At 62.3% G+C, this 115,343-nt stretch carries 94 protein-coding genes and 1 pseudogene (1 of these 95 only partly in view); 55 read left to right on the top strand and 40 right to left on the bottom strand.

Features of this window, described 5'->3' with window-relative positions; all coding sequences use genetic code 11:
- The 3 genes in view from ACIPO9_RS05115 to selO are tightly spaced (at most 48 nt apart) and all read left to right on the top strand, a layout consistent with a single transcriptional unit that may run on beyond the window.
- Positions 1–246: the 3' end of a potassium/proton antiporter gene (locus ACIPO9_RS05115; RefSeq protein ID WP_274131779.1), read on the top strand. 1,497 nt of this gene lie to the left of the window's left edge; 246 of the gene's 1,743 nt are visible here — the last part of the coding sequence; its start codon lies off the left edge, out of view; its stop codon occupies positions 244–246.
- 36 nt (positions 247–282) lie between these two features.
- Positions 283–3,675 (top strand): mechanosensitive channel MscK, encoded by a 3,393-nt coding sequence (gene mscK, locus ACIPO9_RS05110; protein WP_274131780.1) that lies wholly within the window; start codon positions 283–285, stop codon positions 3,673–3,675.
- 48 nt (positions 3,676–3,723) lie between these two features.
- On the top strand, positions 3,724–5,187 hold the full coding sequence (gene selO / locus ACIPO9_RS05105; RefSeq protein ID WP_400779151.1) for a protein adenylyltransferase SelO: 1,464 nt from the start codon (positions 3,724–3,726) through the stop codon (positions 5,185–5,187).
- Between the two features lie 381 nt (positions 5,188–5,568).
- Here the strand turns inward: selO and ACIPO9_RS05100 are convergent, their stop codons facing one another.
- From ACIPO9_RS05100 to ACIPO9_RS05085, 4 genes are all read right to left on the bottom strand, one after another.
- Positions 5,569–6,543 carry a hypothetical protein gene (locus tag ACIPO9_RS05100; protein ID WP_400779149.1) on the bottom strand — a complete coding sequence of 325 codons (975 nt, stop codon included), beginning with the start codon at positions 6,541–6,543 and terminating at the stop codon, positions 5,569–5,571.
- A gap of 284 nt (positions 6,544–6,827) precedes the next feature.
- Entirely contained in the window at positions 6,828–7,190 is a 363-nt protein-coding gene (locus ACIPO9_RS05095; protein WP_400779147.1) for a type II toxin-antitoxin system PemK/MazF family toxin, read from the bottom strand.
- The gene (locus ACIPO9_RS05090) at positions 7,190–7,486 is read right to left on the bottom strand and encodes an AbrB/MazE/SpoVT family DNA-binding domain-containing protein (protein ID WP_400605732.1); all 297 of its coding nucleotides are present in this window, start codon (positions 7,484–7,486) and stop codon (positions 7,190–7,192) included. Before ACIPO9_RS05090 ends, ACIPO9_RS05095 begins: the two co-directional genes overlap by 1 nt.
- Positions 7,487–7,623: 137 nt before the next feature.
- A complete protein-coding gene (locus tag ACIPO9_RS05085) occupies positions 7,624–8,319 on the bottom strand; it encodes an aspartate/glutamate racemase family protein (RefSeq protein WP_274131784.1) in 696 nt (231 codons plus the stop codon).
- 162 nt (positions 8,320–8,481) lie between these two features.
- On the opposite strand from ACIPO9_RS05085, the gene trxC reads away from it, so the two are divergent.
- Together trxC and ACIPO9_RS05075 are read left to right on the top strand one after the other, a co-directional pair.
- Entirely contained in the window at positions 8,482–8,916 is a 435-nt protein-coding gene (gene trxC / locus ACIPO9_RS05080; protein WP_400779146.1) for a thioredoxin TrxC, read from the top strand.
- Between the two features lie 135 nt (positions 8,917–9,051).
- Positions 9,052–9,423 carry a PAAR domain-containing protein gene (locus ACIPO9_RS05075; protein WP_400605736.1) on the top strand — a complete coding sequence of 124 codons (372 nt, stop codon included), beginning with the start codon at positions 9,052–9,054 and terminating at the stop codon, positions 9,421–9,423.
- 49 nt (positions 9,424–9,472) lie between these two features.
- On the opposite strand, the gene ACIPO9_RS05070 is transcribed toward ACIPO9_RS05075, so the two are convergent.
- Positions 9,473–10,252 carry a ParA family protein gene (locus ACIPO9_RS05070; protein ID WP_274131787.1) on the bottom strand — a complete coding sequence of 260 codons (780 nt, stop codon included), beginning with the start codon at positions 10,250–10,252 and terminating at the stop codon, positions 9,473–9,475.
- A gap of 364 nt (positions 10,253–10,616) precedes the next feature.
- Here ACIPO9_RS05070 and ACIPO9_RS05065 point away from each other — a divergent pair, with 364 nt between their 5' ends.
- A complete protein-coding gene (locus tag ACIPO9_RS05065) occupies positions 10,617–11,102 on the top strand; it encodes a hypothetical protein (protein ID WP_274131788.1) in 486 nt (161 codons plus the stop codon).
- A gap of 21 nt (positions 11,103–11,123) precedes the next feature.
- Here ACIPO9_RS05065 and ACIPO9_RS05060 read toward each other — a convergent pair whose 3' ends face one another.
- A complete protein-coding gene (locus ACIPO9_RS05060; RefSeq protein WP_400779145.1) occupies positions 11,124–12,014 on the bottom strand; it encodes a LysR substrate-binding domain-containing protein in 891 nt (296 codons plus the stop codon).
- Between the two features lie 112 nt (positions 12,015–12,126).
- On the opposite strand from ACIPO9_RS05060, the gene ACIPO9_RS05055 reads away from it, so the two are divergent.
- Positions 12,127–13,395 carry an MFS transporter gene (locus ACIPO9_RS05055; RefSeq protein WP_400779143.1) on the top strand — a complete coding sequence of 423 codons (1,269 nt, stop codon included), beginning with the start codon at positions 12,127–12,129 and terminating at the stop codon, positions 13,393–13,395.
- 35 nt (positions 13,396–13,430) lie between these two features.
- Here the strand turns inward: ACIPO9_RS05055 and ACIPO9_RS05050 are convergent, their stop codons facing one another.
- The 12 genes from ACIPO9_RS05050 to ACIPO9_RS04995 all read right to left on the bottom strand — a co-directional run bounded on the left by ACIPO9_RS05050 (position 13,431) and on the right by ACIPO9_RS04995 (position 31,111).
- Positions 13,431–14,885 carry a lytic polysaccharide monooxygenase gene (locus ACIPO9_RS05050; protein WP_400779142.1) on the bottom strand — a complete coding sequence of 485 codons (1,455 nt, stop codon included), beginning with the start codon at positions 14,883–14,885 and terminating at the stop codon, positions 13,431–13,433.
- Positions 14,886–15,108: 223 nt separating this feature from the next.
- Positions 15,109–16,173 carry a uroporphyrinogen decarboxylase gene (hemE, locus tag ACIPO9_RS05045; RefSeq protein WP_400779140.1) on the bottom strand — a complete coding sequence of 355 codons (1,065 nt, stop codon included), beginning with the start codon at positions 16,171–16,173 and terminating at the stop codon, positions 15,109–15,111.
- A gap of 209 nt (positions 16,174–16,382) precedes the next feature.
- Positions 16,383–17,801 carry an FAD-dependent oxidoreductase gene (locus tag ACIPO9_RS05040; protein ID WP_400779138.1) on the bottom strand — a complete coding sequence of 473 codons (1,419 nt, stop codon included), beginning with the start codon at positions 17,799–17,801 and terminating at the stop codon, positions 16,383–16,385.
- Positions 17,802–17,936: 135 nt separating this feature from the next.
- Complete coding sequence (gene gltB / locus ACIPO9_RS05035; protein WP_400605749.1) at positions 17,937–22,382, bottom strand: glutamate synthase large subunit; 4,446 nt, start codon at positions 22,380–22,382, stop codon at positions 17,937–17,939.
- A 359-nt stretch (positions 22,383–22,741) separates the two neighbouring features.
- Positions 22,742–24,370 (bottom strand): SPOR domain-containing protein, encoded by a 1,629-nt coding sequence (locus ACIPO9_RS05030; RefSeq protein ID WP_274131800.1) that lies wholly within the window; start codon positions 24,368–24,370, stop codon positions 22,742–22,744.
- Between the two features lie 10 nt (positions 24,371–24,380).
- Positions 24,381–25,484, bottom strand: a complete 1,104-nt coding sequence (gene aroB, locus ACIPO9_RS05025) for a 3-dehydroquinate synthase (protein ID WP_400779136.1) — start codon at positions 25,482–25,484, stop codon at positions 24,381–24,383.
- A gap of 131 nt (positions 25,485–25,615) precedes the next feature.
- Positions 25,616–26,134, bottom strand: a complete 519-nt coding sequence (gene aroK / locus ACIPO9_RS05020) for a shikimate kinase AroK (protein ID WP_274131804.1) — start codon at positions 26,132–26,134, stop codon at positions 25,616–25,618.
- Between the two features lie 4 nt (positions 26,135–26,138).
- On the bottom strand, positions 26,139–28,241 hold the full coding sequence (gene pilQ, locus ACIPO9_RS05015) for a type IV pilus secretin PilQ (protein WP_274131806.1): 2,103 nt from the start codon (positions 28,239–28,241) through the stop codon (positions 26,139–26,141).
- Between the two features lie 53 nt (positions 28,242–28,294).
- Positions 28,295–28,822 carry a type 4a pilus biogenesis lipoprotein PilP gene (gene pilP / locus ACIPO9_RS05010; protein WP_274131808.1) on the bottom strand — a complete coding sequence of 176 codons (528 nt, stop codon included), beginning with the start codon at positions 28,820–28,822 and terminating at the stop codon, positions 28,295–28,297.
- Positions 28,819–29,466: a type 4a pilus biogenesis protein PilO gene (pilO, locus tag ACIPO9_RS05005; RefSeq protein WP_274131811.1), complete on the bottom strand. Its 648-nt coding sequence runs from the start codon at positions 29,464–29,466 to the stop codon at positions 28,819–28,821. The genes pilP and pilO overlap by 4 nt, the downstream gene beginning before the upstream one ends.
- The gene (locus ACIPO9_RS05000) at positions 29,463–30,047 is read right to left on the bottom strand and encodes a PilN domain-containing protein (protein ID WP_274131812.1); all 585 of its coding nucleotides are present in this window, start codon (positions 30,045–30,047) and stop codon (positions 29,463–29,465) included. Before ACIPO9_RS05000 ends, pilO begins: the two co-directional genes overlap by 4 nt.
- Positions 30,047–31,111, bottom strand: a complete 1,065-nt coding sequence (locus ACIPO9_RS04995) for a pilus assembly protein PilM (protein WP_274131813.1) — start codon at positions 31,109–31,111, stop codon at positions 30,047–30,049. Before ACIPO9_RS04995 ends, ACIPO9_RS05000 begins: the two co-directional genes overlap by 1 nt.
- A 209-nt stretch (positions 31,112–31,320) precedes the next feature.
- Here ACIPO9_RS04995 and ACIPO9_RS04990 point away from each other — a divergent pair, with 209 nt between their 5' ends.
- Entirely contained in the window at positions 31,321–33,795 is a 2,475-nt protein-coding gene (locus ACIPO9_RS04990; protein WP_400779244.1) for a penicillin-binding protein 1A, read from the top strand.
- Between the two features lie 207 nt (positions 33,796–34,002).
- On the opposite strand, the gene ACIPO9_RS04985 is transcribed toward ACIPO9_RS04990, so the two are convergent.
- The 3 genes from ACIPO9_RS04985 to rpmE all read right to left on the bottom strand — a co-directional run bounded on the left by ACIPO9_RS04985 (position 34,003) and on the right by rpmE (position 36,498).
- On the bottom strand, positions 34,003–35,271 hold the full coding sequence (locus ACIPO9_RS04985; protein ID WP_274136610.1) for a malic enzyme-like NAD(P)-binding protein: 1,269 nt from the start codon (positions 35,269–35,271) through the stop codon (positions 34,003–34,005).
- A 184-nt stretch (positions 35,272–35,455) separates the two neighbouring features.
- A complete protein-coding gene (locus ACIPO9_RS04980) occupies positions 35,456–36,202 on the bottom strand; it encodes a thermonuclease family protein (protein WP_400779134.1) in 747 nt (248 codons plus the stop codon).
- A gap of 74 nt (positions 36,203–36,276) precedes the next feature.
- Complete coding sequence (gene rpmE / locus ACIPO9_RS04975; protein ID WP_093465365.1) at positions 36,277–36,498, bottom strand: 50S ribosomal protein L31; 222 nt, start codon at positions 36,496–36,498, stop codon at positions 36,277–36,279.
- Between the two features lie 167 nt (positions 36,499–36,665).
- On the opposite strand from rpmE, the gene ACIPO9_RS04970 reads away from it, so the two are divergent.
- The 10 genes from ACIPO9_RS04970 to ACIPO9_RS04925 all read left to right on the top strand — a co-directional run bounded on the left by ACIPO9_RS04970 (position 36,666) and on the right by ACIPO9_RS04925 (position 49,823).
- Positions 36,666–38,885 carry a primosomal protein N' gene (locus tag ACIPO9_RS04970; protein ID WP_400779132.1) on the top strand — a complete coding sequence of 740 codons (2,220 nt, stop codon included), beginning with the start codon at positions 36,666–36,668 and terminating at the stop codon, positions 38,883–38,885.
- Between the two features lie 229 nt (positions 38,886–39,114).
- Positions 39,115–40,851, top strand: coding sequence for an arginine--tRNA ligase (argS, locus tag ACIPO9_RS04965; protein ID WP_400605763.1), 1,737 nt, complete (start codon positions 39,115–39,117; stop codon positions 40,849–40,851).
- A 1-nt stretch (position 40,852) separates the two neighbouring features.
- Positions 40,853–41,545: an SPOR domain-containing protein gene (locus ACIPO9_RS04960; protein ID WP_274136606.1), complete on the top strand. Its 693-nt coding sequence runs from the start codon at positions 40,853–40,855 to the stop codon at positions 41,543–41,545.
- A 253-nt stretch (positions 41,546–41,798) separates the two neighbouring features.
- The gene (gene hslV / locus ACIPO9_RS04955; RefSeq protein ID WP_274136605.1) at positions 41,799–42,329 is read left to right on the top strand and encodes an ATP-dependent protease subunit HslV; all 531 of its coding nucleotides are present in this window, start codon (positions 41,799–41,801) and stop codon (positions 42,327–42,329) included.
- 63 nt (positions 42,330–42,392) lie between these two features.
- Entirely contained in the window at positions 42,393–43,730 is a 1,338-nt protein-coding gene (gene hslU, locus ACIPO9_RS04950; RefSeq protein WP_274136604.1) for an ATP-dependent protease ATPase subunit HslU, read from the top strand.
- A gap of 158 nt (positions 43,731–43,888) precedes the next feature.
- Positions 43,889–44,266 carry a gamma-butyrobetaine hydroxylase-like domain-containing protein gene (locus ACIPO9_RS04945; RefSeq protein WP_400605767.1) on the top strand — a complete coding sequence of 126 codons (378 nt, stop codon included), beginning with the start codon at positions 43,889–43,891 and terminating at the stop codon, positions 44,264–44,266.
- Positions 44,267–44,594: 328 nt separating this feature from the next.
- Complete coding sequence (gene phaC / locus ACIPO9_RS04940) at positions 44,595–46,274, top strand: class II poly(R)-hydroxyalkanoic acid synthase (RefSeq protein WP_400779130.1); 1,680 nt, start codon at positions 44,595–44,597, stop codon at positions 46,272–46,274.
- 224 nt (positions 46,275–46,498) lie between these two features.
- Positions 46,499–47,359 (top strand): poly(3-hydroxyalkanoate) depolymerase, encoded by an 861-nt coding sequence (gene phaZ, locus ACIPO9_RS04935; RefSeq protein WP_274136601.1) that lies wholly within the window; start codon positions 46,499–46,501, stop codon positions 47,357–47,359.
- A gap of 44 nt (positions 47,360–47,403) precedes the next feature.
- Complete coding sequence (gene phaC / locus ACIPO9_RS04930) at positions 47,404–49,086, top strand: class II poly(R)-hydroxyalkanoic acid synthase (protein ID WP_400779128.1); 1,683 nt, start codon at positions 47,404–47,406, stop codon at positions 49,084–49,086.
- A gap of 122 nt (positions 49,087–49,208) precedes the next feature.
- Positions 49,209–49,823, top strand: a complete 615-nt coding sequence (locus ACIPO9_RS04925; protein ID WP_400779126.1) for a TetR/AcrR family transcriptional regulator — start codon at positions 49,209–49,211, stop codon at positions 49,821–49,823.
- Between the two features lie 149 nt (positions 49,824–49,972).
- Here ACIPO9_RS04925 and ACIPO9_RS04920 read toward each other — a convergent pair whose 3' ends face one another.
- The 3 genes from ACIPO9_RS04920 to ACIPO9_RS04910 form a co-directional block, all read right to left on the bottom strand.
- Positions 49,973–50,845, bottom strand: coding sequence for a phasin family protein (locus tag ACIPO9_RS04920; protein WP_400779124.1), 873 nt, complete (start codon positions 50,843–50,845; stop codon positions 49,973–49,975).
- A gap of 10 nt (positions 50,846–50,855) precedes the next feature.
- Positions 50,856–51,281, bottom strand: a complete 426-nt coding sequence (locus ACIPO9_RS04915; RefSeq protein ID WP_400779123.1) for a phasin family protein — start codon at positions 51,279–51,281, stop codon at positions 50,856–50,858.
- 216 nt (positions 51,282–51,497) lie between these two features.
- Positions 51,498–51,776 (bottom strand): polyhydroxyalkanoic acid system family protein, encoded by a 279-nt coding sequence (locus tag ACIPO9_RS04910; protein WP_274134939.1) that lies wholly within the window; start codon positions 51,774–51,776, stop codon positions 51,498–51,500.
- A gap of 141 nt (positions 51,777–51,917) precedes the next feature.
- Here ACIPO9_RS04910 and ubiE point away from each other — a divergent pair, with 141 nt between their 5' ends.
- The 12 genes and pseudogenes from ubiE (at position 51,918) to ACIPO9_RS04850 (ending at position 62,387) form a co-directional block, all read left to right on the top strand.
- Entirely contained in the window at positions 51,918–52,688 is a 771-nt protein-coding gene (gene ubiE, locus ACIPO9_RS04905) for a bifunctional demethylmenaquinone methyltransferase/2-methoxy-6-polyprenyl-1,4-benzoquinol methylase UbiE (RefSeq protein ID WP_110951120.1), read from the top strand.
- Positions 52,688–53,311, top strand: a complete 624-nt coding sequence (locus ACIPO9_RS04900) for an SCP2 domain-containing protein (RefSeq protein WP_400779121.1) — start codon at positions 52,688–52,690, stop codon at positions 53,309–53,311. Before ubiE ends, ACIPO9_RS04900 begins: the two co-directional genes overlap by 1 nt.
- Positions 53,308–54,927 (top strand): ubiquinone biosynthesis regulatory protein kinase UbiB, encoded by a 1,620-nt coding sequence (gene ubiB / locus ACIPO9_RS04895; protein WP_274134941.1) that lies wholly within the window; start codon positions 53,308–53,310, stop codon positions 54,925–54,927. The genes ACIPO9_RS04900 and ubiB overlap by 4 nt, the downstream gene beginning before the upstream one ends.
- Positions 54,928–54,985: 58 nt before the next feature.
- Positions 54,986–55,378, top strand: coding sequence for a phosphoribosyl-AMP cyclohydrolase (hisI, locus tag ACIPO9_RS04890; protein ID WP_400779119.1), 393 nt, complete (start codon positions 54,986–54,988; stop codon positions 55,376–55,378).
- Positions 55,379–55,380: 2 nt separating this feature from the next.
- Positions 55,381–55,713 (top strand): phosphoribosyl-ATP diphosphatase, encoded by a 333-nt coding sequence (locus ACIPO9_RS04885; protein WP_274134943.1) that lies wholly within the window; start codon positions 55,381–55,383, stop codon positions 55,711–55,713.
- Positions 55,714–55,773: 60 nt separating this feature from the next.
- The gene (locus tag ACIPO9_RS04880) at positions 55,774–56,046 is read left to right on the top strand and encodes a twin-arginine translocase TatA/TatE family subunit (protein WP_274134944.1); all 273 of its coding nucleotides are present in this window, start codon (positions 55,774–55,776) and stop codon (positions 56,044–56,046) included.
- A gap of 10 nt (positions 56,047–56,056) precedes the next feature.
- Positions 56,057–56,551 carry a Sec-independent protein translocase protein TatB gene (gene tatB / locus ACIPO9_RS04875; protein WP_400605779.1) on the top strand — a complete coding sequence of 165 codons (495 nt, stop codon included), beginning with the start codon at positions 56,057–56,059 and terminating at the stop codon, positions 56,549–56,551.
- A complete protein-coding gene (gene tatC / locus ACIPO9_RS04870; protein WP_274134946.1) occupies positions 56,548–57,342 on the top strand; it encodes a twin-arginine translocase subunit TatC in 795 nt (264 codons plus the stop codon). The genes tatB and tatC overlap by 4 nt, the downstream gene beginning before the upstream one ends.
- Positions 57,339–58,046 (top strand): 16S rRNA (uracil(1498)-N(3))-methyltransferase, encoded by a 708-nt coding sequence (locus ACIPO9_RS04865; RefSeq protein ID WP_400779117.1) that lies wholly within the window; start codon positions 57,339–57,341, stop codon positions 58,044–58,046. The genes tatC and ACIPO9_RS04865 overlap by 4 nt, the downstream gene beginning before the upstream one ends.
- 280 nt (positions 58,047–58,326) lie before the next feature.
- A complete protein-coding gene (locus tag ACIPO9_RS04860) occupies positions 58,327–60,162 on the top strand; it encodes a methyl-accepting chemotaxis protein (RefSeq protein ID WP_400606342.1) in 1,836 nt (611 codons plus the stop codon).
- A 284-nt stretch (positions 60,163–60,446) separates the two neighbouring features.
- Positions 60,447–61,529, top strand: a pseudogene (locus ACIPO9_RS04855) (methyl-accepting chemotaxis protein); the annotation flags it as partial.
- Positions 61,515–62,387 carry a methyl-accepting chemotaxis protein gene (locus ACIPO9_RS04850; RefSeq protein WP_400779243.1) on the top strand — a complete coding sequence of 291 codons (873 nt, stop codon included), beginning with the start codon at positions 61,515–61,517 and terminating at the stop codon, positions 62,385–62,387. The pseudogene ACIPO9_RS04855 and the gene ACIPO9_RS04850, both read left to right, overlap by 15 nt.
- 195 nt (positions 62,388–62,582) lie before the next feature.
- On the opposite strand, the gene mdoH is transcribed toward ACIPO9_RS04850, so the two are convergent.
- The 4 genes from mdoH to pip all read right to left on the bottom strand — a co-directional run bounded on the left by mdoH (position 62,583) and on the right by pip (position 68,981).
- Positions 62,583–65,183 (bottom strand): glucans biosynthesis glucosyltransferase MdoH, encoded by a 2,601-nt coding sequence (gene mdoH / locus ACIPO9_RS04845; protein ID WP_400779115.1) that lies wholly within the window; start codon positions 65,181–65,183, stop codon positions 62,583–62,585.
- Positions 65,176–67,170 carry a glucan biosynthesis protein G gene (locus ACIPO9_RS04840; RefSeq protein WP_274134956.1) on the bottom strand — a complete coding sequence of 665 codons (1,995 nt, stop codon included), beginning with the start codon at positions 67,168–67,170 and terminating at the stop codon, positions 65,176–65,178. Before ACIPO9_RS04840 ends, mdoH begins: the two co-directional genes overlap by 8 nt.
- A 258-nt stretch (positions 67,171–67,428) precedes the next feature.
- Entirely contained in the window at positions 67,429–67,866 is a 438-nt protein-coding gene (gene dtd, locus ACIPO9_RS04835; RefSeq protein ID WP_400779113.1) for a D-aminoacyl-tRNA deacylase, read from the bottom strand.
- A 143-nt stretch (positions 67,867–68,009) separates the two neighbouring features.
- Positions 68,010–68,981, bottom strand: a complete 972-nt coding sequence (gene pip, locus ACIPO9_RS04830) for a prolyl aminopeptidase (RefSeq protein ID WP_274134958.1) — start codon at positions 68,979–68,981, stop codon at positions 68,010–68,012.
- A gap of 438 nt (positions 68,982–69,419) precedes the next feature.
- On the opposite strand from pip, the gene ACIPO9_RS04825 reads away from it, so the two are divergent.
- The 7 genes from ACIPO9_RS04825 to ACIPO9_RS04795 all read left to right on the top strand — a co-directional run bounded on the left by ACIPO9_RS04825 (position 69,420) and on the right by ACIPO9_RS04795 (position 79,308).
- Entirely contained in the window at positions 69,420–71,903 is a 2,484-nt protein-coding gene (locus tag ACIPO9_RS04825; RefSeq protein WP_274134959.1) for a glycogen/starch/alpha-glucan phosphorylase, read from the top strand.
- Positions 71,904–72,208: 305 nt separating this feature from the next.
- Positions 72,209–75,043, top strand: a complete 2,835-nt coding sequence (locus ACIPO9_RS04820; protein WP_400779111.1) for a DUF2339 domain-containing protein — start codon at positions 72,209–72,211, stop codon at positions 75,041–75,043.
- A complete protein-coding gene (locus ACIPO9_RS04815; RefSeq protein WP_400779109.1) occupies positions 75,040–76,419 on the top strand; it encodes a DUF3999 domain-containing protein in 1,380 nt (459 codons plus the stop codon). Before ACIPO9_RS04820 ends, ACIPO9_RS04815 begins: the two co-directional genes overlap by 4 nt.
- Before the next feature lie 212 nt (positions 76,420–76,631).
- Positions 76,632–77,642 (top strand): class 1 fructose-bisphosphatase, encoded by a 1,011-nt coding sequence (locus ACIPO9_RS04810; RefSeq protein ID WP_274134965.1) that lies wholly within the window; start codon positions 76,632–76,634, stop codon positions 77,640–77,642.
- An 8-nt stretch (positions 77,643–77,650) separates the two neighbouring features.
- Positions 77,651–78,253 carry a DUF924 family protein gene (locus ACIPO9_RS04805; protein ID WP_400779108.1) on the top strand — a complete coding sequence of 201 codons (603 nt, stop codon included), beginning with the start codon at positions 77,651–77,653 and terminating at the stop codon, positions 78,251–78,253.
- Positions 78,254–78,472: 219 nt separating this feature from the next.
- Entirely contained in the window at positions 78,473–78,727 is a 255-nt protein-coding gene (gene bamE / locus ACIPO9_RS04800; protein WP_274134969.1) for an outer membrane protein assembly factor BamE, read from the top strand.
- Positions 78,728–78,762: 35 nt separating this feature from the next.
- Complete coding sequence (locus tag ACIPO9_RS04795; protein ID WP_400779242.1) at positions 78,763–79,308, top strand: lipocalin family protein; 546 nt, start codon at positions 78,763–78,765, stop codon at positions 79,306–79,308.
- A gap of 102 nt (positions 79,309–79,410) precedes the next feature.
- Here the strand turns inward: ACIPO9_RS04795 and ACIPO9_RS04790 are convergent, their stop codons facing one another.
- Positions 79,411–80,775, bottom strand: a complete 1,365-nt coding sequence (locus ACIPO9_RS04790; protein WP_400779106.1) for a formimidoylglutamate deiminase — start codon at positions 80,773–80,775, stop codon at positions 79,411–79,413.
- Between the two features lie 197 nt (positions 80,776–80,972).
- Between ACIPO9_RS04790 and hutC the strand changes: the two genes are divergently transcribed.
- From hutC to hutG, 14 genes are all read left to right on the top strand, one after another.
- Positions 80,973–81,683, top strand: a complete 711-nt coding sequence (gene hutC / locus ACIPO9_RS04785; protein WP_274135000.1) for a histidine utilization repressor — start codon at positions 80,973–80,975, stop codon at positions 81,681–81,683.
- Entirely contained in the window at positions 81,680–82,273 is a 594-nt protein-coding gene (locus ACIPO9_RS04780; protein WP_400779104.1) for a HutD family protein, read from the top strand. The genes hutC and ACIPO9_RS04780 overlap by 4 nt, the downstream gene beginning before the upstream one ends.
- 246 nt (positions 82,274–82,519) lie before the next feature.
- A complete protein-coding gene (gene nhaA, locus ACIPO9_RS04775) occupies positions 82,520–83,698 on the top strand; it encodes a Na+/H+ antiporter NhaA (RefSeq protein WP_400779103.1) in 1,179 nt (392 codons plus the stop codon).
- Between the two features lie 158 nt (positions 83,699–83,856).
- Positions 83,857–84,573, top strand: coding sequence for an anti-sigma factor domain-containing protein (locus tag ACIPO9_RS04770; RefSeq protein WP_274134977.1), 717 nt, complete (start codon positions 83,857–83,859; stop codon positions 84,571–84,573).
- A 375-nt stretch (positions 84,574–84,948) separates the two neighbouring features.
- Positions 84,949–86,646: a urocanate hydratase gene (hutU, locus tag ACIPO9_RS04765; RefSeq protein ID WP_400779101.1), complete on the top strand. Its 1,698-nt coding sequence runs from the start codon at positions 84,949–84,951 to the stop codon at positions 86,644–86,646.
- 193 nt (positions 86,647–86,839) lie between these two features.
- On the top strand, positions 86,840–88,303 hold the full coding sequence (locus ACIPO9_RS04760) for a cytosine permease (RefSeq protein WP_274134979.1): 1,464 nt from the start codon (positions 86,840–86,842) through the stop codon (positions 88,301–88,303).
- A complete protein-coding gene (locus ACIPO9_RS04755) occupies positions 88,300–89,265 on the top strand; it encodes an ABC transporter substrate-binding protein (RefSeq protein WP_400779099.1) in 966 nt (321 codons plus the stop codon). The genes ACIPO9_RS04760 and ACIPO9_RS04755 overlap by 4 nt, the downstream gene beginning before the upstream one ends.
- A 161-nt stretch (positions 89,266–89,426) precedes the next feature.
- Positions 89,427–90,278, top strand: a complete 852-nt coding sequence (locus ACIPO9_RS04750; RefSeq protein ID WP_274134981.1) for a proline/glycine betaine ABC transporter permease — start codon at positions 89,427–89,429, stop codon at positions 90,276–90,278.
- A complete protein-coding gene (locus ACIPO9_RS04745) occupies positions 90,278–91,117 on the top strand; it encodes a glycine betaine/L-proline ABC transporter ATP-binding protein (RefSeq protein WP_274134983.1) in 840 nt (279 codons plus the stop codon). The genes ACIPO9_RS04750 and ACIPO9_RS04745 overlap by 1 nt, the downstream gene beginning before the upstream one ends.
- A 14-nt stretch (positions 91,118–91,131) precedes the next feature.
- Positions 91,132–92,769: a histidine ammonia-lyase gene (hutH, locus tag ACIPO9_RS04740; protein ID WP_274134984.1), complete on the top strand. Its 1,638-nt coding sequence runs from the start codon at positions 91,132–91,134 to the stop codon at positions 92,767–92,769.
- On the top strand, positions 92,766–94,316 hold the full coding sequence (gene hutH / locus ACIPO9_RS04735) for a histidine ammonia-lyase (RefSeq protein ID WP_400779097.1): 1,551 nt from the start codon (positions 92,766–92,768) through the stop codon (positions 94,314–94,316). Before hutH (ACIPO9_RS04740) ends, hutH (ACIPO9_RS04735) begins: the two co-directional genes overlap by 4 nt.
- A 194-nt stretch (positions 94,317–94,510) precedes the next feature.
- Positions 94,511–95,902 carry an amino acid permease gene (locus tag ACIPO9_RS04730; protein ID WP_400605819.1) on the top strand — a complete coding sequence of 464 codons (1,392 nt, stop codon included), beginning with the start codon at positions 94,511–94,513 and terminating at the stop codon, positions 95,900–95,902.
- A gap of 115 nt (positions 95,903–96,017) precedes the next feature.
- A complete protein-coding gene (hutI, locus tag ACIPO9_RS04725; protein ID WP_400779095.1) occupies positions 96,018–97,223 on the top strand; it encodes an imidazolonepropionase in 1,206 nt (401 codons plus the stop codon).
- Between the two features lie 13 nt (positions 97,224–97,236).
- The gene (hutG, locus tag ACIPO9_RS04720) at positions 97,237–98,040 is read left to right on the top strand and encodes an N-formylglutamate deformylase (RefSeq protein WP_400779094.1); all 804 of its coding nucleotides are present in this window, start codon (positions 97,237–97,239) and stop codon (positions 98,038–98,040) included.
- A gap of 111 nt (positions 98,041–98,151) precedes the next feature.
- Here the strand turns inward: hutG and ACIPO9_RS04715 are convergent, their stop codons facing one another.
- Positions 98,152–100,437, bottom strand: coding sequence for a heavy metal translocating P-type ATPase (locus ACIPO9_RS04715; RefSeq protein WP_400779092.1), 2,286 nt, complete (start codon positions 100,435–100,437; stop codon positions 98,152–98,154).
- A gap of 84 nt (positions 100,438–100,521) precedes the next feature.
- On the opposite strand from ACIPO9_RS04715, the gene cadR reads away from it, so the two are divergent.
- Positions 100,522–100,980, top strand: coding sequence for a Cd(II)/Pb(II)-responsive transcriptional regulator (gene cadR / locus ACIPO9_RS04710; RefSeq protein ID WP_274134989.1), 459 nt, complete (start codon positions 100,522–100,524; stop codon positions 100,978–100,980).
- Between the two features lie 180 nt (positions 100,981–101,160).
- Here the strand turns inward: cadR and ACIPO9_RS04705 are convergent, their stop codons facing one another.
- The 5 genes from ACIPO9_RS04705 to ACIPO9_RS04685 all read right to left on the bottom strand — a co-directional run bounded on the left by ACIPO9_RS04705 (position 101,161) and on the right by ACIPO9_RS04685 (position 106,912).
- On the bottom strand, positions 101,161–102,609 hold the full coding sequence (locus ACIPO9_RS04705; protein WP_400779090.1) for a catalase: 1,449 nt from the start codon (positions 102,607–102,609) through the stop codon (positions 101,161–101,163).
- 258 nt (positions 102,610–102,867) lie between these two features.
- Positions 102,868–104,025 carry a cyclopropane fatty acyl phospholipid synthase gene (gene cfa, locus ACIPO9_RS04700; protein ID WP_274134991.1) on the bottom strand — a complete coding sequence of 386 codons (1,158 nt, stop codon included), beginning with the start codon at positions 104,023–104,025 and terminating at the stop codon, positions 102,868–102,870.
- A gap of 361 nt (positions 104,026–104,386) precedes the next feature.
- Positions 104,387–105,220: a thymidylate synthase gene (locus ACIPO9_RS04695; protein WP_274134993.1), complete on the bottom strand. Its 834-nt coding sequence runs from the start codon at positions 105,218–105,220 to the stop codon at positions 104,387–104,389.
- A 58-nt stretch (positions 105,221–105,278) separates the two neighbouring features.
- Entirely contained in the window at positions 105,279–106,091 is an 813-nt protein-coding gene (gene lgt, locus ACIPO9_RS04690; protein WP_274134994.1) for a prolipoprotein diacylglyceryl transferase, read from the bottom strand.
- A gap of 38 nt (positions 106,092–106,129) precedes the next feature.
- Entirely contained in the window at positions 106,130–106,912 is a 783-nt protein-coding gene (locus tag ACIPO9_RS04685; protein ID WP_274134996.1) for a sulfite exporter TauE/SafE family protein, read from the bottom strand.
- A 114-nt stretch (positions 106,913–107,026) separates the two neighbouring features.
- Here ACIPO9_RS04685 and ACIPO9_RS04680 point away from each other — a divergent pair, with 114 nt between their 5' ends.
- Positions 107,027–107,773, top strand: coding sequence for an NRDE family protein (locus ACIPO9_RS04680; protein WP_400779088.1), 747 nt, complete (start codon positions 107,027–107,029; stop codon positions 107,771–107,773).
- 198 nt (positions 107,774–107,971) lie between these two features.
- Here ACIPO9_RS04680 and ptsP read toward each other — a convergent pair whose 3' ends face one another.
- Positions 107,972–110,251 carry a phosphoenolpyruvate--protein phosphotransferase gene (gene ptsP / locus ACIPO9_RS04675; RefSeq protein ID WP_400605842.1) on the bottom strand — a complete coding sequence of 760 codons (2,280 nt, stop codon included), beginning with the start codon at positions 110,249–110,251 and terminating at the stop codon, positions 107,972–107,974.
- A gap of 21 nt (positions 110,252–110,272) precedes the next feature.
- Positions 110,273–110,752 carry an RNA pyrophosphohydrolase gene (locus tag ACIPO9_RS04670; RefSeq protein ID WP_062379340.1) on the bottom strand — a complete coding sequence of 160 codons (480 nt, stop codon included), beginning with the start codon at positions 110,750–110,752 and terminating at the stop codon, positions 110,273–110,275.
- Positions 110,753–110,916: 164 nt separating this feature from the next.
- On the opposite strand from ACIPO9_RS04670, the gene ACIPO9_RS04665 reads away from it, so the two are divergent.
- On the top strand, positions 110,917–111,573 hold the full coding sequence (locus ACIPO9_RS04665; protein WP_400779086.1) for an HAD family hydrolase: 657 nt from the start codon (positions 110,917–110,919) through the stop codon (positions 111,571–111,573).
- A gap of 109 nt (positions 111,574–111,682) precedes the next feature.
- Here the strand turns inward: ACIPO9_RS04665 and ACIPO9_RS04660 are convergent, their stop codons facing one another.
- The 3 genes from ACIPO9_RS04660 to ilvA form a co-directional block, all read right to left on the bottom strand.
- The gene (locus ACIPO9_RS04660; protein WP_400779084.1) at positions 111,683–112,150 is read right to left on the bottom strand and encodes a DUF2269 family protein; all 468 of its coding nucleotides are present in this window, start codon (positions 112,148–112,150) and stop codon (positions 111,683–111,685) included.
- A gap of 35 nt (positions 112,151–112,185) precedes the next feature.
- On the bottom strand, positions 112,186–112,614 hold the full coding sequence (locus tag ACIPO9_RS04655; protein WP_400779083.1) for a DUF2269 family protein: 429 nt from the start codon (positions 112,612–112,614) through the stop codon (positions 112,186–112,188).
- Positions 112,615–112,792: 178 nt separating this feature from the next.
- Positions 112,793–114,307: a threonine ammonia-lyase, biosynthetic gene (gene ilvA, locus ACIPO9_RS04650; protein ID WP_400779241.1), complete on the bottom strand. Its 1,515-nt coding sequence runs from the start codon at positions 114,305–114,307 to the stop codon at positions 112,793–112,795.
- A gap of 245 nt (positions 114,308–114,552) precedes the next feature.
- Between ilvA and rpiA the strand changes: the two genes are divergently transcribed.
- Positions 114,553–115,224 (top strand): ribose-5-phosphate isomerase RpiA, encoded by a 672-nt coding sequence (rpiA, locus tag ACIPO9_RS04645; RefSeq protein ID WP_400779081.1) that lies wholly within the window; start codon positions 114,553–114,555, stop codon positions 115,222–115,224.
- Positions 115,225–115,343: the final 119 nt, after the last annotated feature.

The raw sequence follows: 115,343 nt of genomic DNA, 5'->3' as shown, positions 1-115,343 counted from the left end.
CTCGAGGGAGACGCTCAGCTCGGGGCTGTCGCGGCTTTGTACGGTCTGAAACTCGACGGCCTGGATTCGAATATGCCGCTGAGCCAGTTCATCATTCAGAAGAATCGCGGCGAGCCAATCGTCGGCGACCAGATCGAATGGAACGGAACTATTTGGACAGTTGCAGTGATGGAGGGGAACAAGATCCTCAAAGTGGGCGTCAGATTCCCCGAAGGAAGCCGCCCGGGTCCCGGGTTGTTCCTCTAAACTGCTCCCCTTTCCTGATTGTTCGACCCGGTGTCTATGTTCTCGCTGCGTACCTTTCTTGCCTCAGCCTTGCTGGGGCTTTGCCTGTCCAACGTCCCGGCTCACGCCGCCGACACGCCCCCACCGTCCAGCGAAGCCGTTCAGCAGAGCCTGGACAAGATCGCCGACCGCAAGCTGTCGCCCGATGACCAGAAAGCCCTGCAACAGGTGCTGGAGCAGACGCTCACGTTCCTGGCCAGCCAGAAGGACAACCAGCGCAAGCTCGAAGACCTGAAGAAGCAGCTGGCCGACGCGCCGAAACAGACGGTAGACAATCAGAAAGAACTGACACGCCTCAAGGGCATCCGCCAGATACCGGTGGCCCAGCGCTACGCCAACATGGACGTGCCGGCCCTCGAGCAGTTGCTCAGCCAGCGCAGCGCCCAGCAGGCCGACCTGCAGAAAGCCCTGAACGACGCCAACAGCCTGACGATCACCGCCCAGACCCGCCCCGAGCGTGCGCAGGCGGAAATCAGCAGCAGCCAGACGCGCATGCAGACCATCAGCGGCATTCTCAAGTCAGGCAAGGATGGCAGCAAAGCCATCAGCGCCGACCAGCGCAACCAGCTCAATGCAGAACTGGCCTCGATCAACGCGCTGATCGCCCTGCGTCGCCAGGAACTGGCCGGCAACAGCCAGTTGCAGGACCTGGGCGGCAGCCAACGTGACCTGTTGACCGAAAAAGTCGCCCGCCAGGATCAGGAAATCCAGGACCTGCAAACGCTGATCAACGACAAGCGCCGCGCACAGTCCCAGGAAACCGTGACGCAGTTGTCCATCGAGGCACAAAAAGCTGGCGGCAGCAGCCTGCTGGCGACCGAAAGCGCGACCAACCTCAAGCTCTCGGACTACCTGCTGCGCGGCACCGACCGCCTCAACGAACTGACTCAGCAGAACCTCAAGACCAAGACCCAGCTGGACGCCATCACCCAGACCGACGCGGCGATGGACGAGCAGATCAACGTGCTCAGCGGCAGCCTGCTGCTGTCCAAGATTCTCTATAAACAGAAACAGGCGCTGCCCAAGCTCAAGCTCGACAGCGGTCTGGCGGACGAAATCGCCGACATTCGCCTGTATCAGTTCGAGGTCAACCAGCAGCGCGAGCAGATGAGCAACCCGGCCAGCTACGTCGACACTCTGCTGGCCACCCAGAAGCCCGAAGACGTGACCCCGGCGCTGCGCAAGACTTTGCTCGACCTGGCCACCACCCGCAGCGACCTGCTCGAACGCCTGAACCGCGAACTGAGCGCCCTGCTCAACGAGTCCATCACCCTGCAGCTCAACCAGAAGCAACTGGTCAGCACGGCCACCAGCCTGCGCCAGACCCTGGACGAGCAGATGTTCTGGATTCCCAGCAACAAGCCGCTGGACCTTGAGTGGTTCCAACGGGTGCAGCCACGCCTGATGAAGCAGATCACCACGCTGCCGTGGACGTCCACCGTCAGCGAACTGGGCGACGGCCTGAGCCAGCGCCCGCTGATCTTCCTGCCGCTGTTGCTGGTCATCGGCGCCTTGATGTGGAAGCGCAAGGCGCTGTACGCCAAGCTCAATCGCCTGCATGGTGACATCGGCCATTTCAAGCGCGACAGGCAGTGGCAGACGCCGTTGGCGATCTTCATCAACATCCTGCTGGCCATGCCCCTGTCCCTGGCACTGGCCTTGTGCGCGCTGGCGCTGCAGATCGACGCCCGGGAGCAGAACGTCAATCTGGGCGCGGCGCTGATGCAGATTTCCCTGGCCTGGCTGGTGTTCTACACCGCCTACCGTATCCTCGCGCCGGGCGGCGTGGCGCAGTTGCACTTCCGTTGGGAAAAGCCACAGGTCGAGTTTCTGCGTGGCTGGATCCGGCGCATGGGCCTGGTGGTACTGGCGCTGGTCACCGTGGTGGCCGTGGCCGAGCATGAGCCCTCCGCGCTGGCCGACGATGTGATCGGCATCGCCGTGGTCCTGACCTGCTACGCCATGATGACCTGGCTGCTGGCCAAGCTGCTGCTGACCAGCCCCACGCACCAGAACGCCTCGCTGTTCCGCCGCGCCGTGGGCCTGGCGTTTACCGCGCTGCCCATCGCGCTGTTCCTGGCGGTGTGCTTTGGCTACTACTACACCGCGCTGAAACTCAGCGACCGGCTGATCGACACCCTGTACCTGATGATGCTGTGGCTGGTCATCGAAGCGGCGTTCGTGCGCGGCCTGGGCGTCGCGGCCCGCCGTCTGGCCTACAACCGCGCGCTGAGCAAACGCCAGGCGGCCAAGGAAGCCGGCGAGGGCGAAGTGCTGGTCGAAGAGCCGACGCTTGACATCGAGCAGGTCAACCAGCAGTCGCTGCGCCTGATCCGCCTCGCGCTGATCGGCGGCTTCATCGGTGCGCTGTATCTGGTCTGGGCCGACCTGATCACGGTGTTCTCGTACCTGGACAACATCACCCTGTACGAATACACCAGCGGCACCGGCGCCAACATGAGCATGGTGCCCATCAGCCTGGGCGACCTGATCGGCGCGCTGGTCATCATCGGCATCACCTTCGTGCTGGCGGGTAACCTGCCGGGCCTGCTGGAAGTGTTCGTGCTGTCGAAACTGAACCTAAAGCAGGGCAGTTCCTACGCGACCACTACCCTGCTTTCCTACATCATTGCGGGCGTCGGCTTTGTCTCCACACTGTCGGCACTGGGCGTGAGCTGGGACAAATTGCAGTGGCTGGTGGCGGCGCTGTCGGTCGGCCTGGGTTTCGGCATGCAGGAAATCTTCGCCAACTTCATCTCCGGCATCATGATCCTGTTCGAGCGTCCGGTGCGGATCGGCGACACCATCACCATTGGCAACCTGTCGGGCACCGTGAGCAAGATCCGCATCCGTGCGACCACCATCACCGACTTCGACCGCAAGGACATCATCGTCCCGAACAAGACGTTCATCACCGGACAGCTCATCAACTGGTCGCTGACCGACACCATCACCCGCGTGACCCTGAAACTGGGCGTGGATTACGGCTCGGACCTGGACCTGGTGCGCACTCTGCTGCTGCAGGCCGCCCATGACAGCCCGCGGGTGCTCAAGGAGCCGGAGCCGATCGTCTACTTCCTGAACTTCGGCGAAAGCACGCTGGACCACGAACTGCGCATGCACGTGCACGACCTCGGCGACCGTAACCCGGTGCTGGACGAGATCAACCGCTTCATCAACAAGGAGTTCAAGAAGCACAAGATCAACATCTCGTTCCGGCAGATGGAGGTCTACCTCAAGAACATGCAGGGCCAGGAATACAAGATGGTGCCCGTCGAACCCGAGCACAAGACCATCGCCCCGCCGCTGGTTGCACCGGCTTCGGCGCCCGCCGAGATCAAGCCTGCGCCCAAGGATGCCCCCGAGCCGCCGGAAGTCAAACTCGACTGACCCGGCAAATTCCAGCAGAGTAGTCATCTACTCTGCTGGAGCTGTCCCTTGAAAGCCCTCGACGAACTGACCTTCGATAACCGCTTCGCCCGCCTGGGCGACGGTTTTTCCACGTCCGTGCTGCCCGAGCCCATCGCCGAACCGCGGCTGGTGGTCGCCAGCGACGCGGCACTGGCGCTGCTGGACCTGGACCCTGCCCAGGCCGAAGAGCCGGTGTTCGCCGAGCTGTTCAGCGGCCACAAGCTGTGGGCCGAAGCGGATCCGCGGGCGATGGTCTATTCCGGCCACCAGTTCGGCTCCTACAATCCGCGCCTGGGCGATGGCCGAGGCCTGCTGCTGGGCGAGGTGTACAACGAAGCGGGCGAGCATTGGGACCTGCATCTGAAGGGTGCGGGTCAAACGCCCTATTCGCGCATGGGCGATGGCCGGGCCGTATTGCGCTCTTCGATCCGCGAATTCCTGGCCTCCGAGGCGCTGCATGCGCTGGGTATCGCCACCAGCCGGGCCGCCTGCGTGATCGGCTCCAGTACGCCGGTGTGGCGCGAAACCCAGGAACGCGCGGCCATGGTTCTGCGCCTGGCCAAGAGCCACGTGCGTTTTGGCAGCTTCGAATACTTTTTCTACACCAAGCAGCACGAGCAGCTCAAAGAACTGGCCGACCACGTGCTGTCGCTGCACTACGCCGAGTGCATGGAACAGCCCGAGCCATATCTGGCGATGTTCCGGGTGATCGTCGAGCGCCAGGCGGAAATGATCGCCAAATGGCAAACCTACGGCTTCTGTCACGGCGTGATGAACACCGACAACATGTCGATCCTGGGCATCACCTTCGACTTCGGCCCGTTCGCGTTTCTGGACGACTTCGACCAGCATTTCGTCTGCAACCATTCCGACCACGAAGGCCGCTACTCCTTCAGCAATCAGGTGCCCATCGGCCAGTGGAACCTCAGCGCACTGGCCCAGGCGCTGACGCCTTTCGTCGAGGTCGAACCGCTGCGCGAAGCACTCGGGATGTTTCTGCCGATTTACCAGGCCCACTACCTGGACCTGATGCGCCGCCGCCTGGGTCTGACCACCGCCGAAGACGACGACGCCGACCTGATCGCCCGCCTGCTGCAACTGATGCAGAACAGTGGCGTGGATTACAGTCTGTTCTTCCGCCGGCTAGGTGAAGAGTCCGCCGATGTTGCCGTCAGCCGCCTGCGCGATGACTTCGTCGACATGCTGGGCTTCGATGCCTGGGGGCAAGCCTACCTGGCACGCATTGCCCGCGAACCCCAGACCACCCAAGACGAACGCCGCACCCGCATGCACGCGGTCAATCCGCTCTACGTGCTGCGCAACTACCTGGCCCAACGCGCCATCGAAGCCGCCGAACAAGGCGACTACAGCGAAGTGCGCCGCCTGCATCAAGTCCTGACCCGCCCGTTCGAAGAACAGCCAGAAATGGACAGTTATGCACAGCGGCCACCGGATTGGGGCAAGCATCTGGAGATCAGTTGTTCGTCGTGAGCACCAAACGCCGTGCCGCTACGGATGACCGACACCAAACCCCTTAGGAGCGCGCTTGCCCGCGACAGGGCCAGGTCAGGCGCCGCTGCAGTGTCTGTACCGACGCCGTCGCGGGCAAGCGCGCTCCTACAGGTATTGCGGTGTTAGGGGATTTGGTTCAACACGCCCACCGTAGCAGCACGGCTTGCCGGCGGGAGCGCCCTCAAAATCGTCCCCGCCGGCAAGCCGTGCTGCTACGGGTGACATACACCCATTCCCGTAGGAGCGCGCTTGCCCGCGACAGGGCCAGGGCAGGCGCCACTGCAGTGTCTGTACCGACACCGTCGCGGGCAAGCGCGCTCCTACAGGTTTGGCGGTGTTAGGGGGGTTGTGTTCAGGCTGCTACGGACCTGGGGCAGCCGGCGCAGGCGTGGTGTCAGGAGCCTTCTGCGCTGGTGCTGCGCCCGCGACGGCAGCAGCCTGGGCCGACCTCGCTTCACGTTTTTTCATGTAGGCCTCGGTCCAGGTCACTGGCACGGGGGAAGTCCTCGGGCTGAATTTCTTGCTGTACGCGGAGTTCACCAGGCCGGATTTCTCCTGCTTGGTGTCAACGACTCCGGCGAGAATGTCATACAGCGTCAGCTTGCGGTCCGGCGCCTGACGACTCGGCACGCCGGGCAGCCCGGGTAAGGTCGGGTCGTTTTTGATCCTGTCACGCAGAACCGCTTCGGCATTTTTCGGATACCCCACCGCCTTCTCGATAGCCGGCAAGGACTGGTAATAACTCAACGCCTCCCGATAGAACTTCGACGCCTTGCCGGTTCGCACCTGCTCGATGGTCCCCTCGGCAATCGCGACCTTCTGCCAAGCGTCGTCCATCTTCTGCACCACATGCCACGCCGCCCGCCGCTCATTCTGGGTGAACATGCCGCTGTCGTCGTACACGACCGCGTTCAACTGCTCACGGGACAGATTATCGAAGGGACTCGTCGCATGCTTGTCACCTGCGATGGTTCTGGACACAAACTCGCTGGCCTTGCGGGCGCGGTCCAGCAGTGCGGGATCCTTGGTGTTCGGCACTTCCATCGCCCGGGTAAAACTGTTGGCGGTCTTGGTCTCCTGCAGAAACTCATTGACCCGCCCGACCCCGTACTTGCCCAGGTCATCGTGAGTCATCTGCGCCTCACGCTTCGCGGCACGGGCGGTGCTTTCGTTCAACTGATTGGCCAGCGTCGAGAAACTCGCCTTGTCGGTTGACGGTTTCGCGGTTTTATCCACAGCAAGCTGGTTGCTCTCCTGCTCCTGAGGCGGTGTAACGGCGGTGCCTGACATCCTGGCGACAACCGTCGCGGCGGCGGCTTGTATCTGACTGATCATTGGCGACTCCCTGGCAATGAGATGACAGGGGCCGATGCATCAGGTCCGGATAAACGCCCCCTCAGCGCGGGAAGCTAGGCGTGGTGCTGGTTGGTGACCAGCTGGGCAAACGGGCCTCTCTTTCGGATAAAGCGCCGCAGACGCTAGCGGTAAGCGCAATGATTCTGGAGGGAAGGGGTGATAAATTGAAAAATGGTGAACGTCGCGGATTGCCGCTGACGCTTGGGTGAAACGGTAAAAAATTAAACGAAATGTGAAATGAGGCACAAACGTCTGGTTAATGGCTAATCCTGAAGATCAATCACGCTCAAAACTCTCGATACGACTTCATTAGTTGTCGCGCGATCGAGGTTCTCGATGAACCCGGCCGATCCGTTTCGTACCCGATACTCAATATCAAAGGTTCGAACCTGATTACAAACCGCTACGCCATTGGTCTCATGCCCTGAAATCACCACGCAAAGCCCAGCCTCGCGGGAAAATGCTCCACCGCTTGTTACGGGAACCGCCATGCAAACCCCAAGCTCATTGATTTGCCGAGAGGTGATGACGATATATCGATGTCGATCTTTCATTTCCCGACCCGCCACCGGATTCGGATCAATCCAATAGATATCGCCTTGAGAAGGTGCCTTGCGACGAACCATTAAATGATTTCCCGTCCGATCGGGTCGCCTTCCCTTGCCCAGGCGGTTTCGCTATTGAGTTCGGCGACATGCTCGGCACCTTTCAACAACTCTGCAGCCGAGTAGCGCTTCCTGACCATCTGAGGGACTGGCTTAGCGATCAGTCCGCCCGCTTCAACGCTCAGTTCGACCTGAGACCCTATATCCAGATCCAGTAGTCTGAGAAAAGCAGGAGGAATGGTCATTACCGCCGCCCCGCCTTGCCTGCGAATAGTGGAGTTCATCGTCATCGTCTTTCTCTTTTCGACCATAGCCATTGCCTCACCTGACAGTGCTACAAAAGTAGCACCCGACACCGGCCTTTGCGATGAGCGAGGATAAGCGTCCAGCCTAATCAGCTGCGAAAGACCATCCAATGCGAAACGTCATTCCAGCCTTGTGGGAATTGGCTGAATCAACTCCCCAACAACCACCCCAACCCCATCTCCACATGCTCCTGAGTGCTGTCCACCAGCGGCAGCGGGCTTTGCACGCCTTCCAGCAGCAGGCCGATTTCGGTGCAGCCCAGAATGGCGGCCTGGGCACCCTGGTCGCGCAGTTGCTCTAGCACGCCCAGGTAGAAGTCGCGGGCGGGTTGGTGGAATTGGCCCAGGCACAGTTCGGCGAAGATCACGCGGTCGATTTCGGCCATGGCGTCGAGGCTGGGCAGCAGCGTTTCGATGCCGAAGCGGTCAGCCAGGCGGCGCTTGTAGAAGTCTTCCTGCATGGTGAAGCGGGTGCCCAGTAGCGCGGCGCGGGTGACGTCCCTGGCCTGTAGCGCCTGGCCGACGGCGTCGCCGATGTGCAGCAGGGGGATGTCGACGGCAGACTCGATGGCTGCCGCCACCTTATGCATGGTGTTCGTCGCCAGCAGGATCGCGCCGGCACCGGCGCGTTCGAGACCCCGGGAAGCCTCGGCCAGTCGTTCGCCTGCCAGGTCCCACTGGCCGGATTTCTGCAGCGCGGCGATGCCGGCGAAATCCACCGAGTGCAGCAGCAGCGGCGCCGAGTGCAGGCCTCCCAAGCGATTGCGGACGCCTTCGTTGAGCCATTTGTAATACGTCGCGGTGGATTCCCAACTCATTCCGCCCAGAACACCGAGGGTTTGCATAAGGTTCTCTCTGTTTTTATTGGCAACTCAGGCTAGGCCGATTGCCACGAGCAAGCCAGTAACAGAAGCGGCGCAAGCTGGCGGTACAGTCGTGGTCCACACTTGATATGCGGCCGCCCTGGCTCCATCTACCGCTCATTCGCCCTTATTCCGGTAACCATCATGTCCGAGCCCCTTGTCATCCCCTGCCCTCAGTGCAACGGCCTGAATCGCATCCCTGCCGACCGTCTGGGCGATGCGCCCAAGTGCGGTCGCTGCAAACAGCCGGTGCTGCTGAGCAAGCCGTTCAACCTCACCCAGGGCGACTACGCCAGCCAGATCAAGGGCGACCTGCCATTGCTGGTGGACGTGTGGGCGGACTGGTGCGGGCCGTGCAAATCCTTCGCGCCGACCTTCGAACAGGCCGCCGCTCAACTGCAAGGGCGCGTGCGCCTGGCCAAGCTGGACAGCGAAGCCAACCAGCAACTGTCAGCGCAATTGGGGATTCGTTCGATTCCCAGTCTGATCCTGTTCAGGAATGGCCGCGAAGTGGCGCGTCAGAGCGGTGCCATGCCCTTGCCTCAATTGACCGCCTGGCTGGCAAGCCAGGGCATCTGACAGCCTTTGCTGCACGGCTTGCAGTGCTTTCCTGTTTTGGCGGTAGGGCATTTCTGAAAGCGCTTTTCAGCCCTTCGCGGGCTGATTTCAGCGCCTAGGGTTAGCAGCTCACTGGTTAATCCGAGGCTGCGAACGATGACATGTGCAATCAGGGAAGGCGACTCGACCACCACAGGCGGCATTGTGCTGCAGACATCCGCGACGCTTTCGTGGGAGGACCGCCGGCTGGCCCGCATCGGCGACCCGGTATGGTGCGCCGCCTGCCGACAGGTCGGCTTCATCGCCCAAGGCAATCCGACGTTCATCGATCAGGTGGTGGCCATCGCCACCCACGATCAACTGGTGTGCTGTGGCTGCCCGTTCGGCGAGCACAGGCTGATCGCCAGCCAGGACCAGCTCAAGGCAGACATGCAGGCAGCGATCAACATCCCCAGGGATCAGGCAGAAAAAGCCCGCAGCCACGCCCGGCACTTGATGAAGACGATGCGTGGAGGCAAGGCGGCCTAGTCGCCGTTCACATGTCGGCGGTGTTGTCGCACCGCCGACATGGGCGCAATCAATGGTCGGTGTTGCTCTCAAGCAGATGGTGCAACTCGACGAACTGCTGGCTCAGCTTGTGCCGCGCGTCCAGGTGGATCAGCGGCAGGCTGGCCTGGTGCGACTCACGCATCTTCACCGAACTGTTGAGGTACACCGGCAGCACCGGCAGCCCTTCGGCGATCAGCTCGTCGAGCATCTGCTGGGGCAAGCTGGCGCGAGCCTGGAACTGGTTGACGATAATGCCTTCCACCTCCAGATCCTCGTTGTGATCTTCCTTGAGCTCCTCGATTTCCTTGAGCAGGCCATACAGCGCCTGACGGGAAAAGGTGTCGCAGTCGAAGGGAATCAACACTCGATCAGCAGCGATCAATGCCGAAACCGCGTAGAAGTTCAAGGCTGGCGGCGTATCCAGGTAGATACGGTCGTAGTCCTCGTCCAGTTCATCCAGCAGTTTTCGCAGCTTGTTGATCTTGTGCTTGGCCTCAAGCTTGGGCTGAAGGTCGGCAAGCTCCGCAGTCGCGGTGACCACATGCAGGTTGTCGAACGGGGTTTCGTAGATATCCACCTGGTTCTTCTTGGCGAACGGCCCCGATGACAGGCTTTGCTTGAAGAATTCGGCAATGCCCATGGGGATGTCTTCCCCGGTAAGACCCGTGAGGTAGTGCGTCGAGTTGGCCTGAGCGTCCAGGTCGATCAAGAGGGTCCGATACCCCTCGTTGGCGCTGACCGCCGCCAGATTGCAGGCGATGCTCGACTTGCCAACGCCGCCTTTCTGATTGAACACCACACGCCGCATTTCTTAACTCCCTGTTGCCGTCTTGCTGTGGAGGACCGCCGAGCGATCCGATGAATGGTCCCGAGTTTAGGCAATTGAGATAAGTCGGGCGAGCATCATGGAAAAATCTGACGACTGAGCGGACATATGATCCAGCCGCTCCAAAGCCTGCCACGACGCATCGTAATCCCTTTGCCCCGTATCAGTAGGAAAGATCTTAAGTAAGCACACTATTTGTTTCAGAGTTTGCCTCTGCGCATTGGCATCAGGATAATGCCCGCCACTCGGGAATGGCTCCCTGGGTCGGCTGCGCCTGCTGGCAAAAACCTCTGGCCCCGCCTGGCAGCATCAGCCTGTCGGCGAACACTCTACAAAGGTGACACCCATGATTCGCGCTCTGCTGGTGGCTTGCATGTTGTTTCTGAGCGCCTGCGCCAGCCACGCCCCGCTGCCTGCACAAATCCCGCATATCAAGTTCCCGGTTCAACTGCACGTGCAGCGCGAACAGGCCGGCCAGCGTCAGGACTGGACCCTACAGGCGCAGAAAGAACGCCACGGCCTGCGCTTTTCCCTCACGGACCCGCTGGGCATGCCGGTAGCCCGCCAGCTATTGCACGAAGAAACCTGGAAGGCCGATGGTTTGCCGCCCAACCCTGAAGCCCGCGAGCTGTTCGCGGCTGTGCTGTTCGCGCTGACGTCCGAAGAGGAAGTGCGCTTCGACTACCCCGGCGTGCAACTGCTGCCCCATGGCCGCACCCTGGATGAGCGCTGGCGGGTCGACTACGCCTCCGAAGGCATTTTCCGGCTCACGCTTGAGGGTGGCGAGTTGAAATACATTGTCAGCCCATTGCAGGGCAAGGCGTCCAAATGACCGCGATAACGTAGGGCGCCCTCACCCCGCCTTGCGCGTCACCAGCTCTACGAACGCCTTGGCCATGGGTGATTTCTGATCCTTGCGCTGCACCAGCCATACCGCCGATGTCGCCTCGGGGTCGAGCAACGTGCGGTAGACCACCCCTTCGATACGCATCCGCTGATAGGACGCTGGCAGCACCGTCACCCCCAGCCCAGCCGCCACCAGGCCGATGATGGTCATCGCCTCGCCCGCTTCCTGGGTGAACAACGGGCTGAATCCCGCCTCTCGCGCCAAGCTCAGCAACTGCGCATACAGGCCACTGCCGTAGCTGCGCGGAAAGAACACGAACGGTTCGCTCGCCAGCTCCTTGAGGTACAGGCCATTGTCGCTGCCCGTGGCCAATGGATGATCCGAACGCAGAATCGCCACCAACGGCTCACGCAACAATTCCACCGCCACCAGTGAATCCGGCAGGGGCAATGGCCGCATGATGCCGACCTGCATCGACTCCTCCTCCAGCCTATCGGCCACTTCCTTGCTGCTCATTTCCTGAAGCGCCAGATGCACGGCAGGATAGCGCTGGCGAAAGGCAAAAATCGCCTGGGGAATGCTGGAGGTGAACGGTGCCGACGCGGTAAAGCCGATCTTCAGTTCGCCCAGTTCACCCAACTGCGCGCGCCGGGCGACGTCCGAGGCTTTTTCCACCTGCGCCAGCACGAGACGCGCTTCGTCCAGAAACAGCCGCCCTGCCTCGCTCAGTTCCACTCGTCGGTTGGTTCGCTCGAACAGCCGTGCCCCTAACTCCTGTTCGAGCGCCTGAATCTGCTGGCTCAGCGGTGGCTGCGAAATACCGAGAGACTCGGCAGCCCGGCCAAAATGCAGCTCTTCGGCCACCGCGATGAAGTAGCGCAGGTGTCGTAATTCCATGGAAATCCTATTAGGTCGTGAAACCTATCAAACAGGTCGAACAATATATTGGAAGGAATCGTTAGCTGGCTATATTCTTTTTCTCATCGCCGCTTCATCCCTGAGGTTCTCCGTGAATACTGCTGCATCCCCCGCCGCGTCCGCGCCTGACTCGATCAACGCCGCCATCCCGCTGGGTGATACCTACATCGAAAAAGACACCCCGGCCTTCATGCGCACCGTGCTCGCGCTGTTTGCCGGCGGCTTCGCGACTTTTGCCCTGCTCTACTGCGTGCAGCCGATGATGCCGATGCTGTCCCACGAGTTCTCGATCAATGCGGCCCAGAGTAGCCTGATCCTCTCGGTGGCCACCGCCATGCTCGCCATCGGCCTGCTCATCACCGGCCCGATTTCCGATCGTCTCGGACGCAAATCGGTGATGGTGTTCGCGCTGTTCTCCGCCGCATTTTTCACCATCGCCAGCGCCTTCATGCCGACCTGGGAAGGCATCTTGCTCACACGGGCGCTGGTGGGGCTTTCGCTGAGCGGCCTGGCCGCCGTGGGAATGACCTACCTCAGCGAGGAGATCCACCCGCAGCACATCGGCCTGGCCATGGGCCTGTACATCGGCGGCAACGCCATCGGCGGCATGAGCGGACGCTTGATCACCGGGGTGCTGAGCGACTTCGTCAGTTGGCACACCTCACTCATGATCATGGGCCTGATCGCCCTGGGCGCTGCCAGCCTGTTCTGGAAATTCCTGCCGCCGTCCCGCAACTTCCGTCCTCGCCCGCTCAATGCCCGCAGCCTGCTGGAAGGTTTCGTCCTGCAATTTCGCGACGCCGGCCTGCCGTGGCTGTTCCTCGAAGGCTTCCTGCTGATGGGCGCCTTCGTGACACTGTTCAACTACATCGGTTACCGCCTGCTGGCTGATCCCTACAACCTCAGCCAGGCAGTGGTCGGGCTGTTCTCGGTGGTCTACCTGTCGGGCATCTACAGCTCGGCGAAAATCGGCGCCCTGGCCGACAAACTCGGCCGTCGCAACGTGCTGTGGGCGGTGATCGTGCTGATGCTGGCGGGCCTTGCGCTGACGATGTTCACCCCGTTGACCGTCGTGGTCATCGGCGTGCTGATGTTCACCTTCGGCTTCTTCGGCGCCCACTCCGTGGCCAGCAGCTGGATCGGCCGCCGGGCCATCAAGGCAAAGGGTCAGGCCTCCTCGCTGTACCTGTTCAGCTACTACGTCGGCTCCAGCGTCGCCGGCACCGGCGGTGGCATGTTCTGGCACTACGCGGGCTGGAACGGGATCGGCGTGTTCATCGGCATCCTGCTGCTGGTGGCCCTGGGCGCAGCGCTGAAGCTGACGAAGGTGAAGCCGTTGGCGGTGAACATTCAGGCTTAGTCACACCGCCGGGCCTTGCTCGTAACCGCCGATCCCTACTTCAGTTTCCAGGCATCCTGCCAGTCGGAGCCTGTTCCGGGACCATAGTGATGAGGGCTTTGCTTGCACCAGCCCGATGCAGGGAACGGCAGGCACTCGTAGACCTTGCCGTCGGCCGGCTGCAGGACAGTGGTGCCGGCGGTGTAGGTATCGATGTCTTGCGGGTAAACCGCGTCGTATCCCTGGCCACCACCTTCGCCGGTCAGGGTGAGATTCTCCAGAGCCTGGCGCGTGGTACGCCCGTCTGGGGTGACCCCGGTCAGCTTGATCTGGTGCTGGCCCGGCTCGCTGAGCAAGGCAATGTCGAGCGTCGCGCTGCCAGGTTCGAACGCACGGGTGACAGCACCGACAGGTTTGTGTGAAGCGTCGAAAACCGTGGCTTCGATGTTCATGCTGCGGTTGCCGGTCACGACCAGTGGCAGCGTTGCTCGTCCCTTGACCAGCTCCAGGTCCTGGCTGACGGGCTGGATGTTCAGTTCGGCCTGGGCATCCTCCACCAGATCCATCTGCAGTTCATACCGGTTCACGCCGCTTTCCTGTTTGGCGTAGAGGTTGTTGGCGCCCCTGACAGGAGCGATGGTGCCGTCTTCGCCCCGCACGCCTGCCCGTACCAGTGTGTGCGCTTCATTGAGTTGCCGCGCAAGGTTGAATGACCAGTTCCCGGGCTTGCCGTCTTCTGCGCTGGCGATGGTGATCTGCGAGCTGAACTCGGCGCTCTCGCCCTCACCGGTCATGGCCCGGACCTTGACCTTGTCACCGCCCCACAATTCATCCCGAGGCGTGATGTTGCCCACCGGTCTCCAGCCATCCGGCGCCTCCGCCTCGGCGACAATGTTCACATCGAGCACGTTATGAAACGCGCCTCCCGTGTCATGGACGGTCCAGATACCGAGGATGACGTGATGGCCGCTGCGATCCGAGGGTAGTTCACAGCTGTGTTTCTCCCGGGCAGGCCCCTCGCTGCCCGGCGGCTGATCCGTGGGTAAGCGGCCACCCGCATCGATGACACAGAAAGGGGTAAGGGCGAACGAGCTGCGTGCCAGTTCGGCGTTGGGATTCCAGCCGTTCTGGGTGATGAAGTATTCGTACTTGGTAGCAGGGTGAGTCGCCTTGTAATACCAGTCAAAGGCGACGCTGCGATCCTTGATTTCGGTCTTGTGCCAGCGGGTGGCGGACTGGACATCCAGCGCTGCAAACCTGGAAATCGCGCCGCTGGCGATCTTGCCGTCGGGCACGCCCGTGGCGGGAAAGCCCTTGTCCGTTTCACCTACGCTTTGCGGCTCGTACTGTGCACCCCCGCACTCCTTGTTGAGTCCCTTCTGACAGAGCAATGCCCGGGAAGGAGGGTCATTCAGATAACCGTGGGCAGCGGCATATCGCGGCGATGCCAGCGTAGCTAAAATGGCGAGAGAGGTGACTCCAAGTGACGCAATGGTGAGCTTCGACATCATTCATTCATCCTGTCTGAATTCTTAAACGTCCGTCCGTGAACGACCTGACCAAGTCTATGCGCATGATTTTTTTTTGATGTAGGAATGCTTCCCGCTAATTTGAGAGGACATTCGCCAAATGTTGACAGCGAAGTTACCGACCACCTGAGCGCCCAGACGTGGAACACGCAGACACAAAAACGCCCGGCAATGACCGGGCGTTTTCACATCTGAGCTTTAGCGCTTACTGGTGATACTTCGCCGAGAACTCGTGCACAGCCTCGATGAAGGCACCGGCATTGGCCGGGTCCACTTCGGGGGTGATGCCGTGGCCGAGGTTGAAGACGTGGCCGGTGCCGCTGCCGTAGCTGGCCAGGATGTTGGAGACTTCCTGACGGATGGCTTCCGGGCGGGCGTAGAGCACGGTGGGGTCCATGTTGCCTTGCAGGGCGACCTTGTTGCCGACGCGGCGGCGGGCTTCGCCGATGTCGCAGGTCCAGTCCAGGCCCAGTGCGTCGGCGCCAGCGTCGGCGATGCTTTCCAGCCACAGGCCGCCGCCTTTGGTGAAGAGGATCACCGGGACCTTGCGGCCGTCGTGTTCGCGGATCAGGCCGCTGACGATCTTGCGCATGTAGGCCAGGGAGAATTCCTGGTACGCCGCCGCCGAGAGGCTGCCGCCCCAGCTGTCGAAGATCTGCACCGCTTGCGCACCCGCCAGGATCTGGCCGTTCAGGTAAGAGGTGACCGATTGCGCCAGTTTATCCAGCAGCAGGTGCATGGCCTGCGGGTTGTCGTAGAGCATGGCCTTGGACTTGCGAAAATCCTTGGAGGAGCCGCCTTCGACCATGTAGGTCGCCAGGGTCCAGGGGCTGCCGGAGAAGCCGATCAGCGGTACGCGGCCGTTGAGTTCACGGCGAATGGTACTGACCGCGTCCATCACGTAGCCCAGGTCTTTCTGCGCATCCGGGATCGGCAGCGCTTCGATGTCGGCCAGGGTGGTGACGGTTTTCTTGAAACGCGGGCCTTCGCCGGTCTCGAAGTACAGGCCAAGGCCCATGGCATCGGGAACGGTGAGAATGTCAGAGAACAGGATCGCGGCATCCAGTGGATAGCGCTCAAGGGGCTGCAACGTGACTTCGCAGGCGAACTCCGGGTTCTTGCACAGGCTCATGAAATCCCCGGCCTTGGCGCGGCTGGCGCGGTATTCCGGGAGGTAGCGACCGGCCTGACGCATCATCCATACGGGGGTGACGTCTACGGGTTGCTTGAGCAGGGCGCGAAGGAAACGGTCGTTCTTCAGGGCAGTCATGGCGAAATCCGCTAAAAAAGTGCGCGCATTTTCTCAGACACCAACGCAAAAGGCACGGTAAGTACCGTGCCTTTTGTCTATGGGGGCGATTTGTCGCAGAACCGCAACGGATAACTGTAGGAGCGCGCTTGCCCGCGATGCATTAACCCAGACACAAAAAGGGTGTCTGATACACCGTAATCGCGGGCAAGCGCGCTCCTACAAAACCATCAGACGCCCAGGTAGTCCAGGATGCCTTCAGCCGCATTGCGGCCTTCGAAGATCGCGGTCACTACCAGGTCCGAACCGCGGACCATGTCGCCGCCGGCGAAGATCTTCGGGTTGCTGGTCTGGTGCTTGAACTTGCCTTGCTCGGGCGCCACGACGCGGCCCTGGCTGTCCATCTCGATGCCGTACTGCTCGAACCACGGCGCCGGGCTTGGGCGGAAGCCGAACGCGATGACCACGGCATCGGCCGGGATGATCTCTTCGGAACCCGGAATCGGCTCGGGGCTGCGGCGGCCGCGGGCATCGGGCTCACCCAGACGCGTCTCGACCACCTTCACGCCTTCAACCTTGTCTTCACCGACGATGGCGATTGGCTGGCGGTTGTAGAGGAACTTCACGCCTTCTTCCTTGGCGTTCTTCACTTCCTTGCGCGAACCCGGCATGTTTTCTTCGTCGCGACGATAGGCGCAGGTCACCGCCTTGGCGCCCTGACGGATCGATGTGCGGTTGCAGTCCATCGCGGTGTCGCCACCGCCCAGTACCACGACCTTCTTGCCTTTCATGTCGACGAAATCTTCCGGCGACTTTTCAAAGCCCAGGTTGCGGTTGACGTTGGCGATCAGGAAGTCCAGCGCATCGTGCACGCCCGGCAGGTCTTCGCCCGGGAAACCACCTTTCATGTAGGTGTAGGTGCCCATGCCCATGAACACGGCATCGAACTCGGTCAGCAGTTGCTCGACGCTGATGTCCTTGCCGACTTCGATATTGAGGCGGAACTCGATACCCATGCCGGTGAAGACTTCGCGGCGGTTGCTCAGCACGCTCTTCTCGAGCTTGAACTCAGGAATACCGAAGGTCAGCAGACCACCGATTTCCGGGTTCTTGTCGAACACCACCGGTGTCACGCCGCCACGCACCAGCACGTCGGCGCAGCCCAGGCCCGCCGGGCCGGCACCGATGATCGCCACGCGCTTGCCGGTCGGCACAACGCGGGACATGTCCGGACGCCAGCCCATGGCGAATGCGGTGTCGGTGATGTACTTCTCGACCGAACCGATGGTCACCGCGCCGAAGCCGTCGTTGAGGGTGCACGCACCTTCGCACAGACGATCCTGCGGGCACACGCGGCCGCAGACTTCCGGCAGGGTGTTGGTCTGGTGGGACAGCTCGGCGGCGGCGAGGATGTTGCCCTCCGACACCAGCTTGAGCCAGTTGGGAATGAAGTTATGCACAGGGCATTTCCATTCACAGTACGGGTTACCGCAACCCAGGCAGCGGTGGGCCTGGTCGGCCGACTGCTGGGGTTTGAAGGGTTCGTAGATCTCCACGAACTCTTTCTTGCGTTGACGCAACAGTTTCTTCTTCGGATCTTTGCGCCCGACATCGATGAACTGGAAGTCGTTACTGAGACGTTCAGCCATTCTCTTCAACCTCTTGAAGCAGCCTCAAGCTGCAAGCCCCAAGCTATAAGCTTGAAGCGATCAAATTTATTTCCGACACCGCGTACCGCTTTGGCTTGCAGCTTGAAGCTTGTCGCTTGAAGCTGCCGCCAGGATTTATTGCGGGTTGGCGCGTGTACTCGACAGCAAGGACTTGAGGTTGGCGGCCTTGGGCTTGACCAGCCAGAAGCGGCGCAGGTAGTCATCCAGGTTTTCCCAGAGGTTACGGCCCCACTCGCTGTCGGTTTCCGCCACATACTCGGCCAGCACGCGCTCCAGGTGGCTGCGATAGGCTTCCATCGCTTCGCCGCTGATGCGCTGGATTTCCACCAGTTCGTGGTTGACCCGGTCAACGAAGGTGTTGTCCTGGTCGAGCACGTAGGCGAAACCGCCGGTCATGCCGGAACCGAAGTTGTAGCCGGTCTTGCCCAGTACGCAGATGAAACCGCCGGTCATGTATTCGCAGCAGTGGTCGCCCGTGCCTTCTACTACGGCGTGGGCGCCAGAGTTACGCACACCGAAACGCTCGCCTGCGGTGCCAGCGGCGAACAGCTTGCCGCCGGTTGCGCCGTACAGGCAGGTGTTGCCGATGATGGCGCTGTCCTGGGTTTTGAATGGGCTGCCTTTTGGCGGCACGATCACCAGCTTGCCTGCGGTCATGCCTTTGCCGACGTAGTCGTTGGCGTCGCCTTCCAGGTACATGTTCAGGCCACCGGCGTTCCACACGCCGAAGCTCTGGCCAGCGGTGCCCTTGAAGCGGAAGGTCACCGGGGCGTCTTTCATGCCCTGGTTGCCATGCAGCTTGGCGATTTCACCGGAAATACGCGCGCCGATGGAACGGTCGCAGTTACAGATTTCCAGCTCGTACTCGCCACCGGACTTGGACTCGATGGCCGCCTTGGCCATTTCGACCATCTTCTCGGCCAGCAGGCCCTGGTCGAATGGCGGGTTGCGCTCGACGCCACAGAACTGTGGTTTGTCCGCAGGCACGTGGTCGCTGCCCAACAGAGGGGTCAGGTCCAGGTGCTGCTGCTTGGCGGTCTCGCCCGGCAGGATGTCCAGCAGGTCGGTACGGCCGATCAGTTCTTCGAGCGAACGCACGCCCAGTTTGGCCAGCCACTCGCGGGTTTCTTCGGCCACGTAGGTGAAGAAGTTGATCACCATGTCGACGGTGCCGATGTAGTGATCCTTGCGCAGCTTGTCGTTCTGGGTCGCAACGCCGGTGGCGCAGTTGTTCAGGTGGCAGATGCGCAGGTATTTGCAGCCCAGGGCGATCATTGGCGCGGTGCCGAAGCCGAAGCTCTCGGCGCCGAGGATGGCTGCCTTGATGACGTCCAGGCCGGTTTTCAGACCACCGTCGGTCTGTACCCGGACCTTGCCGCGCAGGTCGTTGCCGCGCAGGGTCTGGTGGGTTTCGGCCAGGCCGATTTCCCACGGGGCGCCCGCGTATTTGATCGACGACAGTGGCGATGCACCGGTGCCGCCGTCATAGCCGGAAATGGTGATCAGGTCGGCGTAAGCCTTGGCCACACCGGCGGCGATGGTGCCGACGCCTGCTTCGGCCACCAGCTTGACCGATACCAGTGCCGACGGGTTGACCTGCTTGAGGTCGAAAATCAGCTGCGACAGGTCTTCGATCGAGTAGATGTCGTGGTGCGGCGGCGGCGAGATCAGGGTCACACCCGGCACTGCGTAGCGCAGCTTGGCGATCAGGCCGTTGACCTTGCCACCTGGCAATTGACCACCCTCGCCCGGCTTGGCGCCCTGGGCGACCTTGATCTGCAGCACGTCGGCGTTGACCAGATACTCAGGCGTCACACCGAAGCGACCGGTGGCGATCTGCTTGATCTTGGAGCTGCGGATGGTGCCGTAGCGTGCAGGATCTTCACCGCCCTCACCGGAGTTGGAGCGCGCGCCCAGGCGGTTCATCGCCTCGGCCAGCGCTTCGTGGGCTTCCGGCGACAGCGCGCCCAGGGAGATGCCAGCCGAGTCGAAGCGCTTGAGGATCGCTTCCAGCGGCTCGACTTCGTCCAGGCTCATCGGGGTTTCCAGTTCCTTGACCTTGAACAGGTCGCGGACCATCGACACCGGACGGGTGTCCACCAGCGCGGTGTATTCCTTGAACTTGGCGTAGTCGCCCTGCTGCACGGCGGCTTGCAGGGTCGCGACCACGTCAGGGTTGTAGGCGTGGTATTCGCCACCGTAGACGAACTTCAGCAGGCCGCCTTGCTGGATCGGCTTGCGCGGGCTCCAGGCTTCAGAGGCCAGTGCCTTCTGCTCGTCTTCGAGGTCGACGAAACGCGCGCCCTTGATGCGGCTCGGCACGCCACGGAAGCTCAGGTCGCAGACTTCCTCGGACAGGCCGATGGCCTCGAACAGTTGCGCACCGCGGTACGAGCCGATGGTCGAGATACCCATCTTCGACAGGATCTTGAGCAGGCCCTTGGTGATGCCTTTGCGGTAGTTCTTGAAGACTTCATACAGATCGCCCAGCACTTCGCCGGTGCGGATCAGGTCGCCCAACACTTCGTAGGCCAGGAACGGATAGACCGCCGACGCACCGAAGCCGATCAGCACGGCGAAGTGATGCGGGTCACGGGCGGTCGCGGTTTCGACCAGGATGTTGCTGTCGCAGCGCAGGCCTTTTTCGGTCAGGCGGTGGTGCACCGCGCCGGTGGCCAGGGATGCGTGGATCGGCAGCTTGCCCGGCGCGATGTGGCGGTCGGACAGGACGATCTGGGTCCGGCCGCTGCGCACCGCTTCTTCGGCCTGATCGACAACATTGCGCAGTGCGGCTTCAAGGCCGGTGGCTTCGTCGTAGTTCAGGTCGATGATGGCGCGGTCGAAACCTTCACGCTCAAGGTTCATCAGCGCGCGCCACTTGGCAGGCGAGATGACCGGCGAGCTGAGGATCACGCGGGAAGCGTGCTCAGGGGATTCCTGGAAGATGTTGCGCTCGGCACCCAGGCAGACTTCCAGCGACATGACGATGGCTTCACGCAGCGGGTCGATCGGCGGGTTGGTGACCTGCGCGAACTGCTGGCGGAAGTAGTCGTACGGCGTACGCACACGACGCGACAGCACGGCCATTGGCGTGTCGTCACCCATGGAGCCCACGGCTTCCTGGCCTTGCTCGCCCAGCGGACGCAGCACCTGGTCGCGCTCTTCGAACGTGACCTGGAACATCTTCATGTACTGCTTGAGCTGATCGGGGTTGTAGAACGCCGAACCGTGGTCATGGTCTTCCAGGGTCGCCTGGATGCGCAGCGCGTTCTTGCGCAGCCACTGCTTGTACGGGTGCCGCGACTTCAGACGGCTGTCGATGGCGTCGGTGTCGAGGATCTGGCCGGTTTCGGTGTCCACGGCGAAGATCTGGCCTGGGCCCACACGGCCCTTGGCGATGACGTCTTCGGGGGTGTAGTTCCACACGCCGATTTCCGACGCCAGGGTGATGTAGCCGTTCTTGGTGGTGACCCAGCGCGCCGGACGCAGACCGTTACGGTCGAGCAGGCAGACCGCGTGGCGACCTTCGGTCATCACGATACCGGCCGGGCCGTCCCACGGCTCCATGTGCATGGAGTTGAATTCATAGAACGCGCGCAGATCCGGGTCCATGGTCTCGACGTTCTGCCACGCAGGCGGCACCAGCATGCGCACGCCACGGAACAGGTCGATGCCGCCGGTGACCATCAGCTCGAGCATGTTGTCCATGCTGGAGGAGTCCGAGCCCACGCGGTTGACCAGCGGGCCGAGTTGCTCCAGGTCCATCAAGTCGTTGGTGAACTTGGTGCGACGGGCCTGGGCCCAGTTGCGGTTACCGGTGATGGTGTTGATCTCGCCGTTGTGGGCGAGGAAGCGGAAAGGCTGGGCCAGCGGCCATTTCGGCAGGGTGTTGGTCGAGAAGCGCTGGTGGAACACGCAGATCGCGGTACGCAGGCGCTCGTCGCTGAGGTCTGGATAGAATGCCGTGAGGTCACGCGGCATCATCAGGCCTTTATAGATGATGGTCTTGTGCGAGAAGCTGCAGATGTAGTGGTCGGTGTCGGCGGCATTGGCAACCGACGAACGGCGACGGGCACTGAACAGCTTGATCGCGAATTCCTGATCGCTCAGGCCTTCACCGCCGATGAACACCTGCTCGATCTTCGGCAGGCGCTCCAGCGCCAGACGGCCCAGGACGCTGGTGTCGATGGGCACCTGGCGCCAGCCGATCAGGGTCAGGCCTTCGGCGAGGATTTCGCGGTTCATGTTCTCGCGGGCAGCTTCGGCGCGGGCGTCATCCTGATTGAGGAACACCATGCCCACGCAGTACTGGCGCGGCAGCTCGACACCGAAGTGCTCGGTGGCCACGGCGCGCAGGAACATGTCGGGTTTTTGCATCAACAGGCCGCAACCGTCACCGGTCTTGCCGTCGGCGTTGATCCCACCACGGTGGGTCATGCAGGTCAGGGCTTCAATAGCCGTCTGCAACAGGTGATGACTGGGCTCGCCTTGCATATGGGCGATCAGGCCGAAACCACAGTTATCCTTGAATTCTTCCGGACGATACAGACCTGCTTTCATAGACACGTTCTCACCAGGCTGCCTCTTAACGAGGCAAATTTCTTTTCAATTCAGCCATTTACCGTCCACGCTGAACGTACGCCAGCTTTGCGGGAGCAAAAGGGAGGTCATTGTACACACCGACACAAAGCCCCACAAATTTAACGACGAAACGTCGCAAATTCATGTCGCAATTATGAAAGGTTTTAAGTCGATTCTCGTGGTAGCCAGAGCTTTGTTGCGAGTCTGACTAAAGAGAGCCCGAAATTCAATGCGTGCCTGAGACGCAGACACCGCAAGGCGCGCTGCTCATTGGCAGCACGCTCATGCGCGATTTTCGGGGGAGCCAACAGAGCGACCCGGGTAGGGTCGCTGACTAATCAGCGAGCTGCGGCGAGTTCCTGTTGGATACTGCCGACAGTACGAGGCCAAGGTTTACCAGCCTGAACCTTCGCTGGCAAGTTCTTGATGGCGGAGAGCGCTGCGTTGCGGTCGGCAAAACTGCCGTAGGTGACCACGTACAGCGGCTTGCCTTGCAGGGTTTTCTTGAAGTAGCGGTACTCGGCGCCTTGCTCTTTCACGTAGCTCTGAGCGGTAGCTTCGGAGCTGGTGCCAAGAATCTGGACCACGTAATGGCCAGGTGCCTGACCCGAGTACCAGCCACCGCCAGCAGGCGCTGCAGCGGCGGCTGCTGGCTTCTCGGCAGGCTTGGCTGCCGGCTTGGCGGTCGCGACCTGAGTCGGCGCTGGCGCAGGCTTGGCGGCCGGTGCCGGGGCTGGAGCAGGTTTGGCAGCCGGCGCGGCCGGGGCCGGACGCGGGGTCGGAACCGGCGTTTGCGCCATGGTCGGAGCAGGGCTTGCGGTGGCGCCTTGTGGCGGTGCGGTGGTGGTGACGGTTGGCGGTTGCAGCGGCTGGTTGGCAGCCGGGCCGCCGTCTTCGCCATCACCCTCGCCCGAGCCAGCTGCCTCGGCCAGGGGACCGCGCATGACAGGCTGCGAGTTGCCGACCAACGGTAGCGGCATCGGCTGCGAATTACCGGCGAACTCGATGGCCGGGCCACCGTTGTTCGACTGCTGCGCAGGTGCCTGACCCTGCCCCAGAGGCAGTTGCGCCTGGGAATTGGCCGGCGCCGTCGGTGCGTTGCCGCGACCTGGAATCAGCACCGCAGCCAGCACGGCCGCAGCCACTACCCCACCCAGAGCCAACACATATTTCTTGGACATCTTGAACCCCATACTTGGACGCTTGACCGCAGAGCGGCTGGCGATCATGGCTTCGATCATCGAGTCGCGCGCGACCTGGTTGATCGCGCCCGGCCATCCATTGGACTGTTCGTGAATATCGGCAATCTGCTCGGCACTGAACACTTCAATGCCCTGGCCTGCACCTTCAAGGCGCTGGGCCAGATATTCACGGGTTTCTTCTTCGGTGTACGGAGCCAGCTCGATCACGTGGAAGCGTTCGCCCTCCACGCCACTCTCGGAGCACAGCTGATCCAGACGATCGATGATCGAGGCCTCGCCGAACAGGAAGACATGCGGACGCCCTTCAGGCGTGCCCGCTGCCAATTCCAACAACGCTTCGAGTGCGGATTCGCCGAGTTGTTCGGCATCGTCCACCAGGATGTAGACTTCCTGGCCGGTCAGGGCCAGTTGCACGACCTGGGAAAGGATCGGACGCATTTCCGGCTGCACGACGTTGAGCGCTTGCGCCACCTGACGCAGTACCCCAGAGGCATCGCCTGCGCCGCGGGCCGACACCACCACGCTTTGCACCGACTGCTTGTTGGTGCTGGCGACCAGCGCCTGGCGCAGCAGGGTCTTGCCGCTGCCGTGAGGGCCGGTCACCAGGAGCAGCAGCTCGCTGTAGCGCGCCAGGTGATGCAGTTGCCCCAGCACGGGCTTGCGCTGGGCCGGGAAGAATTTAAAGCCGGGGACCCGCGTGGCAAATGGGTCATGACTCAACTGGTAATGACCGAGGAAGGCCTCATCGGCGTGCAAACTAGTCATGGATTTATCATTAACCTCTAAGCTGATCCACCAAGGCGCGGTAGTCCGCAACCAATGTGGCCTGTAGTACTTCTCTTGGATATTCGTCAGTCACCACTGCCTCGCCCATACGGCGCAACAGCACCAGACGCAGGCGACCGTCGATCACTTTTTTATCAACTGCCATGTGCTCGAGGAAATGCTCAGGCGTCATGTCTTCAGGCGGAACCACCGGCAGGCCGGCGCGCTGAAACAGACGGATACCACGATCTCGTTCCTGCTCGCTGATCCAGCCAAGGCGCGCCGACATCTCCAGCGCCATGACCGTACCCGCCGCAACCGCTTCGCCATGCAGCCAGACACCGTAGCCCATGTGGGTTTCAATGGCATGGCCGAAGGTATGGCCCAGGTTCAAGGTTGCACGCACGCCGGATTCACGCTCGTCGGCACCCACCACCGCAGCCTTGGCCGCACAGGAGCGTTCGATGGCCGTGGTCAGCGTGGCCTGGTCCAGGCCGCGCAGCTTGTCCATGTTCTCTTCGAGCCAGGTCAGGAACGGCTCGTCGCAAATCAGCCCGTACTTGATGACCTCGGCCAGCCCCGCCGACAACTCGCGCGCTGGCAGCGTGTTCAGCGAAGTGGTGTCGATCAGCACGGCGTTGGGCTGGTAGAAGGCACCGACCATGTTCTTACCCAGCGGATGGTTGATGCCGGTCTTGCCGCCCACCGAAGAATCCACCTGGGAAAGCAGTGTGGTCGGAACCTGGATGAAATCCACTCCGCGCTGATAACAGGCAGCGGCAAAACCGGCCATGTCCCCAATCACACCGCCGCCCAGGGCGATCACGGTGGTGCGGCGGTCATGGCGCGCGGTCAGCAGGGCGTCGAAGATGGTTTGCAGGGTTTCCCAGTTCTTGAAGGCTTCGCCATCGGGCAGCACGATCGGCAGCACGTTGAAGCCCGCCAGCGCCCGGGTCAGGCGCGCCATGTACAGCGGCGCGACCGTGGCATTGGAAACGATCGCTACCTGCTTGCCGGCGATATAGGGCGTTAGCAGTTCAGGCCGATCCAGCAAGCCTTCGCCAATGTGGATTGGGTAGCTACGTTCGCCAAGCTCGACCTTGAGTGTCTGCATGTGTCCCCACAATGTACTAACAATTGGATGCCAGGGTCCGTGCGCAACAGCGTCAACAGGACCTGGGCGCAAGACCGCTGGGCGGTCCTGCTTTTTATGGTCGCCGAGGATAGCGCATTTCCGTCTGTGCTTTAACGGGGAGGAAGCTCGGCCAACAGCGCGAGGATGTCAAGAACGACCATCCGGGGCGGCCGCTCGTCGGTCTCGATGATGACGTCGGCGATTTCCCGGTACAGCGGATCGCGTATCGCCAGCAGGTCGCGCAACACCCGGGCCGGGTCTGCGGTACGCAACAATGGCCGATTGCGATCACGGGACGTGCGCCCCACTTGCTGTTCCACCGAAGCATGCAGATACACCACGCGCCCGCCGGCATGCAGCGCCCGGCGGTTTTCTTCGCGCATGACCGCGCCGCCACCGGTTGCCAGCACCACGCCGTCAAACGCGCAGAGCTCTTCAATCATGGCTTGTTCGCGATCCCGAAAGCCCGCCTCACCTTCCTTGTCGAAGATCCACGGGATATTGGCACCCGTACGCAGCTCGATTTCCTTGTCAGAATCCTTGAAGGGCAGTCGGAGCTCTTTGGCCAGCAAGCGACCGATGGTGCTTTTGCCAGCCCCCATCGGTCCCACAAGTATTAAATTTCGCACAGAATCAACGACTCACAGCAATCGCCTGGTTGTTCATGATACGCGGAGTGAGGAACACCAGAAGCTCGGATTTGCTTTGAGTGACCACATCTCGACGGAAAAGGCGGCCAACATACGGCACATCGCCCAAAAATGGCACCTTGTCGACGACTTTATTCTGCGTATTGGAGAACACGCCACCGATCACGACGGTTTCGCCGTCGGAAACCAGCACCTTGGCGTTGACCTCGTTCTTCTTGATCGGCGGCACGCCCAGCACGGTATTCACGTAGTCAGGCTCATCCTTGGTGACCTTGACCTCCATGATGATCCGGTTGTCCGGGGTGATCTGCGGCGTCACTTCGAGCGACAGCGAAGCCTCTTTGAAGGATACCGACGTCGCACCGCTGGAACTGGCTTCCTGATACGGCACTTCCGTACCTTTCAGGATTTTCGCGGTTTCCTTGTCCGAGGTGACGACCTTGGGCTGGGAAACCACTTCGCCGTTACCGGTCTTCTCCATGGCGCTGAGCTCGAGGTCCAGGATCGTGTTGTTGGTCAGGAAACCCAGGCCGATGGAGGATGTCGGGTCGCTGACACCCAGGTCCACGAACGGGCCGTTGGTATTGCCAGCACCGGTCACCGTGCCGCTGCCACCTGTGGTGAAGTTGCCTTTGCTGCTGGAACCGCCCCAACGCACGCCCAGGGACTTGTCGTAATCGACGTTGGCCTCGACGATGCGCGCCTCGATCATCACCTGGCGTACCGGGATGTCCAGTTGGGAAACGATGCGACGCAGTTCGTCCAGGCGATCCTGGGTCTGGTAGGCAATGATGTTGTTGGTCCGCTCATCGACGGTGATAGAGCCGCGTTCGTCGGTCTTCGCCTCGTTACTGGTCACCGACTGGAACAGCTTGGCGATGTCGGCAGCCTTGGCGTAGTTGACCTGCAACAGCTCGCGGCGCAATGGCGCAAGCTCCGAGATCTGCTTGAGCGACTCCAGTTCCTGACGCTCGCGGGCGGCGATTTCGTCGGCCGGCGCCACCAGCAGTACGTTGCCGACCTTGCGTTTGTCCAGGCCCTTGGTCTTGAGCACCAGGTCCAGTGCCTGATCCCACGGCACGTTCTGCAGGCGCAAGGTGATGCCGCCCTGAACGGTGTCACTGGCCACCAGGTTGAGGTTGGTGAAGTCGGCGATCAGTTGCAGCACCGAGCGCACGTCGATGTCCTGGAAGTTCAGCGACAGCTTCTCGCCGGTGTACACCAGTTTTTCCGCATTGCGACGTTCGAGGTCTTCGTTGGTCAACGGACGGACGCTGATGGTCAGCTTGTTGTCGGTCTGGTACGCCGAGTAATCGAAGGCGCCGGACGGCTCGATGGAAATGCTGGTCTTGTCGCCGGTCACGCTGGAATTGACGTATTGCACCGGGGTCGCGAAATCCTTGACGTCCAGCCGCACGCGCAGCGGGTCGGGCAGCTGGGTGCGAGCGAAATCGACGCGGATCTTGCCGCCCTGCTCCTGGATGTCCGGGGCAATGCTCGGGTCGCTCAACTCGATGACCACGTTGCCTTCACCCAGCTCGCCGCGCTGGAAGTCGACGTTCCTGACCGAGCGCGGACCCGGGGCGTAGGACCGCGGGGCGGGCTTGGCCTGGGCCTGGGCCTGGACTTGGGATTGAGCCGACGGCGGCGTGCTCACACGCGGCGCGCCCTGGGCGGTGCTGGGTTGCGAGCCCTGGGCAGCCGCTGCGCCCTGGCCGACGACCACGAACAGGTTGTTGCCATCGACCCGCGAACTGTACGGCGCGAGGGTGGTGAGGTTGATGATGACACGGGTGCGATCCTTGGCCTCGACCACCACCACGCTGTGGGCGTTGCCCGAGCCCAGGTCGCGGCTCTTGGTCTGCAGCTGGCTGGTCACGCCCGGCAGGTCCAGCGCAATGCGCGCCGGCTGCTCGGTGGTATAGCCGCGCGGGGCCGCCACCGGACCGTCGAAGGACAGTTTCAATTCGACCCGATCCCCCGGCAATGCGGCGACATCGAGCGTCTTGAGGTTGGCCGCCTGGAGAATCGGTGAAAGCATCGCCATCCCTAGCGACACGCCGATAATCGAAAGAATCCTAGTCATGTTCACATTCCACCACTGTGCAGATCCGAAGGTGTATCGCTTGCTTGTCGTCTTCATGAGCGTTCTTTCAGGGAAATGCTACGCGGTCGCTCAAGCCACGCCCCCTCTCCATCCGGCACGATTTCAATCACCTGCACCGCCGAATCGCTGATGCCGACGATTCGCCCGTCGTTGCGTCCCAGGTAGTCGCCTACCTTGACCCGATGCACGCCGCCGGCCCCACGCAACAGGGCGAAGGTGCCCGTTTCGTTGCTCAGGGTGCCGACCATCTCGAAGCCGTCGATATTGAAGCCTTCAAGGAACTGCTTGACGCGCGTCGGATCCGGCTGGACCAGGCGCGAACCCTTCTGGCGGTTCACCAGGTCGACCTTGATCGGCGGCTGGAACGGGCTGCGCAAGCTCGCCGCAGCATAGGTGAATGCCTCGTACGGGCGAAACTTGGGCATCGGCTCGATATTGCCGACCGGACGCGCCCGCACCTGGGCCATGAACTGCTTGAGGTCATCGAACTCGCCGGAACCGTCGCAACCTGCCAGCGCCATCAGCGTGACGCCCATGCACAACCAATGCACGGCCCTCATTTCGCCTGTCCTTTGTTGTCAGTGTTCTGAAGTCCCTTGTCGTTGTAGCGATAGGTCTTGGCGAGAATGCTCATGCGCAGTTTTCCAGGGGACTTGGCGTCCACCGGTTTGATTTCGAAATCGTGCAGGGTCACGATGCGCGGCAGGCTGGCCACGCCGCTGACGAAGGTGGCCAGGTCGTGGTAGGTGCCGGTCACGGTGATCTGGATAGGCAGTTCGATGTAGAACTGCTGCGCCGCCTCGGGCAACAGCTTGATCTCTTCGAACTCAAGGCCGCTGCCAAGGCCGGTGCGGGTGATGTCCTCCAGCAGGCCAGGCACCTCGGTATCGCCAGGCAATTGCCGCAGCAGCGCGCCGAAGGTGTTTTCCATCTCCACCATCTGGGCCTTGTAGGCCGGCAGGTTGGCGGCCTGATAAGCCTTGTTGGAGAACTGCTCGCGCAGGCTCGTCTCGTCGTTACGGGCCTGATCCAGTTGGGTTTGCAGGTCCTGGATGTGGAAAAAGTAACCACCGGCCAGCACCAGCACCAGCAACAGGACACCAGCGATGGTCTTCACCGCCGACGGCCACGAGCCCAGGTTGTTGAGGTCCAGGTCGTTGATATCGATCTTGCGCAGGCTTTCGAGCCATTCATTCACATTCATGGCTTGGCACCTTTGGCGTCTGCTGGATCGACAGGCGGTTGCGTCTGACGCACGGTCAACTGGAACGAGTTGGACTGGTCGGCCGAACCCACGGCGCTGTTGGCCTTGACCTCAGTCAGGCTCGGTGCCTCCATCCAGTCGGAAGCATCCAGATTGCGCAACAGGTCAGAAACCCGGTTGTTGGACTCTGCGGCACCGGAAATGCTGATCAACTGGTCGGTCATTTTCACTTCGTTGAAGTACACACCGTCCGGCAGGGTGCGGGCGAGCTGATCGAAGATGCGTCCGATGATCGGCCGGTTGCCCTGCAGATCCTGGATGATCTTCATCCGCTCGAGCAATTGCTTGCGCCGCGCCTTCAGTTCGCTGATCTCCTTGATGCGCGCGTCGAGCTGGACGATCTCGGTCTTGATGAACTGGTTGCGGGCGTTCTGGTGATCGATGGCACTGCTCAAATATTGATCAGCCAGAAAAATGGCACCAATGCCGGCAACCAGCACGCCGGCCAGGGAAATCAGGAAGCGCTTCTTGCGCTCCTCGCGCTGCTGTTCGCGCCAGGGGAGTAAGTTGATCCGTGCCATTAGTCGAAGCTCCTCAACGCCAGACCGCACGCGATCATCAACGCCGGGGCGTCACTGGCCAGCGCACCGGCGTTGACCTTGGCGCTCAGGGCCATGTCGGCGAACGGGTTGGCGACCATGGCAGGCGTGCCCAGACGCTCCTGGATCAGGCGGTCGAGCCCGGCGATCGAAGCCGTGCCGCCCGCCAGCATGATGTAGTCGACGCGGTTGTACTGGCCGGCCGCAAAGAAGAACTGCAAAGAGCGCGACACCTGCTGGACCACGGCGTCCTTGAACGGCTGCAGCACTTCCAGGGTGTAGTCGTCGGGCAGCCCGCCCTGCTTTTTCGCAAGCCCGGCTTCGCCCTGGGACAAGCCGTAGCGGCGCTGGATCTCTTCGGTGAGCTGGCGCCCGCCGAACAGTTGCTCGCGGGTGTAGATGATGCGGCCGTTGTGCAGCACGCTGAGGGTGGTCATGGTGGCGCCGATGTCGATCACCGCCACCGTCAGTTGCTCGTGATCCTGCCCCAACTGGGCTGACAGCAGGCCGAATGAACGCTCCAGCGCGTAGGCTTCGACATCGACCACGCGCGGCGTCAGGCCGGCCAGCGCCAGCGCGGCCTCGCGAACCTCGACGTTTTCCTTGCGGCAGGCAGCCAGCAGCACTTCGACGCGCTCTGGGTTGCGCGCCGAATAGCCCTGGACTTCGAAATCGATGGCGACTTCTTCCAACGGATAGGGAATGTACTGGTCGGCCTCGATCTTGAGCTGGTTTTCCATCTCGTCATCGGAAAGCCCGGCGTCCATCTCGATGGTCTTGGTAATGACCGCTGATCCGGCCACCGCCACCGCCGCTATCTTGACGTTGCTCTTGGCTTTTACCAGCACGCGCGTCAAAGCATTGCCGACCCCTTCGAGCTCGGCAATGTTCTTCTCGACCACCGCGTTGGCAGGCAGTGGCTCGACCGCGTATGACTCGACCTTATAGCGGGTACCGGAACGACTCAGTTCAAGGAGTTTTACCGAGGTGGAGCTAATATCGATCCCTAGAAGGGTATTGGCCTTCTTACTGAAGAGTTCGAACACAACCGATTCCCTATGCGTTTCCGTCACTTACGGATATTTTTTTGTCCAACACCACTGTCGGCAGCCTTGACAGTAGCGCAAATAACGCTCGGCGACGAAAAATGCTTATAATGCCCAGCGTTTTTTTCGTGTAGCAAAGCTTCAAGGCGTGTTCATTTGTTGATGCCTGCGCTTAACCCATTCTTTTTTCTGGAAATCCAAAAGCCTTGATACGCCTGCTGAAGTTTTTCTGGTGGTCCATTGTCGCTATCGTCTGCGGGCTGCTGCTCGGTCTGAGCGGCGCCTTTCTCTATCTGTCGCCGAATCTGCCCTCGGTCGATGCGCTGCGCAACATCCAGCTGCAGATCCCGCTGCGAGTGTTCAGCAGCGACGGCAAACTCATTGCCGAGTTCGGCGAAATGCGCCGTTCTCCAATCCGTTTCGCCGAAATTCCGCCCAATTTCATCAGCGCCCTGCTGTCGGCTGAAGACGACAACTTCGCCAATCACTACGGCGTCGACCCGAGCAGCCTTATGCGCGCCGCCAGCCAGTTGGTCAAGAGCGGTCACATCCAGTCCGGCGGCTCGACAATCACCATGCAGGTGGCCAAGAACTACTTCCTGACCAGCGAGCGCAGCTTCTCACGCAAGACCACCGAGATTCTTCTCGCCTTGCAAATCGAGCGCCAACTTACCAAGGACGAGATTCTCGAGCTCTACGTCAACAAGATCTACCTGGGCAACAGGGCCTATGGTATCGAGGCTGCAGCACAGGTTTATTACGGAAAATCGATCCGTGACCTCAGTGTTGCCCAGATGGCCATGATAGCCGGTCTGCCGAAGGCACCGTCACGATTCAACCCACTGGCCAACCCGGTGCGCGCCAAAGAGCGCCGCGACTGGATTCTGGGGCGCATGTTCAAACTGGGCAAGATCGACCAGAACACCTACCAGACCGCCCTGGCTGAACCGATCAACGCCAGCTATCACGTTCAGAGCCCTGAAGTGAACGCGCCGTACATCGCCGAAATGGCCCGCGCCGAGATGGTCGGCCGCTACGGCAGCGAAGCCTACACAGAAGGCTTCCGCGTCACCACCACCGTTCCGAGCGATCGCCAGGAAGATGCCAGCAAGGCCGTGCAGGATGGCCTGATCGAATACGACCAGCGCCACGGCTATCGCGGCCCTGAAAGCCGTTTCCCGGGCCTGACCCGCGACGGATGGACGCAGGAGCTGACCAAGCAGCGTCCGATCAGCGGCCTTGAGCCGGCCATCGTGACCCAGGTCGACAAGAACGGCATCCACGTCCTGACCCGCAACGGCGAGAAGGAAGAAACCGTCGCCTGGGACAGCATGAAGTGGGCCAAGCCCTTCCTGAACACCAACAGCGTCGGCGCCAATCCGAAGCAGCCTGCCGATGTCGCCCATGTCGGTGACCTGGTGCGGGTGCAGCGCCAGCATGACAATTCGCTCAAGTTCAGCCAGATTCCCCAGGCGCAGAGTGCCCTGGTGTCGCTGGATCCGCACAACGGCGCGATTCGTGCGCTGGTCGGTGGCTTTGCCTTCGAGCAGAGCAACTACAACCGCGCCATGCAGGCCAAGCGCCAGCCGGGCTCGAGCTTCAAGCCGTTCCTCTACTCGGCTGCGCTGGACAACGGCTACACCGCAGCCAGCCTGGTGAACGATGCACCGATCGTGTTCGTCGACGAAGCCATCGACAAGGTCTGGCGTCCGAAGAACGACACCGGCACCTTCCTGGGCCCGATTCGCCTGCGTGAAGCGCTGTACAAGTCGCGTAACCTGGTGTCGATCCGCCTGCTGCAGAGCCTTGGGGTCAACACGGCGATCAACTACATCACCCGTTTCGGCTTCAACAAGGCGGACCTGCCGCCGAACCTGTCGCTGGCCCTGGGTACCGCAACCCTGACGCCGATGGAAATCGTCAGCGGCTGGAGCACCTTTGCCAACGGCGGTTACAAGATCACCCCGTACCTGATCGACAAGATCGAGGACCGCGAGGGCAAGACGCTGTTCGTGGCCAACCCGCCAACCGTGCCGGCCAACGACCCGAACCCCAAGCTGGTCAACGAAGCCGCCGTGAGCGACGCCTCGACCTACGCCGCGCCGGAAACGCCAGCTCTGACCACCAATGCGGCACCGAACGCCCTGGACACCAACGGCGCGCCACCTGCGCCTGCCGTGGCCGAGCGCATCGTTGACGGGCGTACCACCTACATCCTCAACAGCATGCTGCAGGACGTCATCAAACGCGGCACAGGCCGCCGTGCGCTGGCGATGAACCGCCCGGACATCGCGGGCAAGACCGGTACCACCAACGATTCGAAAGACGCCTGGTTCTCCGGCTACAACGGCGACTACGTGACCACGGTCTGGACCGGTTTCGACCAGCCCGAAAGCCTGGGCCGCCACGAGTTCGGCGGCACCGTCGCGCTGCCGATCTGGATGAACTACATGAGCGCCGCCCTCAAGGACAAGCCGCCGCACGTGCAGGCCGAGCCTGATGGCATCCTCAGCCTGCGAATCGACCCGGTCAGCGGCCGCTCCGCCACGCCAAGCACGGCAGGTGCGTTCTTCGAGCTGTTCAAGAGCGAAGACACACCACCAAGCGTGAACGAACTCAACGGCAGCCCTGCACCGGGCAGCCCGCTGCCAGCGGATGAATCGGCGCCGATCGATCTGTTCTGATAGACGCGAGAACCCCCGTAGCAGCACGGCTTGCCGGCGGGGGCGCCCTCACTGACGCCATCGCGGGCAAGCGCGCTCCTACATGATTACCGCGCACAACTGTAGGAGCGCGCTTGCCCGCGACGGCGTATTGGGCCTCGCCACGACTGCTCGACCCCAACAAAAAAGCCCTGCACATGTGCAGGGCTTTTTTATTACCGCAGGCCGTTAGCCGTTGAAGACTTCATCCACGCTCTTGAGCGGGTAGTGCTTCGGGTACGGTTGGGTCGCTACGCCGCTTGCGATGGCTGCCTTGGCAACGGCATCGGAAACGACTTCCAGCAGGCGCACGTCCAGTGGTTTCGGGATGATGTACTCACGGCCGAATTCCAGCTTGATGCCGCCGTAGGCGTCGCAGACTTCCTGAGGAACCGGCAGCTTGGCCAGGTCGCGCAGGGCGATGGCGGCAGCGATCTTCATTTCTTCGTTGATGCGCTTGGCGCGAACGTCCAGGGCACCGCGGAAGATGAACGGGAAGCCCAGCACGTTGTTGACCTGGTTCGGGTAGTCCGAACGGCCCGTGGCCATGATGACGTCGCTGCGAGTGGCGTGGGCCAGCTCTGGCGAGATTTCCGGATCAGGGTTCGAGCAGGCGAACACGATCGGGTTAGGTGCCATGGACTTCAGGCCTTCAGCGCTCAGCAGGTTCGGGCCGGACAGGCCAACGAACACGTCAGCGCCATCCAGCGCGTCAGCCAGGGTGCGCTTGTCGGTCGAATGAGCGAACTGCGCCTTGTACTGGTTCAGGTCCGAACGATCGGAATGGACCACGCCATTACGGTCGATCATGAAGATGTTTTCGATCTTCGCGCCCATGCTCACCAGCAACTTCATGCAGGAGATGGCCGCAGCACCGGCGCCCAGGCAGACGATTTTCGCCTCTTCCAGGGTTTTGCCAGCGATTTCCAGGGCGTTGATCATGCCGGCGGCGGTCACGATCGCGGTGCCGTGCTGGTCATCGTGGAAAACCGGGATGTCGCACTGTTCGATCAGGGCCTTTTCGATCTCGAAGCACTCAGGTGCCTTGATGTCTTCCAGGTTGATGCCACCGAAAGTGATGGAGATGCGCTTGACGGTGTCGATGAAGGCTTGCGGGCTTTCCGAATCGACTTCGATGTCGAACACGTCGATGCCGGCGAAGCGCTTGAACAGCACGCCTTTGCCTTCCATGACCGGCTTGGAAGCCAGTGGGCCCAGGTCACCCAGGCCGAGAATCGCGGTGCCATCGGAGATGACCGCTACCAGGTTGCCCTTGCCGGTGTATTTGTACGCCAGCTCAGGGTCGCGACCGATTTCGCGGACCGGCTCAGCTACACCCGGGCTGTAGGCCAGGGACAGATCGCGAGCTGTCGCGGTAGCTTTGGTGAGTTCTACGCTCAGTTTTCCCGGACGAGGATTGGCGTGATAGTCGAGCGCGGCAGTTTTTAAATCTGACATGAGAGCATTCCGCTTTTTACTGTTGGACAGACGGACGAAGGAGCATACGCAAGTCAGAAAGTCCTAACAAGACTGGCAAGTCACCTCTGTCAAGGGCCCGAATCTACGACTTTCAGCGTAGAGCCGCGAAATACAAGGGCCGCAGTCGAGACAATCGATACGTAAAATGTCTACAAAATTCAGATTATTTTGTATTCAACATTGCAGGATGAGTGATCGGCATCATCCACCGCGCTTCACCCGGCTTCAAACCACCCCTACGGGAGCGATCCACCACCCAGCCCCGCGCCTCGATCTGCCGCCCCTTGAGCTTCTCAAGGGATGCGACATCGAACTGACCGACCAGCTTGGGCGCAATGCGCAGCACCAGGTTGTCCGAGAACTCGATCCACACCCCGCCGCCATTACGCTGAACGCTCGCCACCTGCCCCGACACCACGGCAAAGCCGCCCTTGTCGATCTGCGCCGCCGACTGCACCGGGGAATTGCGCCACAGGCCCAGCCGCGCCTGGCGGGCGGTGTTCTCCGCCGCTTTTTGGCAATCCACCAGCGCCACATTGGGCGAAACGGCGACCAGATAGCCCAGCCCTTCGGCCAGCAGTTGCGCTTCCATGTTGGCGCCGTTGCGGCCGTAGACGTTGGCCAGTGTGCGGCCATAATGATCGGCGGCCTGTTCACCGACACGCAGGCTGACCTGACCGTCACTTTCATCGACCAGCGCCTGCAAACGACGCTTGGCCGCTTCGGCAAAAGGCTCGGCCGACTGACCTTTTTTGCCAGTTTCTGGCGCATTGAGTCCAATCATGCGCACGCTGCGACCATCGGACAGACGCAAGGTGTCACCGTCCACCACCCGTTGCACTTGGGCCGATGGCAAGGAAGAAGGCGCCGGGCACAGGGCCAGCGCAGACGGGAGCCAAATCGCAGACATAAAAAAGGCGCCCGCGAGGGACGCCTTCTTGAGTAGCCTGGAGCAGCTCGAGGAGCGATCCAGAGTAACCACTCTTACTTCGCTTTGGTTGCGCCGAACGCACCGAAACGCGACTTGAACTTGTCGACGCGGCCGCCAACGTCCAGAGTCTTCTGCTTACCGGTGTAGAACGGGTGGCACTCGTTGCACACGTCCAGGCTCAGAGGCTTGGCCAGGGTGGAACGGGTCTTGATGACGTTGCCACAGCTGCAAGTTGCGTCAACGGCTTCGTAAACTGGATGGATATCAGCTTTCATGGGTATTTCCTCAGGCTGGCGTGCCGCCACCCAACACTATTGTTGAATACCGCACGCAATTAGGCCGCGAATATTACCAGACATCGCAAATCACGCAAGAGAACCTTGAGCCCGGTCGTCTGCTAAGATCGCGCCCTGGTCATACTCCGTAACAGGAAATCCCCCGCGTGCCCGACGCCATTCTGCGCCTCGCCCTGCCCTCGCCCTTGCGCCGCCTGTTCGACTACCGCGCCCCCGCCGGAGTCCAGCGCAGCGCCTTGCAGCCCGGGATGCGCCTGCGGGTGCCGTTCGGCCGCCGGGAGATGATCGGCATTCTGGTGGAGATCACCGATCACAGCGAAGTGCCCGCCGAGAAGCTCAAACCGGCCATCGCCCTGCTGGACAGCGAAGCGCCGCTGCCCGCCGCGCTGTTCAAGTTGTGCCTGTGGACCGCCCAATATTACCAGCACAGCCTGGGCGACACGCTGAGTTGGGCGCTGCCGGTGATGTTGCGTCAGGGTGAACCGGCCGAAGCGCGGCAGGATCGTTTCTGGCAGATCGCCGAAGGGGCCAGCATCGATGACCCGCGCATCGCTCGCGCGCCGAAACAGAAAGAAGCACTCAGGACCCTCGCCCAGCACCCCCACGGCGTCGCCCATCAGCTATTGAGCAAGCTGATGCTCAACCGCGACAGCCTGAACCTGCTGCTGGCCAAGGAACTGGTGACCGTCGAAGTGCGCGGCCATGCACCCATCGAGCGCCACGAACACTGGCTGGCCCAGCCCGAACTGCCGCTGAATACCGAGCAGCGCGCCGCGTTCGAGGCGATTCGGTCGGGTTTCGGCAGCTTTCACGCCTCACTGCTGGCGGGTGTGACCGGCAGCGGCAAGACCGAGGTCTATCTGCAACTGATCCGCGAAACCCTGGAAGCGGGCAAGCAGGCGCTGGTGCTGATCCCGGAAATCAACCTGGGCCCGCAAACCCTGGCGCGCTTCGAACAACGCTTCAATGCGCGGATCGCCCTGCTGCATTCGGCAGTCAACGACCGGGATCGCCTCGACGCCTGGCTGGCGGCTCGGGACGGCGAGGCCGACATCATCATCGGCACCCGCTCGGCGCTGTTCACGCCGATGAAGAACCCCGGCCTGATCATCATCGACGAAGAACACGACGGCTCCTATAAACAGCAGGAAGGCTTGCGTTATCACGCCCGTGACCTGGCACTGGTGCGTGCGAGACAGGAAGACATCCCGATCGTGCTGGGCTCGGCCACGCCATCACTGGAAAGCCTGCACAATGCCCACACCGGGCGGTACGCCCTCCTACGCCTGAATCAGCGCGCGGGCGGTGCGCAACAGCCACGTTTCCTGCGCCTGGATGTAAAAAGCCGCCCGCTGGACAGCGGCATTTCCGGCCCGATGCAGCAAGCCATCGCACAGACGCTTGCGGCAGGACAGCAGGTGCTGGTGTTCCTCAACCGTCGCGGGTTCGCCCCGACCCTGCTGTGCCACGACTGCGGCTGGCTGTCTGAATGCAACCGGTGCGATGCGCGGATGACCGTTCATCAGCGCTCCGGCGAGCTGCGCTGCCATCATTGCGGCCATGCCGAGCGGGTTCCGCGAAACTGCCCGGCGTGCGGCAAGGTCGATCTGCGCCCGGTGGGTGCTGGGACCGAGCGCGCCGAGGAGCGGCTGGCGATTCTGTTCCCTGATTACCCGGTGTTGCGCGTTGACCGTGACAGCACCTCGCGCAAGGAAGCGATGAACCAGCTGTTCGCCACCATCCAGAAGGGCCAGCCGTGCATTCTGGTCGGCACGCAGATGCTCGCCAAGGGCCACCATTTTCCGCGAGTGACCCTGGTGTCGATCCTGGACGCCGACGGCGGGCTGTTTTCCGGCGATTTCCGCGCCAGCGAGCGCATGGCGCAGTTGATCGTGCAGGTGGCCGGTCGCGCCGGTCGGGCGGAAGAGCCCGGCAAGGTGATTATCCAGACGCACCTTGCAGAACACCCGCTGCTGATCCAGCTCACCGAACAGGGTTACTTTGCCTTCGCCGAGCAGGCCCTGAGCGAACGCCGCGCTGCCGGGCTGCCGCCGTTTTCCCACCTGGCGCTGCTGCGCGCAGAAGCCCACAAACCAGGGCAGGCGGAAGGCTTTCTGGACGAGGCCTGTACGGAAGCGGAACACCTGTTGAAGGAAATGTCGCTCGGCGGAATTGAACTGTTGGGCCCTGTTCCGGCTCCGATGGAACGCCGCGCAGGGCGTTATCGCGCCCAGTTGCTGGTACAGGCCAACGCCCGGGCGCCGTTGCACAAGCTGTTGGCGACCTGGCTGCTGGCACTGGAGAACATGCCCAGCGGGCGCGCGGTCAGGTGGTCGCTGGATGTGGATCCTGTGGATTTGTATTAACGGCACCACCGAATCCGTAGGAGCGCGCTTGCCCGCGATGGCGGTGCGCCAGGCAGTGTATGCGCCAATGACACACTGCAATCGCGGGCAAGCGCGCTCCTACAATTGATACTGTGGACACAACCGCGCATCCACCGCGGTTGGCAAGGTGGCTCCGGCAACGGATAATGCCCAGTTTTTCCACCCGCGCATCGAAGCGCTGCCGCGCTTGCGGTCGAAAGAGAGCCTCATGAAAGACACCATTCGCCAGCTGATCCAACAAGCCCTGAGCCAACTCGTCACCGAAGGCGTATTGCCGCAGGGCCTGACGCCAGCGATTCAGGTGGAAAACGCCAAGGACAAGAAAAACGGCGACTTCGCCAGCAACATCGCCATGATGCTGGCCAAGCCTGCGGGCATGAAGCCGCGCGACCTGGCCGAGAAGATCGTCGCCGCCTTGCCTGCCGACGAGCAGATCAGCAAGGTCGACATCGCCGGTCCCGGCTTCCTCAATTTCTTCCAGAACACCCAGGCCCTGGCTTCGCGCCTGGACGAAGCCCTGGCCGACGCCACCCTGTCGGTGCGCAAGAACGGCCCGGCCCAGCGCGTGGTGGTCGACCTGTCCGCCCCCAACCTCGCCAAAGAGATGCACGTCGGCCACCTGCGCTCGACCATCATCGGCGACGGCGTAGCCAGCGTGCTGGAATTCCTCGGTGACACGGTCATCCGTCAGAACCACGTGGGCGACTGGGGCACCCAGTTCGGCATGCTGCTGGCCTACCTGCAGGAAACCCCGGCCACCAGCGACGAGCTGTCGGACCTGGAGAACTTCTACCGCGCAGCCAAGGGCCGTTTCGACGAGTCCGAAGAGTTCGCCGAGCGCGCCCGTGGCCTGGTGGTCAAGCTGCAGGCTGGCGACCCTGAGTGCCTGTCGCTGTGGACCCGTTTCAAGGACATCTCCCTGTCGCACTGCCAGGAAGTCTACGAGCGCCTGAACGTCAAACTGACCCCAGCCGACGTCATGGGCGAAAGCGCCTACAACGATGACCTGGCCAACGTGGTCAGCGACCTGAAAAAGGCCGGCCTGCTGGTGGAAAGCAAGGGCGCCCAGTGCGTGTTCCTCGATGAATTCAAGAACGCCGACGGCGACCCGCTGCCGGTGATCGTGCAGAAAGCAGGCGGCGGTTACCTCTACGCCACCACTGACCTTGCCGCCGTGCGCTACCGCAGCAACGTCCTGAAAGCCGACCGCGCCCTGTATTTCGTTGACCAACGCCAGGCCCTGCACTTCCAGCAGGTGTTCGAAGTGGCCCGTCGCGCCGGTTTCGTGACCAACGGCATGCAGATGGAGCACATGGGCTTCGGCACCATGAACGGCGCCGATGGCCGTCCGTTCAAGACCCGCGATGGCGGCACCGTCAAGCTGGTGGACCTGCTGGACGAGGCCGAAGAGCGCGCCTACGTGCTGGTCAAGGAGAAGAACCCGGAAGTCGCCGAAGACGAACTGCGCACCATCGCCAAGGCCGTGGGCATCAGCGCGGTGAAATACGCCGACCTGTCCAAGCACCGCGCCAGCGACTACAGCTTCAACTTCGACCAGATGCTGAGCTTCGAAGGCAACACCGCGCCTTACCTGCTGTACGCCTACACCCGCGTTTCCGGCGTGTTCCGCAAGCTGGGCGAGGCGTTCGACGAGAGCAAGGGCCAGATCATCCTCGAGGCCGAGCATGAACAGGACCTGGCTGCGCGCCTGGCGCAGTTTGGCGAGACCGTGAACAACGTCGCCGAGAAAGGCACACCGCACGTCCTGTGCGCCTACCTGTACGATCTGGCGGGCCTGTTCTCCAGCTTCTACGAGAACTGCCCGATCCTGAACGCCGAAAACCCCGAGCAACAGCAGAGCCGTCTGCGCCTTGCGCACCTGACTGGCCGCACCCTCAAGCAAGGCCTGCAATTGCTGGGTCTGGAAACTCTGGAGCGTATGTAAGTTGGCAGTCAAAAAGAAACCAGCTCCCAAGCGCGGCGCCAGCCGGTACGAGGCACCCGCAAAGAAGCCGATTCCGGGATGGGTGTGGCTGGCGATCGGCCTGTCGGTCGGTGCCTTCATCGTGTTCCTGATGAAACTGGAGCCGGGCAGCGGCGATGACATCAAGCGCGTGAAGGCCGAAGCCAAGGCGGCGAAGATCGCGGAAGCGAACAAGACGCCGCCGAGCCCGACTGCGCCGGTCAAGCCCAAGTACGATTTCTACACGCTGCTGCCTGAGTCGGAAGTTATCGTGCCGAACGAGGCCGTGCCGGAGAAGACGCCGCCTGCGGTGGTCACCCCGACCACGCCGGTCACGCCTGAACAGGCCGCGAAGATCGACACGGCCCGCGCCCAGGCAGCCCTCAGTGGCCTGACGCCTCCGCCTGCGCCACCTGTGACCAAGCCGGCTGCGGTGACCACGTTCTTCCTGCAGGCGGGCTCGTTCCGCAAACAGGCCGACGCCGAAAAGGTGCGTGCGCAGATCATTCTGCTGGGCCAGGCCGCGACGGTGGAATCGGGTACGGTGAAGGATGAGACCTGGTACCGCGTGCTCGTGGGCCCGTTCAGCAACCGCGAACAACTGACAACCGCACAGAAGCAGCTGGCTGGCGGCGGGTTCAGTAACCTTTTGTTGCAACAACGCCAGGCCCGGTGACTTCACGCCGGCCTTTGTAGGAGCGCGCTTGCCCGCGATTGCGGTGTGTCATTTACGAATTGATCGCTTGACACGACGCCATCGCGGGCAAGCGCGCTCCTACAGTGTTTAGGTTGTTCGCAAATGGAGCATGGGTACGATCATGGCGGGCTACGGCACCTGCCATTCATCCCCCACGGTTGAAATACCCTTCCCCACCCCCATATGAGTTTCCATCAGGGCATTTTCGCCCCGCAGCGTGGAGACTCTCCCCTTGACCACCATCGTTTCAGTGCGCCGCCAAGGCAAAGTCGTCATGGCTGGTGACGGCCAGGTTTCCCTGGGCAATACCGTCATGAAAGGCAATGCCAAAAAGGTCCGTCGTCTTTATCACGGCCAGGTCATCGCCGGTTTCGCTGGCGCCACTGCCGACGCCTTCACCCTGTTCGAGCGTTTCGAAGCCCAGCTGGAAAAACACCAGGGCCATCTGGTCCGCGCCGCTGTCGAGCTTGCCAAAGACTGGCGTACCGACCGCTCCCTGAGCCGTCTGGAAGCCATGCTGGCCGTCGCCAACAAGGACGCCTCGCTCATCATTACCGGCAACGGTGACGTCGTTGAGCCCGAAGACGGCCTGATCGCCATGGGTTCGGGCGGTGCATTCGCCCAGGCCGCCGCGCGCGCCCTGCTGCTCAAGACTGAGCTGTCGGCACGGGAAATTGCCGAGACGGCGCTGCACATCGCTGGCGACATCTGCGTATTCACCAACCACCACATCACCATCGAGGAACAGGACCTCGCTCAGTGAGGCCCGACGCTGGCGGCAATTCATCGCCGCCAGCCCTTCATGACCCAAGGACCGTTGAAAGCCATGTCCATGACTCCCCGTGAAATCGTCCACGAACTCAATCGCCATATCATCGGCCAGGACGATGCCAAGCGCGCCGTCGCCATCGCGCTGCGCAACCGCTGGCGCCGGATGCAGCTGCCCGAAGAGCTGCGCGTTGAAGTCACGCCCAAGAACATCCTGATGATCGGCCCGACCGGCGTCGGTAAAACCGAAATCGCCCGTCGCCTGGCCAAGCTGGCCAACGCGCCGTTCCTCAAGGTTGAAGCCACCAAGTTCACCGAAGTGGGCTACGTGGGCCGCGACGTCGAGTCGATCATTCGCGACCTGGCCGACGCTGCGCTGAAGCTCCTGCGCGAACAGGAAATGGTCAAGGTCCGTCATCGCGCCGAAGACGCCGCCGAAGACCGCATCCTCGACGCCCTGCTGCCTGCGGCCCGCACCGGTTTCAGCGAAGAAGCCTCGTCGGGCAGTGATTCCAACACCCGCCAGCTGTTCCGCAAGCGCCTGCGTGAAGGCCAGCTGGACGACAAGGAAATCGAGATCGAAGTGGCCGAGATGGGCGGCGTCGACATTTCCGCGCCGCCTGGCATGGAAGAGATGACCAACCAGCTGCAAAGCCTGTTCGCCAATATGGGCAAGGGCAAGCGCAAGAGCCGCAAGCTCAAGGTCAAGGACGCGCTCAAGATGGTGCGCGACGAAGAAGCCAGCCGCCTGGTCAACGACGAAGAGCTCAAGGGCAAGGCGCTGGAAGCGGTCGAACAGCATGGCATCGTGTTCATCGACGAGATCGACAAGGTCGCCAAGCGCGGCAATGTCGGCGGCGCCGATGTCTCCCGCGAAGGCGTGCAGCGCGACTTGCTGCCGCTGATCGAAGGCTGCACCGTCAACACTAAGCTGGGCATGGTCAAGACCGACCACATCCTGTTCATCGCCTCCGGTGCGTTCCACCTGAGCAAGCCGAGCGACCTGGTGCCTGAGCTGCAAGGCCGTCTGCCGATCCGCGTTGAACTGAAGGCGCTGAGCCCGCAGGACTTCGAACGCATTCTGAGCGAGCCGCACGCATCGCTGACCGAGCAGTATCGCGAGCTGCTGAAAACCGAAGGCCTGAACATCGAGTTCCTGCCAGAGGGCATCAAGCGCCTGGCCGAGATCGCCTGGCAGGTCAACGAGAAGACCGAGAACATCGGTGCCCGCCGCCTGCACACCTTGCTTGAGCGTCTGCTGGAAGAGGTGTCCTTCAGCGCTGGCGACCTGGGCAGCGCGCAGGACACCGCCACGATCAAGATCGACGCCGAATACGTCAACAGCCACCTGGGCGAACTGGCGGAAGACGAAGACCTGTCGCGCTACATCCTCTGACCGTGCTGTCTGCGCTCATCATTGATGGTTGCGCAGACACCGCACCTGTAGCAGCACGGCTTGCCGGCGGGGGCGTCCTTAAGATCGCTCCCGCCGGCAAGCCGTGCTGCTACGTTTAATATGTGCACGCCCCCAAACCGGAAACAGGCGTAAATCCGATGTCCCGAATTCCCTCCGCCATCCAGCTCCACAAAGCTTCGAAGATCCTCTCGCTCAAATACGGCCCCGACGAGGAATACCACCTGCCTGCCGAATTTCTGCGGGTGCATTCGCCTTCGGCCGAGGTTCAGGGCCATGGCAATCCGATCCTGCAATTCGGCAAGCTGGGTGTCGGGCTCACCAAGATCGAACCGGCCGGGCAATACGCACTGAAATTGACCTTCGACGACGGTCATGACAGCGGATTGTTCACTTGGGAATACCTGGAGCAACTGTCGCTGCGTCAAACGCAGCTGTGGGACGAATATCTGGCAGAGCTCAAGGCGGCAGGCAAATCCCGTGATCCTTCCGAGCAAGTCATCAAGCTGATGCTCTAGTCCGCGGCTGGGCGACCGGCCGGCGTTTTAGGACGCACTTTCTAATTCCTTTTGTTTCAATGGTCCGCGCAGCGGTCAATGATTGCCCCTGCTTGCGATTTTTTGAATTCTCGCGTAACCAATGATTCTGGCAGGTTCTCTGCATCGGAGTTTTTGCAGAAGCCTGCAGGTGTGATCCAGGGCGTTGCCACGCATCCTTCCGATCGTCGCGTAATCGTCACACCCGTTTGTGTTAATCATCGGTCACCCGAGAGCAGTACCGGCTCTGGTCTGTGACGCGTGTTCACAGCCGCACCGGTGCTCGTCTCAGGACAATGGAGCGTCGTAGATGAGTAACAAGAGTAATGATGACCTGCCGCGTCAAGCCTCTGAACACACGTTGGGGCTCAACCCCGTCATAGGCCTGCGGCGCAAGGATTTGCTCACCACGGCACGCATGGTACTGACCCAGGCAATACGCCAACCGATCCACAGCGCCAAGCACGTGGCCCATTTCGGGCTGGAGCTGAAAAACGTCCTGCTGGGCAAGTCCACCCTGGCACCCGACAGCGACGACCGTCGTTTCGTGGATCCTGCCTGGAGCCAGAACCCGCTCTACCGTCGCTACCTGCAGACCTACCTTGCCTGGCGCAAGGAACTGCACGACTGGATCGGCGACAGCAGCCTGTCGGAACAGGACATCAGCCGCGGTCACTTCGTGATCAACCTGATGACCGAAGCCATGTCCCCCACCAACGGCGCTGCCAACCCGGCAGCGGTCAAACGCTTCTTCGAAACCGGCGGCAAGAGCATCCTCGATGGACTCTCGCACCTTGCCAAGGATCTGGTGAACAACGGCGGCATGCCCAGCCAGGTCAACATGGACGCCTTCGAAGTCGGCAAGAACCTGGGGACTTCCGAAGGCGCGGTGGTGTTCCGCAATGATGTGCTGGAACTGATCCAGTACAGGCCCATCACCGAACAGGTGCACGAGCGCCCGCTGTTGGTGGTGCCACCGCAGATCAACAAATTCTACGTTTTCGATTTGAGCCCGGACAAAAGCCTGGCCCGCTTCTGCCTGCGCAACAACGTGCAGACCTTCATCATCAGTTGGCGCAACCCGACCAAGGCCCAGCGCGAGTGGGGCCTGTCGACCTACATCGATGCGGTGAAGGAAGCGGTGGATGTGGTGTGCAAGATCACCGGCAGCAAGGACGTGAACATGCTGGGCGCCTGCTCCGGCGGCATCACCTGCACCGCGCTGCTGGGCCATTACGCCGCCCTTGGGGAGCAGAAGGTCAACGCCCTGACGCTGCTGGTCAGCGTGCTCGACACCACGCTCGACACCCAGGTCGCATTGTTCGTCGACGAGCAGACCCTGGAATCGGCCAAGCGCCACTCGTATCAGGCCGGCGTGCTCGAAGGCAAGGACATGGCCAAGGTTTTCGCCTGGATGCGCCCCAACGACCTGATCTGGAATTACTGGGTCAACAACTACCTGCTGGGCAACGAGCCGCCGGTGTTCGACATCCTGTTCTGGAACAACGACACCACGCGCCTGCCCGCAGCGTTCCACGGCGACCTGATCGAGATGTTCAAGAACAACCCGCTCATTCGCTCCGACGCGCTGGAAGTCTGCGGCACGCCGATCGATCTCAAGCAGGTCAAAAGTGACATCTTCTGTCTTGCCGGCACCAACGACCACATCACCCCGTGGGTCTCGTGCTACAAGTCGGCCAGGCTGTTTGGCGGCAAGACCGAATTCGTGCTGTCCAACAGCGGGCACATTCAGAGCATCCTGAACCCGCCGGGCAACCCGAAGGCGCGATACATGACCAACCCGGAGCTGCCGGACGACGCCACCCGCTGGCAGGAAGACGCCACCAAGCACACCGATTCCTGGTGGCTGCATTGGCAGGCATGGCAGGCGGAGCGCTCCGGCAAACTGAAAAAATCCCCCGCTACACTGGGTAACAAGGCCTATCCGGCCGGGGAAGCTTCACCGGGGACGTACGTGCACGAGCGTTAAGACGCGCACACAAAGCCCTGTAGGAGCGCGCTTGCCCGCGACGGCATCGGCACATCCGGCATCGGTGGTGGCTGACACACCGCCATCGCGGGCAAGCGCGCTCCTACAGGCGTCGATTTTGAAAGGACGGCAAGCATCGAATACGCAGGAACCGCCCACGCGGTTTCAGGACCGGAGAAAGCGCAGGACAGCATTACCGGCGTTTAACCAACAGGGCTTCGCGCATGCCGCAACCGTTTGTATTTCGCACCATCGACCTGGATGGTCACAACATCCGCACTGCGGTGCGACCCGGCAAGAGTCATCTGACGCCGCTGCTGATTTTCAACGGCATCGGCGCCAACCTCGAACTGGTGTTTCCATTCGTTGATGCACTGGACCCGGACCTGGAAGTCATTGCCTTCGACGTCCCCGGTGTCGGTGGCTCATCGACGCCCAGGCGGCCCTATCGCTTCCCGGGCCTGGCCAAGCTCGCCGCGCGCATGCTCGATTATCTGGACTACGGCCAGGTCAACGCCATCGGCGTATCCTGGGGCGGCGCCCTGGCCCAACAGTTCGCCTACGACTACCCCGAGCGCTGCAAGAAGCTGGTGCTGGCCGCCACCGCCGCAGGCGCGGTCATGGTGCCGGGCAAGCCGAAAGTGCTGTGGATGATGGCAAGCCCGCGCCGCTACATTCAGCCGTCCCACGTGATTCGCATCGCTCCTGACATCTACGGCGGCGCCTTCCGTCGCGACCCGAACCTGGCCGCCAACCACGCCGCCAAGGTCCGCTCGTCCGGAAAGCTGGGCTACTACTGGCAGCTGTTCGCGGGCATGGGCTGGACCAGCATTCATTGGCTGCACAAGATCCGCCAGCCCACGCTGGTGCTCGCCGGGGACGACGATCCGCTGATTCCGCTGATTAACATGCGACTGCTGGCCTGGCGTATCCCCAATGCCCAGCTACACATAATCGACGACGGTCACTTGTTTCTGATCACCCGGGCCGAAGCTGTCGCGCCCATCATCATGAAGTTTCTTGCGCAAGAGCGGCAGCGTGCCGTGATGCATCCTCAGCCCGCACCTGTTGGGCGATCTCACTGAGGCTACCTGCATTAGTTCATGGCCTGACGAAGGAGTGTTGATCCATGCGAGAAAAACCGGCAAAGAATGCCTACCCGACGCCAGCGACCTACATCAACGCGCAGAGCGCCATCACCGGCCTGCGCGGCAGGGATCTGTTCTCGACCCTGCGCAGCGTGGCGTTGCAAGGCCTCAAGCGCCCGGTCTACACGGCGCGTCACGCCCTGACCCTTGGCGGCCAGTTGGGCAAGGTGCTTTTTGGTGAAACACCTCATCAGTTGCACCCGCAGGATGCGCGCTTCAACGACCCGACCTGGGCCCACAACCCGATTTACCGTCGCGGCCTGCAGGCCTACCTGAGCTGGCAGCACCAGGTGCGCAACTGGATCGCCGACAGCGGCCTGCCCGAGGACGACCGCTCCCGCGCGCAGTTCATCTTCGCACTGCTCAACGACGCGCTGGCGCCGACCAACAGCCTGCTCAACCCGCTGGCGGTCAAAGAGCTGTTCAACTCAGGCGGCAGCAGCGTGGTGAAGGGCCTGAGCCACATGTTCGATGATTTCCTGCACAACAACGGCCTGCCCAGCCAGACCACCAAGGACGCCTTCGAGATCGGCCGCACCCTGGCCGTGACGCCGGGCGCGGTGGTGTTTCGCAACGAGCTGCTGGAGCTGATCCAGTACAAGCCCATGAGCGAAAAGCAGTACGCGCGGCCCCTGCTGATCGTGCCGCCGCAGATCAACAAGTTCTACATTTTCGACCTCAGCCCGCACAACAGCTTCGTCCAGTACGCGCTCAAGAACGGCTTGCAGACCTTCATCATCAGTTGGCGCAACCCGGATGTGCGGCATCGCGAGTGGGGGCTCTCCAGTTACGTGGAGGCCGTCGAGGAAGCCATGAACGTGTGCCGGGCGATCACCGGCGCCCGCGAAGTGAACCTGATGGGAGCCTGCGCCGGTGGCCTGACCATCGCCGCCTTGCAGGGCCATTTGCAGGCCAAGCGGCAGATGCGTCGGGTGGCCAGCGCGACCTATCTGGTGAGCCTGCTGGACAGCCAGATCGAGAGCCCCGCCACGCTGTTCATCGACGAACAGACTCTTGAGGCCGCCAAGCGCCGCTCCTACCAGCGCGGCGTGCTGGATGGCCGCGACATGGCCAAGGTGTTCGCCTGGATGCGACCCAATGATCTGATCTGGTCCTACTGGGTCAACAACTACCTGCTGGGCAAGGCGCCGCCGTCGTTCGACATCCTCTACTGGAACAACGACACCACCCGCCTGCCCGCCGCGCTGCATGGCGACATGCTCGATTTCTTCAAGCACAACCCGCTGACGCATGCCGGAGGCCTTGAGGTGTGCGGCACGCCCATCGACCTGCAGAAGGTCACGGTGGACAGCTTCAGCGTGGCCGGCATCAACGACCACATCACCCCCTGGGATGTGGTCTATCGCTCGACGCTGCTGCTGGGCGGCGAACGCAGGTTCCTGCTCTCCAACAGCGGCCATGTGCAAAGCATCCTCAACCCGCCAGGCAACCCCAAGTCGAACTTCGTGGAGAACGGCAAGCTCAGCGGCGACCCTCGCGCCTGGTACTACGACGCGACCACCACCGAGGGCAGCTGGTGGCCGACCTGGCTGAGCTGGATCCAGGAACGCTCGGGGCCGCAACGCGAGACGCTGACGGCACTGGGCAACCAGAACTACCCGCCGATGGAGGCAGCGCCGGGGACCTACGTGCGCGTGCGCTGATATCACCCGTAGGAGCGCGCTTGCCCGCGATGGCGTTGGGTCTGTGTCATCGACGTCGTCTGACACGCCCGGTCGCGGGCAAGCGCGCTCCTACAGTTCGTCAATAGACTTAAGAAGACTGGATGAAGACCCGCGACCGCATACTCGAATGTGCCCTGCAGCTGTTCAACCTGCAGGGCGAACCCAACGTCTCGACACTGGAAATCGCCAACGAACTGGACATCAGCCCGGGCAATCTCTACTACCACTTTCACGGCAAGGAGCCGTTGGTGATGGAGCTGTTCGAGCGCTTCCAGGTCGAACTCGCGCCCTTGCTCGACCCACCGGCCGACGCTCGCCTCGAGGCCGAGGACTACTGGCTGTTCCTGCACCTGATCGTCGAGCGCCTGTCGCATTACCGCTTTCTGTTCCAGGACCTGTCGAACCTGGCCGGACGCCTGCCGAAGCTGGCCCGTGGCATCCGCAACCTGCTCAACTCGATCAAGCGCACCCTGGCCTCGCTGCTGGCCCGCCTGAAGGCCGAAGGCCAGGTCACCAGTGACACCCAGGCGTTGGGGCAACTGGTCGAGCAGATCACCATGACCTTGCTGTTCTCGCTGGATTACCAGCGCATTCTGGACCGCGAAGGGGAAACCCGTGTCGTCGTGTACCAGATCATGATGCTGGTCGCGCCGCACCTAAAACCGGGTGCCCGGCATGCATCAGAGAAGCTGGCGATGCACTATCTCGACGATTGACCCCGACTCCGATACACCACGCCCCGTAGCAGCACGGCTTGCCGGCGGGGGCGTCCGTGAGATCGACCCGCGGGCAAGCCCGGCTGCTACAGGCAATAAAAAACCCGACCTGCTTGCACAGATCGGGCTTCGGGATAACCAGCCGGGGATCAGGATTGGCTGGACGGTGTCGACGCCGTGGAGCTGGCCGACGATGGTGCGGCCGCAGCTGCCTGCGCCGGTGCGCTTGAAGCGGTGCTGGCCGGTGCTGCCGAGGCAGGCGCTGCTGCCGGTTTCGCGGCGGCTGGCTTGGCGGCGGCTGGTTTTTTCGCCGCTGCCGGTTTCTTCGCGGCTGCAGGTTTGGCCGCCGCTGCCGGTTTGGCGGCAGGTTTCGCAGCAGGCTTGGCCGCAGGTTTCGCTGCAACGGCTTTGGCCTTGGCAGCAGTCGAAGCAGCAGCCTTGGATGCCGCAGCTACCGGTTTGGCCGCAGCCTTGGCCACTGCCGGTTTGGCGGCTGCAGTCTTGCTCGCAACGGTACTTGCCGCTTTCGCAACAGGCTTGGCCGCAGCTTTGGCCAATGGCTTGGCGGTGGTTTTAGCCGCAGGTTTTGCAGCGGCGGTTTTCGAGACAGGTGTGACCGAAGCGCCGGTCAGTTTCTCGATCTGCTTGGTCAGCAGGTCAACCTTGCTGTGCAGTGCCTTGACCTCGTTGCGGCTGGGAACGCCCAGACGCGAGATCGCGCTGTTCAGGCGCTTGTCGAAAGCCCCCTCCAGCTCGCCCCATTTGCCCAGCGCCAGATCCTTCACGTCACCGACGCGGGATTTGGTAGTGGTCTTGGCCGTGTCCACGGTCTTGCCAACGGTGGCCTTGGTTTCCTTCTCGGCTTTCTCGCCGTCCTTGACCAACGATTCGAAAAGCTTACTGCCGTCATTGCTGATCTTCGAGTAAGCGCCTAAACCAGCCAGCCAGATTTGGCGCGAGTATTTTTCAACCTCGCCAATCCAGGAGCTGCCTTCTTTATCGGTTTTCTTTTTGCCAGCCATCCCGCTCTCCTTATTGTTTACGCGCGACACGTTCGAGCAATGCCGTCAGCTCATCGAGCTTAGCAGAGAGTGTCTCAACATCATGTTTAGACGGAATACCGATGCGATTCAAGGCGCTAGCCACGCGGCGGTCGAATGCGCTTTCGATCTTGTCGAGTTGCGCTTCCACACGGCCCTTGGCCTTGATCACTTCACCGGTCACTTCGTCGATTTCGGTGTTGGCCGCCTCGACCTTTTCGTCGATGACTTTCTTGGCTTTCTTTTCAGTCTGCTCGCCGGTGCGAATCAGCTCTTTGACGTACTCGCTGCCTTCCTGGCCAGCCTTGACGTAGGCGCCCAGGCCCGCGAGCCAGATCTTGCGTGCATAGAGACGAACTTCCGAAAAGGTCTTGGCCTCTTCATTTGCGATTTTTTTCTTCAGGGCAACTTTGACCATGACGCACCTCACACTCGAAAGGGATGGGAGCAACCGCCCGCAGGAAGTTGGGGCATGGGCACAAAGTAGAGGGAAAAATTAGAATGCTCACCCTAGCCAGTGAGCACAGAGATGAACTGTAGGAGCGCGCTTGCCCGCGACGGGGTCGGTGAATTCAACCATTCATCGCCTGACACACCGCCATCGCGGGCAAGCGCGCTCCTACAAGGGCGGGCGTCAGGCGGTCAGGGCCTTGTCCAGCTGGCGCGCCACTTCGGACTCGATGGTGCTGCTCATCGCCGACAGGAAGAAATTCAGCTCGATGTTGACCCGCACCAGCGCTTCTTCCACCTGCACCGTGCCTTTGGCGCCCTTGCCTTCCAGCGACACGGTGTCGCCGTTCCAGCTGTGCTCGATGCCATATTTTTCGCCCAGCTTCTCGGCCAGCAATTCGGCCTTCTCGCGGGCCTTGTCCTTGCCCAGCGTGTGCGGGCGTTCCACGGTAATTCGGGCCATTGGCAGGCTCCTTCATCGAGGTAAATCGTCGGGCCACTATACCAGTGCCATCCCTTGAAGAAACTGTTCACCCTAACCCTTGTCAAGACAAAGCCAGCCCCGACGATTAGAATGGCCGCACTTTATTCCGGTGACAGCGATATGAACGATCCGCGCAAAGGCAGCGATGCCGAACCCACCACCCACTTCGGTTACAAAACCGTGGCCGAAAGCCAGAAGGCCGAGAAAGTCGCCGAAGTGTTCCACTCCGTTGCAGCCAAGTACGACCTGATGAACGACGTGCTGTCCGGTGGCATGCACCGCCTCTGGAAGCGCTTCACCATCGAGCTTTCCGGCGTTCGTACCGGCAACCGCGTACTCGATATCGCAGGCGGCACGGGCGACCTCGCGAAGAAATTCTCCCACCTGGTCGGCCCTACCGGCGAAGTGGTACTGGCAGACATCAACGCCTCGATGCTCAAGGTCGGTCGCGACCGCCTGCTCGACCGCGGCGTGGCCGGCAACATCAAGTTCGTCCAGGCCGACGCTGAAAAGCTGCCGTTCCCGGACAACCACTTCGACTGCGTGACCATCGCCTTCGGCCTGCGCAACGTGACGCACAAGGAAGACGCCATCCGCTCCATGCTGCGCGTGCTCAAGCCGGGCGGCCGCCTGCTGGTGCTGGAGTTCTCCAAACCGACCAACAAGGTCATGTCCAAGGTCTACGACGCCTACTCGTTCGCCTTCATGCCGCTGGCCGGCAAGCTGATCACCAATGACTCGGAAAGCTACCGTTACCTGGCCGAATCGATCCGCATGCACCCGGACCAGGAAACCCTGAAGTCGATGATGGTAGAGGCCGGTTTCGACCGCGTGACCTACCACAACATGACCTCCGGCATCGTCGCCCTGCATCGCGGTATCAAGCCCTGATGCTGATCCGCGGCTTGCTCGCCAGCGCCGAGCACGGCATCAATCGTGTGCTGCAAATGGACAGCACGGCGCTGCCACGCCTGGATCGCCTGAGTGGCAAGATCATCGCGGTGCAATGCACCAGCCCTGCGTTCGACCTGCACATCCTGCCCAGTGACGAAGGCCTGATGCTGGCCTCGACCTGGGAAGGCGGCGCCGACGTGACCCTGCGCTCACCGGCCGCCAGCCTGATGCGCCTTGCCACGAGCCGCGACAAGAATGCCGTGCTGCACAGCCCCGAAGTCGAACTGGACGGTGAAAGCGCCGTACTGCTGGAGCTGGTGGGCGTGTTGCAGGATCTCGATCTGGACTGGGAATACGAGCTGCAACGCTGGCTGGGCCCGGTGGCCACGCCGTTGATCGGCGGTCATCTGCGCAGGAGTGCGCGCATGACCCGCGACACGATCACCAGCCTCTCCCACAACCTGGCCGAGTACCTGGCTGAAGAATCCCGCACACTGGTCGGCAAGCGCGAGGCAGAAGCGCGTTTCGCCGAACTGGATCAGACCAAACAAGACCTGGAACGCCTCGAAGCCCGCTTCGAGCGTCTGGCCCAATCTCTCAAACCCAGCGATAACGCATGAGCCTGCTTGCCGTCCGCCGCCTGTTTCGCATCCAGCGGGTCGTCATCCGCTACCGCCTGGATGACCTGCTGTTCGCCCTGCCCCTGCCCTGGTGGCTGCTCGCCGTCCGTTTCGTACTGCCCTGGCGCTGGTTCCCCAGGCGCAAGAGTGAACTGACCCGAGGCGCGCGCCTGCGCCTGGCACTTCAGGACCTGGGGCCGATCTTCATCAAGTTCGGCCAGTTGCTCTCGACCCGCCGGGACCTGTTGCCCGAAGACATCGCCGACGAGCTGATGCTCCTGCAGGATCGCGTGCCGCCGTTCGAGTCCGAGAAGGCCATCGCCCTGATCGAATCCCAGCTGGGGGCGAAGATCAGCGACGTGTTCAGCCGTTTCGACGTCGCGCCCCTGGCCTCGGCTTCGGTGGCGCAGGTACACGCCGCGCGCCTGAAGACCGGCGAGGAAGTGGTGGTCAAGGTCGTGCGTCCGGGGCTCAAGCCGATCATCGGTTCGGACCTGGCTTGGCTGTTCATCCTGGCCAGCATCGCCGAGCGCCTGTCCGCCGACGCCCGCCTGCTGCACCCGGTGGACGTGGTCGCCGACTACGAAAAGACCATCTACGACGAACTCGATCTGTTGCGCGAGGCGGCCAACTCCAGCCAGCTGCGACGCAACTTCGAAGGCTCGACCATGCTCTACGTGCCGCAGGTCTACTGGGACTGGTGCCGGCCGAAAGTGTTGGTCATGGAGCGCATCTACGGCGTTCAGGTCACGGATCTCGCGACCCTGGCCGACCAGCGCACCGACATGAAAAAGCTCGCCGAGCGCGGCGTGGAGTTGTTCTTCACCCAGGTGTTCCGCGACAGCTTCTTTCACGCCGACATGCACCCCGGCAACATCTTCGTCAGCACCGTGGCACCCTGGGATCCGCAGTACATCGCCATCGACTGCGGCATCGTCGGCAGCCTGACACCCGAGGACCAGGATTACTTGGCGCGCAACCTGTTTGCCTTCTTCAAGCGCGACTATCGCCGTGTGGCGCAGTTGCACATCGATTCGGGCTGGGTGCCGGCAGAAACCAAGCTCAACGAATTCGAAGCGGCGATCCGCACCGTGTGCGAGCCGATCTTCGAGAAGCCGCTCAAGGATATTTCCTTCGGCCAGGTGCTGATGCGCCTGTTCCAGACCGCCCGCCGCTTCAACATGGAAGTGCAGCCGCAACTGGTGCTGTTGCAGAAAACCCTGCTCAACATCGAGGGCCTGGGCCGGCAGCTGTACCCCGAGCTGGACCTGTGGAGCACCGCGCAGCCGTTCCTGGAGCGCTGGATGCGCGAGCGCGTCAGCCCCAAGACACTGATCGGAAACTTGCAGTCACAAGTTGAGCAGATCCCGCATCTGGCCAACATGACCCGCGATCTGCTGGAGCGTCTGTCCCAGCCGCACACCTCCGATCCGCCGCCGCCCTACAGCCACAAGGGCGACCACTGGGCCCTGCGGCTGCTGGGCGCGTGCCTGCTGGCCGGTGGCGTAGTGCTGGCAACCGCCCATACTCAATCAGGTGGCGAGTTGATCGCGATGAGCGCCTGGCCTTCGGTGCTGATGCTGGTCGCGGGGCTCTATCTGGTTGTTCGCCGATAGCCAGCAGCGCCTGCCGCTGGCACACTAACCCCCTTCAACACAGCGGCCGGAGCCGACGATGAAAGACTGGCTGGACGAGATCAAGTGGGACAGCGACGGTTTGGTCCCGGCAATTGCCCAGGATCATAAAACCGGGCGTGTCCTGATGATGGCCTGGATGAACCGCGAAGCGCTGAGCCTGACCGCCGCCGAAAACCGCGCCATCTACTGGTCGCGTTCCCGTGGCAAACTGTGGCGCAAAGGCGAAGAATCGGGCCATGTGCAGAAGCTGCACGAAATGCGCCTGGACTGCGACGCCGACGTCATCATCCTGATGGTCGAGCAGATCGGCGGCATCGCCTGCCACACCGGCCGCGAAAGCTGCTTCTATCGCGTCTATGACAACGCCGGCTGGAAGACCGTCGAGCCGGTGCTCAAGGACCCCGAAGCCATTTACCACGCAGGACACTGAACATGACTGATACCTTGTCTCGCCTGGCTCAGGTGCTCGAAGAGCGAAAGGGCGCGGCGGCGGACTCATCCTACGTGGCCAGCCTCTATCACAAGGGGCTGAACAAGATTCTGGAGAAGGTCGGCGAAGAGTCGGTCGAAACCATCATTGCCGCCAAGGATGCCGCCGTCAGCGGTGACTGCAGCGATGTCATCTACGAAACAGCCGATTTGTGGTTCCATAGCATGGTCATGCTTTCAGCACTGGGCCAGCATCCACAAGCCGTACTCGATGAACTGGATCGCCGTTTCGGGTTATCGGGCCACGCCGAAAAGGCGGCGCGCCCAACTGAATAACGCGCCCGGCTGAATAAACCGAGGGCCAAGGGGCCCCGAATACCTTGTGAGGAACGCGTCATGGGCATTTTTGACTGGAAACACTGGATCGTCATCCTGGTTGTCGTGGTATTGGTCTTCGGCACCAAGAAACTCAAGAACCTGGGCACTGACGTCGGCGAGTCGATCAAGGGCTTTCGCAAGGCCATGAACGACGACGAAAAAGGCCCTGAGCAGCCGCCTGTGCAACCCCAGCAGACCGCGCAGCCAACCCCGCCGACCCAGCCGCTGCATCAGCCGCACACCATCGACGGCACTGCGCAGAAAGTCGAAGAGCCCATCCGCAAAGACTAGGTCCTGACGCATGTTTGGTATCAGCTTCTCTGAATTGCTGCTGGTCGGTCTCGTTGCCCTGCTGGTACTGGGCCCCGAGCGCCTGCCGGGAGCCGCGCGCACTGCCGGGCTTTGGGTCGGGCGTCTGAAACGCAGCTTCAATGCGATCAAACAGGAAGTTGAGCGCGAAATCGGTGCCGACGAGATTCGTCGTCAACTGCACAACGAGCACATTCTTTCGCTGGAAGAAGAAGCGCGCAAAATCATGCAGCCCCAGGCCCGCGCAGCTGCGCCGGAGCCTGCGCCTTCAGCGCTGGATGCAGCGCCGACACCCGAGGCGCAAAACGCCCCCGCGCCTGCTGCCGAACCGGCCCCGGTCAGCACCGGGGTGATCTCGGAGCCCGTGGTGGTCGAACCGGTTTCGCCGCCTGCAACGGCGCCCGCGCCTGTCGCGCCTGCTCCTGCCGCCGCTGTGCCGAGCACACCTTCCGCCAACGATTCGACACAGCCACCACGAGCCCCATGAGCGAAATCCCGGAAAATGACCAGCAGATGCCGCTGGTCTCGCACCTGACTGAACTGCGTTCGCGCCTGCTGCGTTGTGTGCTGGCGATCTTCGTGATCTTCGGCGCGCTGTTCTACTTCACGCAGAAGATCTACACCTTCGTCTCGGCGCCGCTGCGCAAATTCCTGCCCGAAGGCGCAACGATGATCGCCACCGACGTGGCTTCGCCGTTCCTGACGCCGTTCAAGCTGACGATGATGGTCGCGCTGTTCCTGGCGATGCCGGTGATCCTGTACCAGATCTGGGGCTTCATCGCGCCGGGCCTGTACAAGCACGAAAAGCGCGTGGCGGTGCCGCTGCTGATTTCCAGCATCATTCTGTTCTACGCCGGGATGGCCTTTGCGTATTTCCTGGTGTTTCCGCTGATTTTCCACTTCTTCGCCAGCGTGACGCCCGAGGGCGTGTCGATGATGACGGACATTTCCAGTTACCTGGATTTCGTCATGACTCTGTTCCTGGCCTTTGGCGTGGCGTTCGAGATTCCCGTGGCCGTGGTGCTGCTGGTGTGGATCGGCATCGTCGACGTCAAATACCTGAAGAAGATTCGCCCCTATGTGGTGATCGGTTGCTTCGTGGTCGGCATGATCCTCACGCCGCCCGACATCTTTTCCCAGACGCTGCTGGCGGTGCCCATGTGGCTGCTGTTCGAAATCGGCGTGCTGTGCAGCTCGATGGTCACCAAGCGCGGTGACCACGAAGACGACGAGAACGCCGAGGACAAGCAAGACCAGCCGCCAGCGACCCAGCCGTGAACCTGCTGTTGCTGGAAGAGGCCGACTTCATTTCGGCCGACCGGGTGATCCTGCGCGACCGGCGCCTCAAGCACATGCAAGAGGTGCATCGCTCAGAAGTGGGCGACAGCCTGCGGGTCGGGCGCGTGGGTGGCCTGCTGGGCAGTGCCGAGCTGCTGCGCCTGGAGCCCCGCGAGGCGGAACTGTCGGTCAGCTTCGACCGCGAGCCGCCGGCCAAACTGCCACTGACGCTGGTGCTGGCCCTGCCCCGCCCGAAGATGCTGCGCCGGGTCTTCCAGACCGTGGCGACCATGGGCGTGCCCAGAGTCATTCTGGTCAACAGCTATCGCGTCGAGAAAAGCTTCTGGCAGACCCCGTTCCTCACACCTGCGTCGATTCGCGAAAACCTGATTCTGGGGCTTGAACAGGCCCGGGACAGCGTGCTGCCGGAAATCGTCATCGAGAAACGCTTCAAGCCGTTCGTCGAGGACCGGCTGCCAGCCATCGTGGAAGGCACGCTGGGCCTGGTCGGCCATCCCGGCGACTTTCCCCCATGCCCGCGTGCGGTCGAGCAGCCGGTCACCCTGGCCATTGGCCCCGAAGGCGGCTGGATTCCCTACGAGGTCGAACTGCTGCGCGCATCGGGCCTGAACCCGGTGCAACTGGGCGAGCGCATCCTGCGCGTCGAAACCGCCGTCACCGCCCTCCTCGCACGTCTCTTCTGATCTCGTAGCAGCACGGCTTGCCGGCGGGAGCGGTGTGTCAGTCAACCCATCCGTTACAGACACACCGCTCCCGCCGGCAAGCCGTGCTGCTACGGACAAACTAGACGGCTCCTGCGCCATTTCCGCCCAATGGCGTTGCAGTTCACATTTTGTGTGCCGATAACCCGGCATCGATAAAAACAACGCGCAAGGAATCCACATGTATCGCTGGTTTGCCCAACGTCTCGGGAACGTGAGTGTGAGTCGCAAACTCGCCATCGGCTTCGGCCTGGTGCTGTTGATGACGCTGGTCATTACTGCCACGGGCTGGTCTAGCCTGGGCTCGTTGATCGAGCGCGGCGACAAGCTGGCGAACATCTCGCAGATCAGCGAGCAGACCCTGGACCTGGGCACCGCGCGCATGCGCTACGAAGCCCAGTACAGCGCCGAAGCCGCGACGGGTGTCATGACCGCGCTGGACAAGCTCGACGGCTACCTCAAGAAAGCTCGCGGCAAGATCGTAAGCCCAGGCGACCTGCAACTCCTCGACGGCCAGATCCAGGCCGCCGCCGACTACCGTCGCGCCTTCGACGACATGACCCGCGCCATCGCCGCACGTGAAGCCAGCCGCACCAACCTGGGTGCGACAGCGGACGCCGCGGTCGAGGAAGTCAACAAGATCGAGGAAGCGCTGATCCAGCACGACAACATCCTGCAATTCAACAGCGCGGTGGGCGTCAGCAAGCAGATCCAGCAAGCACGCTTCCAGGTGCGCGGCTACACCTTCAGCGGCAATCCTGACTTCGAGAAGAACGCCAACGCCGCCATCGACGAAGCCATCGTCGGCGTGAACACCCTGGCCGGCGACGTTTCTTCGCAGTACATCCCGCAACTGCAAAAGGCCAACCTGGCACTCAAGGGCTATCGCGCGGCCGTTGGGCAATACCGCGATGCGCAGCAGGTCAGCCGTCAGGCCATGGAAAAAATGGCCGGGCTGGGCCAGCAACTGCGCGACCTCAGCGACCAGCTGACCGCCTCGCAGAACGCCAAGCGCGACGCCGACAGCCAGCAGGCGCAGTCGATGCTCGGCATCGCGACCGTGATCGCCCTGCTGTTTGGCGTGCTGGCCGCATGGGCCATCACCCGCCAGATCACCCTGCCGTTGAAACAGACACTGATTGCCGTGGACCGCGTGGCATCCGGCGACCTGACGCACAACCTCAAGGTCGACCGCCGCGACGAACTGGGCCAGCTGCAAGGCGGCATGCAGCGCATGACCCTGAGCCTGCGCGAGTTGATCGGCGGCATCGGCGACAGCGTCACCCAGATCGCCAGTGCCGCCGAGGAACTGTCGGCGGTGACCGAACAGACCAGCGCCGGGGTCAACAGCCAGAAGGTCGAGACCGATCAGGTCGCCACCGCCATGCATCAGATGACTGCAACCGTGCAGGAAGTGGCGCGCAACGCCGAGGAAGCCTCTGAGGCGGCCGTGGCGGCCGATCAGCAGGCCCGAGAGGGTGACAAGGTGGTCAACGAGGCCATCGCCCAGATCGAGCGCCTGGCTCGCGAGGTGGCCCATTCCACCGAGGCCATGGGCGAACTCAAGCGCGAGAGCGACAAGATCGGCAGCGTGCTGGACGTCATCAAGTCCGTGGCCCAGCAGACCAACCTGTTGGCGCTCAACGCCGCCATCGAAGCTGCTCGCGCTGGCGAAGCCGGTCGCGGCTTTGCGGTGGTGGCCGACGAGGTTCGCAGCCTAGCCCAGCGCACGCACAAATCCACCGAGGAGATCGAAGAGCTGATCCTGGGCCTGCAGAACGGCACGCAACAGGTGGCGTCGATCATGGACAGCAGCCGCGAACTGACGGCCAGCAGCGTGGACCTCACCCGCCGCGCCGGTGGCTCGCTGGAAAGCATTACCCAGACCGTGTCGGCGATCCAGGCCATGAACCAGCAGATCGCTGCGGCCGCCGAACAGCAGAGCGCCACCGCCGAAGAGATCAACCGCAGCGTGCTGAACGTGCGCGACGTGTCTGAACAGACCTCGGCGGCCAGCGAAGAAACGGCGGCGTCGAGCGTGGAGCTGGCGCGGCTGGGTACGCACCTTCAAGGGCTGGTAGGCAAGTTCCGGATCTAACGACCTCCGTTGTAGGAGCGCGCTTGCCCGCGAAGGCGGTGTGTCATTATACATTTTGGTGGCTGACACACTGTGGTCGCGGGCAAGCGCGCTCCTACAGGGCGTTTCTGTCAGAGATGGGTTGATTGACACACCGCTCCCGCCGGCAAGCCGTGCTGCTACGAAAGCTTTTGTGAACTGCCTCACCCCCTTCATCGCTTCGGAAATCTCCTACACCCTCCTCAGGTCATGAGCCCGGCCACCCTGCCGATGCGCGTTTATCGCACATCCGCAGGAGACGCATCATGCTGCAAGGAATCAACCAGGCGCTGGCCAACAGCAGCGTCAAGCTCAAGCTCTCGCTGGGTTTCGGCCTGGTGCTGGTACTCACACTGGCGATCACGGTGACCGGCTGGCTCGGGCTGGACACCATGATCGTGCGCTCCGAATCCCTCAGCGCCATCGCCCAGCTCAGCGCCCTGACCAAGGACCTGCGGGCCGAGCGGATCATCTTTCGCATCGAAAACACGCCCGAGAGCGCAAGCCGGGTTTCCGCGCGCATCAGTGAAATCGAAGCGCACCTCAAGGGCCTGCGGGACGATGACAACCCCGCCGACGTGCTGCAGATGCTCAACAAGCAGAGCGAAGACGCACGCTCCCTGGGCAGCACGTTCGCCAATCTGGGGCAGTTGCTGCAGAGCCGGGATGACTCACGGATGCAGATGAAAAGCCTGTCGGAAACTGTCATCACCGCAGTCGATCAGGTCGAGGCCGATGTGCTCAAGGCCGTCAGCGAGGAACAGGGCAACACAGAGAAGCTCGACGAGTTCACCAATATCCTGCAACTGCGTCGGTACATGCAGGCGGCCCTTTCCGCCTCCCAGGCCTACCTGTACAGCGGCCAGGAGACGTTCGAGGCGGCGGCCGTCAAGGCCACCGAGGGGGCGCTGGGGGAGATCCAGGAGATCGTCTCAAGCCCCTCCAATACCAGCGCCTCCATTCTGGACACTGCGCGCAAGGCGATCGAGGACTACCGCAACCAGCTCAACCAGCTCAAGGCATTGCAAATCAAGGCAGAAGCGGCCCATGAGTCCATGGAAGCGATGGGCGACAGCCTGCTCACCTCCACGGCCGACACCAGCACCCTGCAAACCCAGCGCAGGGACGGCGAAGCAGACCGGTCGCGGCAGATGCTGATCAGTGTGGCCATGCTGGCGATCGTACTGGGGCTGCTGGCGGCGTGGCTCATCACGCGGCAGATCATCGTTCCGCTGCAACAGACCCTGCACGCCGCGCAGCGCATTGCCAAGGGCGACTTGAGCGTGGACATCGACATCAGGCGCCATGACGAGATGGGCCGCCTGCAACACAGCATGCAAGACATGACTGTGAGCCTGCGAAAGCTGATTTCCGGGATTGGCGACGGCGTGACGCAAATCGCCAGCGCCGCCGCGCAGTTGTCTGCAGTCACCGAGCAGACCAGCACAGGGGTCAACAATCAGAAAAGCGAAACCGATCAGGTCGCCACCGCCATGAATCAGATGACCTCGACGGTCATGGAGGTCGCGCGCAATGCCGAGGAAGCCAGCGAGGCTGCCCGCCAGGCCGACCTCCAGGCACGGGAAGGCGACCGGGTGGTGGCCGATGCCATCGGCCAGATCGAGCGCCTGGCGGTGGAGGTGCACAACTCGACCCGGGCCATGGGCGATCTGAAGCAGGAGAGCGACAAGATCGGCGGCGTGCTGGATGTCATCAAGTCCGTGGCGCAGCAGACCAACCTGCTGGCACTCAATGCCGCCATCGAGGCTGCGCGGGCCGGTGAGGCCGGGCGCGGCTTTGCCGTGGTCGCCGACGAAGTGCGGGGCCTGGCCAAGCGCACCCAGGAATCGACCGAGGAAATCGAGGTGTTGATCGCCGCCCTGCAGAATGGCACTCAACAGGTGGTCAGTACGCTGGATGCCAGCCGCAACCTCACCGACAGCAGCGTGGAACTCAGCCGCCGCGCGGGTAGCTCGCTGGAGAGCATCACCCGTACGGTGTCGACGATTCAGAGCATGAACCAGCAGATAGCCACGGCGGGAGAGGAACAGACGGTGGTGGCCGAGCAGATCAACCGCAGCGTGCTCAACGTGCGGGACATCTCCGAACAGACCGCCGCCGCCAGTGACCAGACCGCAGCATCAAGCGCCGAACTCGCCCGCCTCGGCGCGCAGTTGCAGGAGCTGGTGGGTCGGTTCCGGGTGTAATCCTGTAGGAGCGCGCTTGCCCGCGACGGCGGTGTGTCATTACACATTTTGGTGGCTGACACACCGCCATCGCGGGCAAGCGCGCTCCTACAGGGTCATGTGTCCATAGGTTCGAGGACGCAGGGTGAGATCGCTCATAAACAAAAACGCCGCCAGGGATTGCTCTCTGGCGGCGTTCTTGTTTCAGCGGATCACTCAGGCATTGGCCAGCGATGGCGCAGTCAGGTGCGTAGCCGGCTGCAGTGGCAGCAGCGGCGCATGGGGATCGGCTTTCACCGATGCCCGCCAGGCGTCCAGCCACGCGGCATTGCCTTCGGCCCACACCAACTCGTGCAGGCGCGCCAGGGCAACCGGGTCGCTCAGCAGTTGCAGGCGCTCGTGGTTGCTCAGGTGCTCAGGCCCGCCCTTGATGGCATGGCGCACGCGTTCGATACGCATCCACTCGATCGGCTCGGCCTGACGGTGACGCGACGTTGCCAGCGCGCACGCCAGGGCGTTCTGCTGCGGATCGACCACTGCCCGCACGAAGCCGTCATTGAGTGCATGCCAACGGTTTTCGTGGGTGTACTGATCGGTAGACACCAGCTCTTGCGGCGGCGTGTGCTCTTCCGGAATCAGGAACAGGTTCTCGTCGCGGGCTTTGAGACCCAGGTTGGTGCGGCTGGAGATCACCGAAACCGGGATCGACAGGATCAGCGAACCAACGATTGGCGTCAGCCACCACAGGAAGCTCGGGTTCAGCCAGGCCACTAGCGCAGCCCAGGCAAAGCCCAGCAGGGTCTGCGGACCATGACGCTTGACGGCTTCGCTCCACGGCGTGGAGTCGTCGTCACGTTGCGGCGAGTTCCAGGTCGCGGCCCAGCCCAGGAACGCGGCCAGAACGAAACGGGTGTGGAAAATCATCCGCACCGGCGCCAGCAGCATGGAGAACAGCATCTCCATCAGCATCGACAGGGTGACCTTGATCCGGCCACCGTAGCCGGTCGCACCCTTGGCCCAGATCAGAATGATACTGAGCAGCTTGGGCAGGAACAGCAGGACGATGGTGGTCGAGAACAGCGCGACGGCTTTTTCCGGGTGCCACTGCGGCCACAACGGATACAGCTGGCGAGGCTCCAGGAAGTAGGTCGGCTCCATCAGCGTGTTGACCGCCAGAAGCGCCGTCGACAACACCAGGAACAGGAACCACAACGGTGCCGACAGGTACGACATTACGCCCGTGAGGAACACCGCGCGGTGAACCGGGTGCATACCCTTGACCAGGAACAGGCGGAAGTTCATCAGGTTACCGTGGCACCAGCGACGGTCACGCTTGAGTTCGTCCAGGAGGTTCGGCGGCAGTTCTTCATAGCTGCCCGGCAAGTCGTAGGCAATCCACACGCCCCAGCCTGCACGGCGCATCAGCGCTGCTTCAACGAAGTCGTGGGACAGGATCGCACCGGCGAATGCGCCTTTACCGGGCAACGGCGCCAGGGCGCAGTGCTCGATGAACGGCTTCATCCGGATGATCGCGTTGTGACCCCAGTAGTGGGATTCACCCAGCTGCCAGAAGTGCAGGCCGGCGGTGAACAGCGGGCCGTAGACGCGGGTGGCGAACTGCTGCATGCGCGCATACAGGGTGTCCATGCCCGAGGCTTTCGGCGCGGTCTGGATGATACCGGCGTCTGGCGTGGCCTCCATCAGGCGTACCAGACTGGTCAGGCACTCGCCGCTCATCACGGAGTCGGCGTCCAGCACGACCATGTAGCGGTAGTCACCGCCCCAGCGACGGCAGAAGTCGTCGAGGTTGCCGCTCTTGCGTTTCACGCGACGGCGGCGGCGACGGTAGAAGATCTTGCCGAAACCACTGGTCTCGCGGCACACGTCCAGCCACGCCTGTTGCTCGGCAACGGCGATGTCGGTTTCGTTGGTGTCGCTGAGCACGAAGAAGTCGAAGCGATCCAGATCACCGGTGGCCGCAACGGATTCGAAGGTGGCGCGCAGACCTGCGAACACCCGAGGCACGTCTTCGTTGCAGATCGGCATCACCAGCGCGGTGCGGGCACCGGCTTCGATGGGCTCGTTGCCGGCGCTCGCACCGGAAATGCGGTATTTGTCGCGACCGGTCAGCAGCTCCAGGAAGCCCATCAGCGCGGTCCAGAAACCGGCCGACACCCAGCAGAACAGAATCCCGAACATCAACAGAATGCTGGTTTGCAGTGCGTAGGGCATCACTTGGACAGCGGTCTGCCACAGGGTCTGGTGGCTGATTTCGTCGAACGAGACCAGCGACCAGCCCTGGTACGGCAGGATGCCTTTCATGTAGAAGCCGGCGACGATGGTCTGGCCCAGCATCAGGATCAGCAGGATGTAACGGCGGATCGAACCGACGGTGCGCCAGCGCGACTTGGGCAAGTCACGGGGCAGATCGTCCTCGGTCGGCTTGGGCGGGTTGGTTTTCCCGGTCAGGCGACGCCAGCCGCGGTGCAGCACGTTGGTGCGCCACGGCTCAGGCACGACCTTGGTGCGACGGATCGGCGGCGCAGCCTTGAGGCACACGCGACCGCTGGCGTCCACGGCGAGCATTTCAGCCTCGTGCAGCTCGTCAGCGGTGGTCAGCGTCAGGCGACGGCCCACCGAAGCCTGGGCGGCCTCGGCAGGATCGGTGACGGTTTGCGCCGAAAGGCGCTCATGCAACTCGGCGAACGAGGTGCAGCTGGCAAGTTCTGCCCGCTGCTCGTCGCTCATCGGTAGATGTGCCAGGTACTCGCTGAGCGATTCTGTCGAAGATCCTGGCACCGCGTGTGAATTACTCATCGGCTGGCAACTGGTAGCTCCAGGTCTCGGTCAGGATCTGTTGATTCATGGCCGGGCCCTGTTGGGTGGATGCAGCCGCTGCAGCTGGCTGCTGGGTTTCTTTACTGCCTTTGTTGGCCTTGGCGGCGTCGCCCAGGGCGGCTTCAGGACGCGAAGCTTCGTCGGACCTGGCTTCGGCTACCTTGGCGGCATCCGCAGGCTTGGCGGCGTCGGCCTTGTCAGCCTTGGCGTCTACCTTGGTGTCCGCTTTCGCATCGGCCTTGGCGACCTTGGCGTCTTTCGGGTCCTTGGCATCACCGGCCTTCACGGCGTCGGTCTTGACGATTTCGGCCTTCTCATCCTTCGGCGCGGCAGCTGCGACAGCGGCCTTGGCGTCGGCTTTTTTCTCAGGCTTCTTGTCTGATTTGTCAGCAGTAATCAGCGCAGGTTCCTTGCCAGGTTCGACCGGGGTCTCGCGCAGCAGGTAAGCGCGCAGTTCCACGTTCTTGCTGGTGTCCTTGACCTTCAGGCGCAGCGTCAGGCGCCAGCCTTTGGTGACAGGGTTGTAGCGCAGGTTGTTTTCCACCAGGTCGGTGTTGTCGTCAGTGGTGACCTGGCTGCGGATGGCCGGGTCTTCACCCAGTTTGGCCAGGGTCGGGCCGACGAAATCGACCAGGTAGGCCACGCTGCCGTCTGGCTGGCGGATCAGGTTGGACTGCTTCACGTCACCGGTCGAGCGCAGGGTCTGCTTGACCCAGCCCAGATCAGGCGAGTGGATGGAGTCTTCGTCCATGGTCCAGTGCAGGCGATAGTTGAAATCGACGGACTGGCCCGGCTCTGGCTGGGTTTCAGGCTTCCAGAAGGCAACGATGTTGTCGTTGGTTTCGTCGGCGGTCGGAATCTCGACCAGGTCTACAGTGCCCTTGCCCCAATCGCCTTTAGGCTCGATCCAGGCGCTTGGACGCTTGTCGTAGCGGTCATCCAGATCTTCGTAATGGCTGAAGTTGCGGCCGCGTTGCAGCAGACCGAAACCACGCGGGTTTTCCACCGAGAAGCTGCTGACAGCCAGGTGTTTAGGGTTGTTCAGCGGACGCCAGATCCACTCGCCATTGGCTGCCTGGATCGACAGGCCGCTGGAATCGTGCAGCTCGCGACGGTAGTTGAGGACTTTCGACGGCTGGTTGGCGCCGAACAGGTACATGCTGGTCAGCGGCGCAACGCCCAGTTTGCCGACCTTGTCACGCAGGAACATGCGCGACTGCACGTCGACCAGGGTGTTGGTGCCCGGACGCAGGGTCAGCTTGTAGGCGCCAGTAGCGCGCGGGGAGTCGAGCAGCGCGAAGATCACCAGGTGGTTTTCATCGGCGTTCGGCTTCTCGATCCAGAACTCGGTGAAGCGCGGGAATTCTTCACCCGACGGCATCGCAGTGTCGATGGCCATGCCACGAGCGGACAGGCCGTAGACCTGACCTTTGCCGATGACGCGGAAGTAGCTCGCGCCCAGCATGGTCATGATTTCGTCCTGCTTGTCATCCTTGTTGATCGGGTAGGTCACGCGGAAGCCGGCCCAGCCGAGGTTTTCGGTCGCTTTAGGGTCGAACTTCACGCCGCCGAAATCGAAACGGTTGGGGTCGTACTTGATTTCATTGACGGTGGTGGCGGTCACTTCGTTGATCTTCACCGGCGTGTCGAAGTGCATGCCCTGGTGATAGAACGAAATCTTGAAGGGGGTACGGTCGGCGGCCCACTCGGCCTTGTCCTGCAGGAAGCGGATTTTCTGGTAGTCGGCAAACTTCATGTCGCGGAATTCCGCTGGAAGGTTGCTTTTCGGAGCGACGAACTTCTGCCCGGCCAGATCTTTGGCCTTTGTCGCCACGTCGTCCAGATCAAATGCCCAAAGCTGACCGGCGCCGAACAGACAAAACAAAGCCGACCCGGCCAACAAGGCGCTGCGCAGGCGCTTGCCAGAGGTCTTTGGTGCATTACATGGACTAACAATCACGAGCAACCCTCGCCGAAAACAGATGAAGAAACCAACGGCCAGCTATCAAATGCCGGGTTGGCGAGCATTGTTCCGACTGCGAAAGGGGCCAATGATTCCCCAAACGTTGTCGGACCAGTTTGCGTTTGTACTGATTGGACGGGCATTTACCCATCTTTGTAGCGCGCGATTATCTAGCAGCCTGCGTTACAACGCATCAGGGGAAACAAAGTATTTATGGCTTTTTGCCTAATAAATTCGGGTCCCCCGGGCAAAATCGCGGATTTAGCTATCCAGCAAAAATGTCACAGGGCCATCATTGACCAAATGGACCTGCATATCCGCACCAAATTGGCCCGCGGCGACCTTCTCGTGCGTGGTTTTAGCCTTTTCCAGCAAATAGTCAAACAATTCAGCACCAAGGGCCGGTGGCGCCGCTTTCGAGAAGCTGGGGCGCATGCCGCTTTTGGTATCGGCCGCCAGGGTGAACTGTGAAACCAGCAGCAAACCGCCGCCCACATCGCTCAACGACAGGTTCATTTTGCCGTCAGCGTCGCTGAACACCCGATAGTTAAGCAGCTTGTGCAGCAATTTGTCGGCGCTGGCACGGGTGTCATGGGGCTCGACGCCTACCAGCACCAGCAAACCCTGGTCGATGGCGCCGACGGTGACGCCCGAAACATCAACGCGCGCACTGCTGACGCGTTGCAGTAAGCCTTTCATTCAAACGTTCCTTTCATCAAACAGATGCCCGTAGGAGCGCGCTTGGTCTGGGCCGCATCCGGACGATAGCGTCGTGCCAGACACCGTTTGTATACCTGACAGTCAGCCGTCGCGGGCAAGCGCGCTCCTACAAATGGGCGTTATCAGGCCTCTTCAGGCGGCAGATCGAGCAAACGCCGCGCCACCTGGGACGCCGCGCGCACCAGTGCATCGGTAATGCCCGGCTCGGACGCCGCATGACCGGCATCGCGAATCACCTGCAACTCGCTGTTCGGCCAGGCCTGATGCAGCTCCCAGGCGTTGTCCAGCGGGCAGATCACGTCGTAGCGGCCGTGCACGATGATCCCCGGCAGGTGGGCGATCTTGGGCATGTCGCGGATCAGCTGGTTTTCTTCAAGGAACGCATTGTTGGTGAAGTAATGGCACTCGATGCGGGCGATGGACAGCGCGCGCTGAGGCTCGGAGAAGCGATCGACCACCAGTGGATTCGGACGCAGCGTCGCGGTGCGCCCCTCCCAGGTGGACCAGGCCTTGGCGGCGTGCATCTGGGCGATCTGGTCGCTGCCGACCAGGCGCTTGTGGAACGCAGTCAGCAGATCGCCGCGCTCGTCCTGAGGGATCGGCGCCAGGTAATCCTGCCAGTAGTCAGGGAACAGACGGCTCGCGCCTTCCTGATAGAACCATTTGATCTCCTGGGGACGGCACAGAAAGATGCCGCGCAGGATCAGCGCATGCACCCGGTCGGGGTGGGTCTGGGCGTAGGCCAGCGACAGCGTCGAGCCCCACGAGCCGCCGAACAGCACCCATTTGTCGATGCCTAAGTGCTTGCGAATGCGCTCCAGGTCTTCGACCAGGTGCCAGGTGGTGTTGTTTTCAAGATTGGCGTGGGGCGTGGAACGGCCGCAGCCGCGCTGGTCGAAAGTAATGATGCGGTACAGGTTCGGATCAAAATAGCGACGGCTCTGCGCATCGCATCCCGCCCCCGGCCCGCCGTGAATGAACACCACCGGCAAACCCTCGGGCGAACCGCTTTCATCGACATACAGCACATGCGGCTCTTCCACTGCCAGATCGTGCCGGGCATAGGGTTTGATCTGCGGGTACAAAGTCTGCATAGGTGCTCCATAAGTCCAATTCAGGGGCTTCTATCTATCTGCCGTCGGGCATCATAAACCCGATTCGGTCAATCGGCATGCTTGCCTGTTTCTGCCGGCCTGTCACCCCTGATTTGATGAACAGGCACACGAGCACCGATCAGTGTAGGAGCGCGCTTGCCCGCGACGAACTTATGACGCGGCCATTCTGTAACACCCTGTTGTCACCATCGCGGGCAAGTGCGCTCCTACAACCGTTCAGCGAAACTGGAACGATCAATGCAAGCGTTCAGGCATTGCCCGGCAACGAGAATCCTCTGCGAACCTGAGCGCCGTACCCGAGTCGAACCGTGGGTCGTGCAACCGGATATTTACTGTCATACGCAGGAAATAACCGGCAGCACACCCTACAGTCAATCAACCCCATTTAATCGTCCAACCAACTTGAGGTCGTACCCGATGTCTCCGGAACCCAACGTTCGTGACGCTGAAGTGGCAGCCTTTCGTGAAGCTGTGCTGAACAAGCTCGAGTATGCCGTCGGCAAGGACGCCGACCATGCGTTCGACCATGACTGGTTCATGGCCATTGCCCTGGCCACCCGCGACAAGATGGCCGAGCGCTGGATGAACCACACGCGCTACATCTATCGCCAGGAACGAAAACGCGTCTATTACCTTTCACTCGAGTTCCTGATCGGACGCCTGATGTTCGACAGCCTGAGCAACCTCGGCATCCTGGAAACCGCCCGTGAAGCACTCAAGGGCCTGAACGTCGATCTGGAAAGAATCCGCTCGCTCGAACCCGATGCTGCGCTGGGCAACGGTGGCCTGGGGCGTCTGGCGGCCTGCTTCATGGAAAGCATGTCGACCTTGGGTATCGCTGGGCACGGCTATGGCATTCGCTACGAGCACGGCCTGTTCCGTCAGGCCATCGTCGATGGCTGGCAGCAGGAGCAGACCGAGAACTGGCTGGATTTCGGCAACCCGTGGGAATTCGAACGTCCGGAAGTGATTTACCAGATCGGTTTTGGCGGCAGCGTGCAGCCGGTGCTCGACGTGACCGGTGCGCCGGTGCTGGATGCCTCGGGTGAAACACGCCAGAGCTGGACCGCCGGTGAAACCGTGCGGGCGATTGCCTATGACACCCCGGTGGTCGGCTGGCGCGGCAAGGCGGTGAACACCCTGCGCCTGTGGCGTGCCCGGGCCGTGGAAGACCTGCACCTGGAGCGCTTCAACGCCGGCGACCACGTGGGTGCGGTGGCGGAAGTCGTGCGCGCCGAGAGTATTTCCCGCGTGCTGTACCCCAACGACAGCACCGAAGCCGGCCAGGAACTGCGCCTGCGCCAGGAATACTTCTTCGTCTCGGCCTCGCTGCAAGACCTGCTGCGCCGGCACAAGAACATGGGCTACGAGATCAACAGCCTGCCGGAACACGCGGCGATCCAGATGAACGACACGCACCCCTCGATTGCCGTGGCCGAGCTGATGCGCATCCTGATCGACCTGTACGACGTGGAGTGGGACGAAGCCTGGCGCATCACCGTCGGCACCCTGGCGTACACCAACCACACCCTGCTGCCCGAGGCGCTGGAGACCTGGTCCGTGGGCCTGATGGAGCGAATGCTGCCGCGCCACATGCAGATCATCTACATGATCAACGCCCAGCACATCGACGAAGTGCGCGTGGAGCACAAGGACGACCCGGACCTGTTCGGCCTGCTGCGCTCGGTGTCGCTGATCGAAGAAGAGAACGGCCGCCGCGTGCGCATGGGTAACCTGGCGTTCCTGGGCTCCCACAGCGTCAACGGCGTATCGGCGCTGCACACCCAACTGATGCGCAAGACGGTGTTCGCGCAACTGCACAAGCTCTATCCCGAGCGCATCAACAACAAGACCAACGGCATCACCTTCCGCCGCTGGCTGTTCCAGTCCAACCCGACGCTGACCGCCATGCTGGTCAAGGAACTGGGCGAGCAGGTGCTCGACAACCACGAAACCGGCTTGCTCAAACTCGAACCGCTGGCCGACAAACCCGCCTTTCAGAAAGAGTTCGCCGCCCAGCGCCTGCACAGCAAGAAGGCTCTGGCGGCCATCGTTCAGGAACGCATGGGTATCACGCTCAACCCTGAAGCGCTGTTCGATGTGCAGGTCAAACGGATTCACGAGTACAAGCGCCAGTTGCTCAACCTGTTCCACACCGTGGCGCTGTATCAGGCCATGCGCGCTGACCCGAGCACCAACTGGGTGCCGCGGGTGAAGATTTTCGCGGGCAAGGCGGCGGCCAGTTATCACTCGGCCAAGCTGATCATCAAGCTGACCAACGATATCGCCCGGACCGTGAACAACGACCCGACCCTGCGCGGGCGGCTCAAGGTGGTGTTCCTGCCCAACTACAACGTCAGTCTGGCCGAAAGCATTATTCCAGCGGCGGACCTGTCGGAGCAGATTTCCACGGCGGGGCTGGAGGCGTCCGGCACCAGTAACATGAAGTTCGGCCTCAACGGCGCGCTGACCATCGGCACCCTGGACGGCGCCAACGTGGAGATGAGCGAGCAGGTCGGGCTTGAGCACATGTTCATCTTCGGCATGACCGCGCAGGAAGTCGAAGCGCGCAAGCACGCAGGGGAATTCAACGCCCATAACGACATTGCCAGCTCCGCGCGCCTGAACGATGTGCTGCAGGCGATTCGCGGCGGGGTGTTCTCCCCGGATGATCCGTACCGGTACGTGGGGTTGATCGAGCAGTTGATCAACTACGACCGGTTCTTCGTCTGCGCTGACTTCGAGTCTTACTGGGCAGCTCAGGCCAGGGTCGAAGCGCGCTGGCACGACAGCAAGGAATGGTGGCGTTCGGCGGTGCTCAACACCGCGCGCATGGGCTGGTTCTCCTCGGACCGGACCATTCGCGAGTACGCCAACGATATCTGGCAGGCGCTGGATTGATCGATAGCCACCCGACTGTAGGAGCGCGCTTGCCCGCGACGGCGGTGTGTCAGTCAACTCATCTGTGACAGGCACACCGCTCCCGCCGGCAAGCCGTGCTGCTACGGTTTTGTGTCCGACCAGCATCCTGTGGGAGCGCGCTTGCCCGCGATTGCGGTGTGTCAGATGCAGATGTAAACCTGACACACCGCCGTCGCGGGCAAGCGCGCTCCTACAGTGCCGTTTATACAAAATGTTTCGTCTTCTCCCGCGCCCGATATACTCCTGACCATCGCCGTTCAACGGCTGGGAAGGGATGTCGTCGCGTGCAATGGATTCTTTTGCTGGCCGGGCTTTTCATTGGTGCGGTGCTTGATGAATCGCTGATGGGCGGTGCCGTGGGTGCGGTCATCGGGCTGGCGCTGGGCCTGAGCTTTCGCCTGTCCTCTGTCACTCGCGACGCGGCTGTGCAAAAGGCCGAACTGGCCAAGACACGCGACGCGCTTCAAACCATCGAACGACGCCTGAGCCAACTGGATTCGGCGGCCGTGCAGATGCCGGAAGCCCCCGTTCCTGCCCCGCTCGACATCCAGCCTGTCGCCGACACCGGCCCCGAACTGCTCTGGGACCTGCCCGACCTGGAGCCCGCACCGGCCCAGACCACCGGCGACTCCGAATGGCGCCAGCCTCCACATACCCCAACCCCCAAGGCCCCCGTTCCCGCCGCCCCCAACCTGTTCGACAGCACCCTGCTGCGTGCGAAAAACTGGCTGCTGGGTGGCAATACCGTGCTGCGCGTGGGCGTAGTGCTGCTGTTCCTCGGTTTAGCCTTTCTGCTGCGCTACGCCACCGAAGGCATGGTCGTGCCCATCGAGGCGCGCTACGCCGGGGTCGCGGCGGCTGCGCTGGCGTTGCTGGGACTGGGCTGGTGGCTGCGGCGGCGCAATGAGTCCTTCGCCCTGATGCTGCAGGGCACCGGTGTGGCGGTGCTGTACCTCACGGTGTTCGCGGCGATGAAGGTGCATACCCTGCTGGCGCCGGGCATGGCGTTCGGCTTGCTGGTGGCGGTCACGGTGTTCTCGGCCATCCTGGCGCTGACGCAAAACTCCCTGGCGCTGGCCTGCGTGGCGGCGCTTGGCGGTTTCGCCGCGCCGCTGCTGACCTCCACCGGCGAAGGCAGCCACGTCGCACTCTTCAGCTATTTCGCCCTGCTCAACGCAGGCATTTTCGCAATTGCCTGGTTCAAGGCCTGGCGCCCGCTGAACCTGGTCGGCTTCGTCGGCACGTTCGGTATCGGCTTCGCCTGGGGCCTGAACGACTACACGCCGGAGCTGTTCTGGAGCACTGAACCGTTCCTGGTGCTGTTCTTCCTGATGTACCTGGCCATCGGCCTGCTGTTCGCCCGGCGCAAGTTGCAGGAACACGCCACCGGCCCCGAGGACGACAGCCGCGAGGCGATGCTGCGCTGGTCGGCCCGGCAGAGCCACTACGTAGATGGCAGCCTGTTGTTCGGCACGCCCATTGCCGGCTTCGGCCTGCAATACGCGCTGGTCCGGCACATCGAGTTCGGCGCGGCATTCAGTGCGCTGGTGCTTGGCCTCCTTTATATGGGCATCGCGCGGCTTCTGGCCGGGCGTGCATCGGAGCGCTCGGCACTGCTGGTGGAAACCTGCCTGTCACTGGGCGTGGTGTTCGCAACTTTGGCGATTCCGCTGGGCCTGAGCGCGCAATGGACAACAGTCGCCTGGGGGGTCGAAGGCGCGGCGGTGTTCTGGCTCGGCATGCGCCAGAACCGGCTGCTGGCACGCTTTTTTGGACTGCTTTTGCAATTGGGCGCAGGCTTTGCGTTCATCGGCATCGTGGGACGCTGGTATTCGCCAGGGTTCAATCACGGGGATTTCTGGACGCCGCTGATTATCTCGCTGGCCGGCCTGGTCAGTGCCTTCACTGTCGAGCGAATCGGCACGCTGCGCCTTGGCATCAGCGAGCGCGTGTTGCAGCCGGCGCTGTTGATCTGGAGTGCAGTGTGGTGGTCGGTGGCGCTGTGCGTCAGCACCCATTACGTGCCGGGCGCCCGGGAGGTGCCGACGCTATTGCTGCTGGGCGCCATGACTGTCGGCCTGTGGACTCTTGCCTCGCTGCGCCTGAAGTGGCCAGGCCTTGCGCAACTGTGCGTCCTGCTGACACCTGCCAGCTTCGCCCTGCTGGGGCTGATGCTGTTCAACCCCTATTATAACCCGGCTGCCGACTGGGGCTGGCTGGGCTGGCTTGCGGTGTTCGCCGCTCACCTGCTGTCGCTCAGGCAACTGGACGCCGTGCTGATCCCGCGTCTGCGCAGCGCCGCTCACGTACTCGGTTGCTGGCTGATCCTTGGCGTGGTGTCGCTGCAATTGCGCTACGGCCTGCTGACGCTGTCCGAGTCCTACAACGCCTGGCGCTGGCTGGGCTGGGCGCTGCTGCCGAGCCTGTACCTGTTGGCGATAACGGCACCGCGCAAATGGCCATGGCCGATAGATGCCTACCCTCGCGAATACCGCGTGTGGGCCGCCGCGCCGCTGGCAGTATTGATGCTCGCCTGGTTCTGGCTGGCCAACGGGTTCAGCGACGGCAACGCCGATCCGCTGCCCTATATTCCGCTGATAAACCCGCTGGAACTGGGCTTGCTGATCGCCCTGACCGGCATCTTCAGTTGGACGCGCAAACAGTTGCCACAACTGGGTGTGAGCGCCGAGTACGCACGCAAAACCGCACTGGTGATAGCCGGGGCTTCGGTATTTGCGCTGGTCACCGCGATGGTCATGCGCAGCGCTCACCATTGGGCCGGGGTGGCGTGGCACACCGAGGCGCTGTTCGAATCGATGCGCGTGCAGGCGGGGCTGTCCATCGTCTGGACCCTGATGGCGCTGGCGCTGATGATCGGCGGACACCTTCGCTCGCGCCGCGACATGTGGATCGTCGGCGCGGCCTTGATCGGCATCGTGGTCGCCAAGCTGTTCTTTGTCGAACTGAGCAATCGCGGCGGCCTTGAGCGAATCGTCTCGTTTATCGGCGTTGGCATTCTGTTGCTGGTAGTGGGATATTTCGCCCCATTACCGCCGAAAATCCCTACACGCAGTCAGGCTTCAACTGACGCCGCACCCACGGATTCGGCACCGCAATGAAGTACAGGAGTCAGTCGTTGAGTCGTCAGTCCATCGCCAAGGCCGCTGTTTTCGGCGCTCTGCTGTGCGCGGCATTCCTGGCTCAGGCCGAAGATCTGCCAGATGATTTCACCAGTCACACGCCCCTGACCCTCAGCGGCGAGGGCCCCTGGTATCGCCTTGAGTTGCCCCTTGCCGCGCAACTGAATGCTCGCCAGGGCACGCTCGACGATGTGCGTGTGTTCAACGCCGACGGCCAGGCCCAGCCTTACGCCCTGACCCTGGGCGAACCCCAGCGCGCCGAGGATGAAACCGCCGTCGCGGTGAAGTGGTTCCCGCTCTACAACAGTGATGACGCCAAGGACGCAGAGCCGAAAATCCGTGTTCAGCGCACCACCAACGGCACCCTCGTCGAGGTTCAGCCGCAGGGCGAAATCGAGGCGGGCGAAGAAGTCCTGCGCGGCTGGCTGCTCGACACCAGCGCGCTGAACGCGCCGCTCGACCAGTTGATTATCGACTGGAGCACCGAGCGCGAAGGCTTCCAGCGCTTCAGCATCGAAGCCAGCGACGACCTGCAACACTGGAAGCGCTGGGGCGAAGGCCAGGTGGCGCGGCTCTCGTTCGCCGATGAGCTGGTCGAGCAACGCGTCGTCACCCTTCCCGGTCGCACGGCCCGCTATTTGCGGCTGCTGTGGAACGTCCCGCAAACGGCTCCGACCCTGACCGCCGCGCAGGTGGTGAGCACCCGCCCTGGCATGCTGCCGCTGAGCTGGTCGCCGGCCATCGCTGGCAGCGTCGAGAAGCCTGGCGTGTACATCTGGCAACTGCCGGTGGCCCTGCCCCTTGAACGCATGAAGGTCGAGATTGCCCAGGCCAACAGCCTTGCCCCTGCCACCTTGTTCGGGCGCCGCGACAGCAATGCGCCGTGGCGCCAGATCGACAGCGGCTTGCTGTATCGCCTGACCCAGAACGGTCAGGACGTGGTGCAGGACGAGATGGAACTGCCCGGCGAAGTGGTGCAACAACTCAAACTGGAAGTCGACGACCGCGGCGGCGGTCTTGGCAAGGACGCGCCGAAATTGAGCTTCGCCGTGCGCGCCACGCAGTTGGTGTTCCTCGCTCGGGGCGCCGCGCCTTACAGCCTGGCCATCGGCAACGCGACCATCAAGGGCGCGAACCTGCCACTGTCGACGCTGATCCCCGGCGTGACACCCGAAAAACTCGCCACCCTGGGCAGCGCGACACTGGCGACGCCGCCCAAGGCCACCACGCCCGCATTGCCGATGGCAAGCGGCCCGGACTGGAAGCGCATTGGCCTGTGGGCCGTGTTGGTGCTGGGGGTGTTGCTGCTGGGCGCGATGGCGCTGAGTACGCTGCGCAGCGCCCGGACAAAATAAATCAGGCAACCCGTACACAACCCGGGAGCGGCGCTGAACCGATCCCGCAGTGAAAAAAATGCGCGAGATAGACCTCAACTTGTCATTGATGAACGCCTACGCTCATGTAGCCCGTGAACTCATTCACTACCAAGTCGGTCTGACAGGCAGTATTAAGTCCTGACTCGCGCTAAACTGTGCGCGTTTTTTCTTCCCCACCTTCGGAGCTATCCATGTCCCGCGTTACCCTGAGTCGCTATCTGATTGAGCAGACCCGCAGCAACAACACTCCTGCCGATCTGCGCTTCCTTATCGAAGTGGTGGCGCGTGCGTGCAAGGAAATCAGCCATGCCGTATCCAAGGGCGCCCTGGGTGGCGTGCTGGGCAGCATGGGCACTGAAAACGTCCAGGGCGAAGTGCAGAAGAAGCTGGACGTGATGTCCAACGAAATCCTGCTGGAAGCCAACGAATGGGGCGGTCACCTGGCCGGCATGGCGTCCGAGGAAATGGACAACGCCTACCAGATCCCGGGCAAATACCCGAAAGGCGCGTACCTGCTGGTATTCGACCCGCTGGACGGCTCGTCGAACATCGACATCAACGCCCCGGTCGGCACCATCTTCTCGGTACTGCGCTGCCCGAATGAGTACCTGAGCCAGAACGAAGCCCTGAACGAAAAGGCTTTCCTGCAGCCAGGCACCCAGCAGGTCGCTGCCGGTTACGCCATCTATGGCCCACAGACCATGCTGGTGCTGACCCTGGGCGACGGCGTCAAGGGCTTCACCCTGGACCGCGAAATGGGCAGCTTCGTGCTCAGCCACGAAGACATCAAGATCCCGGAATCCACCCAGGAATTCGCGATCAACATGTCCAACCAGCGCCACTGGGAAGCTCCGGTCAAGCGTTACGTCGAAGAGCTGCTGGCTGGCGAAGAAGGCCCGCTGAAGAAGAATTACAACATGCGCTGGGTTGCGGCGATGGTTGCCGACGTGCACCGCATCCTGACCCGTGGCGGCCTGTTCATGTACCCACGTGACGCCCGCGAGCCTTCCAAGCCGGGCAAACTGCGCCTGATGTACGAAGCCAACCCGATGTCGTTCCTGGTGGAACAGGCCGGCGGCGCGTCCACCGACGGCCACCAGCGCATCCTCGACATCCAGCCTGAAGGCCTGCACCAGCGTGTCGCGGTGTTCCTGGGTTCGAAGGAAGAAGTCGAGCGCGCCACCTCGTACCACAAGGCGTAACAGGCCCGATGAGCACGCCCTGGTCGCCTCTGCTGCACTGGTGGTTCGGCTCTGCCGAATCACCGAGCGAGGTCGCCAGGGAAAAGAACGGGCTCTGGTTCGGCAAGAAACAATCCCAGGACGCCGACGCGCAACTGCGCTTCGGTGATCTGGTGGATCAGGCACTGGCAGGCGAGTTGGCCGACTGGACCGACTCCCCGCAGGGCTGGCTGGCACTGGTGCTGTTGCTCGACCAACTGCCGCGCATGATCTTTCGCGACACCCCCCAATCCTTTTCCGGCGACAACCGTGCCCGGCAAGTGGTCAGCGATGGCCTCAAGCGCGAACACGACTTGGCGCTGTCCCCGCTGCAACGCACCTTCATCTATCTCGTGCTTGAACACACCGAAAGCCTTCAGGCTCAGGACGAAGCCATCCGCCGCTTCACGTCACTGATACCCCTTGTGCCCGAAAGCGAACGCGGCTACCTGACCCAGACCCTGGACTACGCGAAGAAACACCGCGTGGTGATCGAGCAATTTGGCAGGTTTCCTCATCGCAATGAGGTGCTGGGAAGGGAATCGACGCAGGAGGAAGTGGCGTTTCTGAGAAAGCCCGGCTCGCGGTTTTGATGATCGACGCACAGCTTTCGTAGCAGCACGGCTTGCCGGCGCGGCGGTGTGTCAGGCAGACACTTCTCGACCGATACACCGCTCCCGCCGGCAAGCCGTGCTGCTACGGGGCCGGCGTTTATCAGTGGGCATCACGGAACCAGATTCGGCTTTTTCTCTTCTAAGCTTTCGGTATCACGCCCCGCGGCGTAGCCCCCTTTCGATCCAGGAGCTTCATCCATGTCTTTGCGCTCTCTCGCGTTGTTGTCGTTCTGCGTGTTGCTGGCCGCGTGCAGCAAGATCAATCAGGAAAACTATTCGAAAATCTCGGCGGGCATGTCTAAGGCAGAAATCGAGCAGCTTCTGGGTAGCCCGACCGAATGCTCGGGCGCGCTGGGGATGTCCAGTTGCACCTGGGGCGACCAGAAGACGTTCATCAGCGTGCAGTACGCCGCAGACAAGGTCGTGCTGTATTCGGGTCAGGGGCTCAAATGAGCCTGCGCCGCTTGATGTGTGTCGGCGCGTTGACGATGGCGACGTGCTGGCTGGGCGCCTGCGCGGAAACCCCGCAAGGCGAGTCGATGGCGCCACGGACCGAAGATCACGTGGACCTCAAGCGCTATCAGGGCACCTGGTATGAGCTGGCGCGCATGCCGATGTTCTTCCAGCGCAACTGCGCGCAGTCCGAAGCGCATTACAAGCTCAAGCCTGATGGCAACATCGGCGTGACCAACCGCTGCCGCACCACCGAAGGCAAATGGGAGGAAGCCACCGGCACAGCCTCGCCTCAGGTCGAGGGCAAGACCGACAAATTGTGGGTGGTGTTCGACAACTGGTTCTCGCGCCTGCTGCCGGGCGTTGCCAAGGGCAACTATTGGGTGCTGTACGTCAGCGACGACTACAAGCAGGCCATCGTCGGCAACCCGAACCGCAAGTACCTGTGGCTGCTGTCGCGCACCGCCCATGTGAGCGATTCGATCCGCAATGAGATGCTGATGAAAGCCCAGCAGCAAGGGTATGACACGACCCGGCTGATCTGGCGGGTGGAGGATTCGAAGATCACTGCGCCGCAGTGATCTTCGCTGTAGGAGCGCGCTTGCCCGCGATGGCGGTGTGTCAGACCTGATGTAATACCTGACACACCGCTGTCGCGGGCAAGCGCGCTCCTACAGATCGGGCTAACCCAACAACTCGCGCAAAACCTGCGCGAACGCCTGGCGGCTTTGTTCTTCGTCGGCGTGGCGCCCTTCACGGATCACCCAGCGTCCGTTGACCATCACTTCACGCACCTGACGATCACCGCCGGCAAACAGCCAGCGGTTGAGAATCGCATCCCCCGAGGCCGTGGCCAGGTACGGATCGTTGCCGTCGAGCACCAGCCAGTCCGCGCGTTTGCCAACTTCCAGCGCACCAATCGGCTGGCCCATGGCCTGAGCACCGCCGAGCAAGGCGGCGTCATACAGTGTGCGGCCGACCATCGGCTGATCGGCGCGATACAGGCGGTTGCGGCGCTCATCGCGCAGGCGCTGGCCGTATTCCAGCCAGCGCAGTTCTTCGACGACACTCAAGGAAACGTGGCTGTCCGAGCCGATCCCCCAGCGTCCGCCCTGGGCGATGTAATCCACCGCTGGGAAGATGCCGTCACCCAGGTTGGCCTCGGTGGTCAGGCACAGGCCCGCCACCGCGCGGCTCCTGGCCATGGCCGCGACTTCATCGGGTTCGGCGTGAGTCGCGTGCACAAGACACCAGCGCTCGTCGACATCGACGTTCTGGTAAAGCCACTGCAATGGACGCAGGCCGCTCCAGGCCAGGCAGTCGTCCACTTCCTTCTGCTGTTCGGCAATGTGGATGTGCACCGGGCACTGCTTGTCGCTAGCGGCCAGCACTTCGCTGATCTGCTGCGGGGTCACGGCACGCAGCGAATGCAGGCACAGCCCCAGCGCCTGGGCCGGTTGCGCGGCGACAAGCGGCTTGAGGCGCGATTGCAGTTCCAGGTAACTCTCGGTGCTGTTGATGAACCGACGCTGCCCTTCGTTCGGCGCCAGCCCGCCAAAGCCCGAGTGGGTGTAGAGCACTGGCAGCAGGGTCATGCCGATCCCGACCGAACTGGCGGCCTGGCTCACCTGCAGCGCCAGCTCCGCCGGGTTTGCGTAGGGCTTGCCGTTGGTATCGTGATGGACATAGTGGAACTCGGCCACCGAGGTGAACCCGCCCTTGAGCATCTCGATGTACAGCTGCCGGGCGATCACGCCCAGTTGCTGCGGGCTGATCTGCCCGACCAGGCGGTACATCAGGTCGCGCCAGGTCCAGAAACTGTCGTTCGGGTTACCCGCGACTTCGGCCAGCCCCGCCATCGCCCGCTGGAATGCGTGGGAGTGCAAGTTGGGCATGCCCGGCACCACCGGACCGTTCATCAGTTCGGCGCCCTGACGCTCGGCATCGGCCTGGACTTTGGTCAGCAGGCCATCGGCGCCGACCTCAAAACGTACGTTGTTGGCCCAGCCAGCAGGCAGTAACGCACGTTCGGCAAAAAAAACGGACATAACCTCGCACCCCTCGCGTGAAATTGTCTATACATATACAGACGTTTGCCTGCCCGGTAAACTGCTCCACGCTTGTCGGCACCCGCATTAATGGTTAGCGTGGTGCCTGTTCGTACTTCGTTACCTTTGATTCATCACGTCAAAACAAGGATTTTTCTGTGCCGACTCCGCCTGCCTCCTCTCCGCTGGCCGCCCAGATGGGTGAAAGTCCGGCGCCGTTGTACGCCAGGGTGAAGCAAATGATCACCCAGCAGATCCAGAACGGTACCTGGCCGCCACACCACCGCGTACCGTCCGAAAGCGAGCTGGTGACCCAGCTTGGCTTCAGCCGCATGACCATCAATCGCGCCCTGCGTGAAATGACTGCAGAAGGCCTTTTGGTGCGCATGCAAGGTGTAGGCACATTCGTCGCTGAGCCCAAGACTCAATCCGCGCTGTTTGAAGTTCACAACATCGCCGACGAAATTTCCGCTCGCGGTCACACCCACACCTGCCAGGTCATTACCCTCTGCGAAGAGGCCGCAGGCTCCGAGCGCGCCCTGGCGCTGGACATGCGCGAGGGCCAGCGGGTGTTTCATTCGCTGATCGTGCATTTCGAGAACGGCCTTCCCGTGCAAATCGAGGACCGCTTCGTCAACGCGCTGGTCGCCCCGGAATACTTACAACAGGATTTCACCAAGCAGACGCCCTACGCCTACCTCAACCAGGTGGCGCCGCTGACCGAAGGTGAGCACGTGGTCGAGGCGATTCTTGCCGAAGACGACGAATGCAAGCTGCTGCAGATCGAAAAGGGCGAACCCTGCCTGCTGATCCGTCGCCGCACCTGGTCGGGCCGTCAGCCCGTGACCGCCGCCCGCCTGATTCACCCCGGCTCACGCCATCGCCTGGAAGGACGTTTCACTAAATGACCCAACTGACTCTGCTGCGCGCCGTCAATTACCCACGCATGCCCTGGAAGAACGGTGGCGGCAGCACCGAGGAAATCACCCGCGATGCGGGAGAAGGCCTGGACGGTTTCGGCTGGCGCCTGTCGATTGCCGATATCGGTGAGTCCGGTGGGTTTTCCGTGTTCGAAGGCTATCTGCGGATCATCACGGTGTTGCAGGGCGCGGGCATGACGCTGAACATCGACGGCCAGGACAGTGAGGCGCTGCTGCCTTCCGATCCGTTTGCGTTCAGCGGTGACAGCCAGGTGTCGTGCACCCTGCTCGACGGTCCCATCCGCGACTTCAACCTGATCTACTCCCCGGCCCGCTACCGCGCCCGGTTGCAGTGGATCGATGTGTTGCAGCCGCAGCGCTTCTTCAGTTCGGCCAATGTGTTTCTGGTGTTCAGCGCCGCTGAGCAGATGGCGGCCAACGTGGCTGAACACCCGCCGCAGTTGCTGGACCGCCATGATTGCCTGCAACTGGACAATGCCGAGGGGTCGTTGCTGGAAGTGGTGCTGTATGCGCCACGGGCGAGCCGCTGTTGCGTGATCGAACTGACCGCCGTCTGACTCGATCCGTAGCAGCCCGGCCGGGCTGCTACGGTGGTATCAACCTGCGATCGCGTGTATTTGTGTGACACACCGCCTGACTCTGTAGGAGCGCGCTTGCCCGCGACCGCGGTGTGTCAGGAGCGTATTTGTGTCTGACACGCCGCCGTCGCGGGCAAGCGCGCTCCTACAAGCGGTACGCCGGCGACCGTCGTGACGACGCAATTGTGTTAATTTGCGCCCTTTGCCACGCTCACAAGGACGCGCATGACAACGCCCATCTCCAACACCGAAACCCCGCGCGCCCTCGCCATCCTGACCCGTTTCCTCGCTTCGGAATCCGCTGGCGGCATCGTGCTGATGGGGGCGGCGTTGGCGGCGATCATCGTTGCCAACTCGCCTATGGCGCCCTTCTACTTCGCGGCGTTGCACAGCGTGTGGGGTGGTTTGTCGGTCGAGTTGTGGATCAACGACGGGCTGATGGCGATCTTCTTCCTGATGGTCGGACTGGAAATCAAACGCGAAGTGCTGGCCGGCGGCCTTTCCAGTTGGGGTCAGCGCGCCCTGCCCGGTTTCGCGGCAGCAGGCGGGATGCTGGTGCCGGCATTGATCTATGTCGCGATCAATTCAAGTCATGCCGAAACCCTCAGTGGCTGGGCGATCCCGGCCGCCACTGACATCGCCTTCGCGTTGGGCGTGCTGTCGTTGCTGGGCAAGCGCGTGCCAACCTCGCTGAAAGTCTTCCTCGCCGCATTGGCGATTCTTGACGACCTGGGCGCCGTGACCATCATCGCGCTGTTCTACAGCACCGGCCTGAACCTGCCGATGCTCGGCGCATCCTTCGCCACCCTTGCAGTGCTGGTGATCCTCAACCGCAGCGGCGTTCAGCGCCTATTGCCGTACCTGGTGCTGGGCTTGTTGCTGTGGTTCTTCGTATTGCAATCGGGGGTACACGCAACACTGGCCGGCGTGGCGCTGGCGCTGTGCATTCCGCTGGGCACCCGCCAGGAAGAGGCGCGGTCGCCGCTGCTGTTCCTCGAAGAAAAGATGCACTACTGGGTGGCCTTCGCCGTGGTCCCGGTGTTCGGCTTTGCCAACGCGGGCGTCTCGCTCTCGGGCATCACGCTGGGCAATCTGGTGGATCCGGTGCCGCTGGGCGTCGCCCTCGGGCTGTTCATCGGCAAGCAGGTCGGGGTGTTCCTCGCTGCGGCCCTGGCGATCCGCTCGGGCCTGGCGACGCTGCCCGAGAACAGCAACTGGACGCAGATGTACGGCGTGGCGCTGCTGTGCGGCATCGGCTTCACCATGAGCCTGTTCATCGGCAACCTGGCCTTCCCGGGCGCGCCGCATCTGATCGACGAAGTGAAGGTCGGCGTGTTGCTGGGTTCGATCCTTTCGGCCATCGCCGGGGTGTTGTTGTTGCGTAGCCGATTGGCGCAACGCTGACCGCGCCGCCCAATGACCTCCCGTGCGTCGTATCCAAGTGTTTGATCCTTGTACGGCCAGCTATTCTCATCCCCAGACGAGACAAAAAACCGGGCGCCATTGCTACCAGTGAGTTCCCGGATCAAGCGCGGCGCGGTCGCGCTCTGGGGATGCAGCGCATGAACAAGAAATCAGACATCACACCCGAACACGACGTGCAGATCCTGGCGGGTGAGTACGTATTGGGCACGCTCTCGCCCGAACGCCGGGCCGAGGTGCAGCAACGCATGACTCAGGACCCGGCACTGCGCCGGGCCATTCAGGGTTGGGAAGCGCGCCTGCTGGCCATGACCGATGTGGCAGCCGAACCACCGGAGCCCTCGCCTGCCTTGTGGCAACGGCTCGGCAGCCTGACCCGCGCGCCACGAGGCAAACGCAAGAAGGGCGCACGCTGGCACAGCAGCCTCGGCTTCTGGCGCAAACTGGCGATCTGCGCTTCCATTGCCGCGATCCTCTTCGGGACTCAGTTACTCACCCAGGTGACCCCGACCGCCAAACCGTCCTGGGTGGCGCTTCTTTCCACCCCCGAAGAAAAAACGCCCGGCTGGGTGATCCAGATCAGCGATGCCCGTGAGGTGCAGCTCATTCCGCTGGGCGCCACTCAAATTCCTGAAGACAAGCTGCTGCAATTCTGGACCGACACCGGCGATCAACGCGGGCTCGTCTCCCTGGGCCGGGTGAAACCGGGCGAAGTGTTGAAAGTCAGGCTGAACAACTTGCCTGCGCTGCATCCCGATCAGGTGTTCGAGCTGACGCTGGAAAATGCCGGCGGCCCGATTGCGGCCAAACCGAGCGGGCCGATCCAGTTCATCGGGCGCACGGTGAAGGTAATCTGACCCCATGGCCGGTGGACCCACACCGGCCAGTTCCAGCAGTTGTTACCAATTGCACCGCCGTGGGGCGCGCGCACCCAAAAGTAACAATTCCCGTCTCCGTGTAACGCCTCTCGAAACACTTCCTGCCCAGCCCGACATTTTCCCAAGCCCCACCCCGCAAGGCCTCGAAAGCTTTTGCACGGTCTGCCCGACGAGTTGGCCCCTTGGTTGCATATGCTTGTATGTACAAGTAAATATGAGTATGCAAGAGTATGTCAGTGCCCCGTTTCGATTCATGGACAACGGCGCCTGATCTGCCACACCCATATTCCGCCTGTTCGACACAGGCACCGTCAGCCCAGTGCCTGGGCCGGATTGACTACCGAGGATCGTTACGTGACTACTGACAACAAAACCCCAGCTCAGCAATGGACCAAACGCCGCGATGTGGAAATCCGCGCTGCCCGTGGCACCACACTCACCGCCAAAAGCTGGCTGACCGAAGCGCCGCTGCGGATGCTGATGAACAACCTGGACCCGGAAGTCGCGGAAAACCCGAACGAGCTGGTGGTCTACGGTGGTATCGGTCGCGCCGCACGTAACTGGGAGTGCTACGACAAGATCGTCGAAAGCCTGACCAACCTGAACGAAGACGAGACCCTGCTGGTGCAATCCGGCAAGCCGGTCGGCGTGTTCAAGACCCACAGCAACGCCCCGCGCGTGCTGATCGCCAACTCCAACCTGGTGCCGCACTGGGCCAACTGGGAACACTTCAACGAACTGGACGCCAAAGGCCTGGCCATGTACGGCCAGATGACCGCCGGCAGCTGGATCTACATCGGCAGCCAGGGCATCGTCCAGGGCACCTACGAAACCTTCGTCGAAGCCGGTCGCCAGCACTATGACGGCAACCTGAAAGGCCGCTGGGTACTGACCGCAGGCCTGGGTGGCATGGGTGGCGCGCAACCACTGGCCGCGACCCTGGCCGGCGCCTGCTCGCTGAACATCGAGTGCCAGCAGAGCCGCATCGACTTCCGCCTGAAAAGCCGTTACGTCGACGAGCAGGCAACCGACCTGGACGACGCACTGGCGCGCATCGCCAAGTACACCGCTGAAGGCAAGGCGATCTCCATCGCTCTGCTGGGCAACGCCGCTGAAATCCTTCCGGAACTGGTCCGTCGTGGCGTTCGCCCTGACATGGTCACCGACCAGACCAGCGCCCACGACCCGCTCAACGGCTACCTGCCAAAAGGCTGGACCTGGGAGCAGTACCGCGACCGCGCCATCACCGAGCCTGCTGCCGTGGTCAAGGCCGCCAAGCAGTCGATGGCCGAGCACGTCGAGGCCATGCTGGCGTTCCAGAAACAAGGCATCCCGGCCTTCGATTACGGCAACAACATCCGTCAGATGGCCAAAGAAGAAGGCGTGAGCAACGCATTCGACTTCCCAGGCTTCGTACCGGCCTACATCCGTCCGCTGTTCTGCCGCGGCATCGGCCCGTTCCGCTGGGCGGCGCTGTCGGGCAACGCTGAAGACATCTACAAGACCGACGCCAAGGTCAAGGAACTGATCCCGGACGACGCGCACCTGCACAACTGGCTGGACATGGCCCGCGAGCGCATCAGCTTCCAGGGTCTGCCGGCACGTATCTGCTGGGTCGGCCTGGGCCAGCGCGCCAAGCTGGGTCTGGCGTTCAACGAAATGGTCCGTCGCGGCGAGCTGTCGGCGCCGGTGGTGATCGGCCGTGACCACCTGGACTCGGGTTCGGTATCCAGCCCGAACCGCGAAACCGAATCGATGCAGGACGGCTCGGACGCCGTGTCCGACTGGCCACTGCTCAACGCCCTGCTCAACACCGCGAGCGGCGCGACCTGGGTTTCGCTGCACCACGGTGGCGGCGTCGGCATGGGCTTCTCGCAGCACTCGGGGATGGTGATTGTCTGTGACGGTACTGACGAAGCCGCCGAACGCATCGCCCGCGTCCTGCACAACGACCCTGCGACCGGCGTCATGCGCCACGCCGATGCCGGTTACCAGATCGCCATCGACTGCGCCAAAGAGCAGGGTTTGAACCTGCCGATGATCAACAAGTAAGGCGGCACAACCCGTAGCAGCACGGCTTGCCGTGCCGCCACGGACGATGCGCCACTCACTTGTAGGAGCGCGCTTGCCCGCGATGACGTCAGCCCATCCAACACAATGGGCGACTGACACAACGCTGTCGCGGGCAAGCGCGCTCCTACAGGGAGCTTTCAGCAGAAACACACGCTTTAGGGGAAGGTTTGAGATGGCTGTTCCAGATGATCGTGTTGCAAATGCTTCGGTGATCGAAAGGCGTTCGATCGACTACATTCCTGACGCGGAAAGACATGGTCGTCTGTTCAGTCAATTCACCCTGTGGCTGGGTGCCAACCTGCAGATCACTGCCATCGTCACCGGGGCCCTGGCCGTGGTGCTGGGCGGTGACGTGTTCTGGTCGCTGATCGGCTTGTTCGTCGGTCAACTGCTGGGCGGCGGCGTGATGGCGCTGCACGCGGCGCAAGGGCCGAAGCTGGGCCTGCCGCAGATGATTTCCAGCCGGGTGCAGTTCGGCGTCTACGGGGCGGTAATCCCGTTGGTGCTGGTGTGCCTGATGTACATCGGTTTTTCCGCCAGCGGCTCGTTGCTGGCCGGGCAAGCCGTCGCTCAACTGATTCAGATTCCCGACTGGCAAGGCATCGTGCTGTTCGCCGCCGCCATCGTGATCCTGACCATCTTCGGCTACCGGGTCATCCACATGATCGGCCGGGTCGCCAGCATCATCGGCGTGATCGCCTTCGTCTACCTGTTCGGCGCTTTGCTGGCCGGTAACGATGTCGGCGCGCTGCTGGGCAACAAACACTTCTCGCTGAGCAGCTTTCTGCTGGCGATTTCCCTGTCGGCGTCGTGGCAGATCGCGTTCGGCCCGTATGTCGCGGACTACTCGCGCTACCTGCCGCGCAGCACCTCGGCCCGCAGCACCTTCTGGGCCGTGGGCCTGGGTGCGGTGATCGGCGCACAGGTGTCGATGGTCTTCGGCGTATTCGCCGCCGCCCTGGCCGGCAAGAACTTCGCCCACCACGAAGTGCAGTTCATCGTAAGCCTGGGCGGTACCGGGATCGTCGCCGCGCTGTTGTACTTCAGCATCGCCTTCGGCAAGGTCACCGTGACCACCCTCAACGCCTACGGCAGCTTCATGTCGATTGCCACCATCGTCAGCGGCTTCAAGGGCAACCGGCACATTTCCAGCACGCTGCGCCTGACCTACATTTTCGCCATGGTCGGCATCGCCACCGCACTGGCATTGGCCGGCAAGGACTCGTTCCTCAAGGACTTCTCGGCGTTCATCCTGTTCCTGCTGGCGTTCTTCACGCCGTGGAGCGCGATCAACCTGGTGGATTTCTACTGCATCACCAAGGAACGATATGACATCCCCGCGCTGTCCAACCCTGACGGTCGTTATGGTCGCTGGAACTGGATTGGCATCGGTATCTACGTGATCGGCGTGCTGATCCAGATGCCATTCATCTCCACCCACTTCTACACTGGCCCGTTGGTGGCAGCGCTGGACGACACCGATGTCTCATGGATCATCGGCCTGGTGGTGCCTGCCGCGCTGTATTACATGGCTGCGAAGAAGTGGCCCGGCAAGATTGCCGACCGGCTGATTCTGCCGACCGAACAAGCTGTGCCAGAAAACATCCCCTTCAATACCCGGAGCGTCACACAATGAAAACGAAAAAGGCCCTGCTCTCCACGTTTCTAACCGTCGGCGTGCTCGCCAGTGGCGCCAGTCAGGCCGCGGGTTGGTGTGAATCCGGCAAGCCTGTGAAGTTCGCAGGTCTGAACTGGGAAAGCGCCATGCTGCTGACCGACATCCTGCAAGTGGTGCTGGACAAGGGCTATGGCTGCAAGACCGACAGCCTTCCGGGTAACTCCATCACCATGGAAAACGCCCTGGGCACCAACGATATCCAGGTCTTCTCCGAGGAATGGGTAGGCCGCAGCGAGGTGTGGAACAAGGCCGAGAAGGCCGGCAAAGTGGTCGGCGTCGGGGCGCCGGTCAAGGGTGCAGTCGAAGGCTGGTACGTGCCGCGCTACGTGATCGAAGGCGACGCCAAGCGCAAGCTGGAAGCCAAGGCACCGGACCTGAAGTCCATCGCCGACCTGGGCAAGTACCCGGCGCTGTTCAAGGACGCCGAAGAGCCAGGCAAGGGCCGCTTCTACAACTGCCCGGCTGGCTGGACCTGCGAGCTTGAAAACACCGAGATGCTGAAAAGCTACGGTCTGGAAGACAAGTACACCAACTTCCGCCCAGGCACCGGCCCTGCGCTGGATGCCGCGATTCTCTCCAGCTACAAGCGTGGCGAGCCGATCCTGGCCTACTACTGGTCGCCTACCCCGCTGATGGGCCAGGTCGACATGGTGCGCCTGGAAGAGAAAGCCGGCGTGAACAAGACCATCGACATCAAGGTCGGCCTGTCCAAGACCTTCCACGACGAGGCGCCTGAGCTGGTGGCCGTGATGGAGAAGGTCAATATCCCGATCGACCTGCTGAACCAGAACCTGGCACGCATGACCAAGGACCGCATCGAGTCGCCGAAGCTGGCGAAGATGTTCCTCAAGGAGCACCCTGAAGTCTGGCATCAATGGGTCAGCGAAGATGCTGCCAAGAAGGTTGATGCTTCTCTCTGACTCGCGACTCGATCTGTAGGAGCGCGCTTGCCCGCGACGACGGCAGCCCATCCGACACAATGGGCGCCTGACGCGACGCAATCGCGGGCAAGCGCGCTCCTACAGTGACAGCGCACTATCCGGCAGCAGACGCGTACCACTTACTGGACCGAGATAAACCTATGTTCCCCGAAAGCTTCACGTTCTCCATCGCCAACTGGGTCAACGACTGGGTCGACAAACTGGTCACCAACTATGGCGATGTGTTCCGGCACATTTCCGACACCCTGCTGTGGGCCATCGTCCAGCTCGAAGGCCTGTTGCGCGTGGCGCCGTGGTGGGTGTTGCTGGCCATCGTCGGTGGCATCGCCTGGCACTCGACCCGCAAGATCACCACCACAGCCGTGATCGTCGGCTTGCTGTTCCTGGTCGGCGCCGTCGGCCTGTGGGACAAACTGATGCAGACCCTGGCACTGATGCTGGTCGCCACCTTCATTTCGGTGATCATCGGCGTGCCGCTGGGCATTCTGTCGGCCCGCAGCAACCGCCTGCGCTCGGTGCTGATGCCGCTGCTGGACATCATGCAGACCATGCCCAGCTTCGTTTACCTGATTCCGGTGCTGATGCTGTTCGGCCTGGGCAAGGTCCCGGCGATCTTCGCCACCGTCATCTACGCCGCACCGCCGCTGATTCGCCTGACCGACCTTGGCATCCGCCAGGTTGACGGCGAAGTCATGGAGGCGATCAACGCCTTTGGCGCCAACCGCTGGCAGCAACTGTTCGGCGTGCAACTGCCGCTGGCCCTGCCAAGCATCATGGCCGGGATCAACCAGACCACCATGATGGCCCTGTCGATGGTGGTGATCGCCTCGATGATCGGCGCCCGCGGTCTGGGCGAGGACGTGCTGGTGGGCATTCAGACCCTCAACGTCGGTCGTGGCCTGGAAGCGGGTCTGGCCATCGTCATCCTGGCGGTCGTGATCGACCGCATCACACAGGCCTATGGCCGTCCACGGCATGAGGCGAACAAATAATGAGCGTCGAATCGATCAAAACCGCCGACAAGATTGTCGTCAAAAACGTCTACAAGATCTTCGGCAGCCGCGCCAAAGAGGCGCTGGCCATGGTTCAGCAGAGCCAGAGCAAGGATCAGGTGCTGTCGCAGACCGGCTGCGTGGTCGGCGTGAACGACCTGTCGCTGTCCATCGGCAGCGGCGAGATCTTCGTCATCATGGGCCTGTCCGGTTCCGGCAAATCGACCCTGGTGCGCCACTTCAACCGCCTGATCGATCCCACCAGCGGCGAGATCCTGGTCGATGGCGAGAACATCCTGGCCTATGACACCGAAGCCCTGCGCGACTTCCGCCGCCGCAAGATCAGCATGGTGTTCCAGAGCTTCGGCCTGCTACCCCACAAGACCGTGACCGAAAACGTCGCCTACGGCCTGACCATTCGTGGCGAGAGCAAGGCCCAGTGCGCCGAGCGCGCGCAGCACTGGATCACCACCGTGGGCCTGAAGGGCTACGAGAAGAAATACCCGCACCAGCTCTCCGGCGGCATGCGTCAGCGCGTCGGCCTGGCCCGCGCGCTGGCAGCCGACACCGACATCATCCTGATGGACGAGGCCTTCAGCGCCCTCGACCCGCTGATCCGCGCCGAGATGCAGGACCAGTTGCTGGAGCTGCAATCGACCCTGCACAAGACCATCGTGTTCATCACCCACGACCTGGACGAAGCCGTGCGCATCGGCAACCGGATCGCCATCCTCAAGGACGGCAAGCTGATCCAGGTGGGAACACCGAAAGAAATCCTCTACCAGCCCGCCGATGAATACGTCGATCGTTTCGTCCAGCGGCGCGTGGCGACCCTTTAAGGACGGCAGCACTCATGTCGCGAGCAGAACAGATCATCATCGGCGATGCACCGGTCACCTGGCGGGACATCACCGCCGTGGCCCGTCATGGCGCACACCTGGCCCTGTCGGACGGCGCCTGGGCACGCATCGACAACGCCCAGGCCATCGTGCAGCGCATCGTCACCAGCGGTGAACGCGCCTATGGCGTGAACACCGGGCTTGGCGCGCTGTGCAACGTGTCGCTGGAGCGCGAGCAGTTGAGCCGCCTTTCGCGCAACACCCTGCTCAGCCATGCCTGCGGCGTCGGCCCCGTGCTGCCCGATGAACAGACTCGCGCCATCACCTGCGCCGCCATCGTCAACTACACCCAGGGCAAGTCCGGCATTCACCGTCAGGTGGTGCAGGCGCTGCTGGACCTGCTCAACCATCGCATCACGCCGCAGGTGCCGTCCCAGGGCTCGGTGGGTTACCTGACCCACATGGCCCACGTCGGCGTCGCGCTGCTGGGCGTCGGCCAGGTCAGCTATCGCGGCCAGGTGGTGTCGGCCTTGCAGGCGCTGAACGAAGAAGGCCTCTCGCCAGTTGAACTGGGTGCCAAGGACGGGCTGTGCCTGGTCAACGGCACACCGTGCATGACCGGCCTCGGTTGCCTGGCCATCGCCGACGTGAACCGCCTGATGCAGTGGGCAGACGTCATCAGTGCCATGACCTTCGAGGGTCTGCGCGGCCAGCTCGACGCATTCGACGAAACCATCATCGCCCTCAAGCCGCATCCTGGCATGCAGCAGGTGGGCAAGAACCTGCGCGGGCTTTTGGCGGGCAGCGAAGTGCTGGCCAACAGCCAGGGCATTCGCACCCAGGACGCCTTGAGCATCCGCTCGATCCCGCAGGTCCATGGTGCCACCCGCGACCAGCTGTCCCACGCCACGCGGCAGATCGAAACCGAGCTCAACTCGGCCACCGACAACCCGCTGCTGTTGGGCACGCCCGAGGCGTATCGCGTGGTGTCCCAGGCCAACCCCCACGGCCAGTCCGTGGCGATGGCTGCCGACCTGCTGGCGATTGCCATGGCCGAGCTGGGTTCAATTGCCGAGCGCCGCCTGGACCGCCTGATCAACCCGACGGTCAGCGGCCTGCCGGCGTTTCTGGTCAGCCAGCCTGGGGTCAACTCCGGGATGATGATCGTGCAGTACGTCGCCGCCTCCCTGTGCGCGGAAAATCGCCAGATGGCGCAGCCGGCGGTCATCGACAACTACGTGACCTCGGGCCTGCAGGAAGATCACCTGAGCATGGGCACCAGCGCCGCCCTCAAGCTGCACAAGGTGCTGGAGAACGTCACGCAGATCCTCGCCATCGAGTACCTGCTGGCCGCCCAGGCCTTCGAATTCTTCAAGGGCCCGCGCTTCGGCGTCGGCACCGAAGCTGCGTGGCGCCTGCTGCGCGAGCGCGTGCCGGCCTATGACGAAGACCGCTGGCTAGCCCCCGACATTGCCAGCAGCGTGACCCTGCTCAAGAACGAAGAATCGCTGGAAACCGTCTTTCAGGTCTGCCGCGATTACGCGGCAACCCATAACAGCAACAGTCGCAGTCCGAGCGCCACAAGCGCGGAACAGGCAGGAGCCGGTTCAAGGCACGCGACAGCCATCAACGAAGGAGTAGCAGCATCGTGACCGATACCCAAAAGGCGACCCCGCTGAACCTGATCCCCGGCCAGTTGACCCTGGCGCAACTGCGCGCGATCTATCAGCAACCCGTGACCCTGACGCTGGACGCCAGCGCCGACCAGCAGATCGAAAACAGCGTGGCCTGCGTCGAGCAGATCCTGGCCGAAAACCGCACCGCCTACGGCATCAACACCGGTTTCGGCCTGCTGGCATCGACCCGCATCGCCAGCGCCGATCTGGAAAACCTGCAGCGCTCGCTGGTGCTGTCCCACGCCGCCGGTGTCGGCGAGCCGATCAGCGATGCGCTGGTGCGCCTGATCATGGTGCTCAAGGTCAACAGCCTGAGCCGTGGTTTCTCCGGTATTCGTCGTCAGGTCATCGACGGCCTGATCGCGCTGATCAACGCCGAGGTCTACCCACACATTCCGCTCAAGGGTTCGGTCGGCGCATCCGGCGACCTGGCTCCGCTGGCGCACATGTCGCTGGTGCTGCTGGGCGAAGGCAAGGCCCGGCACAAGGGCCAGTGGGTCAACGCCGTGGAAGCACTGGCTGTGGCCGGCCTCAAACCGCTGACCCTGGCGGCCAAGGAAGGTCTGGCGCTGCTCAACGGCACCCAGGTGTCCACCGCCTATGCCCTGCGCGGCCTGTTCGAAGGCGAAGATCTGTTCGCCGGTGCCTTGAGCTGCGGCGCCCTGACCGTCGAGGCGGTGCTGGGCTCGCGTTCGCCATTCGATGCGCGCATCCATGCCGCTCGCGGCCAGCGCGGGCAGATCGATTCCGCTGCTGCTTATCGCGACCTGCTGGGCGACGCCAGCCAGGTGTCCGAATCCCACCGCGACTGCGACAAGGTGCAGGACCCCTACTCCCTGCGTTGCCAGCCACAAGTCATGGGCGCCTGCCTGACTCAACTGCGCCAGGCGTCCGAAGTGCTGGCCATCGAAGCCAACGCCGTGTCGGACAACCCGCTGGTGTTCGCCGCCGAAGGCGAAGTGATCTCCGGCGGCAACTTCCACGCCGAACCTGTGGCCATGGCCGCGGACAACATCGCCCTGGCCATCGCCGAAATCGGCTCGCTGAGCGAACGCCGCATCTCGCTGATGATGGACAAGCACATGTCCCAGTTGCCGCCGTTTCTGGTGGCCAACGGCGGCGTCAACTCCGGCTTCATGATCGCCCAGGTGACTGCTGCGGCGCTGGCGAGCGAGAACAAGGCCCTGTCCCATCCGCACAGCGTCGACAGCCTGCCGACCTCCGCCAACCAGGAAGACCATGTGTCCATGGCGCCGGCTGCCGGCAAGCGCCTGTGGGAAATGGCGGAAAACACCCGTGGCGTTCTGGCTGTAGAATGGCTGGCTGCGTGTCAGGGTCTGGATCTGCGCAATGGTCTGAAGACCTCGGAAAAACTGGAAATCGCTCGCACGACCTTGCGTGGCAAGGTTCCGTTCTATGAGAAAGACCGCTTCTTCGCCCCTGACATCGAGGCCGCCACCGCGCTTCTGGCATCCAATTGCCTGAGCGAACTGGTGTCCGCTGACCTGCTGCCGAGCTTCTGATCGGGACAGGCCAGGGACGGCCTGTCATTGAAATGAGGATTTGGGCACGAGCCTCTTGTAGGAGCGCGCTTGCCCGCGACAGCGGTGTGTCAGCCGACGGATAGGCAAATGACACACCGCAGTCGCGGGCAAGCGCGCTCCTACGGGACGTGCGCTCTTCATTTCAGCAAAAGAACTACCAGGAAAAGCGTGAGATGAAACCGCAAAACGCAACAGATCTTAAACGCGGGCTCAGCGCCCGGCACATTCGCTTCATGGCGCTGGGCTCGGCGATCGGCACCGGGCTGTTCTATGGCTCGGCGTCCGCCATCAAACTGGCCGGCCCCGCCGTGCTGCTGGTCTACCTCATCGCGGGCGCCGCGGTGTACATGGTCATGCGCGCCCTGGGCGAGATGGCCGTACGCAATCCTGTGGCAGGCTCGTTCAGCGAGTACGCCACGCAATACCTGGGCCCCATGGCAGGTTTCGTCCTGGGCTGGACCTACGCATTCGAAATGATCATCGTCTGCCTGGCCGACGTCACGGCGTTCGGGATCTACATGGGTTTCTGGTTCCCCGAAGTGCCCCGCTGGATCTGGGTGCTCGGCATCGTTTTCGTGATTGGCGCGCTCAACCTGTGCAGCGTCAAAGTGTTTGGCGAGACTGAATTCTGGCTGTCGCTGCTCAAGGTCGGCGCGATCATCGCCATGATCCTCGCAGGCTTCGGCATCCTGCTGTTCGGCATCGGCTCATCGGCCGGCGACAGCGTCAGCCACGTGAGCAACCTGTGGACCCAGGGCGGCTTCATGCCCAACGGCGTCAGTGGCCTGGTCGCGGCGCTGGCCGTGGTGATGTTCGCCTTTGGCGGCATTGAAATCATTGGCGTGGCCGCAGGCGAAGCGCGCGACCCCGAGCGCGTGATTCCCCGCGCGATCAACGCGGTGCCGCTGCGCATCCTGCTGTTTTACGTGCTGACGCTGTTCGTATTGATGTCGCTCTACCCGTGGCAGGAAATCGGCAGCCAGGGCAGCCCCTTCGTGCAGATTTTCGAAAAACTGGGAATTCCGTCTGCGGCGATCATCCTCAACATCGTGGTGATCTCGGCAGCCGTTTCGGCGATCAACAGCGACATCTTCGGCGCGGGCCGCATGATGTACGGCCTGGCGCGACAAGGCCAGGCGCCCAAGGGTTTCGCGCAGCTTTCCGGCGCAGGCGTGCCGTGGATGACCGTGCTGGTGATGGGCGGCGCGCTGCTGGTCGGCGTGGTGCTGAACTACCTGATTCCGGAAAACGTGTTCCTGCTGATCGCGTCCATCGCCACCTTCGCCACCGTCTGGGTGTGGCTGATGATTCTGGTGACGCAGATCGCCATGCGCCGCTCGATGAGCAAGGACGAAGTCGCACAACTGAAATTCCCGGTCCCGTTCTGGCCCGCCGCGCCCATCGCCGCCACCGCGTTCATGGTGTTCGTGTTCGCCGTGCTGGGTTACTTCCCGGACACGCAAGCGGCCCTGGTGGTCGGCGCGGTGTGGATCGTGTTGCTGGTGGTTGCATACCGGGTCTGGGTCAAGCCCGGACAGAATCGGGTCATAAACACAGCCCCGTAGCAGCACGGCTTGCCGGCGGGGCGGTGTGTCAGCCGACGATAAATTGCCTGACACACCGCTCCCGCCGGCAAGCCGCGCTGCTACGGGGCATTACAACTGTTTTGTGGAGGCACTGATGAAAACGCTCTGGCACAACTGTCACGCAGCAAGCATGGCGAACGGCTCTTACTCGATCATCGAGGACGCGGCCATCGTCACCGACGGCGCGCATATCGCCTGGATCGGCCCGCGTGCTGAGTTGCCAGAGCAAGGCGAGGTGCAATCGGTGGACCTGGCCGGTGCCTGGGTCACCCCCGGCCTGATCGACTGCCACACCCACACCGTGTTCGGCGGCAACCGCAGCGGTGAATTCGAGCAGCGTCTGCAAGGCGTGAGCTACGCGGAAATCGCAGCCGCCGGTGGCGGTATCGCCAGCACCGTGCGCGCCACCCGCGCAGCCAGCGAAGAACAGTTGTACGCCAGCGCCGAGCGCCGTCTGCTGCACCTGATGAAAGACGGCGTGACCACGGTCGAGATCAAGTCCGGCTACGGCCTGGACCTGGCCAACGAGCGCAAGATGCTGCGCGTCGCCCGGCAACTGGGCGAGAAACTCCCGGTCACCGTGCGCAGCACCTGCCTGGCCGCCCACGCCCTGCCGCCGGAATACAAGGATCAGTCCGACGCCTACATCTCGCACATCTGCAGCGAGATGCTGCCGGCGCTGGCAGCCGAAGATCTGGTGGACGCTGTCGATGCCTTCTGCGAATACCTGGCGTTTTCCCCCGCGCAGGTCGAGCAGGTGTTCATCACCGCAGGCGAGCTGGGATTGCCGGTCAAGCTGCACGCCGAGCAACTGTCGTCGCTGCACGGCTCGAGCCTGGCGGCGCGCTATCAGGCGCTGTCGGCCGACCATCTGGAATTCATGACCGAGGAAGACGCCATCGCCATGGCCGCCTCGGGCACCGTCGCCGTGCTGCTGCCGGGGGCGTTCTACTTCCTGCGCGAAACCCAGTTGCCGCCGATGGATGCCTTGCGCAAGCACGGCGTGAAGATCGCCATCGCCACCGACCTCAACCCTGGCACCTCGCCGGGCCTGTCCCTGCGCCTGATGCTGAACATGGCCTGCACCCTGTTCCGCATGACGCCGGAAGAAGCCCTGGCCGGCGCCACGATCCATGCCGCCCAGGCGATGGGCATGGCTGACACCCATGGCTCGCTGGAAGTGGGCAAGGTCGCCGACTTCGTGGCCTGGAACATCGAACGCCCGGCGGACCTGGCCTATTGGCTGGGCGGGGATCTGGACAAGCGCGTCGTGCGTCACGGCGTGGAAAGTCGTTTCTAATCAGGAGAACATTGTGGATAAGGTTCTGAGTTTCACTCGCGGTCGTGTACCGCTGCTCATCAGCATGCCGCATCCGGGGCTGAACCTGACGCCGGTGGTGCGCGACGGCCTGGTGGACGAGGCAGTCAGCCTGCCGGACACCGACTGGCACATCCCGCGCCTGTATGACTTCGCCCACGACCTGGGTGCCAGCGTACTGGCCGCCGAATACTCGCGCTTCGTCATCGACCTCAACCGTCCCTCCGACGACAAGCCGCTGTACGCCGGCGCGACCACCGGGCTGTTCCCTTCGACGCTGTTCGAAGGCGACCCGCTGTTCAAGCCGGGCCAGGAGCCGAGCAAGGAAGAGCGCGCGACTTATCTCGCGAAAATCTGGACGCCGTACCATGACACCCTGCGCAATGAGCTGGAGCGCCTGCGCGACGAGTTCGGCTACGCGCTGCTGTTCGACGCCCACTCGATTCGCGGGCACATTCCGCACCTGTTCGATGGCCGCCTGCCGGACTTCAACCTGGGCACCTTCAACGGCGCGAGCTGCGATGAAACCCTGGCCAAACGCCTGGAAGCCACCTGCGCCGCCGCCAAGGACTACAGCCATGTGCTCAACGGCAGGTTCAAGGGCGGCCACATCACCCGCCACTACGGCAACCCGGCCGAACACATACACGCCGTGCAGCTGGAGCTGGCGCAGAGCAACTACATGGACGAGTTCGTGCCCTTCCACTACCGCCCTGAGCTGGCCGACCCGACGCGGGTGGTGTTGAAGCAGTTATTGCAGCAGATGATCGATTGGGGCCGCGAGACTTACGGCAAGTAAGCAAGGTTCTCGTGGGAGCGCGCTTGCCCGCGACTGCGGTGCGTCAGGTACGAATGTGTGTACTGACACACTGCGGTCGCGGGCAAGCGCGCTCCTACAGGGTTGTGGCGTCTATTTGCGAAGCAACCGCAACCCGTTGAACACCACCAGCAAACTCACGCCCATGTCGGCGAAGACCGCCATCCACATGGTCGCCATCCCTGCAAAGGTCACCACCAGAAAGATCGCCTTGATGACCAGCGCCAAGGCGATGTTCTGCTTGAGCACCGCGGCGGTATCCCGAGACAGGCGAATGAACGCCGGGATCTTGCGCAAGTCGTCGTCCATCAACGCCACGTCAGCCGTCTCGATGGCGGTGTCCGTTCCCGCTGCCGCCATGGCGAAGCCGATCTCGGCCCGAGCCAGCGCCGGGGCGTCGTTGATACCGTCGCCGACCATGCCCACCCGATGGTTCTGCGCGTACAGCGCTTCAATGGCCTGCAGCTTGTCGGTCGGCAGCAGATCACCCTTCGCCTGATCGATGCCCACCTGAGCGGCAATCGCCTTGGCCGTGTGCGGGTTATCGCCGGTCAGCATCAGGGTTTTCACCCCCAGAGCATGCAACTGCGCGATGGCATCCCGGCTGGTTTCCTTGACCGTATCGGCCACGGCGAACAACGCCAGCGCACCGCTCGTATCGAACAGCAACACCACCGTTTTGCCCTGTGCCTCCAGCGCCTCAAGGCGCGCTTCAAGTGCCGGCGAACACAGCCCGGCCTCGTGCACCAGCCGATGGTTGCCCAGGTGATACAGGCGCCCTTCGATCTCGCCTTTCACACCCCGACCGCCCAGCGCCTCGAACGCTTCCACCGGCAAATGCCCATCCGGCCCGAACGCCTTGGCGATGGCCTGGGAAACCGGGTGATCGGAACGCCCTGCAAGGCTTGCAGAGATGGCCAAGGCCCGCTCGCCAAACGCCTCATCGAGCAGCACGTAGTCGGTCTGCACCGGCTTGCCGTGAGTGATGGTGCCCGTCTTGTCCAGCGCCAGACAATCGAGCTTGTGGCCCATTTCCAGATAGACGCCGCCCTTGACCAGAATCCCCTTGCGCGCCGCCGCAGCCAAGCCGCTGACGATGCTCACCGGCGTGGAAATCACCAGCGCACAGGGGCAGGCCACCACCAGCAACACCAGCGCGCGATAGATCCAGTCGAACCAGTCCGCGCCCATGAACAGCGGCGGGACGATGGCCACCGCCAGGGCCAGAACGAACACTGCGGGCGTGTAGACCTTCGAGAAGCTGTCGACGAAGCGCTGGGTCGGCGCCCGCGCACCTTGCGCCGCTTCGACTGCATGGATGATCCGCGCCAGCGTCGAGTCGTTCGCCGCTGCGGTCACCCGGTATTCCAGGGAGCCAGCCTGATTGATAGTCCCGGCGAACACCTTGTCACCGATGTTCTTCTCCACCGGCAGGCTTTCGCCGGTGATGGGCGCCTGGTCGATGGTCGAATGCCCGGCCACCACTTCGCCGTCCAGCCCGATACGTTCGCCCGGCTTGACCCGCACCACGCTGCCCAGCACGATCTGTTTGGCCTCGGCTTCGACCCACTGGCTGTCCTGCTGCACGGTGACCATCTGCGGAGTCAGTTGCATCAAGCCGCTGATCGCGTTGCGAGCACGGTCCAGGGAGCGGGCCTCGATCAACTCGGCCACGGTAAACAGAAACATCACCATCGCCGCTTCCGGCCACTGCCCGATCAGCACGGCGCCAGTCACCGCGATGCTCATCAGCGCGTTGATGTTGAGGTTGAAGTTCTTCAGGGCGATCCAGCCCTTTTTGTAGGTGGTCAGGCCGCAGCTGACAATCGCCACCAGGGCAACCAGCGCTACCACCCAGTTGGGCGCGGCATTGGTGAAATGAATGACCTCCGCCGCCACCGCAGCGACGCCGGACAGCGCCAACGGCCACCAGGCTTTCTTCGCCGCAGGCGCAACGGCTTTGTCGCTATCGCCGCCCGCTTCGATCAGGTCCGCCTGCATGCCCAGCGTGCCGATGGCCTCGCGAATCGGCTCGGCAGAAGGCAGCTCGTGCCACACGCCCAGCACGCGGTTGATCAGGTTGAATTCCAGCTTCTGGATGCCCGCCATCTTGCCCAGCTTGTTCTGGATGAGCGTCTGTTCGGTGGGGCAGTCCATGGCTTCGATGCGGAACTGGCTCAGGCGCCCGTCTTCAGTGGCCGTGCCGACAGTGACACTGGCTGGCGCGCTGTTATGGGAGCAGCAGGAATGGGCGTGATGCTCGTGCTTGCCCACGGGGGTGAACTTGCCCGGTGCAGCGTCATGGAAGGCATGGCCGTGGCCGTGATGGTCATGGCCTGCGTGATCGTTTGGCGAATGCTTGTGTACAGAGTCACTCATAAGTCGAGTCTCTAAGTGTGCTTGTTGCCAAGTGAACACCCTGTAGCCACTATAGGGTCAAGCCACAAAACGGGATGGGTCCTCATGAAAGCGTCTTTCAAGATTGGCGAACTGGCAAAACTCACTGACTGCGCCGTGGAAACCATCCGCTATTACGAGCGCGAGGGCCTGTTGTCCGAGCCTGCGCGCAGCGAGGGCAACTACCGGCTTTACACCCAGGAGCATGTCGAGCGGCTGACCTTCATCCGCAACTGCCGCAGCCTGGACATGACCCTCGACGAAATCCGCAGCCTGCTGACCTTGCGTGACAGCCCCCAGGATCAGTGCCAGAGCGTCAACTCGCTGATCGACGAGCACATCCAGCACGTCAGCGCCCGCATCGTCAGCCTGCAGGCGTTGCAGGCACAGTTGGTCGACCTGCGCCAGCGTTGCAGCGAAGGGGCACCGGATCATTGCGGGATTCTGGATCGGCTGGAAGTCAGCGGCAGCGTGGTTACGCCGGAAGTCGAGCATTCCCACGTAGGCCGCAGCCACGGGCATTGACTGGCCGGCACCACATCCCTGTAGGAGCGCGCTTGCCCGCGACTGCGGTGTGTCAGCTAACCTATCCGTATCTGACACACCGCAGTCGCGGGCAAGCGCGCTCCTACAGGGGTGCGGCGTCAGGAATAACAAAGCCCCCACCCTGTCGCCAGAGTGGGGGCCTTTTGTTTCAGCGTGAGATCAACCGTGGTGTATACGCTCCACCGCCTCGGTCACGCCCGCGCCGTATGCCGGGTCCGCCAGGCCACAGTGCTTGATGTGCAGCGCGATCACCGGCGCCGACACGCCGCGCAGGGCGCGTGCGGTGTTGTCGAACAGCGACTGTTGCTCTTTCGGGCTCATGTTGCGGAACAGGTTACCCGCCTGGGAGAAGTAGTCATCGTCCACACGGTGGTTCCAGTGCCCCGCCGCGCCTTCGATGGACAGCGGCGGCTCGCGGAAATCAGGCTGCTCCTGGAACGCGCCCTTGGTGTTGGGCTCGTAGGAAGTCATCCCGCCACGGTTGCCGTCGATGCGCATCAGGCCATCGCGGTGGTAGCTGTTCACGTGCAGCGCGGCCTTGGGCGAGTTCACCGGGATCTGGTGGTAGTTGACGCTCAAGCGGTAGCGCTGGGCATCGCCGTAGGAGAACAGGCGGCCTTGCAGCATCTTGTCCGGCGAGAAGCTGATACCCGGCACCACGTTGGACGGCGCGAACGCTGACTGCTCGACATCGGCAAAGTGGTTGTCGGCATTGCGGTTCAGCTCGAAGTACCCCACCTCAATCAGCGGGTAGTCCGCCTTCGGCCAGACTTTGGTCAGGTCGAACGGGTTGATGTGGTACGAGCCCGCTTCCTTCTCCGGCATGATCTGCACGAACAGCTTCCAGCGCGGGAAGTTGTTCTGCTCGATGTTGTCGTAGAGGTCGCGCATGTGGGATTCACGATCCGCACCGGCCACCGCTTGCGCCTCGGCGTCACTCAGGTTGGCGATGCCTTGCTGGGACACAAAGTGAAACTTGACCCAGAAGCGCTCATGTTGCGCGTTAAGGAAGCTGTAGGTGTGGCTGCCGAAACCGTGCATCTCGCGGAAGCTGCGCGGAATGCCGCGTTCACTCATCACAATAGTGACCTGGTGGAACGACTCGGGCAGTTGGGTCCAGAAGTCCCAGTTGTTTTCCGCGCTGCGCATGCCGGTGCGCGGGTCGCGCTTCACGGCGTGGTTCAGGTCGGGGAATTTCAGTGGGTCACGCAGGAAGAACACCGGCGTGTTATTGCCCACCAGGTCCCAGTTGCCTTCTTCGGTGTAGAACTTCAGGGCGAAGCCGCGAATGTCGCGCTCGGCATCGGCTGCACCGCGCTCACCGGCCACGGTGGAGAAGCGGGCGAACATTTCGGTCTGCTTGCCGACCTGCGAGAAGATCTTGGCGCGGGTGAAGCGGGTGATGTCGTGGGTCACGGTGAAGGTGCCGAACGCGCCCGAGCCTTTGGCGTGCATGCGGCGCTCCGGGATCACTTCACGGTCGAAATGCGCCAGTTTTTCCAGGAACCAGACGTCTTGCAGCAACGCCGGACCATGAGGGCCTGCGGTCTGGATATTCTGGTTATCGGCTACGGGGGCGCCGAATGCGGTGGTCAGTTTGTTGCTCATGATCGTTTCTCCACAGTTCGCGTGTCTTGTTCGATGTGGAGAACGATAAGCAAATGCGGGCCGGGAAGCTCATTGGGAGTCCGCACTGGGTTGATAGAGACGATTAATAGAAAATCGATTGATCGATAGCAAAGAACGACGAACGGATAAACGCCTGTAGGAGCGCGCTTGCCCGCGATTGCGGTGTGTCAGGTACGGATATCTTTGCTGACACACCGCGGTCGCGGGCAAGCGCGCTCCTACAGTGGATGACGCACTTCAAATCTGGCTGCGATGGTAACCGTGCGGCACGCCGCCTTTGGACAACACCCACTGCCACAACTGGATATCCCGGGCGCGGAAGGCACCGGCGCAGGACAACAGGTAATAACGCCACATACGATAGAAGCGGTTGCCCAGTTGCGCCTCGAACTGCGGCCAGGCCTTCATGAAGTTGTCGTGCCAGGCCATCAGTGTCTTGTCGTAGTCCGAACCGAAGTTGTGCAAGTCTTCCACGACAAACAACCCGTCCATGGCATCGCCCATCTGGCCGATGGAGGGCAGGTCGCCGTTGGGGAATATATATTTGTCGATCCACGGGTCAGGATAAGAGTTGCGCTGGTTCTTGCCGATGGTATGCAACAGGAACAACCCGCCAGGCTTCAAACAGCGATGGGCCAGTTCCATGTATTCGCGGTGGTTCTTGCGGCCCACGTGTTCGAACATGCCCACACTGGCGATGGCATCGAACTGTTCATCCAGTTCGCGGTAGTCCTGGAAACGAAACTCCAAGGGCAAGCCTTTGTAGCGCTCTTTGGCCCAGGCAATCTGCTCTTTGGAGATACTCACCCCGACGGCCTCGACACCGTAATGCTCGGCGGCGTAGCTCATGAAACTGCCCCAGCCACAGCCGATGTCCAGCACCCGCATGCCTGGTTTTAGCTGCAGTTTGCGGCAGATCAGGTCCAGCTTGGCGGCCTGGGCCTCTTCCAGCGTGGTCGCGTTTTCCCAATAGCCGCAGGTGTAGGTCATGCGCGAGTCGAGCATCTTCGAGTAGAACTCGTTGCCCAGGTCGTAGTGCACCTCGCCCACGGTCTTGGAGCGCTTGATGTTCTGCCGGTTCATGAACTTGGCCATGAGCGCGTAGAACACCAGCCGAAGTGGCTTCACGTCGTCGGTCATGCCGGTTTTCAGCAGGCGATGAAAGAATTCATCCAGATGCTCGCTGTCCCACTGGCCGTCCATGTAGGCCTCGCCCAACCCCAGATTCCCCTGCGCAAACGCCCTTTCGATCACCCCGGGGCCGTTGAAGCGGATGTCCGAAGGGGCAGATCCGTTGATCTGGATACCGGCTTCATTGAGGATCCGTGCAGCGGTGCGATAGAGACCGGAGGTGTGGTCGGAGTAGGTGTCAGTGCTGAAGTTCGTCGTGGTCATGGATGGTTATTTCCAAACGCGTGTCAGGCTAAAGACTTATTGGTAGACCTCGACTATATGTCAAACAAACCATGAAATTAAACTCAATAGTCTCAATATATAGATTGAAAATATCTATCGTGTTCATTTTATTTACAACCGTGCAAAACACTTATTACGTAACTGCAACAATACGAACTTCAATTAACCCTACATATGAAACAGCTATTGAGGGTTTAACCGGTTCGAACATAGCGAGGGGTTAGGGAGGGCCTAATAACGTAGGAGCGCGCTTGCCCGCGAAAGGGTATGTCGGTGACGAACATATTCACTGACACACCGCCTTCGCGGGCAAGCGCGCTCCTACAGCGGGCGATGCAAATCAGACGGCGACGGGCGCCTTGATGCTTGGGTCGGCGTCGTAACCGACGATTTCGAAATCCTCGAAACGGTAATCGTAGATGCTGTCCGGGCGGCGGTTGATCTTCAACTGAGGCAGCGCCTTCGGCGTGCGGGTCAGTTGCGTGGCGATCTGCTCTTCGTGGTTCGAATAGGCGTGGGTGTCACCCAGGCTGACGATGATCTCGTGCGGGATCAGGTCGCACTGCTGCGCCAGCATGTGGGTCAACAGCGCCAGCGCGGCGATGTTGTACGGCAGGCCCAGGAATACATCGGAGCTGCGAATGTACAACTGCATCGACAGCTTGCCGTCAGCGACGAACGCCTGATACAGCAAATGGCAGACTGCAAGCGCCTGGCGCCCGGCCTTGACGTTTTCCTGGGGCGAGAGCTTCTCGTCCGGCAGGTACTCGGTGTTCCAGCCGTGAAACAGGATGCGGCGGCTGTTAGGGTTGTTCTTCAGGCAGTCGACCATGTAGTCGATCTGGTTGATCTTGCCGCCATCCTTGGTCGGCCAGCCGGTCCACTGCGCGCCGTAGACCGGGCCCAGGTCGCCTTCTTCAGTGGCCCACTCGTCCCAGATGGTCACGCCGTTTTCGTTCAGCCACTTGGTATTGGTGTTGCCACTGAGCATCCAGATCAGCTCGTTGGCGATGCTCTTGAAGTGCAGTTTCTTGGTGGTCAGCAACGGGAAGCCATCGGCCAGGTTGTGGCGGATCTGACGGCCAAACACCGCGGTGGTACCAGTGCCGGTGCGGTCGCCCTTGCGGGTGCCGTTGGCGATGACGTCCTGTAACAGCTCAAGGTATTGCTTCATGCCCTAAGGCCCTCTGTATCGGTGAACCGGCCGGGCGCACGGGCCCGGCGATTCGAAATCAAACGGCTGCCTTGTCGGCAACAGGCGCGCGGTGGTAGGCCAGCCAGATCAGCACCAGGCCACCGATGATCATCGGCAGGCTGAGGATCTGGCCCATGGTGACCCAGCCCCAGGCCAGGTAACCCAGTTGGGCGTCCGGCACGCGAACGAACTCCACGACGAAGCGGAAAATGCCGTAGAACAGCGCGAACATGCCGGAAACGGCCATGGTCGGGCGTGGCTTGCGCGAGAAGAAGTAAAGAATGGCGAACAGTGCCACACCTTCCAGCGCGAACTGATACAGCTGCGACGGATGGCGCGGCAACTGCGCAGGATCGCTGAACGGCGGGAAGACCATCGCCCACGGCAGATCGGTCGGCTTGCCCCACAGCTCGCCATTGATGAAGTTGCCGATGCGCCCGGCACCCAGGCCGATCGGCACCATCGGCGCGATGAAGTCCATCAGCTGGAAGAACGACTTGCCGTTGCGCTTGCCGAACCAGTACGTCGCGATCATCACGCCGATGAACCCGCCGTGGAACGCCATGCCGCCCTTCCATACCTCGAAAATGAGCAGGGGGTTGGCGATGTAGTTGGGCAGGTCATAGAACAGCACGTAGCCCAGCCGCCCGCCGACGATCACGCCCATGGCGACCCAGAAGATCATGTCCGAGAGTTTTTCCTTGGTCCATGTCGGGTCGAACTTGTTCAGGCGGCGCGAGGCCAGGAACCAGGCACTGCCGATGCCGACCAGGTACATCAGGCCGTACCAGTGAATTTGCAGCGGACCGATGGCCACGGCTACCGGGTCAATCTGCGGGTAAGGCAGCATTGCGACTCCTCAGGTTGGTGTGCTCACAGAGCGACGAATCAAATCAGAAAACTGGTACCCACGACCACCAGCAACAGGGCGAACAGTCGTTTCAGCATCCTGGGTGACAGCTTGTGGGCCAGCTTCGCGCCGAAACGGGCGAAAAACATGCTGGTGACCGCAATGCCAATCAGGGCTGGCAGGTAAACAAAACCGAGACTATGCGATGGCAACAATGGATCGTGCCACCCAAGAATCATGAAACTTATCGCACTGGCCACCGCGATGGGGAAGCCACAGGCCGATGAGGTCGCCACGGCCTGCTGCATGGTCAGACTGCGCCAGGTCAGAAAAGGCACGGTCAGCGAGCCGCCGCCGATGCCGAAAATCGCCGACGCCCAGCCAATCACCACGCCTGCGGCGGTCAGCCCGCCCTTGCCGGGCACGCCACGGCTGGCCTTGGGTTTGACGTCCAGCGCCATCTGGATGGCGACCAGAATGGCGAACACGCCGATGATCTTCTGCAGGTTCGGCCCGGCAATGTAGCTGGCGGTGAGCGAACCCAGCCCCGCGCCGATCAGGATCCCCACGGTCATCCACCCAAAGACCGCCCACTGCACCGCGCCCATGCGATGGTGGGCGCGGACCGACAGCGTCGAGGTGAAGACGATGGTCGCAAGCGAGGTGCCCACGGCCAGGTGCGTCAGGACCGAACTGTCGAAACCTTGCAGGGTGAAACTGAACACCAGCACCGGAACGATGATGATGCCGCCGCCGACGCCAAACAGTCCGGCCAGCACCCCGGCGCACGCGCCCAGGGCCAGATACAGAAGAAATTCCATGGGACTCTCCGAAAATCAGAGCGGCATGTTACCGGAGCAGGCCATCGCGCTCTAGCGGTGAGCGATGGATGCCAATCGCGGGTATGCGTAAAGTGACCGAAAAAAGGAGGCCACATGTGCCTGATCGTCTTCGCCTGGCGCCCTGCCCACCCTCAGCCATTGATTCTAGCGGCTAACCGCGACGAGTTTTACGCCCGCCCCACCTTGCCGCTGGCGCAGTGGGAACATGCCCCTGGCGTCTATGCCGGGCGGGATCTGGAAGCAGGCGGCACCTGGCTTGGGGTCAGTGCCGAGGGCCGGTTTGCGGCGCTGACCAACATCCGCGATCCGGGCAAGCCGCTGGGACGGCGCTCGCGGGGGGAGCTGGTTGCTCATTTTTTGAGCGGATCGATGTCGATTGAGGATTATCTGCGGGAGGTCGCAGGAAGAGCGGCGGAATATGGCGGCTTCAACCTGCTGGTGGGCGATCGGCAGGAGCTGCACTTTCTCAACGCCGCGCAGCCAGTGCCCCGGCGGCTGGAGGCGGGGGTGTACGGGGTTTCCAATGCCGGGCTCGATACGCCTTGGCCCAAGCTGGTCAGAGCCCGAGCGGCGCTGGCCGGGCACCTGGATACGCCGGAGCCGGAAGCGCTGTTCAGCTTCCTCGCCGACCCTGAGCCTGCCAGTGAAGCCGAACTGCCGAATACCGGCGTGGGCCATGCGACGGAGAAGCTGCTGTCCAGTGTCTTCATCGCCAGCCCTAACTACGGAACACGGGCGAGCACCGTGCTGATTGTCTCGGCCGATGGCGGGCGCAGGATGGTGGAGCGCAGTTTCGGGCCGTATGGCGGGAGACTGGGCGAGGTGGATCTACAAATCTGACGCCCCCAACGATCGTTCCCACGCTCCGCGTGGTTACGCTGCACCGGACGCTCTGCGTCCAGGCTGACGCAGAGCGTGGGCACGATCAGCATTCCCCCTGTAGGAGCGCGCTTGCCCGCGACTGCAGTGTGTCAGCGAACCCATTCGTCACAGACACACCGCGGTCGCGGGCAAGCGCGCTCCTACAAGGTGACGCGGTCAGTGGCCTTTGACTGGCGAAGGATTGATCATCCGCGACAGGCCAAGATTCCTCAGCGCCAGCTGCAGCGAGCTGCTGATAACCTGCGGATTGTCGTTCTTCATCAACTGCTCCAGCAGCTCCTTGGCCTTACTCAGGTTGATCTGGCGCAGCATCCATTTCACTTTCGGCAAGTTGGTGGCGTTCATCGACAGGCTGTCGAAGCCCATCGCCATCAACAGCACCGCCGCCGCCGGATCACCGGCCATCTCGCCGCAGATGCTCACCGGCTTGCCTTCTGCATGGGCGTCGCGCACCACGTTTTGCAGCGCTTGCAGCACCGCCGGGTGCAGGTAGTCGTACAGGTCGGCCACACGCGGGTTGTTGCGGTCCACGGCCAGCAGGTACTGGGTCAGGTCGTTGGAGCCTACCGACAGAAAGTCCACCTGACGCGCCAGCTCGCGGGTCTGATAAACCGCCGCAGGAATTTCGATCATCACCCCCACCGGCGGCATCGGCACATCAGTGCCTTCGTCACGCACTTCACCCCAGGCACGGTGGATCAGGTGCAGGGCTTCTTCGGTTTCATGGGTGCCGGAGATCATCGGCAGCAGGATGCGCAAGTTGTTCAGGCCTTCGCTGGCCTTGAGCATCGCGCGGGTCTGCACCAGGAAGATTTCCGGGTGATCGAGGGTCACGCGGATGCCGCGCCAGCCCAGGAACGGGTTGTCTTCCTTGATCGGGAAGTACGAGAGCGCCTTGTCACCGCCGATGTCCAGCGTACGCATGGTCACGGGCAGCGGATGGAAGGCGGCCAGTTGTTCGCGATAGATCGCCAGCTGTTCCTTCTCGCTCGGGAAGCGCTGGTTGATCATGAATGGCACTTCGGTGCGATACAGCCCCACGCCCTCGGCGCCACGCTGCTGCGCGCGGGCCACGTCGGCCAGCAGCCCGGTATTGACCCACAGCGGCATGCGGTGCCCGTCCAGCGTCACGCACGGCAGCTCGCGCAGGGCATCCAGGCCCTGGGACAGCTGGCGCTCTTCCTCGACCACCACCGAATACTGCTTGCGCAGGACTTCGCTGGGGTTGGTGTAGACCTCGCCGTGGTAGCCGTCGACGATCAGATCGATGCCATCGACCTTGGAATACGGCAGATCCACCGCACCCATGACGGTCGGAATGCCCATGGCCCGGGCCAGGATCGCGACGTGGGAGTTGCCCGAACCCAGTACCGACACCAGGCCGACCAGCTTGCCTTCCGGAACCTCGCCGAGCATCGCCGGCGTCAGTTCTTCGCTGACCAGAATGGTGTTGTCGGGGTAGACCAGCGCCTGCTGGCGCTCTTCCTGCAGATAGGCCAGCAGGCGACGGCCCAGGTCCTTGACGTCCGAAGCGCGCTCGCGCAGGTAATCGTCGTCCATCAATTCAAAGCGGCTGACGTGCTCGTTGACCACCGAACGCAGCGCGCCCTGTGCCCACTGCCCGGTCTTGATGACGTTGGTGACTTCGCTGCCCAGCGAGGCATCGTCGAGCATCATCAGGTAGACGTCGAACAGCGCACGCTCTTCCGGGCGCAATTGGGTAGCCAACTTCGCCGAAAGTGTGCGCATATCGCTGCGAACGCCTTCCAGGGCGTTCTTGAAGAGCTTCAGTTCGGCATCGATGTCGGTGACGGTCTTGTCCGGCACCACTTCAAGGTCGGCCGGGGGCAGCATGACCACCGCCGTACCCACCGCCGCACCGGGCGAACCGGCCACACCGACGAACTTGGCTTCCTGGATACCCTTGCCCTGACGCCCCAGGCCGCGAATGGAACCTGTGGCTTCAGCGTGGGCGATAACCCCGGCCAATTGCGCGCTCATGGTGACCAGGAAGGCTTCTTCGCCCTCGTCGAACTGACGACGCTCCTTTTGCTGGATGACCAGAACGCCGACTACGCGCCGATGGTGAATGATCGGCGCGCCGAGGAATGAGGCAAAACGTTCTTCGCCGGTTTCGGCAAAGTAGCGATAACGAGGGTGATCGGCGGCGTTTTCCAGGTTCAGCGGCTCTTCGCGCGTACCGACCAGGCCGACCAGACCTTCATTGGGCGCCATGCTGACCTTGCCGATGGAGCGCTTGTTCAAGCCCTCGGTGGCCATCAACACGAAACGATTGGTTTCGGGATCGAGCAAATAGACCGAGCAGACCTGGCTGCTCATGGCCTCTTTGACGCGTAACACAATAATCCCCAACGCCGCCTTGAGATCCTTGGCGGAGTTAACTTCCTGGACGATCTTGCGCAGCGTATTGAGCATGGCTCGGGGTCGAACTCCGTGTCAGTCGCGCGCCAACAGGCGCGGGGCAAGCTCTTTGAGTGCGCGGCGATACACTTCGCGCTTGAATGTCACCACCTGGCCCAACGGGTACCAATAGCTGACCCAGCGCCAGCCATCGAACTCCGGTTTACCGGTCAAATCCATCCGCACCCGCTGCTCGTTGGAGATCAGGCGCAGGAGAAACCATTTCTGCTTCTGGCCGATGCACAGCGGCTGGCTGTGGGTACGCACCAGACGCTGCGGCAGACGATAGCGCAGCCAGCCCCGGGTGCAGGCAAGAATTTCAACATCGTGCCGTTCAAGCCCGACTTCTTCGTTCAATTCGCGATAGAGCGCGTCTTCCGGCGTCTCCTGAGGGTTGATTCCCCCTTGCGGAAACTGCCAGGCATCTTGGTTAATACGGCGAGCCCATAAGACCTGGCCAGCATCATTTGTCAGAATTATCCCGACATTAGGGCGGAAACCATCGGGGTCGATCACGGCTACAACCTCGCAAACGCATGTCGCCGCATTGTTCCACAAAGATCGTGAAGGCAGCAACGAGGCGGCGACAGCTTATCGCGACAACCGCATTAATAGATGCAGTCTCTCGAAAAAACCTCGTATTCTTGTGCTCTTTTTCCAGTCATTTCAGCGAGTAACCCATGCGCCTGGCTTTATTCGACCTCGACAACACCCTTTTGGGCGGTGACAGTGATCACGCCTGGGGTGACTACCTGTGCGAACGCGGCATCCTCGACGGAGCCGCCTACAAAGCGCGCAACGATGCCTTTTACCAGGACTACCTGGCCGGCACCCTGAACCTGACCGACTACCTGAATTTCAGCCTCGAGATTCTGGGCCGCACCGAGATGGCACAGCTCGACGAATGGCATGACGATTTCATGCGTGACTGCATCGAGCCGCTGATTCTGCCCAAGGCCATGGCCCTGATTGCCAAGCACCGCGATGCAGGCGACAAGCTGGTGGTGATCACCGCGACCAACCGTTTCGTCACCGCGCCCGTGGTTGCCCGCCTGGGGATCGACACCCTGCTGGCCACCGAGTGCGAAGTGGTCGATGGCCGCTACACCGGCCGTACCACCGATGTGCCGTGCTTCCGCGAAGGCAAGGTGACGCGCCTGAACCGCTGGATCGAGGAAAACGGCTTCAATCTGGACGACAGTTATTTCTACAGCGACTCGATGAACGACCTGCCGCTGCTGGAGCAAGTCGCCAACCCGGTGGCGGTGGACCCTGACGAGAAGCTGCGCGCCGAAGCAAACCGCCGCGGCTGGCCGGTGATTTCGTTGCGCGATTGATTACGTCTTCGCGGGCAAGCGCGCTCCTACAGCCGATCGCATTTCTCTGTAGGAGCGCGCTTGCCCGCGACGGCAGTGGGCCAGACGACAATGATCGCCCGCTGACCTCTCACGTCGGCTTGGCCACCATCAGATAGAAGATGGCCATAAAGGAAAAGAACGCAGGCCACGCCAGGCCAAACCACCAGCGCATATAAACAGTCGCCTTCATCGGCATCGCCGTACCCTCCTCCAGCGCCCGATCCGCCATGTTGCGCACCCTGATCTGCAGCCACACCACCGGCAGCCAGCACATCCCCGCCAGCACATACAGCCCGAAACTCCACATCAGCCAGCTCTGATGGGGCGGCCAGCCCGCGAGCAACACCAACCCCAGGCCACTCAATGGCTGGAAAATCGCGGTGGTGGTGGTGAAGGCCCAGTCAGCGAAGACCAGATGCCTGAAGGTCACCGCGATGACTTCGACCTTGCCCGTGCGCCAGGCCCGCAGGGCGTAATAGGCAGAACCTGCGCCGAGGCCGAAGAGAATGGTGGATGACAGGATGTGCAGAGTTTTGAGCAGCAGGTAAGCACTCATCGAGGCGGTAGAGTCCGAAAATTGCGCAGAAAAGGTTAGACCGGCTTGGCGCCCATGAGCCCGGCAATGGCGACGAAACAGACGACGCTGAAGACAGCCAGCCCCAGGGTGAATTTCGGATTGCCGACAATCACCGGCCTGCGCAGTCGATTGACCCGCACCGCAAGCCAGGCCCAGCTCAGCGCGCCGAGGGTATACAGAATGCTGGCCGCCAGCAGCCACATCTGCCCCAGCGACCAGCCCGCGTAGTGCACCAGCCACCAGCCGCTAATCGGCAGGGTCAGCAGGCACAGGCCCATCAACAGCCAGACGAACACCCAGGGCCGCTGCATGGCACGGTTCTGCACGGTCAGATCACCAGCCTTGCGCCCACGAACGATCCAGACGATCAGCGCCAGCGCACAGATGAACAGCAGCGCGGTGCTGGCCATGTGCAGGATTTTCAGTGCAGCGAAGTGTTCCATGGCGTATGCGTCCTTAGTTGAGCAGCATTTTTAGCGTAGCAGTCCGGCTTGCCGGCGAGGCGTGGTTCTCGCCCTGTAGGAGCGCGCTTGCCCGCGACGGCGGTGTATCTGTCACACCAATGTCGTCTGACACGACGCTGTCGCGGGCAAGCGCGCTCCTACAATGGGTTGCGTCGAGTCAGCCGAGGAACAGCTTGTACGCCGGGTTATTGGTCTCATCCCAATACGGGTACCCGATCTCCTCCAGCGCCTTGGGCACCAGGTGCCGTTCCTCCTCCGGCACCACCAAGCCTGCGACCACCCGGCCATCCGCCGCGCCGTGGTTGCGGTAGTGGAACATCGAGATATTCCATTTTCCGCCCAGCTTATTCAGGAAGTTGAACAGCGCTCCCGGCCGCTCCGGGAATTCGAAGCGCAGCACCACTTCATCGCTGACCCGTTCCGAATGCCCGCCCACCATGTGCCGCAAATGCAGCTTGGCCAGTTCGTTGTCGGTCAGGTCCAGCACCGGGAAGCCCTGCTCTGTGAGGCTGGCGATCAGCGCCTTGCGCGGGTCGTTTTCGGGATGGGTCTGCACGCCGACGAAGATGTGCGCCTCGCGGTCGGTGTGGTAGCGGTAGTTGAATTCGGTGATCTGGCGCTTGCCCACGGCCTCGCAGAAGGCCTTGAAGCTGCCCGGCTGCTCGGGGATGGTCACGGCAATGATCGCTTCGCGGCCTTCGCCCAGTTCGGCGCGTTCGGCGACGTGGCGCAGGCGGTCGAAGTTGACGTTGGCGCCGGATTCGATGGCCACCAGGGTCTGCCCGGTCACGCCATACTGCTCGACGTATTTCTTGATCCCGGCTGCACCCAAGGCGCCGGCAGGTTCGGTGATCGAGCGGGTATCGTCGTAGATGTCCTTGATCGCGGCGCAGATTTCGTCGGTGCTGACCGTGAGCACCTCGTCGACGTAATCCTTGCAGATGTCGAAGGTGTGCTGGCCGATCTGCGCCACCGCGACGCCATCGGCAAACAGCCCGACCTGCTGCAGCACCACGCGCTCGCCGTAGGCCATGGCCTGTTGCAGGCAGTTGGAGTCGTCCGGCTCCACGCCGATCACCTTGATCTCGGGCCGCAGGTACTTCACGTAGGCCGCGATCCCCGCGATCAGCCCGCCGCCGCCCACCGGCACGAAGATCGCGTCCAGTTTGCCCGGGTGCTGACGCAGGATTTCCATGGCCACCGTACCCTGGCCGGCGATGGTGTCCGGATCGTCGTAAGGGTGGATATAGACGTAGCCCTTTTCCTCGACCAGCTTCAGAGAATGCGCCAGGGCTTCAGGGAAAGAGTCCCCGTGCAGCACCACTTTTCCGCCACGGGAGCGCACGCCTTCGACCTTGATCTCCGGGGTAGTCTTGGGCATGACGATGGTCGCCTTGATCCCCAGTTTCTTCGCCGCCAGCGCCAGGCCCTGCGCATGATTGCCCGCCGAGGCCGTGACCACGCCACAGGACAGTTCCTCAGCGCTCAACTGCGCCAGCTTGTTGTAGGCGCCGCGAATCTTGAAGGAGAACACCGGTTGCAAGTCTTCGCGCTTGAGCAACACCTGATTGCCGAGCCGCTCGGACAACTGGCGGGCGCCCTGCAGCGGGGTTTCCACGGCGACGTCGTAGACGCGGGAGGTGAGGATTTTCTTGACGTACTGTTCGAGCATCGGGAGGGCATCACTGGCGAAAAGGGGCAAGGCCAAGAAGTCTACCCCGCGCCCCGACCGACGACCACACCAAGAGTCAGGCTTTAACCACGGCATGTCGCTATAATGCCCGCCCCCAACAGATCGCTACCCTGTAGGAGCGCGCTTGCCCGCGATGCGTTTTGCCTGACATGAATGTGTCGGCTGACACGACGCTGTCGCGGGCAAGCGCGCTCCTACAGGCTCTTTACCACTGGAGCCCCCGCATGACCCAGGATCAACTGAAACAGGCCGTTGCCCAGGCCGCCGTCGATTTCATCCTTCCCAAACTCGACGACAAAAGCATCGTGGGCGTCGGCACCGGCTCCACCGCCAACTGCTTCATCGACGCCCTGGCTCAGCACAAGGGCGCGTTCGACGGCGCGGTCGCCAGCTCCGAAGCCACCGCTGCACGCCTCAAGGGCCACGGTATTCCTGTGTACGAGCTGAACACTGTCAGCGACCTGGAGTTCTACATCGACGGCGCCGACGAGAGCGACGAGCACCTGAACCTGATCAAGGGCGGCGGCGCGGCCTTGACCCGCGAGAAGATCGTTGCGGCCGTGGCCAAGACCTTCATCTGCATCGCCGACGGCAGCAAGCTGGTGCCGGTATTGGGTGCGTTCCCGCTGCCAGTGGAAGTTATCCCGATGGCCCGCAGCCACGTTGCACGCCAGTTGGTGAAACTGGGCGGCGACCCGGTCTACCGCGAAGGCGTCATCACCGACAACGGCAACATCATCCTCGACGTGCACAACATGAACATCACCGATCCGGTAGCGGTGGAAGCGCAGATCAACGCCATCGTCGGCGTGGTCACCAACGGCCTGTTCGCCGCTCGCTCGGCGGACCTGTTGCTGCTGGGTACGCAAGAAGGCGTGAAAACCCTCACTCGCTGATCGCCCCGTAGGAGCGCGCTTGCCCGCGACGGCGGTGTGTCAGTCACGTATTCGGCACAGACACACCGCAATCGCGGGCAAGCGCGCTCCTACAGGTTTGCGGTGCGTCAGAAATTGCG

Origin of the sequence: Pseudomonas sp. NPDC090203 (assembly GCF_044746765.1) — a bacterium.
Classification (GTDB): Bacteria; Pseudomonadota; Gammaproteobacteria; order Pseudomonadales; family Pseudomonadaceae; genus Aquipseudomonas; species Aquipseudomonas putida_AD.
The sequence above is the reverse complement of the archived record's forward strand: the minus strand, read 5'-3'. Positions and strand labels throughout refer to the sequence as shown.

Excerpts from the sequence above, each read along its gene's own strand:
- phaC (WP_400779130.1), top strand. The coding sequence starts at position 44,595 with ATGAGTAACAAGAGTAATGATGACCTGCCGCGTCAAGCCTCTGAACAC.
- ACIPO9_RS04810 (WP_274134965.1), top strand. The coding sequence starts at position 76,632 with ATGTCCCGCGTTACCCTGAGTCGCTATCTGATTGAGCAGACCCGCAGC.
- rpmE (WP_093465365.1), bottom strand. The coding sequence starts at position 36,498 with ATGAAAGCTGATATCCATCCAGTTTACGAAGCCGTTGACGCAACTTGC.
- aroB (WP_400779136.1), bottom strand. The coding sequence starts at position 25,484 with ATGCAGACACTCAAGGTCGAGCTTGGCGAACGTAGCTACCCAATCCAC.
- mdoH (WP_400779115.1), bottom strand. The coding sequence starts at position 65,183 with ATGAGTAATTCACACGCGGTGCCAGGATCTTCGACAGAATCGCTCAGC.
- ACIPO9_RS05030 (WP_274131800.1), bottom strand. The coding sequence starts at position 24,370 with ATGACTAGTTTGCACGCCGATGAGGCCTTCCTCGGTCATTACCAGTTG.
- ACIPO9_RS04910 (WP_274134939.1), bottom strand. The coding sequence starts at position 51,776 with ATGGCCCGAATTACCGTGGAACGCCCGCACACGCTGGGCAAGGACAAG.
- ACIPO9_RS04885 (WP_274134943.1), top strand. The coding sequence starts at position 55,381 with ATGACTGATACCTTGTCTCGCCTGGCTCAGGTGCTCGAAGAGCGAAAG.
- pip (WP_274134958.1), bottom strand. The coding sequence starts at position 68,981 with ATGCAGACTTTGTACCCGCAGATCAAACCCTATGCCCGGCACGATCTG.
- trxC (WP_400779146.1), top strand. The coding sequence starts at position 8,482 with ATGTCCGAGCCCCTTGTCATCCCCTGCCCTCAGTGCAACGGCCTGAAT.
- ACIPO9_RS05040 (WP_400779138.1), bottom strand. The coding sequence starts at position 17,801 with ATGGCTGAACGTCTCAGTAACGACTTCCAGTTCATCGATGTCGGGCGC.
- ptsP (WP_400605842.1), bottom strand. The coding sequence starts at position 110,251 with ATGCTCAATACGCTGCGCAAGATCGTCCAGGAAGTTAACTCCGCCAAG.
- ACIPO9_RS05090 (WP_400605732.1), bottom strand. The coding sequence starts at position 7,486 with ATGGCTATGGTCGAAAAGAGAAAGACGATGACGATGAACTCCACTATT.
- ACIPO9_RS04900 (WP_400779121.1), top strand. The coding sequence starts at position 52,688 with ATGCTGATCCGCGGCTTGCTCGCCAGCGCCGAGCACGGCATCAATCGT.
- ACIPO9_RS05050 (WP_400779142.1), bottom strand. The coding sequence starts at position 14,885 with ATGATGTCGAAGCTCACCATTGCGTCACTTGGAGTCACCTCTCTCGCC.
- ACIPO9_RS05070 (WP_274131787.1), bottom strand. The coding sequence starts at position 10,252 with ATGCGGCGTGTGGTGTTCAATCAGAAAGGCGGCGTTGGCAAGTCGAGC.
- ACIPO9_RS04915 (WP_400779123.1), bottom strand. The coding sequence starts at position 51,281 with ATGGTCAAAGTTGCCCTGAAGAAAAAAATCGCAAATGAAGAGGCCAAG.
- hutC (WP_274135000.1), top strand. The coding sequence starts at position 80,973 with ATGGGTGAAAGTCCGGCGCCGTTGTACGCCAGGGTGAAGCAAATGATC.
- cadR (WP_274134989.1), top strand. The coding sequence starts at position 100,522 with ATGAAAGCGTCTTTCAAGATTGGCGAACTGGCAAAACTCACTGACTGC.
- phaZ (WP_274136601.1), top strand. The coding sequence starts at position 46,499 with ATGCCGCAACCGTTTGTATTTCGCACCATCGACCTGGATGGTCACAAC.
- ACIPO9_RS04730 (WP_400605819.1), top strand. The coding sequence starts at position 94,511 with ATGAAACCGCAAAACGCAACAGATCTTAAACGCGGGCTCAGCGCCCGG.
- nhaA (WP_400779103.1), top strand. The coding sequence starts at position 82,520 with ATGACAACGCCCATCTCCAACACCGAAACCCCGCGCGCCCTCGCCATC.
- ACIPO9_RS04985 (WP_274136610.1), bottom strand. The coding sequence starts at position 35,271 with ATGTCAGATTTAAAAACTGCCGCGCTCGACTATCACGCCAATCCTCGT.
- bamE (WP_274134969.1), top strand. The coding sequence starts at position 78,473 with ATGTCTTTGCGCTCTCTCGCGTTGTTGTCGTTCTGCGTGTTGCTGGCC.
- ACIPO9_RS04815 (WP_400779109.1), top strand. The coding sequence starts at position 75,040 with ATGAAGTACAGGAGTCAGTCGTTGAGTCGTCAGTCCATCGCCAAGGCC.
- tatC (WP_274134946.1), top strand. The coding sequence starts at position 56,548 with ATGAGCGAAATCCCGGAAAATGACCAGCAGATGCCGCTGGTCTCGCAC.
- pilQ (WP_274131806.1), bottom strand. The coding sequence starts at position 28,241 with ATGACTAGGATTCTTTCGATTATCGGCGTGTCGCTAGGGATGGCGATG.
- ACIPO9_RS05100 (WP_400779149.1), bottom strand. The coding sequence starts at position 6,543 with ATGATCAGTCAGATACAAGCCGCCGCCGCGACGGTTGTCGCCAGGATG.
- hutI (WP_400779095.1), top strand. The coding sequence starts at position 96,018 with ATGAAAACGCTCTGGCACAACTGTCACGCAGCAAGCATGGCGAACGGC.
- hutH (WP_274134984.1), top strand. The coding sequence starts at position 91,132 with ATGTCGCGAGCAGAACAGATCATCATCGGCGATGCACCGGTCACCTGG.
- ilvA (WP_400779241.1), bottom strand. The coding sequence starts at position 114,307 with ATGCTCGAACAGTACGTCAAGAAAATCCTCACCTCCCGCGTCTACGAC.
- rpiA (WP_400779081.1), top strand. The coding sequence starts at position 114,553 with ATGACCCAGGATCAACTGAAACAGGCCGTTGCCCAGGCCGCCGTCGAT.
- ACIPO9_RS04715 (WP_400779092.1), bottom strand. The coding sequence starts at position 100,437 with ATGAGTGACTCTGTACACAAGCATTCGCCAAACGATCACGCAGGCCAT.
- ACIPO9_RS04680 (WP_400779088.1), top strand. The coding sequence starts at position 107,027 with ATGTGCCTGATCGTCTTCGCCTGGCGCCCTGCCCACCCTCAGCCATTG.
- gltB (WP_400605749.1), bottom strand. The coding sequence starts at position 22,382 with ATGAAAGCAGGTCTGTATCGTCCGGAAGAATTCAAGGATAACTGTGGT.
- ubiE (WP_110951120.1), top strand. The coding sequence starts at position 51,918 with ATGAACGATCCGCGCAAAGGCAGCGATGCCGAACCCACCACCCACTTC.
- argS (WP_400605763.1), top strand. The coding sequence starts at position 39,115 with ATGAAAGACACCATTCGCCAGCTGATCCAACAAGCCCTGAGCCAACTC.
- ACIPO9_RS04745 (WP_274134983.1), top strand. The coding sequence starts at position 90,278 with ATGAGCGTCGAATCGATCAAAACCGCCGACAAGATTGTCGTCAAAAAC.
- ACIPO9_RS04685 (WP_274134996.1), bottom strand. The coding sequence starts at position 106,912 with ATGGAATTTCTTCTGTATCTGGCCCTGGGCGCGTGCGCCGGGGTGCTG.
- pilP (WP_274131808.1), bottom strand. The coding sequence starts at position 28,822 with ATGAGGGCCGTGCATTGGTTGTGCATGGGCGTCACGCTGATGGCGCTG.
- ACIPO9_RS04770 (WP_274134977.1), top strand. The coding sequence starts at position 83,857 with ATGAACAAGAAATCAGACATCACACCCGAACACGACGTGCAGATCCTG.
- ACIPO9_RS04660 (WP_400779084.1), bottom strand. The coding sequence starts at position 112,150 with ATGAGTGCTTACCTGCTGCTCAAAACTCTGCACATCCTGTCATCCACC.
- phaC (WP_400779128.1), top strand. The coding sequence starts at position 47,404 with ATGCGAGAAAAACCGGCAAAGAATGCCTACCCGACGCCAGCGACCTAC.
- ACIPO9_RS04980 (WP_400779134.1), bottom strand. The coding sequence starts at position 36,202 with ATGTCTGCGATTTGGCTCCCGTCTGCGCTGGCCCTGTGCCCGGCGCCT.
- pilO (WP_274131811.1), bottom strand. The coding sequence starts at position 29,466 with ATGAATGTGAATGAATGGCTCGAAAGCCTGCGCAAGATCGATATCAAC.
- ACIPO9_RS04795 (WP_400779242.1), top strand. The coding sequence starts at position 78,763 with ATGGCGACGTGCTGGCTGGGCGCCTGCGCGGAAACCCCGCAAGGCGAG.
- mscK (WP_274131780.1), top strand. The coding sequence starts at position 283 with ATGTTCTCGCTGCGTACCTTTCTTGCCTCAGCCTTGCTGGGGCTTTGC.
- ACIPO9_RS05060 (WP_400779145.1), bottom strand. The coding sequence starts at position 12,014 with ATGGAATTACGACACCTGCGCTACTTCATCGCGGTGGCCGAAGAGCTG.
- ACIPO9_RS04860 (WP_400606342.1), top strand. The coding sequence starts at position 58,327 with ATGACGCTGGTCATTACTGCCACGGGCTGGTCTAGCCTGGGCTCGTTG.
- ACIPO9_RS04920 (WP_400779124.1), bottom strand. The coding sequence starts at position 50,845 with ATGGCTGGCAAAAAGAAAACCGATAAAGAAGGCAGCTCCTGGATTGGC.
- ubiB (WP_274134941.1), top strand. The coding sequence starts at position 53,308 with ATGAGCCTGCTTGCCGTCCGCCGCCTGTTTCGCATCCAGCGGGTCGTC.
- ACIPO9_RS04945 (WP_400605767.1), top strand. The coding sequence starts at position 43,889 with ATGTCCCGAATTCCCTCCGCCATCCAGCTCCACAAAGCTTCGAAGATC.
- ACIPO9_RS04780 (WP_400779104.1), top strand. The coding sequence starts at position 81,680 with ATGACCCAACTGACTCTGCTGCGCGCCGTCAATTACCCACGCATGCCC.
- ACIPO9_RS04755 (WP_400779099.1), top strand. The coding sequence starts at position 88,300 with ATGAAAACGAAAAAGGCCCTGCTCTCCACGTTTCTAACCGTCGGCGTG.
- ACIPO9_RS05075 (WP_400605736.1), top strand. The coding sequence starts at position 9,052 with ATGACATGTGCAATCAGGGAAGGCGACTCGACCACCACAGGCGGCATT.
- ACIPO9_RS04750 (WP_274134981.1), top strand. The coding sequence starts at position 89,427 with ATGTTCCCCGAAAGCTTCACGTTCTCCATCGCCAACTGGGTCAACGAC.
- ACIPO9_RS04790 (WP_400779106.1), bottom strand. The coding sequence starts at position 80,775 with ATGTCCGTTTTTTTTGCCGAACGTGCGTTACTGCCTGCTGGCTGGGCC.
- ACIPO9_RS04665 (WP_400779086.1), top strand. The coding sequence starts at position 110,917 with ATGCGCCTGGCTTTATTCGACCTCGACAACACCCTTTTGGGCGGTGAC.
- lgt (WP_274134994.1), bottom strand. The coding sequence starts at position 106,091 with ATGCTGCCTTACCCGCAGATTGACCCGGTAGCCGTGGCCATCGGTCCG.
- ACIPO9_RS05095 (WP_400779147.1), bottom strand. The coding sequence starts at position 7,190 with ATGGTTCGTCGCAAGGCACCTTCTCAAGGCGATATCTATTGGATTGAT.
- cfa (WP_274134991.1), bottom strand. The coding sequence starts at position 104,025 with ATGACCACGACGAACTTCAGCACTGACACCTACTCCGACCACACCTCC.
- ACIPO9_RS04925 (WP_400779126.1), top strand. The coding sequence starts at position 49,209 with ATGAAGACCCGCGACCGCATACTCGAATGTGCCCTGCAGCTGTTCAAC.
- ACIPO9_RS04825 (WP_274134959.1), top strand. The coding sequence starts at position 69,420 with ATGTCTCCGGAACCCAACGTTCGTGACGCTGAAGTGGCAGCCTTTCGT.
- ACIPO9_RS05065 (WP_274131788.1), top strand. The coding sequence starts at position 10,617 with ATGATTCGCGCTCTGCTGGTGGCTTGCATGTTGTTTCTGAGCGCCTGC.
- ACIPO9_RS05085 (WP_274131784.1), bottom strand. The coding sequence starts at position 8,319 with ATGCAAACCCTCGGTGTTCTGGGCGGAATGAGTTGGGAATCCACCGCG.
- ACIPO9_RS05000 (WP_274131812.1), bottom strand. The coding sequence starts at position 30,047 with ATGGCACGGATCAACTTACTCCCCTGGCGCGAACAGCAGCGCGAGGAG.
- tatB (WP_400605779.1), top strand. The coding sequence starts at position 56,057 with ATGTTTGGTATCAGCTTCTCTGAATTGCTGCTGGTCGGTCTCGTTGCC.
- ACIPO9_RS04705 (WP_400779090.1), bottom strand. The coding sequence starts at position 102,609 with ATGAGCAACAAACTGACCACCGCATTCGGCGCCCCCGTAGCCGATAAC.
- ACIPO9_RS04695 (WP_274134993.1), bottom strand. The coding sequence starts at position 105,220 with ATGAAGCAATACCTTGAGCTGTTACAGGACGTCATCGCCAACGGCACC.
- ACIPO9_RS04880 (WP_274134944.1), top strand. The coding sequence starts at position 55,774 with ATGGGCATTTTTGACTGGAAACACTGGATCGTCATCCTGGTTGTCGTG.
- ACIPO9_RS04805 (WP_400779108.1), top strand. The coding sequence starts at position 77,651 with ATGAGCACGCCCTGGTCGCCTCTGCTGCACTGGTGGTTCGGCTCTGCC.
- hisI (WP_400779119.1), top strand. The coding sequence starts at position 54,986 with ATGAAAGACTGGCTGGACGAGATCAAGTGGGACAGCGACGGTTTGGTC.
- hemE (WP_400779140.1), bottom strand. The coding sequence starts at position 16,173 with ATGACTGCCCTGAAGAACGACCGTTTCCTTCGCGCCCTGCTCAAGCAA.
- dtd (WP_400779113.1), bottom strand. The coding sequence starts at position 67,866 with ATGAAAGGCTTACTGCAACGCGTCAGCAGTGCGCGCGTTGATGTTTCG.
- ACIPO9_RS04760 (WP_274134979.1), top strand. The coding sequence starts at position 86,840 with ATGGCTGTTCCAGATGATCGTGTTGCAAATGCTTCGGTGATCGAAAGG.
- ACIPO9_RS04850 (WP_400779243.1), top strand. The coding sequence starts at position 61,515 with ATGCAAGACATGACTGTGAGCCTGCGAAAGCTGATTTCCGGGATTGGC.
- ACIPO9_RS04655 (WP_400779083.1), bottom strand. The coding sequence starts at position 112,614 with ATGGAACACTTCGCTGCACTGAAAATCCTGCACATGGCCAGCACCGCG.
- hslU (WP_274136604.1), top strand. The coding sequence starts at position 42,393 with ATGTCCATGACTCCCCGTGAAATCGTCCACGAACTCAATCGCCATATC.